Annotated in this window: 97 protein-coding genes and 3 pseudogenes (1 of these 100 only partly in view); 48 read left to right on the plus strand and 52 right to left on the minus strand. The window is 72.2% G+C overall.

Translation table 11 applies throughout. From position 1 onward, the window contains the following. Positions 1 to 90, plus strand: partial view of an EAL domain-containing protein gene (locus tag IEZ08_RS00240; protein ID WP_176728411.1) — the final stretch only. The gene continues 1215 nt to the left of window position 1, outside the view; the window shows 90 of its 1305 coding nt (coding positions 1216-1305); the start codon falls outside the window, past its left edge; it ends in the stop codon at positions 88 to 90. 64 nt (positions 91 to 154) lie between these two features. Here IEZ08_RS00240 and IEZ08_RS00245 read toward each other — a convergent pair whose 3' ends face one another. Next, the gene (locus IEZ08_RS00245; protein WP_189241422.1) at positions 155 to 1714 is read right to left on the minus strand and encodes an AMP-binding protein; all 1560 of its coding nucleotides are present in this window, start codon (positions 1712 to 1714) and stop codon (positions 155 to 157) included. A gap of 21 nt (positions 1715 to 1735) precedes the next feature. Then, positions 1736 to 2794, minus strand: coding sequence for an LLM class flavin-dependent oxidoreductase (locus IEZ08_RS00250; protein ID WP_068921892.1), 1059 nt, complete (start codon positions 2792 to 2794; stop codon positions 1736 to 1738). A gap of 262 nt (positions 2795 to 3056) precedes the next feature. Between IEZ08_RS00250 and IEZ08_RS00255 the strand changes: the two genes are divergently transcribed. Beyond that, positions 3057 to 4409, plus strand: coding sequence for an alpha/beta fold hydrolase (locus IEZ08_RS00255; RefSeq protein WP_068921893.1), 1353 nt, complete (start codon positions 3057 to 3059; stop codon positions 4407 to 4409). A gap of 101 nt (positions 4410 to 4510) precedes the next feature. On the opposite strand, the gene IEZ08_RS00260 is transcribed toward IEZ08_RS00255, so the two are convergent. Then, entirely contained in the window at positions 4511 to 5830 is a 1320-nt protein-coding gene (locus tag IEZ08_RS00260) for an MFS transporter (protein WP_068921894.1), read from the minus strand. Positions 5831 to 5922: 92 nt separating this feature from the next. Between IEZ08_RS00260 and IEZ08_RS00265 the strand changes: the two genes are divergently transcribed. After that, entirely contained in the window at positions 5923 to 6720 is a 798-nt protein-coding gene (locus tag IEZ08_RS00265; protein WP_229802820.1) for an SAM-dependent methyltransferase, read from the plus strand. A 27-nt stretch (positions 6721 to 6747) separates the two neighbouring features. Here IEZ08_RS00265 and IEZ08_RS00270 read toward each other — a convergent pair whose 3' ends face one another. Together IEZ08_RS00270 and IEZ08_RS00275 are read right to left on the minus strand one after the other, a co-directional pair. After that, a complete protein-coding gene (locus IEZ08_RS00270; RefSeq protein ID WP_068921895.1) occupies positions 6748 to 6996 on the minus strand; it encodes an SCO4226 family nickel-binding protein in 249 nt (82 codons plus the stop codon). 154 nt (positions 6997 to 7150) lie between these two features. Continuing rightward, positions 7151 to 8569 carry an ATP-binding protein gene (locus IEZ08_RS00275; protein ID WP_068921896.1) on the minus strand — a complete coding sequence of 473 codons (1419 nt, stop codon included), beginning with the start codon at positions 8567 to 8569 and terminating at the stop codon, positions 7151 to 7153. 147 nt (positions 8570 to 8716) lie between these two features. On the opposite strand from IEZ08_RS00275, the pseudogene IEZ08_RS00280 reads away from it, so the two are divergent. Continuing rightward, positions 8717 to 9907: pseudogene (locus IEZ08_RS00280) on the plus strand (RNA-guided endonuclease InsQ/TnpB family protein); the annotation flags it as partial. A 34-nt stretch (positions 9908 to 9941) separates the two neighbouring features. On the opposite strand, the gene IEZ08_RS00285 reads toward IEZ08_RS00280, so the two are convergent. Both IEZ08_RS00285 and glnII read right to left on the minus strand, forming a co-directional pair. Next, the gene (locus IEZ08_RS00285) at positions 9942 to 11630 is read right to left on the minus strand and encodes an NAD(P)/FAD-dependent oxidoreductase (protein ID WP_189241424.1); all 1689 of its coding nucleotides are present in this window, start codon (positions 11628 to 11630) and stop codon (positions 9942 to 9944) included. 207 nt (positions 11631 to 11837) lie between these two features. Next, positions 11838 to 12857 carry a glutamine synthetase gene (glnII, locus tag IEZ08_RS00290; protein WP_068921899.1) on the minus strand — a complete coding sequence of 340 codons (1020 nt, stop codon included), beginning with the start codon at positions 12855 to 12857 and terminating at the stop codon, positions 11838 to 11840. 210 nt (positions 12858 to 13067) lie between these two features. On the opposite strand from glnII, the gene IEZ08_RS00295 reads away from it, so the two are divergent. After that, the gene (locus IEZ08_RS00295) at positions 13068 to 13742 is read left to right on the plus strand and encodes a ThuA domain-containing protein (protein WP_068921900.1); all 675 of its coding nucleotides are present in this window, start codon (positions 13068 to 13070) and stop codon (positions 13740 to 13742) included. A gap of 33 nt (positions 13743 to 13775) precedes the next feature. Here the strand turns inward: IEZ08_RS00295 and IEZ08_RS00300 are convergent, their stop codons facing one another. The 10 genes from IEZ08_RS00300 to IEZ08_RS00345 form a co-directional block, all read right to left on the minus strand. Then, positions 13776 to 17081, minus strand: coding sequence for an NACHT domain-containing protein (locus IEZ08_RS00300; protein ID WP_189241425.1), 3306 nt, complete (start codon positions 17079 to 17081; stop codon positions 13776 to 13778). An 18-nt stretch (positions 17082 to 17099) separates the two neighbouring features. Continuing rightward, positions 17100 to 17741, minus strand: coding sequence for a MerR family transcriptional regulator (locus IEZ08_RS00305; RefSeq protein ID WP_189241426.1), 642 nt, complete (start codon positions 17739 to 17741; stop codon positions 17100 to 17102). Positions 17742 to 17805: 64 nt separating this feature from the next. Further along, positions 17806 to 18615: an SAM-dependent methyltransferase gene (locus IEZ08_RS00310; RefSeq protein ID WP_189241427.1), complete on the minus strand. Its 810-nt coding sequence runs from the start codon at positions 18613 to 18615 to the stop codon at positions 17806 to 17808. Positions 18616 to 18721: 106 nt separating this feature from the next. Beyond that, complete coding sequence (locus IEZ08_RS00315) at positions 18722 to 20572, minus strand: non-ribosomal peptide synthetase (protein WP_189241428.1); 1851 nt, start codon at positions 20570 to 20572, stop codon at positions 18722 to 18724. 4 nt (positions 20573 to 20576) lie between these two features. Then, complete coding sequence (locus IEZ08_RS00320) at positions 20577 to 25925, minus strand: type I polyketide synthase (protein ID WP_229802821.1); 5349 nt, start codon at positions 25923 to 25925, stop codon at positions 20577 to 20579. Continuing rightward, complete coding sequence (locus IEZ08_RS00325) at positions 25922 to 29401, minus strand: non-ribosomal peptide synthetase (RefSeq protein ID WP_068921905.1); 3480 nt, start codon at positions 29399 to 29401, stop codon at positions 25922 to 25924. Before IEZ08_RS00325 ends, IEZ08_RS00320 begins: the two co-directional genes overlap by 4 nt. Beyond that, positions 29398 to 31710 (minus strand): lantibiotic dehydratase, encoded by a 2313-nt coding sequence (locus tag IEZ08_RS00330; protein ID WP_189241429.1) that lies wholly within the window; start codon positions 31708 to 31710, stop codon positions 29398 to 29400. The genes IEZ08_RS00325 and IEZ08_RS00330 overlap by 4 nt, the downstream gene beginning before the upstream one ends. 67 nt (positions 31711 to 31777) lie before the next feature. After that, positions 31778 to 33418, minus strand: a complete 1641-nt coding sequence (locus tag IEZ08_RS00335) for a beta-ketoacyl synthase N-terminal-like domain-containing protein (RefSeq protein ID WP_189241430.1) — start codon at positions 33416 to 33418, stop codon at positions 31778 to 31780. After that, the gene (locus IEZ08_RS00340) at positions 33418 to 34752 is read right to left on the minus strand and encodes a DUF6002 family protein (RefSeq protein ID WP_189241431.1); all 1335 of its coding nucleotides are present in this window, start codon (positions 34750 to 34752) and stop codon (positions 33418 to 33420) included. Before IEZ08_RS00340 ends, IEZ08_RS00335 begins: the two co-directional genes overlap by 1 nt. 18 nt (positions 34753 to 34770) lie before the next feature. Continuing rightward, positions 34771 to 35820, minus strand: coding sequence for a Rossmann-fold NAD(P)-binding domain-containing protein (locus IEZ08_RS00345; protein WP_189241432.1), 1050 nt, complete (start codon positions 35818 to 35820; stop codon positions 34771 to 34773). Positions 35821 to 36354: 534 nt separating this feature from the next. On the opposite strand from IEZ08_RS00345, the gene IEZ08_RS00350 reads away from it, so the two are divergent. The 5 genes from IEZ08_RS00350 to IEZ08_RS00370 all read left to right on the plus strand — a co-directional run bounded on the left by IEZ08_RS00350 (position 36355) and on the right by IEZ08_RS00370 (position 41273). Then, positions 36355 to 36558, plus strand: a complete 204-nt coding sequence (locus tag IEZ08_RS00350) for an MbtH family protein (RefSeq protein ID WP_084779657.1) — start codon at positions 36355 to 36357, stop codon at positions 36556 to 36558. Between the two features lie 147 nt (positions 36559 to 36705). Continuing rightward, positions 36706 to 37791, plus strand: coding sequence for a thiolase C-terminal domain-containing protein (locus IEZ08_RS00355; protein ID WP_068921909.1), 1086 nt, complete (start codon positions 36706 to 36708; stop codon positions 37789 to 37791). A 224-nt stretch (positions 37792 to 38015) separates the two neighbouring features. Next, positions 38016 to 38939, plus strand: coding sequence for a tetratricopeptide repeat protein (locus tag IEZ08_RS00360; RefSeq protein WP_189241433.1), 924 nt, complete (start codon positions 38016 to 38018; stop codon positions 38937 to 38939). Between the two features lie 189 nt (positions 38940 to 39128). Beyond that, positions 39129 to 40115 carry a FecCD family ABC transporter permease gene (locus tag IEZ08_RS00365; protein ID WP_189241434.1) on the plus strand — a complete coding sequence of 329 codons (987 nt, stop codon included), beginning with the start codon at positions 39129 to 39131 and terminating at the stop codon, positions 40113 to 40115. A 108-nt stretch (positions 40116 to 40223) separates the two neighbouring features. Continuing rightward, positions 40224 to 41273: a FecCD family ABC transporter permease gene (locus IEZ08_RS00370; protein WP_068921912.1), complete on the plus strand. Its 1050-nt coding sequence runs from the start codon at positions 40224 to 40226 to the stop codon at positions 41271 to 41273. Between the two features lie 54 nt (positions 41274 to 41327). Here the strand turns inward: IEZ08_RS00370 and fes are convergent, their stop codons facing one another. From fes to IEZ08_RS00390, 4 genes are all read right to left on the minus strand, one after another. Continuing rightward, entirely contained in the window at positions 41328 to 42554 is a 1227-nt protein-coding gene (gene fes, locus IEZ08_RS00375) for an enterochelin esterase (RefSeq protein WP_189241435.1), read from the minus strand. After that, a complete protein-coding gene (gene fepB, locus IEZ08_RS00380) occupies positions 42554 to 43564 on the minus strand; it encodes a Fe2+-enterobactin ABC transporter substrate-binding protein (protein ID WP_189241436.1) in 1011 nt (336 codons plus the stop codon). Before fepB ends, fes begins: the two co-directional genes overlap by 1 nt. A gap of 179 nt (positions 43565 to 43743) precedes the next feature. Then, a complete protein-coding gene (locus IEZ08_RS00385; protein WP_068921915.1) occupies positions 43744 to 44424 on the minus strand; it encodes a DNA alkylation repair protein in 681 nt (226 codons plus the stop codon). 169 nt (positions 44425 to 44593) lie between these two features. Further along, positions 44594 to 45283: a TetR/AcrR family transcriptional regulator gene (locus IEZ08_RS00390; protein ID WP_176728412.1), complete on the minus strand. Its 690-nt coding sequence runs from the start codon at positions 45281 to 45283 to the stop codon at positions 44594 to 44596. Positions 45284 to 45577: 294 nt separating this feature from the next. Here IEZ08_RS00390 and IEZ08_RS00395 point away from each other — a divergent pair, with 294 nt between their 5' ends. From IEZ08_RS00395 to IEZ08_RS00415, 5 genes and pseudogenes are all read left to right on the plus strand, one after another. Beyond that, positions 45578 to 47059 (plus strand): glycoside hydrolase family 3 protein, encoded by a 1482-nt coding sequence (locus IEZ08_RS00395; protein WP_307815290.1) that lies wholly within the window; start codon positions 45578 to 45580, stop codon positions 47057 to 47059. A 277-nt stretch (positions 47060 to 47336) separates the two neighbouring features. Further along, entirely contained in the window at positions 47337 to 48242 is a 906-nt protein-coding gene (locus tag IEZ08_RS00400; protein WP_068921917.1) for an SDR family oxidoreductase, read from the plus strand. A gap of 157 nt (positions 48243 to 48399) precedes the next feature. Beyond that, positions 48400 to 49251 (plus strand): ATP-grasp domain-containing protein, encoded by an 852-nt coding sequence (locus IEZ08_RS00405; protein WP_068921918.1) that lies wholly within the window; start codon positions 48400 to 48402, stop codon positions 49249 to 49251. 58 nt (positions 49252 to 49309) lie between these two features. After that, positions 49310 to 49528, plus strand: a pseudogene (locus tag IEZ08_RS00410) (hypothetical protein); the annotation flags it as partial. A 69-nt stretch (positions 49529 to 49597) separates the two neighbouring features. After that, on the plus strand, positions 49598 to 50140 hold the full coding sequence (locus IEZ08_RS00415; protein WP_068921920.1) for an RNA 2'-phosphotransferase: 543 nt from the start codon (positions 49598 to 49600) through the stop codon (positions 50138 to 50140). A gap of 80 nt (positions 50141 to 50220) precedes the next feature. On the opposite strand, the gene IEZ08_RS00420 is transcribed toward IEZ08_RS00415, so the two are convergent. The 3 genes from IEZ08_RS00420 to IEZ08_RS00430 form a co-directional block, all read right to left on the minus strand. Then, positions 50221 to 50841, minus strand: coding sequence for a flavin reductase family protein (locus IEZ08_RS00420; RefSeq protein ID WP_229802849.1), 621 nt, complete (start codon positions 50839 to 50841; stop codon positions 50221 to 50223). A 251-nt stretch (positions 50842 to 51092) separates the two neighbouring features. Beyond that, on the minus strand, positions 51093 to 52433 hold the full coding sequence (locus IEZ08_RS00425; RefSeq protein ID WP_084779658.1) for an RNA polymerase sigma factor: 1341 nt from the start codon (positions 52431 to 52433) through the stop codon (positions 51093 to 51095). 11 nt (positions 52434 to 52444) lie between these two features. Beyond that, complete coding sequence (locus tag IEZ08_RS00430; RefSeq protein ID WP_068921922.1) at positions 52445 to 52795, minus strand: YciI family protein; 351 nt, start codon at positions 52793 to 52795, stop codon at positions 52445 to 52447. 232 nt (positions 52796 to 53027) lie between these two features. On the opposite strand from IEZ08_RS00430, the gene IEZ08_RS40470 reads away from it, so the two are divergent. Then, positions 53028 to 53861: an NUDIX hydrolase gene (locus IEZ08_RS40470; protein ID WP_307815289.1), complete on the plus strand. Its 834-nt coding sequence runs from the start codon at positions 53028 to 53030 to the stop codon at positions 53859 to 53861. A 96-nt stretch (positions 53862 to 53957) separates the two neighbouring features. Here IEZ08_RS40470 and IEZ08_RS00440 read toward each other — a convergent pair whose 3' ends face one another. Continuing rightward, positions 53958 to 56510, minus strand: a complete 2553-nt coding sequence (locus IEZ08_RS00440) for a M14 family zinc carboxypeptidase (RefSeq protein WP_189241437.1) — start codon at positions 56508 to 56510, stop codon at positions 53958 to 53960. A 206-nt stretch (positions 56511 to 56716) separates the two neighbouring features. Continuing rightward, positions 56717 to 57478, minus strand: coding sequence for a glucose 1-dehydrogenase (locus IEZ08_RS00445; protein WP_068921923.1), 762 nt, complete (start codon positions 57476 to 57478; stop codon positions 56717 to 56719). A gap of 195 nt (positions 57479 to 57673) precedes the next feature. Here IEZ08_RS00445 and IEZ08_RS00450 point away from each other — a divergent pair, with 195 nt between their 5' ends. From IEZ08_RS00450 to IEZ08_RS00470, 5 genes are all read left to right on the plus strand, one after another. Further along, the gene (locus IEZ08_RS00450) at positions 57674 to 59530 is read left to right on the plus strand and encodes an ABC transporter substrate-binding protein (RefSeq protein WP_084779661.1); all 1857 of its coding nucleotides are present in this window, start codon (positions 57674 to 57676) and stop codon (positions 59528 to 59530) included. A gap of 110 nt (positions 59531 to 59640) precedes the next feature. Then, complete coding sequence (locus tag IEZ08_RS00455; protein ID WP_068928481.1) at positions 59641 to 60705, plus strand: ABC transporter permease; 1065 nt, start codon at positions 59641 to 59643, stop codon at positions 60703 to 60705. Then, on the plus strand, positions 60702 to 61580 hold the full coding sequence (locus tag IEZ08_RS00460; protein WP_068921924.1) for an ABC transporter permease: 879 nt from the start codon (positions 60702 to 60704) through the stop codon (positions 61578 to 61580). The genes IEZ08_RS00455 and IEZ08_RS00460 overlap by 4 nt, the downstream gene beginning before the upstream one ends. Positions 61581 to 61666: 86 nt before the next feature. After that, positions 61667 to 62761, plus strand: coding sequence for an ABC transporter ATP-binding protein (locus IEZ08_RS00465; RefSeq protein WP_203863212.1), 1095 nt, complete (start codon positions 61667 to 61669; stop codon positions 62759 to 62761). Continuing rightward, the gene (locus tag IEZ08_RS00470; RefSeq protein WP_068921925.1) at positions 62758 to 63726 is read left to right on the plus strand and encodes an ABC transporter ATP-binding protein; all 969 of its coding nucleotides are present in this window, start codon (positions 62758 to 62760) and stop codon (positions 63724 to 63726) included. Before IEZ08_RS00465 ends, IEZ08_RS00470 begins: the two co-directional genes overlap by 4 nt. A 37-nt stretch (positions 63727 to 63763) precedes the next feature. Here IEZ08_RS00470 and IEZ08_RS00475 read toward each other — a convergent pair whose 3' ends face one another. From IEZ08_RS00475 to IEZ08_RS00485, 3 genes are all read right to left on the minus strand, one after another. Further along, positions 63764 to 65062: a DUF2252 domain-containing protein gene (locus IEZ08_RS00475; RefSeq protein WP_189241439.1), complete on the minus strand. Its 1299-nt coding sequence runs from the start codon at positions 65060 to 65062 to the stop codon at positions 63764 to 63766. A 119-nt stretch (positions 65063 to 65181) separates the two neighbouring features. Next, positions 65182 to 66402, minus strand: coding sequence for an FAD-dependent monooxygenase (locus tag IEZ08_RS00480; RefSeq protein ID WP_189241440.1), 1221 nt, complete (start codon positions 66400 to 66402; stop codon positions 65182 to 65184). Between the two features lie 179 nt (positions 66403 to 66581). Next, positions 66582 to 67196, minus strand: a complete 615-nt coding sequence (locus tag IEZ08_RS00485) for a DUF1707 SHOCT-like domain-containing protein (RefSeq protein ID WP_189241441.1) — start codon at positions 67194 to 67196, stop codon at positions 66582 to 66584. A 413-nt stretch (positions 67197 to 67609) separates the two neighbouring features. Between IEZ08_RS00485 and IEZ08_RS00490 the strand changes: the two genes are divergently transcribed. Next, positions 67610 to 68866 (plus strand): IS110 family RNA-guided transposase, encoded by a 1257-nt coding sequence (locus tag IEZ08_RS00490; protein WP_189241442.1) that lies wholly within the window; start codon positions 67610 to 67612, stop codon positions 68864 to 68866. 11 nt (positions 68867 to 68877) lie between these two features. Here the strand turns inward: IEZ08_RS00490 and IEZ08_RS00495 are convergent, their stop codons facing one another. Beyond that, positions 68878 to 69498, minus strand: a complete 621-nt coding sequence (locus IEZ08_RS00495) for a pentapeptide repeat-containing protein (RefSeq protein WP_068921928.1) — start codon at positions 69496 to 69498, stop codon at positions 68878 to 68880. 124 nt (positions 69499 to 69622) lie between these two features. Next, positions 69623 to 70540, minus strand: coding sequence for a DUF6891 domain-containing protein (locus IEZ08_RS00500; RefSeq protein ID WP_189241443.1), 918 nt, complete (start codon positions 70538 to 70540; stop codon positions 69623 to 69625). 300 nt (positions 70541 to 70840) lie between these two features. Between IEZ08_RS00500 and IEZ08_RS00505 the strand changes: the two genes are divergently transcribed. After that, the gene (locus IEZ08_RS00505) at positions 70841 to 71476 is read left to right on the plus strand and encodes a DUF998 domain-containing protein (protein ID WP_068921929.1); all 636 of its coding nucleotides are present in this window, start codon (positions 70841 to 70843) and stop codon (positions 71474 to 71476) included. A gap of 142 nt (positions 71477 to 71618) precedes the next feature. On the opposite strand, the gene IEZ08_RS00510 is transcribed toward IEZ08_RS00505, so the two are convergent. Beyond that, positions 71619 to 72491: a LysR family transcriptional regulator gene (locus IEZ08_RS00510; RefSeq protein ID WP_189241444.1), complete on the minus strand. Its 873-nt coding sequence runs from the start codon at positions 72489 to 72491 to the stop codon at positions 71619 to 71621. Between the two features lie 105 nt (positions 72492 to 72596). Here IEZ08_RS00510 and IEZ08_RS00515 point away from each other — a divergent pair, with 105 nt between their 5' ends. The 3 genes from IEZ08_RS00515 to IEZ08_RS00525 all read left to right on the plus strand — a co-directional run bounded on the left by IEZ08_RS00515 (position 72597) and on the right by IEZ08_RS00525 (position 74095). After that, positions 72597 to 73322 (plus strand): SDR family NAD(P)-dependent oxidoreductase, encoded by a 726-nt coding sequence (locus IEZ08_RS00515; protein ID WP_068921931.1) that lies wholly within the window; start codon positions 72597 to 72599, stop codon positions 73320 to 73322. Between the two features lie 96 nt (positions 73323 to 73418). Beyond that, positions 73419 to 73742, plus strand: coding sequence for a hypothetical protein (locus tag IEZ08_RS00520; protein WP_068921932.1), 324 nt, complete (start codon positions 73419 to 73421; stop codon positions 73740 to 73742). Then, the gene (locus IEZ08_RS00525) at positions 73739 to 74095 is read left to right on the plus strand and encodes a hypothetical protein (protein ID WP_189241445.1); all 357 of its coding nucleotides are present in this window, start codon (positions 73739 to 73741) and stop codon (positions 74093 to 74095) included. Before IEZ08_RS00520 ends, IEZ08_RS00525 begins: the two co-directional genes overlap by 4 nt. A 138-nt stretch (positions 74096 to 74233) precedes the next feature. On the opposite strand, the gene IEZ08_RS40820 is transcribed toward IEZ08_RS00525, so the two are convergent. From IEZ08_RS40820 to IEZ08_RS00545, 5 genes and pseudogenes are all read right to left on the minus strand, one after another. Beyond that, complete coding sequence (locus IEZ08_RS40820) at positions 74234 to 74572, minus strand: DUF4143 domain-containing protein (protein WP_506330634.1); 339 nt, start codon at positions 74570 to 74572, stop codon at positions 74234 to 74236. Positions 74573 to 74608: 36 nt separating this feature from the next. Further along, positions 74609 to 75604: pseudogene (locus IEZ08_RS00530) on the minus strand (ATP-binding protein); the annotation flags it as partial. A 251-nt stretch (positions 75605 to 75855) separates the two neighbouring features. Then, positions 75856 to 76674: a class I SAM-dependent methyltransferase gene (locus tag IEZ08_RS00535; RefSeq protein ID WP_068921934.1), complete on the minus strand. Its 819-nt coding sequence runs from the start codon at positions 76672 to 76674 to the stop codon at positions 75856 to 75858. A 122-nt stretch (positions 76675 to 76796) separates the two neighbouring features. Beyond that, on the minus strand, positions 76797 to 77978 hold the full coding sequence (locus tag IEZ08_RS00540; protein ID WP_229802822.1) for an acyl-CoA dehydrogenase family protein: 1182 nt from the start codon (positions 77976 to 77978) through the stop codon (positions 76797 to 76799). An 11-nt stretch (positions 77979 to 77989) separates the two neighbouring features. Then, positions 77990 to 78634, minus strand: coding sequence for a flavin reductase family protein (locus tag IEZ08_RS00545; RefSeq protein WP_084779664.1), 645 nt, complete (start codon positions 78632 to 78634; stop codon positions 77990 to 77992). A gap of 196 nt (positions 78635 to 78830) precedes the next feature. Here IEZ08_RS00545 and IEZ08_RS00550 point away from each other — a divergent pair, with 196 nt between their 5' ends. Together IEZ08_RS00550 and IEZ08_RS00555 are read left to right on the plus strand one after the other, a co-directional pair. Further along, complete coding sequence (locus tag IEZ08_RS00550) at positions 78831 to 79973, plus strand: thiolase C-terminal domain-containing protein (RefSeq protein WP_068928486.1); 1143 nt, start codon at positions 78831 to 78833, stop codon at positions 79971 to 79973. A gap of 37 nt (positions 79974 to 80010) precedes the next feature. Next, on the plus strand, positions 80011 to 80388 hold the full coding sequence (locus IEZ08_RS00555; RefSeq protein WP_229802823.1) for a Zn-ribbon domain-containing OB-fold protein: 378 nt from the start codon (positions 80011 to 80013) through the stop codon (positions 80386 to 80388). A 142-nt stretch (positions 80389 to 80530) separates the two neighbouring features. On the opposite strand, the gene IEZ08_RS00560 is transcribed toward IEZ08_RS00555, so the two are convergent. Beyond that, a complete protein-coding gene (locus tag IEZ08_RS00560) occupies positions 80531 to 80863 on the minus strand; it encodes a hypothetical protein (protein WP_141703677.1) in 333 nt (110 codons plus the stop codon). A gap of 136 nt (positions 80864 to 80999) precedes the next feature. Between IEZ08_RS00560 and IEZ08_RS00565 the strand changes: the two genes are divergently transcribed. The 3 genes from IEZ08_RS00565 to IEZ08_RS00575 all read left to right on the plus strand — a co-directional run bounded on the left by IEZ08_RS00565 (position 81000) and on the right by IEZ08_RS00575 (position 83384). Beyond that, positions 81000 to 81746: a GntR family transcriptional regulator gene (locus IEZ08_RS00565; RefSeq protein ID WP_068921936.1), complete on the plus strand. Its 747-nt coding sequence runs from the start codon at positions 81000 to 81002 to the stop codon at positions 81744 to 81746. A 198-nt stretch (positions 81747 to 81944) separates the two neighbouring features. Further along, positions 81945 to 82589 (plus strand): GNAT family N-acetyltransferase, encoded by a 645-nt coding sequence (locus tag IEZ08_RS00570; RefSeq protein WP_068921937.1) that lies wholly within the window; start codon positions 81945 to 81947, stop codon positions 82587 to 82589. Positions 82590 to 82709: 120 nt separating this feature from the next. After that, complete coding sequence (locus IEZ08_RS00575) at positions 82710 to 83384, plus strand: copper homeostasis protein CutC (RefSeq protein ID WP_068921938.1); 675 nt, start codon at positions 82710 to 82712, stop codon at positions 83382 to 83384. 24 nt (positions 83385 to 83408) lie between these two features. On the opposite strand, the gene IEZ08_RS00580 is transcribed toward IEZ08_RS00575, so the two are convergent. The 7 genes from IEZ08_RS00580 to IEZ08_RS00610 all read right to left on the minus strand — a co-directional run bounded on the left by IEZ08_RS00580 (position 83409) and on the right by IEZ08_RS00610 (position 93102). Then, positions 83409 to 84575, minus strand: a complete 1167-nt coding sequence (locus IEZ08_RS00580; protein WP_068921939.1) for a DUF6986 family protein — start codon at positions 84573 to 84575, stop codon at positions 83409 to 83411. 117 nt (positions 84576 to 84692) lie between these two features. Then, complete coding sequence (locus tag IEZ08_RS00585; RefSeq protein ID WP_068921940.1) at positions 84693 to 86390, minus strand: GGDEF domain-containing protein; 1698 nt, start codon at positions 86388 to 86390, stop codon at positions 84693 to 84695. A 306-nt stretch (positions 86391 to 86696) separates the two neighbouring features. Then, positions 86697 to 88007: an FAD-dependent oxidoreductase gene (locus tag IEZ08_RS00590; RefSeq protein ID WP_084779665.1), complete on the minus strand. Its 1311-nt coding sequence runs from the start codon at positions 88005 to 88007 to the stop codon at positions 86697 to 86699. 18 nt (positions 88008 to 88025) lie between these two features. Next, positions 88026 to 89252: a class I adenylate-forming enzyme family protein gene (locus IEZ08_RS00595; protein WP_176728413.1), complete on the minus strand. Its 1227-nt coding sequence runs from the start codon at positions 89250 to 89252 to the stop codon at positions 88026 to 88028. A gap of 53 nt (positions 89253 to 89305) precedes the next feature. Next, complete coding sequence (locus IEZ08_RS00600; RefSeq protein WP_229802824.1) at positions 89306 to 90874, minus strand: AMP-binding protein; 1569 nt, start codon at positions 90872 to 90874, stop codon at positions 89306 to 89308. Positions 90875 to 90925: 51 nt separating this feature from the next. Beyond that, positions 90926 to 92038 (minus strand): phenylacetate--CoA ligase family protein, encoded by a 1113-nt coding sequence (locus tag IEZ08_RS00605; protein ID WP_189241446.1) that lies wholly within the window; start codon positions 92036 to 92038, stop codon positions 90926 to 90928. Continuing rightward, positions 92035 to 93102, minus strand: a complete 1068-nt coding sequence (locus IEZ08_RS00610; protein WP_068921943.1) for an LLM class flavin-dependent oxidoreductase — start codon at positions 93100 to 93102, stop codon at positions 92035 to 92037. The genes IEZ08_RS00605 and IEZ08_RS00610 overlap by 4 nt, the downstream gene beginning before the upstream one ends. 207 nt (positions 93103 to 93309) lie before the next feature. Here IEZ08_RS00610 and IEZ08_RS00615 point away from each other — a divergent pair, with 207 nt between their 5' ends. Beyond that, a complete protein-coding gene (locus tag IEZ08_RS00615; RefSeq protein WP_229802825.1) occupies positions 93310 to 93774 on the plus strand; it encodes a hypothetical protein in 465 nt (154 codons plus the stop codon). Positions 93775 to 94052: 278 nt separating this feature from the next. After that, positions 94053 to 94583, plus strand: a complete 531-nt coding sequence (locus tag IEZ08_RS00620; protein ID WP_068921944.1) for a hypothetical protein — start codon at positions 94053 to 94055, stop codon at positions 94581 to 94583. Here the strand turns inward: IEZ08_RS00620 and IEZ08_RS00625 are convergent. After that, a complete protein-coding gene (locus IEZ08_RS00625; RefSeq protein WP_307815287.1) occupies positions 94496 to 95482 on the minus strand; it encodes an acyl-CoA dehydrogenase family protein in 987 nt (328 codons plus the stop codon). The genes IEZ08_RS00620 and IEZ08_RS00625 overlap by 88 nt on opposite strands. Before the next feature lie 119 nt (positions 95483 to 95601). Between IEZ08_RS00625 and IEZ08_RS00630 the strand changes: the two genes are divergently transcribed. The 3 genes from IEZ08_RS00630 (at position 95602) to IEZ08_RS00640 (ending at position 99745) form a co-directional block, all read left to right on the plus strand. Continuing rightward, complete coding sequence (locus IEZ08_RS00630) at positions 95602 to 96078, plus strand: hypothetical protein (RefSeq protein WP_141703685.1); 477 nt, start codon at positions 95602 to 95604, stop codon at positions 96076 to 96078. Between the two features lie 71 nt (positions 96079 to 96149). Then, positions 96150 to 97892, plus strand: a complete 1743-nt coding sequence (locus tag IEZ08_RS00635) for a proline--tRNA ligase (protein ID WP_084779667.1) — start codon at positions 96150 to 96152, stop codon at positions 97890 to 97892. A 254-nt stretch (positions 97893 to 98146) separates the two neighbouring features. Next, positions 98147 to 99745, plus strand: coding sequence for a methyl-accepting chemotaxis protein (locus tag IEZ08_RS00640; protein WP_068921947.1), 1599 nt, complete (start codon positions 98147 to 98149; stop codon positions 99743 to 99745). Positions 99746 to 99893: 148 nt separating this feature from the next. On the opposite strand, the gene IEZ08_RS00645 is transcribed toward IEZ08_RS00640, so the two are convergent. The 4 genes from IEZ08_RS00645 to IEZ08_RS00660 form a co-directional block, all read right to left on the minus strand. Further along, the gene (locus IEZ08_RS00645; RefSeq protein WP_068921948.1) at positions 99894 to 100097 is read right to left on the minus strand and encodes a DUF4236 domain-containing protein; all 204 of its coding nucleotides are present in this window, start codon (positions 100095 to 100097) and stop codon (positions 99894 to 99896) included. Between the two features lie 86 nt (positions 100098 to 100183). Next, positions 100184 to 100378, minus strand: coding sequence for a DUF4236 domain-containing protein (locus IEZ08_RS00650; protein ID WP_068921949.1), 195 nt, complete (start codon positions 100376 to 100378; stop codon positions 100184 to 100186). Between the two features lie 88 nt (positions 100379 to 100466). After that, positions 100467 to 100922, minus strand: a complete 456-nt coding sequence (locus IEZ08_RS00655; RefSeq protein ID WP_068921950.1) for a ferritin-like domain-containing protein — start codon at positions 100920 to 100922, stop codon at positions 100467 to 100469. Then, positions 100919 to 101410: a hypothetical protein gene (locus IEZ08_RS00660; protein WP_068921951.1), complete on the minus strand. Its 492-nt coding sequence runs from the start codon at positions 101408 to 101410 to the stop codon at positions 100919 to 100921. The genes IEZ08_RS00655 and IEZ08_RS00660 overlap by 4 nt, the downstream gene beginning before the upstream one ends. Positions 101411 to 101598: 188 nt before the next feature. Between IEZ08_RS00660 and rimP the strand changes: the two genes are divergently transcribed. The 9 genes from rimP to IEZ08_RS00705 all read left to right on the plus strand — a co-directional run bounded on the left by rimP (position 101599) and on the right by IEZ08_RS00705 (position 110633). Continuing rightward, complete coding sequence (rimP, locus tag IEZ08_RS00665; protein WP_068921952.1) at positions 101599 to 102120, plus strand: ribosome maturation factor RimP; 522 nt, start codon at positions 101599 to 101601, stop codon at positions 102118 to 102120. A gap of 11 nt (positions 102121 to 102131) precedes the next feature. Then, positions 102132 to 103136: a transcription termination factor NusA gene (nusA, locus tag IEZ08_RS00670; RefSeq protein WP_068921953.1), complete on the plus strand. Its 1005-nt coding sequence runs from the start codon at positions 102132 to 102134 to the stop codon at positions 103134 to 103136. Beyond that, entirely contained in the window at positions 103120 to 103410 is a 291-nt protein-coding gene (locus tag IEZ08_RS00675; RefSeq protein ID WP_084779668.1) for a YlxR family protein, read from the plus strand. The genes nusA and IEZ08_RS00675 overlap by 17 nt, the downstream gene beginning before the upstream one ends. A gap of 155 nt (positions 103411 to 103565) precedes the next feature. Continuing rightward, entirely contained in the window at positions 103566 to 106664 is a 3099-nt protein-coding gene (infB, locus tag IEZ08_RS00680; RefSeq protein ID WP_189241447.1) for a translation initiation factor IF-2, read from the plus strand. A gap of 75 nt (positions 106665 to 106739) precedes the next feature. Continuing rightward, positions 106740 to 107039 (plus strand): DUF503 domain-containing protein, encoded by a 300-nt coding sequence (locus IEZ08_RS00685; RefSeq protein ID WP_068921955.1) that lies wholly within the window; start codon positions 106740 to 106742, stop codon positions 107037 to 107039. Between the two features lie 78 nt (positions 107040 to 107117). Continuing rightward, complete coding sequence (rbfA, locus tag IEZ08_RS00690) at positions 107118 to 107615, plus strand: 30S ribosome-binding factor RbfA (protein ID WP_068921956.1); 498 nt, start codon at positions 107118 to 107120, stop codon at positions 107613 to 107615. Continuing rightward, on the plus strand, positions 107612 to 108628 hold the full coding sequence (locus IEZ08_RS00695; RefSeq protein ID WP_068921957.1) for a DHH family phosphoesterase: 1017 nt from the start codon (positions 107612 to 107614) through the stop codon (positions 108626 to 108628). The genes rbfA and IEZ08_RS00695 overlap by 4 nt, the downstream gene beginning before the upstream one ends. After that, positions 108625 to 109524, plus strand: a complete 900-nt coding sequence (truB, locus tag IEZ08_RS00700; RefSeq protein WP_068921958.1) for a tRNA pseudouridine(55) synthase TruB — start codon at positions 108625 to 108627, stop codon at positions 109522 to 109524. Before IEZ08_RS00695 ends, truB begins: the two co-directional genes overlap by 4 nt. A gap of 155 nt (positions 109525 to 109679) precedes the next feature. Next, positions 109680 to 110633, plus strand: coding sequence for a bifunctional riboflavin kinase/FAD synthetase (locus IEZ08_RS00705; RefSeq protein ID WP_068928492.1), 954 nt, complete (start codon positions 109680 to 109682; stop codon positions 110631 to 110633). A gap of 89 nt (positions 110634 to 110722) precedes the next feature. On the opposite strand, the gene IEZ08_RS00710 is transcribed toward IEZ08_RS00705, so the two are convergent. Then, a complete protein-coding gene (locus tag IEZ08_RS00710; RefSeq protein ID WP_068921959.1) occupies positions 110723 to 110908 on the minus strand; it encodes a hypothetical protein in 186 nt (61 codons plus the stop codon). Between the two features lie 40 nt (positions 110909 to 110948). Beyond that, positions 110949 to 111569, minus strand: coding sequence for a TetR/AcrR family transcriptional regulator (locus tag IEZ08_RS00715; protein WP_068921960.1), 621 nt, complete (start codon positions 111567 to 111569; stop codon positions 110949 to 110951). A 131-nt stretch (positions 111570 to 111700) separates the two neighbouring features. Between IEZ08_RS00715 and IEZ08_RS00720 the strand changes: the two genes are divergently transcribed. The 3 genes from IEZ08_RS00720 to rpsO all read left to right on the plus strand — a co-directional run bounded on the left by IEZ08_RS00720 (position 111701) and on the right by rpsO (position 115131). Next, on the plus strand, positions 111701 to 113098 hold the full coding sequence (locus IEZ08_RS00720; RefSeq protein ID WP_203863206.1) for an APC family permease: 1398 nt from the start codon (positions 111701 to 111703) through the stop codon (positions 113096 to 113098). Further along, the gene (locus tag IEZ08_RS00725) at positions 113095 to 114714 is read left to right on the plus strand and encodes an amidohydrolase (protein ID WP_068921962.1); all 1620 of its coding nucleotides are present in this window, start codon (positions 113095 to 113097) and stop codon (positions 114712 to 114714) included. Before IEZ08_RS00720 ends, IEZ08_RS00725 begins: the two co-directional genes overlap by 4 nt. Before the next feature lie 147 nt (positions 114715 to 114861). Further along, positions 114862 to 115131: a 30S ribosomal protein S15 gene (gene rpsO, locus IEZ08_RS00730; RefSeq protein ID WP_068921963.1), complete on the plus strand. Its 270-nt coding sequence runs from the start codon at positions 114862 to 114864 to the stop codon at positions 115129 to 115131. Positions 115132 to 115343 lie beyond the last annotated feature (212 nt).

The following is a 115343-nucleotide window of genomic DNA, read 5'->3' on the forward strand; positions in this document are numbered from 1 at the left end:
CGCGAGCTGGCCCGTGAGCTGCTGCGCCACACCACGGACCTCATCGACAACCTGGAGGGGGGTGTGCGTCACGGCGCCGAGGCGGCGTGACGCACACCCCGCTCCGGCGACGGTGCGACGCGGCCGGGGCGGTCGGGAACCGGGGTGGCCGCCGTCAGGAACCGGGGTAGTTACCGCCGCCGTGGGCGGCGTCGAGGGCGTCGTAGTCCGGGGTGAACCCCTTCTTCGGGATGGACTCGGCGAAGACGACGTGCCGGGGCTTCTTGTAGGAGGCCAGCGTCCCCTTCACGTGCTCGACGATCTCCTCCTCCGAGGCGGCCTGTCCGTCCCTGAGCACGACGACCGCCTTCACCGCCTGGTGCCACCGCTCGTCGGGGACGCCGATGACCGCGGCGTCGGCGACGGCGGGATGGATCTTCAGCGCCCGCTCGACCTCGGCCGGGTAGACGTTCTCGTTCCCGGACTTGATCATGCGGAGCCGGGGCCCGATGAAGGTGATCGTGCCGTCGGGCTCGCGGCGGCCGAGGTCTCCGGTGTGGTGCCAGCCGCCCCGGGTCCTGGCCGCGTTCAGCTCCGGGCGGTTGAAGTAGCCCGAGAAGATCGACTTTCCGCGCGCGCAGATCTCGCCTGCCTCGCCCGGCGGCACCTCGGCCCCGGAGTCGTCCAGGAGCCGGACCTGGACCAGCGGCGAGGGCCGTCCGGCGAACCCGGCCGCGCCCGGGGCGAGGCCGAGGAAGGTCAGCATGCCGCCCACCTCGGTCTGGCCGTACCCGCCCATCTTGGAACGGCACCACGGCGAGTCGTCCACGGTCGTCATCGCGTCCCACTCGTCGGAGTGGGAGATGAAGCGCAGCGAGGACAGGTCGTACTTGCCGCCCGCGTTGGTGGCCACCACGGCGTCGATCATCTGCCCGAACAGGAACGCCTGGGTGACCTTCTCGGCGTCGATGAGGCGGCAGACCTCCTCGGCGTCGAACGCCGGGGTGAACACGTTGGTCCCGCCGATCTGGAAGGTGGCCAGGCAGAACATCATCGTGCCGACGTGGAACAGCGGGCCGTTGTTCAGGAAGGTGAACCCCGGCTCCATCTGCCGGACCACCAGCAGTGAGGCGCTGTGCGCGACCAGCGCGGCGCTGCTGAGCAGGGCCGCGTTCGGGCGGCCGTCGAAGGCGGCGGTGTAGAGCGCGAGGACGGGCGCCGCGTCACCGGCCGACGCCGCGTCACCGCCGGGCACTGTGTCGCCGGCGGGCACTGTGTCACCGCCGGGCGCCGTGTCGCCGGTGGGCTCCGGCACGGCCTCGGCGGACCCTCCCGCCAGGAACGCCTCGTAGTCGGCACCCGCGAGGATCCAGCCGTCCCCGCTGAGCGGGGCCGCTGCCTCCGACCGCTCCCAGACCACGACCTTCGGCGCCAGGTCGTCCAGGACGAACGCCAGCTCGTCGGCCGACTGCCGCCAGTTGGCCGGGCAGAAGATCGCGCCCAGCCGGGACGAGGCGAGCAGCAGCTCCAGCACCGCGTGCGCGTTCCGGCCGAGCCAGAGCACCCGCTCCCCGGCCGTGACCCCCCGCGCGGCCAGCGCGTTCGCCAGGCGGGTGACCCGTTCGTCGAGTTCGGGATAGGTGAGCCGTACCTCGCCGTCCACCACGGCCGTCACCTGCGGACGGCTGCGGGCGTGTTCGGCGAGGACGTCGGACAGGGTCAGCTGGTGGATCATCGCGCCTCCTGGGGACGGGGGTTACTGGAACGCGGGCATGACCTCTGCGGCGAAGAACCGCATGACCTTCTTCATGTCGTCCAGCGGCATCGGCCGGGTGCTGCCGAAGTCGCAGAGCAGGTTGGCGAAGCCGGCCTCCTCGAGCAGCTTGATCTGGCCGATCACCCGCTCCGGGTCGCCGATGACCTCCAGCTGCTCCCAGCGGAAGTCGTTGGAGACCGCGCCGCCCTTGAGGTAGCGGTCCTGGTAGTACTCGAAGCCCTGGGCGGCCTTGCCGGTCCTCGGGTCGATCGGCGCGCTCTTCTCGTTGAAGATCCGAGCCCGGTCGAACATCGCCTCGAAGCGGGCCTGGTCCTCGCGGGCCTGCTCGACGGTGGGCGCGACGTAGACGCTGCGGGCGACGACCAGCTCCGCCGCGGTCACGTCGTGCCCGGCCCGCCCGGCGGTCTCGCGCCAGGTCTCGGCGGCCCGCACCACTTTGCGGAACGGCGCCGCCGGGTCGGCGAGGACGGGCAGGCCGCGCTCGGCGTACATGGTCACGGTCTCCGGGGAGACCGCGGCCACGTGGACCGGCGGGTACGGGCTCTGCACCGGCCGGGGGACCAGCTCGACCTCGGTGCCGGTCCGGTAGAACTTGCCCTCGTGCCGGAAGGCCGGGCTGGTCCACAGACCGAGGACCATCTCCAGCGCCTCGTTGAAACGGTCACGTGCCTCGGCCAGGTCGATGCCGAAGCCCTCGAACTCGAAGCTCTGGTAACCGCGCCCGATGCCCAGCTCCAGCCGCCCGCCGGAGAGCAGGTCCACCATGGCCGCCTCCTCGGCGACGTGGACCGGGTTGTGCAGCGGCAGGACCACGATCCCGGTGCCGAGGCGGAGCCGTTCGGTGCGGGCGGCCAGGTGGGACAGCATGGTGAACAGGTTGGGCACCACCCCGTAGTCGCGGAAGTGGTGCTCGGCCAGCCGCACTCCGGTGAACCCCAGTTCCTCGGCGAGCTCCGCCAGCTCCAGGTGGTAGTCGTAGACGTCCTTGAAGCTCTGGCCGTCGAACCGGTGGAAGAGGTGGAAGGTCGAGAACTTCATCGGCGTCCCCTGGCGGTCGTCTCCGTGGTGTCCCGTGCCGCGCTCCCGGTACGGCGAGCCGTACGAAACCAAGCGCTCGCTTGGGAGCGTATCAGTGGTTGCCGCGGACGGTCCAGGTGAGGCGAGCGCGCGAGGAGGCCGTACGGCGGCCGGGACGCGCACGTCGTTCGCGGCTCCGGCCGGCCGCCGCTCCCGCGGCGGGGGCCTTCGCCGATCCCGGCCGGGAGCGTCCGCGCCGTCCGGAGCGGGTACCGTTTCGCGGATGACCGTCCTGCTGCCCGGTGTCGAGCTCACCGACCACGTCTTCACCGTCCCCCTCGACCACGCCGACCCCGGGGGGCCGGAGATCGAGGTCTTCGCCCGGGAGGCGGTCGACCCGGCCAGGCGGGACCACGACCTGCCCTGGCTGCTCTTCCTGCAGGGCGGCCCGGGAGGCAAGGCGCCGCGACCGGCGGCGGCCGACGGCTGGCTGGGACACGCGCTGAAGACGCACCGGGTGCTCCTGCTCGACCAGCGGGGGACCGGCCGCAGCACCCCCGTCACGGCCGCCACCCTGGCCGCAGCCGCCGCCGTGACCCGACCCGCCGGTCTGACGGAGTCCGCCGCCGCGACCGGAGCCGCCGCGACCGGAGCCGTCACGACCGGAGCCGCCGCGGCCGACGAGCGGATCGCCGCCTACCTCAGGCACTTCCGGGCCGACGCGATCGTCGCCGACGCCGAGCTGATCCGGCGGCGGCTCTGCGGGGACCGGCCGTGGGAGATCCTCGGCCAGAGCTACGGCGGGTTCATCACGCTCACCTACCTGTCGCGGGCGCCCGAGGGGCTGGCGGCCTGCTACGTCACCGGCGGGCTGCCCGGCCTGACGGCCACCGCCGACGACGTCTACTCCCGCACCTACCCCCGGGTCCGCGGCAAGGTGGAGCGCTTCTTCGCCCGCTACCCCGGTGACAGCGCCCGGCTGGACGCGATCGCCGACCACCTGGGCCGGGAGGAGGTCCTCCTCCCCGACGGGGACCCGCTGACCGTGCGCCGCCTGCAGACGCTGGGCATGAGCCTGGGCACCGGGGAGGGCGCCGAGTACCTGCACTGGCTCCTCGACGAGGCCTGGACCGGCGGCGAGCTGTCGGCCGTGTTCCGCTACGAGGTCATGACGGCCACCGGCTTCGTGGGCAACCCGCTCTACGCGGTCCTGCACGAGTCGATCTACGCCCAGGGCGCGGCTCCCGCCTGGTCGGCGCACCGGCTGCGGCCGGAGGAGTTCGCCGAGGACGCCCGCCCGCTGCTGCCCACCGGGGAGATGATCTATCCCTGGATGTTCGACGAGATCGCCGCCCTGCGCCCCTTCAAGGGCGCCGCGGAGATCCTCGCCGCCGACGGAGGCTGGCCCGCCCTCTACGACCCGGCGCGGCTGGCGGCCAACCGGGTCCCGGTGGCCGCCGCCGTCTACTACGACGACATGTACGTCGACGAGCGCCTGTCCATGGAGACCGCCCGCGCGGTGGGCGACGTGCGCGCGTGGGTGACCAACGAGTGGGAGCACGACGGCGTGCGCGTCTCCGGCGGCAAGGTCCTCGCCCGGCTCATGGACACGGTCAGGGGCGTCCACGGCTCCTAGTCGCCTTGGTCTCGGTCGCCCACGCGTTCTGCGCCCCGGAGCGGCCGGACCCGGAAGTCCCGGCCGCGGTCTGAGCACGTGCTCTGAGCACGTACCAGGTCTCAGACGACGGCGGCGGGTTCCTGTCTCTCCCCGGGCAGAGGCGTGACGCGCCGCCGCACCGCGAGCCCGAACACGACGACCAGCAGGCCGGCGACGCCGGCGACCGCGAACGGCGCGGCGGGACGCCAGGCGTCGTAGAGGTATCCGCCGAGGCCCGAGACCGTCAGGATGCCGATGGCGCCGCACAGGGTCTGCACACCGTAGGCGGAGCCACGAATGGAGGCGGGGGCCTGCTGGGCCAGGAGCGGCCCCGCGGTGGTGATCACCGCGATCTCGCCCAGACCCACGAGGACGGCCACGGCCATCATGCCGGGGCCGAGCGGATCGGAGATCAGGAGGGTGGACAGGTAGGCGACGGCGGCGAGCGCCTGGGCGAGGATGACCACGTCCTGGCGGCGCATGCGGTCACCGAGCCAGCCGAACGCGGGAGCCGCGAGCATGGCCGTGGTCTGGGCGATCCCGACCACGGCGCCGGCCCGCGCCAGCGCCTCGGCGCCGGACATGCCCGCGGCGAGGGCGTGACCGGTCACCCACAGGGACATGAATCCGGCGACGACGGCGAGATCGGCGCGGGCCACGAACGCTGCGGCGTACGACAGGGCCACCCCCGGATCCCGGGCGAGCGCGACCCCCTCGGCGACCAGCCGGGGCAGCGGGACACGTTCGGCGGCGCTCACTTGCGTTCTCGACAGGCCCCGCCACATCACCGCCCCGACCGCCAGCACGACCGCCGCAATGATCAGGAACGAGACCCGGGCGGCGGTGACCGGCGCCGTCCCTCCGTCCTCGAGAACCTTGGGGAGCCGGACCAGGGCGAGCACGGCGACCATCGCGCCCAGACCGCTGAACAGGCCGACCAGGCCGTAGGACCTCCCGCGCGAGGAGTCCCGGACGTAGTCGACCGCCACGGTGGACAGCATGCCGCTCAGCGCCGCGACGCCGAGGGCGAAGACCACCCGGAGCGCGACGAGCACGGTGGTGTTCCCGGCGAAGGGGAACAGGGCGACGCCCAGCGCGCACAGGGTGAAGCCGGCGACGACGATGGGCCGGCGGCCGTACCGGTCGGCCAGCGCGCCGTACCAGGCCAGGCTCGCGATCATCGCGATCTCGGCGGCGATGCCCAGCAGGCCGACGATCTTTCCCTGGTCCTCCTCTGCGACGCCGAGGACGCCGCTGAGGATGTAGGGCTGTGTGGCGGGGAGGAAGGAGATCACCGCTGTCGCGGCGAACGCCATGGACAGGCAGGTCCACATGTTGCCGCGGCCGATGCCATCGGCGAGGTCCAGGCCCAGGACGCGGCGCGTGGGGGAGACGGCCATGCCGGGATCTTGTCAGCTTCGCGCCGTCATCTCCAGGGCTTTGATCGTTATGATGCCACCAATTCGATAAATGTCGTCATTTGGAGCGGCACGTGAGCGACCCCGCCGACATCGGCTTCCACGCGAACATCCCCAACGTCGCGCGGATGTACGACTACTACCTGGGCGGGAAGGACAACTTCCCCGCCGACCGGGAGGCGGCGGAACAGGCACTGGCCGTCGTCCCGGAGATCCGCCACAGCGTCCGGTCCAACCGCGCCTTCCTCGGCCGCGCCGTCGAGTTCCTCGTGGAGCAGGGAATCGACCAGTTCATCGACATCGGCGCGGGGCTGCCCACGCAGAACAACGTCCACCAGGTCGCCTCCGGCGCCCGGGTCGTCTACGTCGACAACGACCCCACGGTGCTGGTCCACGGCCGGGCCATCCTGGGCAAGAACCGCAACGTCTCCATCGTCACGGGAGACCTGCGCCGTCCCCGGGAGATCCTGGACCACCCGGACCTCCGCGCGGCGATCGACTTCGAGCGGCCGGTGGCCATTCTGCTGCTGGCGATCCTGCACTTCATCCCCGACGCGGACGGCCCCGCGGACATCATCGCCGAACTGCGTTCCGCCATGGCGCCCGGCAGCTACCTGGCCATGTCCCACGTCGTGACCGACGCCCGGCCCGAGGCTGCGGACGGCGTCACCAAGGCCTACAACCGAGCCTCCTCGCCCTTCGTGCCGCGGACCAGCAAGGAGGTCATCCGGCTGTTCGACGGCTTCGACCTGGTCGATCCCGGCATAGTCAATCTTCCGGAGTGGCGGCCCCGCCCCGGCGACGCGGTGCCCTACCGGAACATCGGTGACTACTTCCTGGGCGGGGTGGGTCTGGTCACCGGTGACGGATGATCGCCCGCTTCATCGTGGCCCGCGCGGTCAGACGGTCAGCGGCACGGGGTGGACCTCGTCGGCCGGGTGACCCGCCCGCTCGTGGATGCGCTGCACGGCCTCGGCGCTGGGCGCCTCCGACAGGCAGTAGACGATGCCCGACTCCGGGTCCGCCCACGCCTGCTCGAAGACGACGTTCTCCTCGCTCTGGATCGCCAGGTCGGCGTCGTGCGCCTGGTGGAGCTGTTCCGCGGTGATCCCCTGCATACCGTGATGGACGTCCATGAACTTCGCCATGGCTGCCTCCCGAAGGACTGGACCGGCCGGTGGGCCGGAGGTCCCTCCCAGGCTATTTTCACTGCAGATCCTGAAAAACCTCGAAAATCAAAAGCGAATACCTCGATCTCCGGAGATTCGCGTACGGAATCAGGCCGGAGGCTCGCGGACGGGATCAGGCCCCCGGCCGCTCGGTGAGGGGGAGGCGGACCTGGAAGCGGGTGTCGCCGGGGACGGATTCCACGCGCAGGTCGCCGCCGTGCCGGCCGGCCACGATGCGGAAGGAGATGTCCAGGCCCAGCCCGGTGCCCTCCCCGACGGCCTTGGTGGTGAAGAACGGCTCGAAGATCCGGTCGCGCAGGTGCTCGGGGACGCCGGGACCGGTGTCGCAGACCTCGACCAGCGCGGTGGTGTCGTGTTCGAGGCGGGTGCGGACGGTCAGCGTGCCCGTCCCGTCCATCGCGTCCAGCGCGTTGTGGATCAGATTGGTCCACACCTGGTTGAGCTCTCCCGCGTAGGCCGGCAGCGGCGGCAGCGCGGGGTCGTAGTCGGTGGCCACGCTGATCCCCGGCGGGATCTTGCCGCGGAACATGGTGAGCGTGCTGTCCAGCAGCTCACGCACGTCCACCGTCTGGTACGGCGCGCGGTCCATCTGCGAGTACTGCTTGGCGGAGGCCAGCAGCGAGGTGATCCGCTCGGTCGCGTCGGTCACCTCGTCCAGCATCTGGGCGATCTCGACCGCCTCGGCCAGCCAGTGCATCGCCCCCGGCAGGTGGCCGTCACCGACCTCGCCGCGGACCTTCTCCAGCTTCTCCGCGTCGAACCCGGCGGCGACCAGGGGAGCGGAGATCTCCCAGGCGTCGGCGACCCCGGCCTCCTCCAGCGCGTCGCCCAGTTCGTCCTCGGCGTCGGAGATCTGCAGCGGGGACCGGGCGGGCACGTCCGCCCTGCCGCTCGCGCACTTCTCCTCCAGGTCCACCAGAGCGCGCAGCCGCTCGGGGGAGATGCCCGTCTCCGCCAGCTCGGCCAGGCGCCTGCGGGAGGAGCGGACCTTCTCCCGCAGTTCGCCCACGGCCCGCGCGGCCGCCGCGGCGGGGTTGTTGAGCTCGTGGGTGAGCCCGGCGGTGATCGTGCCCAGGGCGGTCAGCCGCTGCCTGCGGTCGATGAGGTCCCGCTGGGCCAGACCTCCCGTGCGCACCCCGTCCAGCAGGTGCACCGCCATCGGGAACCACTCGTTCATGACCCGGCCGAACTCCGCGGCGGGCAGCGCGAAGAGCCGCGAGGGCTTGGTCGCGCGGAGCGAGTGGAGGTAGGTCTCCGGCGCGCGGTCGCCGAGATAGGCCGCCACGGCTCCGGCGTAGACCCCGGGCTGGGAGGTGGGCGCCAGGGAGATGGCCCCGGAGGGGGTGAGGGTGGACATCACGACCTCGCCCTCGACGAGCACGAGGAAGCAGTCCGCCGGGTCGCCCTGCCGTACGACCAGCTCGCCCGCCTCCACCTCGCGGATCTCGCCGAGCGCGGCCAGGTGATCGAGCCTGTCCTCCTCCAGCTTTTCGAAGAGGAACAGGCCGCGGAGCACATCCTTGACGGTCATCTAAAACCTCCGAGGAAACCCCCGCCTTCAGGCGGGGGAGGAATCGGACCCCTGCGCAGCAGGACAGGGGCAGGCGATTCACCGCCCGGCGAACCGCTGTATCGAACAACCATGCGGTTCTTAACCGATCGCGCGATGATGTGAGACATGGCGCAGAGCGTGAAGCGGGCCTACAAGTACCGCTTCCATCCGACCCCCGGACAGGCCCAGGAGCTTGCCCGGACCTTCGGCTGCGTGCGCCTGGTCTACAACAAGGCTCTGCAGGAGCGGACCCGCGCCTACACCGTCGAGGGCCGCCGCATCTCCTGCGTGGAGACCTCGGCCGCGCTCACCCAGTGGAAGAAGACACCCGAGCTGGCGTTCCTTTCCGAGGTGTCGTCGGTGCCGTTGCAGCAGGCGCTGCGCCACCTTCAAGCCTCCTTCGCCAACTTCTTCGCCCGCCGGGCCAAGTACCCGGCGTTCAAGTCCCGCAAGAAGTCGCGGGCATCGGCCGAATACACCCGCTCGGCGTTCACGTGGCGCGCGGGTCGGCTCACCCTCGCCAAGATGGACGGCCCATTGGACGTCGTGTGGTCGCGCCCGCTGCCCGAGGGAGCGCAGCCGTCCACGGTGACGGTCTCGAAGGACGCGGCCGGGCGCTGGTTCGTGTCCCTCCTGGTCGAGGAGACGATCCGCCCGCTGGAGCCGGTGGACGCCTGGGTGGGGGCAGATGCCGGGATCACGTCGCTGCTCACCCTGTCGACCGGGGAGAAGGTGACCAATCCGAAACACGAGCGGGCCGACCGGCGCAGGCTCGCCAAGGCCCAGCGGAACCTGGCGCGCAAGGCCAAGGGCAGCGGCAACCGGGCCAAGGCCCGGCTGAAGGTCGCCCGCGCCCACGCCCGGATCGCCGACCGCCGCCGCGACCACCTGCACAAGCTCACCACTCGGCTCGTCCGTGAGAACCAAACGGTCGTGATCGAGGACCTGAGCGTCCGCACCATGGTCAAGAACCACTCGCTGGCCCGTGCCATCTCCGATGCCTCCTGGCGGGAGCTGCGCTCGATGCTGCAGTACAAAGCGCAGTGGTACGGGCGGGACCTGGTCGTGATCGACCGCTGGTTTCCCTCGTCCAAGCTGTGCTCGGCCTGCGGCGCGGTGCAACAGAGCATGCCGCTGGGCGTGCGGACCTGGCAGTGCGCCTGCGGCGCGACCCATGATCGTGACGTCAGCGCCGCGCAGAACATCCTCGCCGCCGGGCTGGCGGAGAGGTGAAACGCCTGTGGAGCTGGTGTAAGTCCTCAACGGAGTTCTCCGAGCGGGCAACTGGCGGTGAAGCAGGAAGGCCAACCGGTGACGGTTGGAATCCCCTCCCTTCAGGGAGGGGAGGAGGTCAAGCCTTCTCCAAGTAGCGGTGGACCAGGGCCACGGCCATCGCGCCCTCGCCGACCGCCGAGGCGACCCGCTTGATCGAGTCGGCGCGGACGTCGCCGGCGGCGAACACGCCGGGCACGTTGGTCTCCAGGTGGTACGGCTCGCGGCGGAGCGGCCAGTTGCGGGGCCGGTCCTCGGCGGCGGTCAGGTCGGGTCCGGTCAGGATGAAACCCCGCTCGTCCCGTTCGACGGTGTCGCCGAGCCAGTCGGTGAACGGCTCGGCCCCGATGAACACGAACAGGCGCTCGGTCTCGACCGTCCGCTCGCCCTCCGGGCCCTTGAGGGTGAGCCGCTCCAGGTGGTCGCCGCCCGCCGCGCCGACCACCTCGGTCTCGGTGTGCACCACGATGTTCGGGATCCGCGCGATCTGCTCGATCAGGTAGTGCGACATGGACCTCTCCAGCCCGTCACTCCTGACGATCATGTGCACCGTGCTGGCGTACCCCGAGAGGTAGACGGCGCCCTGCCCGGCCGAGTTGGCCGCGCCGACGACGTAGACCTCGCTGTCGCGGCAGTCCGGGGCCTCGGTCACGGCCGCGCCGTAGTAGACGCCCGCGCCGATGAAGTCGTCCAGGCCGGGAGCGGTCAGCCGGCGGTAGGAGACGCCGGTCGCCAGGATCACGGTGTGCGCGGCGATGCTGCCGCCGTCGGCGAAACCGACCACCCGGGCCTGGCCCTTGACCTCCAGGCTGGTCACGGTCCGGGCGGTGAGCAACTCCGCGCCGAACTTCAGCGCCTGGCGGCGGGCCCGGTCGGCGAGCTGGGAGCCGGAGACGCCGTCGGGGAAGCCCAGGTAGTTCTCGATGCGGGAACTCTGCCCGGCCTGCCCGCCGGAGGCGTGCTGCTCCACCAGTACGGTGCGCAGTCCCTCGGAGGCGCCGTAGACCGCCGCGCCCAGCCCGCCGGGGCCGCCGCCGATGACGATCAGGTCGTAGAAGCCGGTGGCGGGGGCGGTGGACAGCCCCACGGCGGCGGCCAGCTCGGCGGTGGACGGCGCGGTCAGCACGGCGCCCTCCGCGGTGACCACCAGCGGCAGCGTGGCCGGGGCGGCGTCCGTGCCGGGACCGCCCGTCCCGGTGACGTCCATCCCGGCGGCGGCCAGCAGTTGCTCCCCCTCCGGGTCGTCGGCCAGCAGCCAGCGGTAGGGGACATGGTTGCGGGCGAGGAAGTCGCGGACCTCGTAGGACCGGGCCGACCAGCGGGCCCCCACCACCCTCAGCTCGCCGGTCGTGCGGCGGTCGGTCCGCTGCCAGGCGTCGAGCTGGGCGTCGAGCACCGGGTAGAACTTCTCCTCCGGCGGGTCCCACGGCTTGAGCATGTAGTGGTCGAGGTCGACGACGTTGATCGCCTGGATCGCCGCGTCGGTGTCGGCGTAGGCGGTCAGCAGCACCCGGCGGGCGTACGGATACAGGTCCATGGCCTGCTCCAGGAACTCCACGCCGTTCATCTGCGGCATCCGGTAGTCGGCCAGGATCGCCGCGACGTCGTCGCCGCGCAGGCGCATCTCGCGGACGCTCTCGATGCCCTCCGCGGCGGTGTCGGCCCTGACGATCCGGTAGGAGTGCCCGTACCGGCGCCGCAGGTCCCGTGCCACGGAGCGCGAGACGCCCGGATCGTCATCGACCGTCATGATGACCGGCTTGTCCATGCCTGCCTTCCCCGCGTTATCGGCAATTCCCTCGAAGCATGTCATAACCGAACATGGAAAATGATTGCCCCCAAGGGCGGGGGCTCGCGCGGGAGAGACGCCGAAGGCCGCGGACACCCCCGGCAGAGTGTCCGCGGCCTCATGCCCGCGGTCCGGGCCGGCCGCCGCGTGTCGCGGGGCCGGGCCCTTTTCCGTGCGGCGCGTGGATCAGACCAGGCCGGCCTTCTCCAGCGCGGAGCAGCAGGTGTCCACCAGCAGACGGGTCACCACGTAGGGGTCGACGTTGGCGTTCGGGCGACGGTCCTCGATGTAGCCCTTCTTGTCGACCTCGACCTGCCACGGGATGCGGACCGAGGCGCCGCGGTCGGAGACGCCGTAGCTGAACTTGTTCCACGGGGCGGTCTCGTGGTGGCCGGTGAGGCGGTCCTCGATGCCGTGGCCGTACTGCTTGACGTGCTCCAGGGGCTTGTCGCCCTCGCCCAGCGCCTCGCAGGCGACGATGATCGCGTCGTAGTTCTCGCGCATCGCCTTGGTGGAGAAGTTGGTGTGGGCGCCCGCGCCGTTCCAGTCACCCTTGGCCGGCTTGGGGTCCAGGGTGGCGGCGATGCCGAAGTCCTCGGCGACGCGGTAGAGCAGCCAGCGCGCGACCCACATGTGGTCGGAGACCTCCACCGGGCCGGCCGGGCCGACCTGGAACTCCCACTGTCCGGGCATGACCTCGGCGTTGATGCCGGAGATCTTCAGGCCGGCCTCCAGGCACAGGTCGAGGTGCTTCTCGACGACCTCGCGGCCGAAGACCTCGTCGGCGCCGACGCCGCAGTAGTAGCCGCCCTGCGGGGCGGGGAAGCCGCCGATCGGGAAGCCGAGCGGGCGGCCCTCCTTGAAGAAGGTGTACTCCTGCTCGATGCCGAACCAGGACTCCTGGTCGGCGTACTTCTCGGCCACCTCGGTCAGCAGCGCGCGGGTGTTGCTGCGGTGCGGGGTCATGTCGATGTCCAGGACCTCGCACAGGACCAGGACGTTGTCACCGCCGCGGATCGGGTCCGGGCAGGTGAACACCGGCTTGAGCACGCGGTCGGAGGAGTGGCCGTCCGCCTGGTTGGTGCTGGACCCGTCGAATCCCCAGATCGGGAGCTCGGCGCCGTCCGCGAGGACCCGGGTCTTCGAGCGGAGCTTGGCGGTCGGCTCGGTGCCGTCGATCCAGATGTATTCAGCCTTGAAGGTCATCGCCGGTGTCCTTGGTGAGGGAGTGGTGTGCTGCCCCTAGAGAGTCGCAAGTCGCGATTTCGCAGCCATTGCCCAAATGTGAACGGGATGTTACATAGGTCCGTTTCGCCAGGCAGGGCGGTTACGGCGAGGTTTCACACCGCTGATTCCAGCGGTGTGAGCTGCGGTCATCTGCTGGCGGGCCGCCCGCTTCCGTGGTGAGGTGGAGCCGTGGCCCGAAACCTGATCCTCTCCGGAGGCGTGTTCCACGACTTCCCCGCGACCTCCGCGGCCCTGGCCGAAACCCTCGCCGAGGTCGGCGTGGAGTCCGACATCACCGAGGACATCGTCGGCGGCCTGGCCGACGCCCCCGAGTACCAGCTGATCACCGTCAACGCCCTGCGCTGGCGGATGCGGCAGGACCGCTTCGCCGAGCACCGCCCCCGGTGGCGCTTCGAACTGCCCGTCGGGGCCCGCACGGCGCTCCTGGACCACCTGGAGCGGGGCGGCGGCCTGCTCTGCATGCACACGGCCTCGATCTGCTTCGACGACTGGCAGGGCTGGTCCCGCGTACTGGGCGGCTGCTGGGACTGGGCCAAGTCCCACCATCCGCCGCTGGGCTGGGCGAGCGTGCGCATCCACGGCGGGCACCCGGTGGTCGACGGCCTGCGGGACTTCGACCTGGTGGACGAGGTCTACAGCGACCTGTCGGTCCAGTCCGACGTACGGCCGCTGGCCTCCTCCCTGGGCCAGCCCCTGATCTGGGCCCGCCCGGTACGGCGCGGCCGGGTCGTCTACGACGCCCTGGGCCACGACACCCGCTCCTACGACAGCCCGATCCACCGCACGATCCTCCAGCGCGCGGCCCTCTGGCTGCTCAAACGCCCGGTCGCCTTCAGCGAGTGAGGCCGGTCGCCGGAGGGCGGCGCGGCGGGCCCGTCACTCGGGCCAGGTGAGGCCGTACGGCTCGCCGTACGCTTTTATGATCTTCTGTGCCCGCCGGTGGAGATGCGGATCCGCTCCTCTGACCGCGTCGAGGTCCTGCGGCGTGAGGGGGTTCCCCGACTTGAGCACGCTGGAGACCTCTTCGGGGTCGGCGTCGATCTCGATGAGCGTCACGACGACGTGGAGCGCCAGCTCCGGGGGGAGCGACGTCTCGGCGCTCTCCAGCCATGTCCGGAGATAGGGCGCACGGTCGGGGAAGTAGGCGCGGAAGGCGAGCAGGCACCGGACGAACGCGTGGATGGCGGGGGTGTCGTACGGGAGGTCGGCGTGCTGGGGATCGGGGAGGGCATCGATGACCTCCATGGCGTCGTCCAGGCTGAACCGCGGGATGTCGCGTTCGAGCTGGGCCATGAGCTGGGTCAGGCGCGGGTGGTTGGCCGGGTCGCCATAGGTGAGATTGCGGGTGAGGGCGGAGACCGTCATGAGGTACAGCCTCGCGAGCGTGGCCGGGTGACGGTCCATCGAGTTGAGGTGGATGTCCATCAACGCCGCCGCCAGCGACTCGGTCCTGCCCACGGGATCGTGGACGAGATGGCCGATGATGCCCGTGCCGGAGCGCAGGAGCACGTCGAACACGTCGGCGAGATGGGTGAAGAGGTCGGCTTCCGGAAGGCAGAGGAAACCCGCCCAGGCCCGCAGCTCCAGGGCGTTGACGTAGCGGTCTTCCGCGGGGATGTCCTCGGGGCCGAGGGCGAAGGTCCAGTCGACGTTCACCGCGGAGTACCCGAGGCCGTCACCGGGTGACAGGCTGATGTTCCGCAGGGGGCCGGGATGCAGGCGCCGGACGATCAGCTTCTCGACGAGGCTGTTCCACTCCTGGCGGGTGGCGGCCGATCGCCACAGCAGCGCCAGGCTCTGCCAGAGGGCGACCGGATCGTCGTCCGGACCGCACAGCTCGCTCACCGGCCACTCCCGCTGGTCCCGGCGGAGGAACGTGATCAGCAGGACGAGGTTCGCGCTGTAGTGGGCGCTCCGGGTGACGGCCGGGAGATCGACCGGCCGGTACCGCTCGTAGGACCCGTCGGTCCGGTTCTGTCTGGCCTCGAAGGTCCGGATCAGCGTCGCTTTCAGGTGGTCACCGTCCTCGGCGAGCTGGAAGAAGAAGTCCAGGATCCGCTGGCGGGCGGCCAGGACGGTGAACGAGGTGAGCGCGTACAGCAGGCCGTCGGCCGGCGGCGAGCCGCCGAGGAGGGACGAGGACCGTCCCTCGCGGTCGGCCATCTCGCCGAGGACGCGGTGCAGCAGCCGGGCGATCAGGTACTCGCCGAAGGTCGCGTGCAGGAACTCGTAGGTCCGCAGCTCCTGCCGGCCCCGGATGGCCCGCGCCCGGTGGACGAAGAAGAAGCCGCCGACGGCCCGGTCGGCCGCGCTCAGCGGTTCCCGGAACCCGGCGGCGGCCTCCCGTGGGGCCGGCATCAGGACGTCCAGGTCGGTGTTGAGCTCCTCCGCGGTGACCCACTGCCGTCCCCGGTTGAACATGGCGAACGCGGTGATCGACAGCCGGAGCAGCTCGTGCTCGACGGCCCGGTGCCGTTCCTGGGCGGAGAGCCCTCTGCCCCGTTTGTCCACCTCCCGCCCGGCGAACCGGACCAGCAGACGCTCGTAGAGCTCCGCCGTGCTCAGCCCGTCCCCGGTGAGCAGCGCGTTGGCGTCGGCGTCGTAGAGGGCCAGCATGAGCAGGAGCAGGGGCTGCCGTGCCAGCTCGCCGTAGGAGACGGCGGTCGCCGCCGACAGCGGCCGGAGCCCCCGCGAGGCGAGGTGGGCGGCGTTGGCCTCGTTCCAGACGGCCAGCCAGCGACCCACCCGCACGTCGTCGAACGGCTCCAGCCGGACGGCGAGGGCGCCCTCCGGGAGGCGGCAGCGGTCGGCGACCGCGGTGCGGGTGGTGACCACCACGGCCACCGGGCGGCCCACCTCGGCCTCGCGCCGCTGGAACTCGGCGACCTGGACGAGGTAGTCGGCCCGCTGCGCGCCCGTCGTCTGGAGCAGCTCGTCCAGGCCGTCCAGGAGCACCAGGGGGAGGGCGCCGTCGGCGGATCGCGATAGGTCCGGCCAGGTCAGGCGCTCGCCGGTGGCGATGTAGACGGCCCTCTCGATCTGCTCCTGGATCTGGGCGTCGGCCGGGACCGTGCGGAGCGGGACGCGGACCGGCAGGAAGCCCCGGGAACCGAGGCGGGCGGCCATCATCGTGGTGAGGACGGATTTGCCCGCCCCCGGCTGGCCGAGCACCACCAGCGGTGTCTCGGTGGCACGTGCAGAAGTCAGGTACCCGGCCAGGAACCCGGGGAGGTCGTCGCCGACCGGTGCCCGCTCCCACGTCTTCTCCGCACCGAGATCGTCACCGGTGGGAGCCGCGACCCGGAAGCCGGGGTCGATGTAGGCCGCATCAAGCGTGGGGAAGGCGAGGCCCTCCAGCCGTTCGCCGGTGTCGGCGACGGGACGGGTGAGCCCGGCCTCGTTGACCCGTACGAGGCTCGCGAGCTGATGTCCCGGGATCCGCCCCGGCGTGAGGCCGGTCAGCAGCCGGTGGAGGCCGGTGAGCCTCGTCCGCAGCTCGTCGCGGGTGGCCCGGTGCTGTCCGAGCTGCGCCCAGAAGGCGAACTCGGGGAAGTCCGTCGCGAGCTGCCGGTAGAGCGCCTCGTACCGGGAGAGTGAGGCGTCCGACAGGACGTGGAGGAGGAGGTGGGAGGCGCGCTCCCTGCGTGTCTCGTCGAGGTCCGACCACACCGCCAGCCCGGTCAGGAACGAGGTGAGCCGGGAGCTGATCATCCCGTAGTAGGCGCGGAGGCGCGACAGGGCCGCTTCGCTGGAGAGCTGCACTTCTGGGATGGGGACGCCGGTGTGGAAGATCGTTTTTATCAGCCTGTCCGGGACGTTTCCGGCGTTGCCGATCCTCAGCAGCTCCTCGCGGCTCAGCGCGATGTCCTTCGCCGTGAACGGCAGCCCGATCTCGTCGATCGCCTCGTAGAAGGCGGTGATCACGATGATCGCGTGGGCGGCCTGGAGGCGCTGGGTGCGGTCGTAGCGGCCCAGGCCGGTGATCCGGTCGCGCAGGCCGCCGACGAGTTGGTGCCCGAGCCGTACGGCGTCCGGTTTCGGATCGAACCAGGAGAGGGCGTCGGATGCCCCCATGGTCGCGGCGCTCAGCAGTGCCCCGCCGAAGACCTTGTCGAGGGCGGTGACCACGGGCTCCTCGCCGAGCATCCGGACCGCGTCGGCATAGCTGATCGGCTTGGCCACGCGAGGAGAGTAGCCCAACTATGTCCCGGAAATCCCGAAAAGCTGGGCGGAGGTGGACTCCTGGGCCAGGCGGCGCAGGACGTCGAGGGCGCGGCCGTGCACGACGGTGCCGACGACCAGGGTCTCCACCGCCTCCTCGCGGGTGCGGTCGAGCGAGATGGTGCCGATCTCGTGCTCCATCACCAGTTCCATGGCCGCCTCGGCGTAGGGGCGCAGGGCCTCGCCGGTGGCGGGCATGCCGAGCCGGGAGAGGGTGAGGATGACCTGGGCGAGCTCGTCGCGGGTGGGGGCCTGGGCGTCGATCCGCCAGCCCAGTTCGGCGATGAGGCGGTCGGCCTCGGAGCGGGCCTCGCGCCACGCCTCGTCGTCGGGGTGGGGCTCGACCGCCGGGGCGAGGGCGTAGTGGGCGGTGCCGAGGACGAGGTGCATGCTCAGCGTCTCGTCGTCGACGGCCGCGAGCACCTTGCGGATGGCCGCGATGGGCAGGCGGCCCACTTCCAGCAGTGCCCGGATCAGGCGGAGGCGCCGCACGTGGCGCTCGCCGTACTCCGCCCGGGTGGCGGAGGTCTGCTCCCCGGCGGGGAGCAGGCCCTCACGCAGGTAGTACTTGATCGTCGGGATGGGGACGCCCGAGACGGCGCTGAGCTGGGATATCCGCATTGTTGGATAGTACAGCTAGCCAATGACTGCGGTCCGCACGCGCGCCGGAGCAGCCGGCGGACCGTTACGGCACTCTGGCCACCACGCCGAGGATGTTGGGCTTGCCGAGGTCGTACTCGGCGTCGCCGTCGAACTCCGGGCGCCAGGCCTGGACCGGGACGATTCCGGGGTCGAGCACCTCCAGGCCGTCGGCGTAGGCGGCCAGGTGGCCGGGTCCCCGCGAGGTGAGCGATCCGGTGGCGGTCGTGCGGTAGACCTCCTGTCCCCTGGCGTGCTTCTCCTCCGATACGTCGCCGGCGTAGGCGTGGGAGAGGATCAGGTAGCTTCCGGGGGCCAGTTTCTCGCGGATCGCCGCGACGATGGCGGTGGCGTCGCCGTCGTCGGGGACGAAGTGGAGCATGGCCAGCAGGAGCACGGCCACCGGCTGGTTGAAATCGATCTTCGTCTGGATGTCGGGGTGGTCGAGCAGTGCCTTGGGTTCGCGCATGTCGGCCTGGACGACGGTGGTGTGGGGGTTGTCCTCCAGCAGGGCGCGGCCGTGGGCCATGACGATGGGGTCGTTGTCGACGTAGACGACCCTCGCGTCCGGGATGATCCGGTGGGCGACCTGGTGGACGTTCTCCTGGGTCGGCAGGCCCGAGCCGATGTCCAGGAACTGCCGGACACCCCGCCCGGCGATCTCGCTGACCGCCCGGGACAGGAAGGCGCGGTTGGACCGGGCCATCTCCCGGATGCCCGGCAGGACCTTGATGAAGTTCTCGGCGGCCTCGCGGTCGGACGCGAAGTTGTCCTTGCCGCCGAGGTAGTAGTCGTACATCCGGGCCACGCTGGGGATCGTCGGATCGATCCCCGCGGGTGCCTTCTCGTCGTCCATGACGCCCTCTCCCGCCCCTTGCTGATCACTCTGACGGTGATGGTAGAGGAAAGAGCCGGGAAAATGATCACTATTTGTGATCTGTCGCCAATTCGGCTGACGGGCGTCAGGACCGTCGGCGCCGTCGGCGCAGCGCCGCACGGGTGGCGGGGGCGCCACCCGGTGTCCCCGTGTCGCCCGGTGTCCCCGCCTGCCCCGCGACGAGGTGGTGCGCGAGGGAGGCGACGGTGGGATGGGCGTAGAGGGCGGTCAGCGGGATGCGCCGGTCCAGGACGCCTTCGAGCCGTTGCTGGACCTTCGCCATGAGCAACGAGTGTCCGCCCTGGTCGAAGAAGGACCGCTCCCAGTCCACCTCCCGCACGCCGAGCACGGCGCCCCAGACGGCGGCGATCTCGGCGGCGAGCCCGGCCTCCGGCGTCGGCAGGCTCACCGTCGGTGCGGGAGCGGGCCCGGGACGCGGATCCGGCAGGGCGGCCGTGTCGATCTTGCCCGTGGGGGTGAGCGGCAGCGCGCCGACCGCGACGATCTCGGCCGGGACCATGAAGTCGGGCAGCACCTCGGCCAGCCGCTCACGCAGGCCCGACGTGCCGTCTCCCAGGACGTAGGCCACGATCTGCTGCTCGCCGCGGACCTCGCGGGTGACGACGGCGGCCCGCGGCACCAGGGTGGCCAGCACGGCCTCGATCTCGCCGAGCTCGACGCGGTGGCCGCGGATCTTCACCTGCCGGTCGAGACGGCCCAGGTAGGCCAGCCGGCCGTCGGGAAGCCACCGTCCCAGGTCGCCGGTCCGGTAGAAGCGCATGCCGTCCGGATCGACGCCGAACCTGGCCCGGTCCCGCTCGGCGGCGCCCAGATAGTCGGCCAGGTACGGGCTGCGGATGACGATCTCCCCCTCCGCCTGGTCCGGTCCGAGCCCCGTTTCCCCCTCCGCCGGGTTCGGCCTGAGCTCGATCTCCACGCCGTCCAGGGGCCGCCCGACGGGCACGACCGGCTCGTCGCCCATCTCGGCCGCGGTCAGATGGTTCTGGGCGACGAAGGAGATCTCGGTGGCCCCGTACCCGTTGACGAAGACGGCGGAGGCGGGGAAGTGCCGCCGGAAGCGGTCGAGGTCGTGGCGGACGACCTCCTCGCCGCCGAGGACGACGACCCGGACGCTCGACAGCACCTCCCCCTCGGAGAGGGAGTCCAGCAGGTAGCGGTAGACGGTCGGCGTCGAGTGGTAGATCGTGACCTGCCCGGCGACGAGTGCCTCCCTCAGCCGGCCCAGGCCGTGCAGCCGCAGGTCGACCGGGACCACGGCGGCCCCGTTGAGCAGCGCGGAGAAGCCGTCCGTCACCGCCATGTCGTAGCTGAAGGAGGAGACGACGCTGATCCGGTCGGCAGGACGGATGCGCAGGTTGTTGGTGTGCGTCCGGACCTGGAACAACGCCCCCCGGTGAGTCTGCACGACCCCCTTGGGACGCCCGGTGGAGCCCGAGGTGAACAGAATGTACGCCGGGGAGCCCGGGTCCACGGCGACGGGCCGGAAGCCCGGCGCCGGCGGCACCGAGGTGAGGTCGACGAGGTCGCCGGTGAGCAGGTCCTTGTGCTCGGGCACGGTCACGACCACCTCCGGCCGGGACAGCTCGGACATGCTCTCCAGGCGGGCCCGCGGATAGGCCGGATCGAGCGGCACGTAGGCGGCCCCGGCCGTGAGCACGCCCAGGATGGCGGCGACCATCCTGGGGCCGTGCCCGACCAGGAGCCCAACCCGGGAGGCGCCGTGCACCGCCGCCGCCACGGCCTGGACCTCCTGCGCGAGCTCGGCGTAGGTGAGCGGGCCGTCCTCGCCGAGCACCGCGATCCGGCCGGGGTGCTCGGCGACGACGGCCCAGAACCGGGCGGCGATGGACTCCTCGATCCACTCCGCCCGGAACTCGCGATGCTCCGCCCGGGACTCGCGATGCTCGGCGTGCATCGGGTTACCTCCCTCTCGATACGCGCGGGATCGTGGTGGCGGGACCGGCCGCGGGGGTCGGCGTGCCGGTCGCGGGAGCCACCGGGCCGGTCGCGGGGCCCGTCGCCGGGGCCACCGGCTGCTCGGCGCGGATCTGCTCGACCCTGGCGGCCATCTGCCGCACGGTCGGGGCCTCGAAGAGCGTGCGCATCGGCAGCTTGACGCCGACCGCGGCCCGCGCCTGCGCGATCAGCTGGACCGCGATGAGCGAGTTCCCGCCGAGCTCGAAGAAGTCGTCGTCGGCGCCCACGCCGGGCACGCCCAGGATCTCGCTCCACACCCGGGCGAGCGCCGCCTCCACCTCGCCCTCAGGAGCGACGAAGTCCTCGCTCCTGACCGCCGGTGCCGGGGCCTCAAGGCTCTGGCGGGTCAGCCGCTCCCGCCGGCTGATCTCGGCGAGCGCGGTCGCGCTGATGACGACCTGCGGGCCGAGGTCGGCCGCGGACAGGACGCGGAAGAACGCCTCGGCGCCGTCCGCCGGGCGGATGCCGCTGTCGGACTGCCGGTCCCCGGAGTCCAGCGATCCGGTCACCGCCGAGGCGTCGATGCGCCGCAGCACGAACTCCTCGATCTCCACGAGCACCGTGCCCGTCTCGTCCGTCAACGTCAGGTCGGCCGTGACGACCTCGGCGCCGCCGTCGCCCCTGCGCCGCAGGTGGCTGTAGAAGCGGTCCGGCAGCGCCGCCCTGACCAGCAACCGGCCGTAGCTCAGCGGCAGGTAGGCGCCGCCGCCGTTGCCCCGGCCGAAGGAGGTGGCCACGTCGAGCAGCGCGGGGTGCAGACCCCAGTCGCCGACCTCCGCCGCCACCTGCCCGGTCGCCTCGACGAAGGCGAGCTCCTCGTCCCCGGACCGCCAGACCAGCTCGGGCGAGCGCCACCGCGGGCCGAACGTCAGCACTCCGGTGTACTCGTCGTCCTGTGCGGTCTCCGGCGTCATCGCGGCCTTCAGCGCCGCCACGTCCACGGCCGGGGCCGGGGCCGGCCGTACCCACGCCGCCGCGCCCTGGGTGTGCAGCCGCTCCCCGGCGCGCACCTCGAAGGCCGAACCGTCGGTGAAGGCGACCGTGAGCTCGGTCGTGGTGCCGTCCGGTACGGCCAGGGGCGCCAGGAAGACGACGTCGCGCAGCTCCACCGCGTGGCCCTCGCCCGGCGCCGGGACGACGGCCGCGAAGGCCGCCCTGGCGCACTCCAGCTGCCCGGTCGCGGGCAGCACCGGCACCCCGCCGATGCGGTGCTCGTCCAGCACCCAGTGGGTGTCGGCGGCCAGCGGCCCCGACGCCCGGTCGCGGGTACGGCCGCGCACGACCGGATGGTCGACGGGCGTTCCCCCGGCGGGACCGGCGGCGGCCGGGCCCGCGGAGCCGGTGGCCATGCCCGCCGCGGCCATGCCCACCTCCAGCCACGCGCCCCAGTTGAGGCTCAGGACGCGGGTGCCGCGCCGGGCGCGGGCGAAGGCGTCCTGGAAGGCGTTCGCCGCGCAGTAGTCGACCTGGCCGAACCCGCCGCTGACGGCGGTGACCGACGAGCAGAGGGCGACGAAGTCCAGCCCGAGGTCGCCGAAGACGTCGAACAGCACGGCGGTTCCGGTGACCTTGGGATCGAGCACGGCCTGCGCGACGGCCCGTTCCTTGATCTCGGCCATGCCGCCGCCCGGCAGGCCCGCGGCGTGCACGATGCCGTGCAGCCCGCCGTGGGCGGCCAGGATCTCCTCCCTGACCTCGCGCAGCCGGGCGGGATCGGTGACGTCGGCGGCCAGGACCGTCACCCGGCCGCCCGCCCGCTCGATCCGGGCGATCGCGCGCGCGGCCCTCGGCGTCACCGCGCCGCTGCGGCCGAGCAGCACCACGCGGGCCCGCAGCCGGGTGCCGAGGTGCTCGGCGAGGGTGAGACCGATGCCTCCCAGGCCACCGGTGATCAGGTAGACGCCCTCCTCGCGCAGCCCGGAGCCGCCCTCGCTCAGCCGTACCGGCTGGAACTCGCGGGTCCACCGGCGCCCGCCCCGCAGCGCCAGCACGTCACCCACCGGTTCCCTGCGCAGCTCGGCCAGGACGGTCGCGGCGGGGGTGCCGCCCGATTCGAGGTCGAGGTGGCGCACCCGGAGACCGTCGACCTCCAGCGGCACGACCCGGGCGATGCCCGCCACGAGCGCGTACTCCGGCCGGGTCAGGTCGGCGCCGCCCAGGGGGTCCTCGGTGCCGCAGGTGAGCACGTCGAGGAGGACCCCGTCGGCCCGCTGCGCGGCGGTCAGGGCCTGCACCAGGGAGAGCAGGCTGAAGAAGCCGTGCTCCTGCGCCTGGGCCGGGTCGCTGTCCAGCGCCCAGGCGTGCACGACGCGCGAGGGCAGGGAGTCGCCGAGTGCGCTGACCAGGGCGTCGTAGTCGGCGCGCTCGCCGGGCCGTACGGTGAACCCGCCAGAGGGCTCCGCGCCGGACTGATCCGCGCCGGGCCGTACGGCGGACCCGCCGGAGTAGCCCGTCCCGGGCCGGACCACGGTCACCTCGGCGCCCTGTGCCCGCAGCGCCGCCACCAGCTCTCCGCCCCGCTCCCCGCTGACGAAGGCGAGGCAGCGGGTGACCGGGTCACCGGGCGGGGTGGGCGCGAGCTGCCGCCACACGGGGACCTCGAACCAGTCCTCCGGCGCACGGGGGCCGGAGGGCCGCTGCGTCTTCGGCGCGGCCCCGGCCTCGCCCGGCGGGATGAAGCGGTACTCCCGCTCGTAGGGGTAGCCCGGCAGCGGAACCCGGTGGCCCCCGCCGCCGTCCACGGTGACCGGCACCCCGGCGGACCACAACCGGGCCGCGGAGCCGTACAGCACGTCCAGGTCGCCGGCGCTCTCGCCGGGGCCGGGCAGGCTGGCCAGCGGCGGCAGCACGTCCCTGGCGCCGCGCAGCTGCATGCGGGCCAGCTGGGCCAGCTGCTTGCCGGGCCCGCACTCCAGCAGCACCCAGTCCTTCTCGGCCAGCAGCCGGGCCACGCAGTCGCCGAAGCGCACCGGGCGGCGGATGTGCCCGGCCCAGTAGGCCGGGTCGACGGCCTGCTCGGGGGTGATCCAGTCACCGGTCACGTTGGACAGGAACGGCAGGGCGGGGGCCTGCCGCGGCACGGCGGACACGAGGGACTCGAACTCCGCCAGGACGGGCTCCATCATCGGCGAGTGGAAGGCGTGCGAGGTGCGCAGCCGGGTGGCCTTGACGCCCCTGCCGTCGAGCAGCTCGGCGAAGGCCGTGACCGCCTCGTCCGTCCCGGCCACCACGCAGGTGCCCGGGCCGTTCACCGTGGCCACGCTCACCCCGTCGACGAGCAGTTCGGCGATCTCCCGCTCGTCCTTCATGACCGCGAGCATCGAGCCGGCGGGCATCGACTGCATCAGCCGCCCGCGCGCCGCCACCAGCCGCAGCGCGTCGGGCAGGGTGAACACCCCGGCGAGCGTGGCGGCGACGTACTCCCCGACGGAGTGGCCGATCATACCCGCGGGCTGCGCGCCGAGCCCCTGCCAGAGCCTGGCCAGCGCGTACTCCACGGTGAACAGCGCGGGCTGGGTGAAGCGGGTCTCGCGCAGCTTGTCGTCGCCGCCCTCGGCGAACATCAGCTGCCTGATGTCCTCGCCCAGTTCGGCGTGGAGGAGCTCCGCGCACTCGTCGACGGCGGCGGCGAAAGACGGCTGGGCCGCGTAGAGCGCGGCGCCCATGCCCGCGTACTGCGCGCCCTGCCCGGAGAAGAGGAAGGCCACCCTGGGCGGCGTTCCGCCCGCGTCCCCGGCCGGGTGCCGCCTGCGGTCGGTCAGCGCGCCCACCGCGCCGGCCAGGTCGCCGGCCACGACGGCGACGCGGTGGCGGAGCTCCGGCCGGCCCACCCGCAGCGTGTGGGCCACGTCGGCGACCGAGAGCTCAGGATGCTCGGTGAGGTGCTCGGCGAGCCGGGTGCGCATGGTGTCGAGCGCGCTCTCGGTGCGGGCCGAGAGCCGCAGCAGCTGCGGCCCCCGCGCGTTCGTGGCGGTGGCCGGCGGCGGCGCCTCCTGGAGGATCACGTGGGCGTTGGTGCCGCCGATGCCGAAGGAGCTCACCGCCGCCCGGCGCGGGCCGCCCTCCCACTTGGTGGGGGCGGAGACCACGTAGAAGGGGCTGGAGTCGAAGTCGATGGCGGGGTTGGGCCGCTCGAAGTTGATGCTGGGCGGGATCAGGCCGTGCTCCATGGCGAGCACCGCCTTGATCACGCCGACGACGCCGGAGGCCTGGCTGAGGTGGCCGAGGTTGGACTTCACCGAGCCGATGCCGCACCAGCCGCGATCGTCGCTGCTGCGCCGGTAGACCTCGCTCAGGGCGGCCACCTCGATGGGGTCGCCGAGGGCGGTGCCGGTGCCGTGCGCCTCGACGTAGCCGATGGTGCGCGGATCCACCCCGGCCACGCCCAGCGCCTCGGCGATCACCCCGGTCTGGCCCGCGTGGCTGGGCGCGGAGAAGCCGATCTTGTTGCTGCCGTCGTTGTTGATCGCGTTCCCCAGCACCACGGCCCGGATGTGGTCGCCGTCGGCCAGCGCGTCCTCCAGCCGCTTGACCACGAGCACGCCGACGCCGCTGCCCCAGATGGTGCCGTCCGCGCGGGCGTCGAACGGCCTGACGTGCCCGTCGGAGCTGGTGAAGCCGTCCATCGCCGGATAACCGGCGCCGTGCGGCAGCTCCACGCAGACCCCGCCGGCCAGCGCCATGTCGCACTCCCCGTTGCGCAGCGACTCGCAGGCCAGGTGCAGGGCGACCAGGGAGGAGGAGCAGGCGGTGGTGACGGTCATGGCCGGGCCGCGCAGGTTGAGCCGGTAGGAGACCGTGGTGGCGACGTAGTCGATGTTGTTGCCGATCGACATGCCGAGCTTGATCGCGTCGCTGTCCAGATCGGGGTTGGTCTGCAGGTTGAGCCACTGGTACTGGCTGGGCCCGGATCCGCCGTAGACGCCGATGGAGCCCTCGTAGGCGGCCGGGTCGTAACCGGCGTCCTGCAGCGCGGCGTGCGACTGCTCCAGGAAGATCCGCTGCTGCGGGTCGGCGATCTCCGCCTCACGCGCGCTCATGCCGAACAGGCGGTTGTCGAAGCCCTCCATGTCGATCATGACCGGCGCGGCCTTGACGAAGGAGGGGCTGGCCAGCTCCTCGGGGGTCGCGCCCCAGGCGAGCTGCTCCTCGTCGGTGAAGAAGGTCACCGACTCCACGCCGTCGACCAGGTTGCGCCAGAACTGGCCGAGATCGTTCGCACCCGGCACGCGGGCGCTCATGCCGATGATGGCGATGGGCTCGGCGCCCGGGCCGGTGGACAACTCTGTCACTGTCTCCTCCTGCGCTTGTCCCGCTGCTGGCGGCGTGTGTCGGCACGCCGGTCGGCGCGGCTCAGTTCCGGATTCGCGGCGTCACCGTCGAGGTGGGCGGCGAGCGCGCGTACGGTCGGGTAGCGGAACATGTCCACGACCGTCACCTGGCGCCCGGTCAGGGCGGCCAGGCGGTCGCGGACCACGACGACGGCCATGGAGGTGCCGCCGACGTCGAAGAAGTTGTCGGTCGCGAGCACCTCGGCCCGGCCGAGCACGTCCCGCCAGATCCCGGCGAGCAGCCGCTCGGTCGCGGTGGCGGGCTCCGCGCGGGGCCCGGACTCCGGCCGTACGGCCTGCGCCGGCTCGTCCGCCACACCGTGCGCGAGTACGGCGGCGTGCCTCACCTCGAAACCGGCCGCGGGGGAGCCCGGGTCGGCCACGGCCTGGTCGAGCAGGCCGGTGAAGGACCGCAGCAGCAGCTCGGCGCGTTCGGCGGTGTAGAGGTCGGTGTTGTAGACGAGGTCGACCGCGTACCTCCCGTCCCGTTCGACGACGTAGACCGTCAGGTCGAACGGGGAGCCCGCGGGCGCGGGCACGACGCCGGTGCAGCGCAGCCCCTTCAGCTCCAGCCGCGGCTCCGGGAAGTTGAAGACGTTGAAGAGCACCTGCACCAGCGGCGCCCGGCTGGGATCACGGCGCACCGCCAGCGCTCCGACGATGTCCTCGATGGTGGCACCGGGCCTGGCCATCGCGTCGATCATCGCGTCGGCGCAGCCCCGCACCCGCTCCGCGAAGGAGGACTCCCCGGCCGAGCGCAGGCGGATCGGCACGATGTCCACGAAGAAGCCGATCAGGTCCTGGAACGCCTCGTGCCTGCGGTCCGCCGCGGGGACGCCGACCACGATGTCGTCCCGGCCGGTGACACGCCGGACCAGCTCGGCGAAGGCGGCCAGCAGCACGCTCGGCGCGGTGGTGCCCAGCCGTACGGCCAGCTCGCGGACACCCGCCGTGGTCTCCGCGGTCAGCGCGGCGGTGGCCAGGGCGCCGGCGTGGCTCTGCACGGCCGGCCGCGGGTGGTCCCGGGGCAGGTCGAGCGTCGTGGGGGCGCCGGCCAGCGAGCGGGTCCACCAGGCCAGGTCCTCTCCGGCCCGCCTGCCGTCCCGCGCCGCCCGCCAGGCGGCGTAGTCGGCGAAGGTCGCCTCCGGCGGGTCCAGGACCTCGCCGGCGTAGGCACGGGCCAGGTCGTCGAAGAACGGGCCCTCCGACCAGCCGTCGAAGACGGCGTGGTGGAAGGTCACCGCCAGCACGTGGTCGTCCGGGCCCAGCCGGAGCAGCCGGGCCTGCCAGAGCGGGCCGCGGGCCAGGTCGAAGTGCCGGGCGCCGGCCCGGTCCAGCCAGGCGCGGGCCCCGTCCGGCAGGTCGTCCGGCCCGCCGACGGGTTCTCTGCCGGGCGCGCTGCCCGGCCCGTCCGGTGCGCCGTCCAGGGTCTCGACCGTCAGCCGTACGGGCCCGGGCGCGGTCACCTCCACGCGGGGCACGCCGCCGTCGTCGGGCACCCGCCAGCGGAGCACCTCGTGCCGCTCGGCCACCGCGGTCAGCGCCCGCTCCAGCGCCATCACGTCGAGCGGGCCGCGCAGGCGCTCGGCGAGCGCGATGTTGTAGGCGACGTTGCCGGGGAAGAGCCGCTCCAGGAACCACAACCGGCGCTGCGCCGCGGTCAGCGCGGGCGGGCTGCCGGAGGGCAGCTCCCCGGCCGCGGGAGGCGCGGCCTCCACCAGCGCCGCCAGCGCGCCGAGGGTGCGCGCGGCGTAGACGTCCTCCACCGCCACCTCACGGCCCAGCGCCTCGCGGAAGCCGCTGACCAGGCGCATGGCGCTGATGGAATGCCCGCCGGAGGCGAAGAAGTCGTCCTCCGTCCCGGGGACGCGGCCGAGCACCCCGGCCCACACCTCGGCCACGGCGCGCTCGACGAGGGACTCGGGCGGCGCGCCCAGGGCCGGCGCGTCGGGCACCAGCGCGTGCAGCGCCCGGACGTCGACCTTGCCCGACGGGGACGTCGGCAGGCTGGGCAGGATCAGTATCCCGGTGGGGACCATCGCCTCGGGCAACCGCTGCGCGCAGTGCTCCCGCAGCAGGTCCGGGCTCGCGCCGTCCGCGGTGCAGAAGGCCATGAGCCGGACGCCCGCCGGGCCCTCGACCGCCTCCACCACGGCGTGCCCGACCTGCGGGTGCCCGCGCAGCACGGCCTCCACCTCGCCGATCTCCACCCGCTGCCCGCGGATCTTGACCTGCCGGTCGGTCCTGCCCAGGAACATCAGGTTCCCGTCCGGCTGCAGCGCCACGAGGTCGCCGGTCCGGTAGAGCCGCCCGCCGTCGCCGCCGAACGGGTCGGCCACGAAGCGTTCGGCCGTCAGACCGGGCCGCCCCAGGTATCCGCGGGCCAGCCCGGCCCCGCCGACCAGCAGCTCGCCCGGCACGCCCGGCGGGACCTCGCGCAGTTCCCCGTCCACGACGTGCACGCGGTGCCCGTGTCGGGCGGTGCCGATCGGGAGCGGCCGGTCCCACCGGCCCTCGGCCTCGAAGACGGTGACGGCCACCGTCGTCTCGGTCGGGCCGTAGTAGTTGAGGAACCGGCGGCCCGCCCAGCGCTCCACCTGCTCGGGGCCTGGGGCCTCGGAACCGGTGGTCAGCACCCGCCACTCGGGCAGGAGCTCCGGATCCAGCAGCGGCAGCAGGGAGACCGGCAGGTCACCGGAGGTGACGCGGTGCTCGGCGCAGAAGCGCTGGAGCCGCGCGGGGTCGCTGCGGTCCTCCTCGCCGGCCAGCATCAGCGTGGCCCCGGCGGCCAGGTGGACGAACAGGTCGTGCACCGACACGTCGAACCCGAGCGAGGCGAAGGCGAGGCCGCGGGTGCCCTCGTCGACGCCCAGCAGCTCGATGTTCCCGAGCGTGTAGGCGCATGCGCTGCGATGGCTGACCACCACGCCCTTGGGGACGCCGGTGGATCCCGAGGTGTGCAGCACGTAGGCCGCGTTGCCGGGCAGCGCCGGGCACCGCCCGGGAGTGGCGGGCGGGCCCTCCACCGGAACGGTCCGCACCCCGTCGGACAGGGCTCCGTCGGACAGGGCTCCGTCGGATGGGACATCGGATGGGACTCCGCCGAACAGTTCCGCCGTGGACTCGTCGACCACGACCAGGCGGAGCCCCGCGCTCCGGATGATCTGCTCCCTGCGGGCGGCGGGGCCGTCGGGGTCGAGCGGCACGTAGGCGCCTCCCGCCAGGAGCACGCCGAGCACCCCGGTGACCATGCTCGGCCGGCGTCGCAGGCAGACGCCCACCAGATGCTCGGGTCCCACCTCCGGCAGCCGGGCGGCCAGGCCCGCCGCCTGCTCGGCCAGCTCACCGTAGGTGAGCACCTCCTGCCACTGCCGTACGGCGGGCGCCCACGGGCGGCGCTCGGCCTGGGCCAGCACCAGATCGGGCAGCGTCGTCATCCCTCGCCTCCGGAGAGTCCCGTGCCTGCGGGGAGGGGATCGACCATGTGCATGCGCAGCTCCGTGAAGTAGCGGCGGCCCTCGGCATCGGACAGCCAGGTCTGGTCCGGGCCGGGGAGCATCTCGGAGACCACCAGCCGCACGTCCCGCCCGGCGGCGAGACGGGCCGAGCGGGCCATCGAGCAGAGCAGGTCGGCGAAGACCGGGCTGGTGAGGTCGGCGTAGAGCGGTTTGATCTCCGTGGAGAACTTGACGAAGACCTGCTCGGGCAGGCCGAGCTCACGCCGCCAGCGGCGCACGGCCAGGTACCGCGCGCGCTCGCCGCCGGCGTCGGCCAGTCCCGTCGCGTCCACGGTGGTCCGCCAGGTACGGCGGGCGACGACCAGCCGGTCGATGGTGATCCTCGGGGTGTGCCGATCGCCCCCGACGAGCTTGAAGCCGTCCACGGCGTGGATCGACACCAGCTGCGAGAAGACCTCCAGCAGCGGCCTGCTCCTCCCGTCCGGCATGGTGGCCACCAGTTCCCCGTCCACCTCGTCGACCGGCACGCCCGTGGCGGGCACCAGCCGGTCGGGATCGGCGCCGGGGGCGGCCGTCCAGCCCAGCTCGATGTCGGTCGGGTGGTCCAGCCCGGACGCCAGCCGGCCGGTGTAGCGGGGCCACTCCACCGGGTAGAGCGGCCGGACCCGGTCGGTTCCCAGATCCTTGGCCAGCGCGTCGCGCAGCGGGCCGGGGTCGGGGTGGGCGAGGGTGAAGACGGCGCAGTCGAAGGTCGCCCAGGCCGCGTGCATCTCGCCCATGACCACCAGGTAGTCGCCGCGGTTGACCGCCTCGACGCTGTCGGCGCAGATCTGCAGGTCGGGGCTGTGCAGCCGGCCGTCCGACCAGCCGGGGCCGGCGGCGGCGAACGCGTCGGAGGCGGCCAGCTCGCGGGCGGTGAAGGTCAGCTCGGCGGTGTCCGGGCCGGCCCGGTCCAGGCCGAACAGCTCCGACCAGCGGCGGGCGAATTCCTCGGCGATGGCGTCGACGGGCCTGGGGCCGGTGCCGAACAGCATTCCCTGGGCGAGGTACCACAGGTCGGACAGCAGGACCGGGCCGTCCGCGCGCAGCTCCTCGTACAGCTCGCGCAGCGCCCGGCCGTAGGCCGCCGCCAGCTCGGCCGTCAGCCAGCGGGCGGCCCGGAGCATGAGCGCCAGCGGCTCGGCGATGCCGTCGATCAGCGGCCTGCCCACGGTCACCCGCACGTCGCGGGTAGTGTCCTCGTAGACCAGGCCGCGGCCGGCGTAGGTCTGACCGGTCCTGCGGACCGGGTCGGCCCCGGTGACCTCGCTGAACACCGTGCCGAGCGTCTCCATCGCGGCCCGGAGGGCATCCGGGTCGCCCGCGGCGCGTGCCACCTCCCGCTTGGCGGAGGCCAGCCGCTCCAGCCCGGCCTGGGCCCGCTCGCGCGCGGCGGGGTCCTCGATCCCGGCCAGCAGCCGCCGCAGGTGCTCCTCGGCGTGCGGGCTCTGCGGCACGTCGCCCTGCCAGGTCAGCAGGCCGCGCCCGGCCAGGAGGCCGAGCTGCAGATAGGCGTCGTCCTCGGTGCGGATGCCCGCCTGCCCCGCCACCTCGGCGGCCACGTCGGCGGCCCGGCGCCTGCCGTCGCACCGCGACAGCAGCAGCGCCTCGGCGGCCGACACCGGGACGGGCGGTTGTGCCGGCCGCAGCACCCGGCGGCCGTCCAGGGTCAGCTGGGGGTGCAGGGCGGGCGGCAACCAGCGGCGCACCGCGGGGTCCTCGGCCAGCTTCGCCGCGTACGCGCGCAGCGCCCAGTCCTCGAAGAACACGCGCCGGTCCGACAGCAGCCGCCCGCCGGGCCGTACCTGCAGAGCCGGGCCGTCCTGCGCGCACCGGACCCAGGTCACCGGCCCGAAGAAGCCCACCGTCTCGTTCTTGGCGCTGTAGCGCTGCCAGTACTTGACGGCGACGCGCTCCCGTTCGCGCCGCCTGCTGTCGCGCCGGCCGCCGCGGGCCAGGGCGTCCAGCGCGACCAGGGCGCCCCGGTTCTGCCAGGTGACCGCCTCGCGGAAGAGCGGGTCGGCGGCGATCCGGGTCAGTTCCCCGCCCAGCTCGTGGCCGGTCTCGGCGAGGACCTTGTCGAAGTCCTCCGCCGCGAGCCTGCCGGAGAGCAGCGCGTCCGCCGCCCGCGCGCAGCCGGGGGCGGACAGGCGCGCCAGGCCGTCGGCCGGGAAGCCGGTGCTGCGCAGCAGCGCCTCGTTCCACACCTGCCAGCCGGTGTCGCCGAGCGGCATGCGGTGGCCGTTCATGCGCGCACCGGTCCAGGGTGCGGGGCGGGGAACCGGCGGCCGGGCGAGCCGGTGTCGGGTCTCATGGTCAGACCTCCTGCCGTTGGAACGGGTAGGCGGGCAGGGAGACGACGCGGCCGTCCGCCCGAGGCCAGGCGGGCTCGCCGCCCGCCACCCAGGCCCCGACCGCCCGCGTCAGGTCCTCCGGCGCGTCGTACGGTGCTCCGTCCGGCAGGCCGCGCAGCCGGGCGACGGCCTCGGGCAGGTCCCGGCAGACGATCGCCGCCCGGTGGGCGAAGGCCCGGCGTCCGGCGGTCAGCGTGTGGGCGACGTCGTCCAGGGAGGTCCGGGGAGCGGCCTCCAGGTGGTCGGCCAGCCGCGTACGGGCCTGGCGCAACGCCTCGGGCGAGCGGGCCGAGACCGGCAGGACGCGCCAGCCGGTGGAGGCCGTCCGCGGCGGTCCGTCCGCGGCCTGTTCGACGATCACGTGGGCGTTGGTCCCGCCCAGGCCGAAGGAGCTCACCCCGGCCCGCCGGGTCTCCGTCTCCCAGGTCACGTTCTTGACCGGCACGTAGAAGGGGCCGAACTCGACGTCCGGGTGCGCGCGCTCGAAGTGGAGGTTGGCCGGGATGACGCCGTGCCGTACCGCCAGCACGGCCTTGACCAGCGACGCCGCGCCCGCCGCGGCGTCGAGGTTGCCGAGGTTGGTCTTGACGGAGCCGAGCGCGACCGTTCCCGGCGGCAGCGGGTCGCCGGAGAATGCCTGGACCAGGGCGGCGACCTCGATCGCGTCCCCGACCGCGGTGCCGCTGCCGTGCGCCTCGACGAAACCGATCGCGCCGGGGGTCAGTTCGGCGTCCGCCAGCGCCTCGGCCACCACGCTCGCCTGCCCGTCGAGCCCGGGGGCGGCGAACCCGGCCCGGCGGGCGCCGTCGTTGCCCACCGCCCAGCCCCGCAGCACGGCGAGGACCCGGTCCCGGCTCTCGGCCGCGTCCCGCAGGCGCTTGAGCGCCAGGACCGCCACGCCGCTGCCGTAGGAGCCGCCCCGGCCCGCGGCGTCGAAGGCGCGGCAGCGGCCGTCGGGTGAGACCAGGCCGCCGGGCGTGTGCCGGAACCGGGGCTCGGTGACGCTCACCCCGCCCGCCAGCGCCAGGTCGCAGCGGTAGTCGAGCAGGTGCTGGGCGGCCACGCAGACCGCGGTGAGCGAGCTCGAACAGGCGGTCTGCACGGCCATGGCGGGGCCGGTCAGGCCCAGCCGGTAGGCCACCTGGGCGGCCGCGTAGTCGGGTGCGAAGCCCGGCACCAGCGGCTCGTCCGGGTCGCCGGTGAACTGCCGGTAGAGGAAGTGCCTGTTGACCGAGGCACCGGAGAACACGCCGACCAGCCCGTCGAAGGCCGCGGGGTCGCAGCCCGCGTCCTCCAGCGCGGCCCAGGACTGTTCGAGGAAGAGCCGCTGCTGGGGGTCCACGGCGGCGGCCTCGCCCGCCGTCATGCCGAAGAAACCGGCGTCGAACGCGGTCGTTCCGGTCAGGCGGCCGCCCGCTCGCACGTGCGCAGGATCGGCCAGCAGCCGCTCACCCACCCCGAGCGCGCGCAGCTCGGCCTCGGTGTAGTCGTGCACGGCGTCCACGCCGTCGAGCAGGTTGCGCCAGAGCGAGGGCACGTCGGGAGCACCCGGGAAGCGCCCGGCCATGCCGACGACGGCGATCGCGTCCTCCGGGGGGGACATCAGCGGCAGACCGCCGCGGCGACGTCCTCGACGGTCGCGACCTCGGTCATCGCCTCCGCCTCCAGCGGCGTGTAGTCGGCCGAGGTGTAGCGGCCCGAGCCGTGCACCACCACGTCCCGCCAGTCGTCGGCCAGCCCGCGGTCGACGGCGTTGAGCACGCCCGTCAGGGCCATGACCAGCGACCACTCCCGGAGCAGGCGGAAGTCGGCGGGCAGCTCGCAGCCGGTCCCGGCGAGCAGCCCGCGCACCTGCGGGTAGCGGGCCACGCACTCGGCCAGCGAGACCACGATGCCGTCGCCGCCCGAGCGCTCGATGATCGCGTTCATCGAGGGCGAGGTGGCGGGCCGGTGGGTGTAGAAGGTCGGGTCGAGCACCTCGTCCGGGTCGTAGGTCAGTGCGGGGAAGCGGGGATCGGCCGACTGCCGGTAGAGGCCGTCCGCCAGGGTGTACTCGGGCAGGCCGGTCCGGTCGAAGGACCCGTTGCGGAGGCTGAGCACCATGTCGGGGGTGCCGAGGTGCTGCACGAGCAGGCTGGCGGGCCGGTGCTCCGGGGCGGAGGAGCCGGAGCCCTCCAGCACGTCCCGGCCGCGGTGGTAGCCGAGCAGCCCGAAGGCGCTGGAGACCGCGTGCGCGTGCAGCCGGGGCCCGGTGACCGGGGCGGCCGCGTGCTCGAAGTACGCCCTGGCGGTGTCGGCGACGAGGTAGTTGGCCAGGTCCAGCGAGTACCACAGGTTCTCGCCGTTGGCCCGCAGGTCGCCGGCGTACTTGTCGGCGAAGGCCCGGCCGAGCGCTTTGACCTGCTCCGGCTCGGGGCCGTTGTAGACGAGCATCGGGTTCAGCCCGCGCAGCGCGGGGTCGGTGGACAACCGGCTGGAGCGGAGCTTGGACAGGCACGAGCCGGGCGCCAGGATCACCGTGCGCAGCTGGTCGGGGCGGACCAGTCCGGCCTCGATCGCGCGCAGCACCGCGTCGCGCAGTGCGACGCCCTTGTTGGCCGAGGTGGGAGAGAAGATCGTGATCGCTTCGCCGTACCGCCTGATGTACTCCACGGCGCGGGCGACGATCATCAGCGAGGCGAAGGTCTTGGTGGTGCCCGTGGCGGGGTTGCCCGTGAGGTCGAGCAGGGTCAGCCGGTGCTCGCCGTACTCGCCGAGCGGCTCCCAGCGGGCGGTGGCCACCGACAGGAAACGTTCCACGTCCGCGTCGAGGGCGGGCAGGTGGTAGCCGGGGGAGAAGCCGGTGTCCGATCTGACCGGTTCGAGGTCGTCGACGCAGGCCGCGATCGAGGCGGGGAGGCGGTCGTAGTAGTCGATTAGCAGGTTCGCTGCGTGCATCGTCGGGCGCACCTCTGTTCAGGGGTAGGCGGGGAGGTCTCTGAGCCGGTCTCTGAGCCGGGTGAAGGCGTGGACGGCGGGGTCCAGGTCCGCGACGGGGAAGCCGTCGGCGAGGTCGGGGGCGACCCGGGTGAGTTCCTCCCGGGCGGCGGGGCCGAACGTGACGCGTGCCCCCTCCACGACCACCCCGTCCTGTACGGCCGAGCGCTGGTTGAAGGCGACGGCCTCGGCACGGTCCAGGCCCGGCGGCAGGCGCAGGCTCAGCCGGCCGGCCGCGAGCCGTACCGGATAGCCGCCCGGCAGCCCGAGCGGGCCCGGCAGGGAGGTGTCGAGGTCGCCGCCGGTGAGCAGGCAGCCCAGCACCCGGGCGGCGGCCAGGCCGGTGACGTGGTTGAGCTCGGTGCGCGAGGCGGCCCGCTGGGCGGCCAGGAGCGTGCCGACGCCGGCGAGCGCGCGGCCACGGTGCCAGACCCGCGCCTCGTCCCCGGCGGAGGGGGGCGCGTGCAGGTGGGCGTGGTGGGCGAGCACCTGCAGCTCCCGCTGGTCGGCCAGCCCGAGGGCGGTCTGCAGGCTCGCGGCCAGCAGGCCGACGTTGCCGATCCCGCACAGCGCCGGGACGCCGTACGCGGCCAGCACGGGGTTGACCGCGTCGGGGAAGCAGGCGTTGACGAACCAGGACCCGGGAGCGGCCGAGGCCAGTGCGGTGCCCGCGCGGATCGCGGCCTCGGCCTGGAACGGCAGCGTGAGCCCGAAGCCGCCGCGCCGGAGCAGGGAGGTCCAGGCGGAGGGGGAGCTGAGCGACTCCCAGGGGGACTGGCTGGAGGCGGCCAGCAGCACGCCCGCCGGAGCGGCGGCCGCCAGGGCCTCGGTCAGGGGGCCCGTCATCGGGTGGAAGGTCACGCCGGAACCGGCGAGCGCGGCCCTGACCATGCCGACATGGCACAACTCGGCGGTCCGGGCCGGATCGCGCCCGATCACGGTGATCCGAGCCGGCGGACCGGTCACCGCGAGGGCGTAGCAGACGGCTCTGGCCAGGCCACCGGTGCCGATGACCGCCAACGCGGTCATGGGCCCCCTCCTGTCGGCCCGGTGCCGGGATTCCCCGTGAACTCCCCCGTGACTGGGTCATCGTGTCTGTCGACGACCTCGGCGTGTCCGGTCATGTCGCCCTGGACGGTAACGGAGGGTGACTCTGCAGCGCCATGCTGGATCGAACCCCTTTCCACGCCGGTAAGCACGGAATTAAGGATTGCCACAAAACGGATGGATTGCCCGTTATGATCCCAAATCGCGGTGACGAGTTTGGGCCCGACCCATATTCCACAATTCACCGACGTGATGTCAATGCTCCACTTTGCGGCTACGGGTCCGATTGGTGATTGTTATGTACGGCTCTCCGTACAAGTGTTGACTTGCCGTGTTCCAGTGCACTTCAATCGGCGGCACTCCGTCGGCGGCGACCGCCGAGTCTGTCGGGGCCGGATAAAGTGCCATGTGTGCTGTCGTTGGCCGTACTTTGTCATGTTCTGTGGCCCTAAGCCCCTTATTGTTCTTTGACGTGCCCGACAATCCCGGCACGGTGAATAGGGAGTGGAAGTACCCATGCCCGATGGTGACCACAAGGTAGTGATCAATCACGAGGAGCAGTACTCGATCTGGCCGTCTGATCGCCCCACGCCGCCAGGGTGGCGGGATGAAGGGTTTTCGGGCGACCGTAACAGCTGCCTTGAGTACGTCGACAAGGCGTGGACGGATATGGGGCCCCGCAGTCTGCGTGAGGCCGTGCGAGAGCCGGGGCGGGAGTGAGCCGCCAAACCGAGCAAGCGCTTGCCTAAATATCGGGGTCGCGTTAGCGTGGCGTGCGGCAGCCCCGTACGGGCGCCCACGGAACGTCGCCCGCCGGGGCGGATCGCGCCCCGCCCCGGCGGGCGACCCGACGCTCTCGGGAGTTCGATGCGGGGCAGGGTGGCCGTCGTCGCCGGGATCGGGATGACGGCCCTGACGAGGAAGTCGGGCAGGACCGAGCTGGAGCTCGCGGTCGAGGCGTCCCGTGCGGCCTGCGCCGACGCGGGGATCGAGCCGGGCGAGGCCGACGCGGTGCTCAGCTACCACATGAACGACTCCGTCCCGGTCGTCCAGGTCGCCTCGGCGCTGCGGATCGAGCCGCTGGGCTGGCACAACGACATCACCGGCGGCGGCACCCAGGCGGCCTCCATCCTGGGTGAGGCGGCCATGCTGATCGCCGCGGGCCTGGCCCGCACGGTCCTCGTCTACCGGGCGCTGAACGGCCGCTCCGGTACACGCATGAACACCGTCTCCACCGGCCCGCAGGAGCGCTTCACCGTCCCGTACGGCATGGCCGGCCCGATCCCGATGTTCGCCCTGGCCGCCCAGCGCTATCTGTACGAGACCGGTCTCACCGAGGAGCACCTGCACGCGGTCGTCGCCCAGTCCCGCGAGAACGCCGCCGCCAACCCCCGGGCCCTGCGCCGGGACCCGCTCTCCCTGGAGGACTATCTCGCCCGGCCGTACGTCTGCTCGCCGCTGCGGACCGTCGACTGCTGCCAGGAGACCGACGGCGCGTGCGCGCTGGTGGTCCGGGACGTGCGGCTGGCGCCCGAGGCGCCGCGCATCCACACCGTGGTGCGGGGCGGCGGCCCCGGCTGCTCGGCGATGGACCGCGCGCCGGACGTCACCCGGATCTTCTCCGGCCACCTCGCCCCGCTGCTCTGGGAACGCTCGGGGATGAGGCCGGGCGATGTGGACGTGGCGCTGCTCTACGACGCGTACTCCTGGCTGGTCCCCCGCCAGCTGGAGGATTTCGGCCTGGCGGCCCGCGCCGAGCTGGGGGAGTTCCTGCTGCGGCGCGGCCACGCCACCGTCAACCCGCACGGCGGCCTGCTCTCGGAGGGGTACGTGCACGGGCTCAACAACGTGGCGCAGGCCGTACGGGAACTGCGGGCGGGCCGGCAGACGGCGCTGGTGACGGGGTTCGGCGGCAGCTACGGCAGTGCCGCGCTGCTCACCCGGGGTGGCTGAACGGCGTGCGGCTCACCCGGGGTGGCTGAACGGCGTGCGGCTCACCTGGGACGACTGAACGGCATGCGGTCCGCCCGGGGCGGCGAGGCCGTACGCCTCCCTCTTTTTGATGATATGGGATATAAGTCACAAGAGTCCTTGTATGTTGTGCTTCGCGATTAACGAAATGTCTTGCGAAGTGGTGCAATATGCGGCTTTTTCGGAGGAAGCCATCGACCACGGCGGTGCCCATTGACCCATGCCTGGGGGACGCCGCGGGGAGGATGGTGCGGGACGCGATGGCCGGGCGGAACTGGCCGGTCGTCCGGGACTTCCTCAACGGGGTCACCGATCCGGACGCCCGTGCTTTCTACGTGGGCATCTGCTCCGAGGCACGGGGGGTGCAGGACTGGATCGGCCAGTGGATCGAGGCGGAGCCGCACTCCACCCTCCCGCTTCTGGTCAAGGGAGCCCACGGGGTGGTGTGGGCCTGGGAGGCGCGCGGCACCGCGTACACGTCGTTCACACCCGAGCAGCAGCTCAAGGAGTTCCACGGACGCCTGGAAATGGCCGAGGACTGCCTGGAGGAGGTGGTCGAGAGGGATCCGGACGACACCACGGCGTGGACGTGGCTCGTGACGTCGGCCCGGGGGCGGCGGGTCGGCCGGGAGGAGACCGAGCGCCGCTTCCACGAGGCGGTCGGCAGGCACCCGTGGCACGTGGCGGCGCACGAGCAGATGCTGCAGTACCTGTGCCGGAAATGGGCCGGGAGCCACGAGGAGATGTTCGCCTTCGCCCGCAAGGCGGTGACCGCCTCCTCGCCGGCGAGCCCGCTGGGTCATCTCATCGCCGACGCGCACATCGAGTACTGGTTGTCGTTGCCGGAGGGCGAGGACAACCTCCACATGACGCACCCCGAGGTCCGCGCGGAACTGCGCTCGGCCGCCGCGCAGTCGGTCAACCACCCCGGCTACCGGCGCGGCCCCGGCTGGCCGGGGCCGTACAACACCTTCGCCTTCGCCTTCTTCCTGGCGGACGACCACGAGGCCTGCCGGGCGCAGTTCCAGGTGATCGGCGACAACCGGACCGAGTGGCCGTGGTCCTACCACCCGCTGGGCGCGACCAGGGCCTTCGCCCAGATTCGCGAGAAGGTCACGCGAGGCAGGTGAGACGGTACCGGCTGATTCCGCCGACGCCGTTCGGCTCCGGCGGCACCATCCGGTTTCGCTGGTCTCATCCGATTCGTGGTCGTCGCGCTCCGGCCGGGCCCGGAAGGACTCCCCGTCACCCGGGTCTCCACCGCTGATCGGCTAGCGATAAGGTTAGCCTCTCCTAATATCTTCGCGCCGGGAGGCCTGATGCGGTGGACGGGACTGGCCGTCTCCTTCGCGGTCCTCGCCGCGGTGACCGTGCTCAGCCTCGCGGTCGGCGCCCAGGCGATCCCGCCCGCGGAGATCTGGCGGCAGCTCTGGTGGCCCGACGGGGGCGAGACCGCGGCGATCGTCCACGACCTGCGCATCCCCCGGACGCTGCTCGGTCTCTGCGTCGGCTCGGCGCTCGGCCTGGCCGGGGCGCTCATGCAGGCGCTCACCCGCAACCCGCTGGCCGACCCGGGACTGCTCGGCGTGAACGCCGGGGCCTCACTGGCGGTGGTCTGCTCCATCCTGTTCTTCGGCATCACCGACATGCGGGGCTGGGTCTGGTTCTCCCTCGCCGGCGCGGCCGCGGCCGCGGCCGCCGTCTACACGCTCGGCACGACGGGACGGGGCGCGGCGAACCCCGCCCGGCTGGTGCTCGCCGGGGCGGCGGTCAGCGCCTCCCTGCTGGCGGTCATCGAGGCGGTGCTCACCCTGAACGTCACGGTGTTCGACAAGTGGCGGTTCTGGGACGTGGGCGCGCTCGCCGGACGGGACGCCGAGGTGGTCGGGCAGGTCGCGCCGTTCGTCGCGGTGGGCGCCGTCCTGGCCCTCGGGCTCGGGCGCGGCCTCAACGCCGTCGCGCTCGGCGAGCAGGCGGGCCAGGGGCTGGGGGCGAACCTCGCCCGGATCCGCCTCGTCGGAGCGGCGGCCATCATGCTGCTGTGCGGTGCGGCGACCGCCGCCGCGGGTCCCATCGGCTTCATCGGGCTGATGGCCCCGCACGCCGTCCGCGCCCTCACCGGCCCGGACAACCGCTGGGTACTGGCCTACTCGGCGGTGCTCGCCCCGGCCCTGCTGCTGACCGCCGACGTGCTGGGCCGGGTCGTGGTCCGCCCCGGCGAACTGGAGAGCGGCATCGTCACCGCGTTCGTCGGCGCCCCGGTGTTCGTCTACATCCTGCGCCGGCGCCGGATCGTCCGCCTGTGAACCCGCCGTCGAACCCGCCGTCGGTCACCCACCCCGGAATGGTGAATTCGTGAGCGAGCGAACCATGGACGCAGCAGCACAGCGCACGCGGCCTTCGAAGGAGGACGCGTGAGCGTCCACGGCGCCCACCGCGTTCTGCGCACCCCGTCGCGGCGGATCTCGCTGCGGATCCATCTCCGCGCCGCGGCCGTCGTCCTCGGCCTGCTCGCCGCGGTCTGCGGGGTGGCGCTGGCCGCCATGGGCACCGGCTCGGCGGTGCCGGTGGACGAGGTGGTGACGACCCTGCTCGGGCGGGGCGACGCCATGAGCGAGATGGTCGTCTTCGAGCTGCGCGCCCCCCGGGCGCTGCTCGCGCTGCTGGTGGGGGCGGCTCTGGGCGCCGGGGGCGCGGTGGTGCAGAGCCTGTCCCGCAACCCCCTGGGCAGTCCGGACGTGATCGGGGTGAACGCGGGTGCGGCGGCGGGCGCGGTCCTGATGATCCTCGTCGTCGGGGCGGTCACCCCGGCGGCCGTGACCGCCGGTGCGCTGGCCTGCGGTCTGGCCGCCGCCCTGGCCGTCTACGTGTTGTCGTTCAAGCGCGGCGTGCAGGGCACCCGGCTGGTGCTGGTCGGCATCGGCGTCACCGCCGCCCTGCACTCGATGACCGCCTACCTGCTGACCAGGGCCGACCTGTACGAGTCGCAGGGAGCGAAGGTGTGGCTGGTGGGCAGCCTGGCCGGGGCCGGCTGGGAGCGGGTGTGGCCGGTGGCGGGCGCGCTGGTCGTGCTGCTGCCGGTGACACTCGGGCTGGGCCGGTCGCTGGCCATCATGGAGATGGGCGACGACGCGGCCGCCGCCCTCGGTCTCACGGTGGAGCGCCTGCGCCTGGCCCTGCTGCTGTCGGCCGTCGCGCTGTCGGGGGTGGCGGTCTCCGTGGCGGGTCCCATCGGCTTCGTCGCCCTCGCCGCCCCCCAGCTGGCCCGGCGGCTGACCCGGGCGCCCGGCGCGGGAGTGGCCGCCGCGGCGGTGACCGGCGCTCTGCTGCTGGCCGCCGCCGATCTGACGGCCCAGCGGCTGCCGACCCCGGGCCAGCTGCCGGTGGGCGTGCTGACCGGCGGCCTGGGCGGGATCTACCTGGCCTGGCTGCTCCACCGGGAGTGGCGCGCCGGTCGTTCCTGAGTGCCGGTCGTTCCCGAGTGCCGGTCGTTCCCGAGTGCGGGTCGGTTCCCGGGATCAGGAGAGGACCGCGATCAGGCCCTCGGCGAGCGAGCCGCGCCAGCAGGCGGCGTCATGCCCGCCCTCGTACTCCCGGTAGGTCAGCTCGCACCCCCTCGCGCGGAGCACGTCGCGCAGCCGCCGGGTCGAGCCGAGCAGTGCCCACTCGTAGGTGCCGACCTCGACATAGGCCCGGTCCGGGACCCGGCCGGTCGCGGCCAGTTCGGCGGTCAGCCACTCGCCTCCGGAGCCGCCGGGGTCGTTGGGCCACCAGAACGAGCCCGACTGCGAGACGGCGGACCCGAACCGGTCCGGGCGGCGGTGGGCGGCGTACAGGGCGGTCAGCCCGCCGAGGCTCTGCCCCGCGACGACGGTCCGGGCGGGCGGGTGCTCCCCGGACGGCAGGGCGTCGGCGAGGAAGGCGACGAAGTCGTCATCGCAGGTCAGATCCTGGATCCTGGCCGCAGGAGAACCCGCCTGGACCAGGAGCGCGGACAGCGGGGGCACGGCGCCCGCCGCGGCCAGGTTGCCGAGGACGACCGGCAGATCGCCGAGCCAGCGTTCGCCGTCCAGCAGCACGAGGGTGCCCTCCGGCGGCCGGTCCGGCCGGTAGTGCCACACGGTCCGGCCGCCGATCGTACGGCGGTCCGTCCGGCCCCGGAGCGGCCCGGGCGCGAGCCAGCGCTGCGGCGGGGCGCCCGGCAGTTCGGCGACGGAGTGCCCGGCCACGGTCCTGGGGTTGAACGGGTCGGTGACCGCCTGGGTCAGCCCCAGGCACCAGCGCTCGACCGCCGCGCGCGGCGCGGGGGAGCCGGCGGCGATCATGGCGTCCCGCCGTCTCGCCGCCTCGCCGACGACCGGCGGGGAGGCGGTTCCGGCGGCACGCGGCGCGAGCCGGTAGGAACCGCGCCAGCCCGACCTGATCCGGAGGGTACGGTGCCAGACGTCGGTTCCGCCGAGTCGCTCCATCAGGCCCGCGCCGGGCATGCCCGGGTCGGTGATCTTGTTGGCCATGACGAGCACGTCCTCCGCGGCACCGCGCCACAGGAACGTGACGGCGTGGTGGCCGGGGTCGCCGGGGATCTCCTCGACCAGGGGCGTGCCCCGCGCGGCCACCTCCGCCCAGAACGCGTCCAGCGCCCCCGCCCGTCCCGCTCGCAGGTCGGCGGCCAGCGCGGCGACGCGCCGCCCGGTGACGACCTCGGGAGGACGAGGGCAGGGGAGCTGCGGAGGGACGTTCCGCATCAGGAGGCGAACTGCTTCTCGATACGGTCGATGATGTTGGAGGCGCTGTAGTAGTCGATGCGGAAGGAGTCGAGGCCCAGGTCGTAGACGCGCTTGTCGGCGACCGCGGACAGGTCCTTCCACAGCGGCTTGGCCTGGGTCGAGGTGATCTCGTCGGCGCTGTGGCTGACGAAGAAGAGCGAGCTGTCCCCGAACGCCTTGACGACGTTCTCCTGGGAGACGCTCACGATGTCCTTGCGGGTCCCGCCCTCCCTGTTGTCCTCGGCGGCGAAGGCGGCGTCGATCGGGTGGAGCGTGAAGCCCAGGGAGGTGAGCAGCGCGCCCTGCGCGGAGGCGTCGGTGAACACGGGGATGTCGGTGTTGTTGTCGCGCAGCAGCACGGCGTCGTGCTCGGGCTTGCCGATCTTGCCCTTCACCTCGGCCACCCGCTGGTCGTAGGCGGCGACGACCTTCTTGGCGTTCTCCTCGAGGCCGAGCGCGCCGCCCAGCTTGGTCATCAGTTCCTGCCAGGAGAGGTTGTCGTGGCGGAAGAGCACCGTCGGCGCGACGGCCTTGAGCCGGTCGTAGACCTTGAGCGTGCTGTCCGCGCCGGAGGCGGAGCCGATGATGAGGTCGGGTTTGGCCGCGATGACCTTCTCGATGTCGGCCTCGAAGCCCTGGTAGACCACCTGGACGCCGCGCTGCTTGGCCACGTCTGCCCACTGCGAGAAGAAACCGTTGCCGTCGGTGATCGCGCTGGGCGGGGTGGCCTGCGAGGCGACCAGCGGCGCCTCCAGGGCGAGCAGGTGGCCGGTGAGGGTCACGCTCACGGAGACGACACGCCTGGGCGCGACCGGGACCTCCGCGGTGCCCGCGTCGTGTTGGACGCTGCGGGTCTGGGCCGCGCCCTCCGCCCCGGCATCCGCGCTCTTCGTCCCGGCGGAGTCCGTACCGGAACCGCAGGCGCCGACAACCAGCACGGCCGCGGCCGTGAGGACGGCGGTCGTCCAGCGGCGGGATAGAGCCTTCATGACACTCCTGAAGTAAGGTTAGGCATTCCTCATACTTATTAGGGAAGGCTAACCTAACGTACTTTGCCGGGCGCATGCGGGGGTGAGGCGACGCACCGCCGTGCGGCGGGAGGAGTGCGCAAGTACGGTGCCGTACCGGCCGGACGCAGGGTGCGGGTGGTTCGGAGACAGGCGCCCGGTTACCGGACGGGAAGGTTCTTCAGGGCCTCACGGCGGCTCAGGCCGCTGATGCCCTTGTGGGCGACGTAGCGGACGACCTCGTCGGGGTTGGTCTTGGCGTACTCGCGCAGGGCCCAGCCGATCGCCTTGCGGGTGAAGAAGTCGGTGTCGGACAGATTGGGCTCGATGCAGGCGTAGAGCAGGCCGGTGTCGGTGGCGTCCCTGAACTTGATCTGGCAGATGATCGAGGCGCGGCGCTTCCAGAGGTCACCGTTGTGCGCCCATTCGAGCATGAGCGGGCGCATGGTGTCGGGGAACTTGCGCAGCAGGGGGCCGACCCGCCGGGTTGCGACCTCGTCGACGAAGTCCCACCACGCCCCGGAGACGATCATCTCCTCGTAGATCGGCAGAGTGTAGAGCGTCTGACCCCACTGGACCGGGAACTCGGTGAGGGCGATCGCGGCGTACCGCTCCTCGCGGTATTCGGCCCCCCGCCACAGGGCGAGCACGGCCCTGCGCCACTCGGGCGCGCTCCCGATCGGATGCTCGGCGAAGACTCTCCGCAGTACGGCGCGCCGGGCCGGGGCCTGCACCCCCAGGAAGGGCATGGCGGACTTCATGTAGGACTGCATGGCCGGAGCCCTGGCGGGGTCGGCGACCTCGGAGAGCGCCAGCCGCACGGCTTTCAGGAGTGCCTCCACGCTCGCTCACCACTCCTCGTTCGCTTTTCACGGACGACTCATGCCTCGCCGGCCGTAGAGCGTACCGTGAGACGGTCCGCCCGCGGGGAACTCATGCCTTCCTGTTTGCCCGGGCCACGCCGTCCCGTCCGGAGGGCGCGCCGCGGCCCGCGTCCCGCGGGCGGGCGGATCACGCCTTCTGGCTCGTGCGCTCCCCGGTGGCCAGCCCGTCGAAGAGGACGGTGACGTAGTGGTCGGCGAGACCGGCGGTGTTGAGGCGGCCGCCCGGGCGGAACCAGCGGACGGCGACCCAGATGGTGTCGCGGATCATGCGGTAGGTGAGCTTGGGGTCCACGTCCCCCCGGAACTGGCCGAGGGCCTGGCCGCGCTTGATCTGCTCGACCCACATGCGCTCGACCTCCTCTTCGGCTTTGACCAGGTAGTCGAAGCGGTCGCCGGGGAGGGAACGCAGGTAGTTCCAGTCGTTCTGCATGACCGTGATCGCCGCGCGGTGCGGTTCGAGGGTGCTGAAGCCGATCCGCACCATCTCCGACAGGACCGTGCGCGGTTCGCCGTCCTGCTCCAGCGCGGCGCGGTAGCGGCCGATGAGGTCGTCGAGGAAGGTGCTGAGCACCTCGTCGACGATCGTCTCCTTGGAGTCGAAGTGGTGGTAGAGGCTCCCCGATAGAATTCCGGCCTCTTCCGCGATCTCGCGGACGGTGGTCGCCTGGAACCCCTTGCGGGCGAAGAGCTCGGCGGCGAGCTTGACGAGGTGGTCGCGGCGCTCCGAGGCGGAGCCGGATGCGGCCGCCCGCTTCGTCGCGCCCTGGCGCTTGACCGGGGTGGTGGCGGCGCCGCCGGAGTTCTTTCGCGTGTTCACCCTCCCATTATGAGCCCTTGCGCAATCGCTTGTTCACGAGAACGCGCCGGCCCGCGTCGCACCGGGGTCCGTCGCGGGATAGCCGGGAAGCGGTTCCTGTGATCCGACTGTCACGAAAGCCTATGGTCAGCCCTCTGGCAAATAGGAAACTTTCCTATTAGATTTACCTCCAAACCCACGGGGAGCGCTTTCCCGAGGGGTCGGGACGACGGTTGTCTGCGCGCTCTCGGCATGACATGCCGCCGGTCCGCCAGGCGAGGAGGATGCATGAAGCGCGGGCCGGAGTTGCTCCGTATGGCTGACACGGTCATTTTCCCGGGATTCGAGGGGCAGGCCCCGCCCGACTGGCTCCGCAGGCGCCTGGCCGGCGGGCTGACCGGGGTGGTCCTCTTCTCCCGCAACATCGCCTCCCCGTCCCAGGTGGCCGAGCTGACGGCCGCGCTCCGCGCGGAGAACCCGTGCGCGCTCGTCGGCATCGACGAGGAGTCAGGGGAGGTCACCCGCCTGGAGGCCGCCACCGGGAGCACCCGGCCCGGGAACTTCGCGCTCGGCGTCGTGGACGACACCGAACTCACCGAGGAGATCGGCAGGGGCCTCGGCCGCGACCTCGCCCGGGCGGGCGTCAACCTCAACTTCGCGCCCTCGGCAGATGTGAACTCCAACCCTGACAACCCGGTCATCGGGCTGCGTTCCTTCGGCGCCGACCCCGAACTCGTCGCCCGGCACACCGTCGCCTGGATCAAGGGCCTGCAGTCCGCCCATGTGGCCGCCTGCGCCAAGCACTTCCCCGGCCACGGGGACACCTCCGTGGACTCCCACCACGGGCTCCCGCTGATCGCCGCCACCGCCGAGGAACTCCACGAGGTGGCGCTGCGCCCCTTCCGTGCGGCCATCGAGGCCGGCGTGCGCCTGGTCATGACCGGCCACCTGCTCGTTCCCGCCTACGATGCGGAGATGCCCGCGACGCTCAGCGCCCGGATCCTGCACGACCTGCTCAGGGTTGAGATGGGCTTCGAGGGCGTGATCATCACCGACGGCATCGAGATGGCCGCCGTCTCCGGCCCCCACGGCCTCGGCGGGGCGTCCGCCCGCGCGATCGCCGCGGGTGCCGACGCCGTCTGCGTGGGCGGTGAGCACGCCGACGAGCGGACCGCCGTCATGATCCGCGACGCCATCGTGGACGCCGTGATCGAGGGGTGGCTGCCCGAGGAGCGGCTCGCCGACGCGGCCCGCAGGGTTGAGGCCCTCGCCGTCTGGGGCGCCTCCGGCCACCTCTCCCCGGCCGTTCCCGGTCACCCCGGCGACGTCCCGGCCGGTCTGGCCGCCGCCCGGCGCGCCCTGCAGGTCACCCGGCGCTCGGCGGACGCCGTCCTGCCCCTGTCCGCTCCGCCGCACGTCGTCGAACTCGCCCCGGAGATGAACCTCGCCATCGACAAGGGCACGCCCTGGGGCGTCGGAGAGCCGCTCGGCAAGCTCCTGCCCGGCACCACGGTGACCCGCCTGGGCGCCTCGACCGCGACCGGGGGTGCGGTCGAGGCCGCCCTGGCGTCCGCCGCGGGCCGACCCCTGGTGACCGTGGTCCGTGACGCCCACCGCCACCCATGGCAGGCGGACGCGCTCGCCCACCTCCTGTCTGCCCGCCCGGACACGGTCGTGGTGGAGATGGGGCTGCCCGGTCGCTCCGACTTCGGCGCCGTCCACGTCGCCACCCACGGCGCCGCCCGGGTCTGCGGCCAGGCGGCGGCCGAACTGCTCGCGGGAGACCTCTCCGCCTGACCGCCCGCCCCGCCGGCCTGACCGTCCGCCCATCCTGACCGCCCCGTCCGCCCGTCCGGACCGGTCGACCGGGGTGCCCGTACCTGCCACTCCAGGTGTGGATATATCCGGAATGGTCTGACATTACTTCGTAAAGGCGCTTCTTTGGCTTTCCCGCTATCAAACCTAACGCTTGCTCGATAAGGTGACGGCGGAACCCCCTCCGCTGGGGGCCGTGTCTGGACAGGGCGGTGAACGCCCGGGAAACTCTGGATGATCACGGCGAAGGGACCTTGGCATGAGCGGGATCTGTGACGGGCGCGTAGTGATCGTTACCGGCGCCGGGCGCGGCATCGGCAGGGAGCACGCCCTGGAGTTCGCCCGGCAGGGGGCCAAGGTCGTGGTCAACGACCTGGGCGCCGGTCCGGGCGGGGCGGGCCGCTCCGGAGGTCCCGCGCTGGAGGTGGTGGAGGAGATCCACGCCCTGGGCGGGCAGGCCGTGGCCAACAGCGACGACATCGCCGACTGGGACGGCGCGGCGCGGCTGGTGAAGATGGCGCTGAGCGCCTTCGGGCGGCTGGACGTACTCGTGAACAACGCCGGGTTCGTCCGCGACCGGATGCTGGTCTCGATGACCGAGCAGGAGTGGGACGACGTGATCCGCGTCCACCTCAAGGGGCACTTCCTGCCGCTGCGCCATGCCGCGGCGCACTGGCGGGAACGGTCGAAGTCGGGCGGGCCGGTGGACGCCAGGGTGATCAACACCTCCTCGGGGGCGGGGCTGTTCGGCAGCGTCGGGCAGGGCAACTACGCCGCGGCCAAGGCGGGCATCGCGGCCCTCACCCTGGTGGCGGCGGCCGAGCTGGGCCGCTACGGCGTGACCGTGAACGCCATCGCCCCGGCCGCCCGGACCCGGATGACCGAGGAGGTCTTCGCCGAGATGATGGCCCGGCCGGAGAGCGGCTTCGACGCCATGGACCCGGCCAACGTGGCGCCTCTGGTGGTCTGGCTGGGGTCGGTGGAGTCGTCGCACGTCACCGGGCGGATGTTCGAGGTGGAAGGCGGGCGCATCGCGCTCGCCGACGGCTGGCGGCACGGCCCGCGCGCCGACCGGGACGCCCGGTGGGAACCGGCCGAGATCGGCGACGCGGTCACCAAGCTGCTCGCCGACGCGCCCGGACCGGAGCCGGTCTACGGCGTGTGAACACCTCTCCGGGGGCCTCGTGGTGCGAGCCGATCGGGGGAGGGCGGGCATGCGCGGCGCGGCCCGCAGTCCCGGGTCGTGGAACCCGGGAGATGAACCCCGCTTCCGATGTGTAACGTCTCCAACGTTGTTTGGATACTGACATTGGGACCTTTCCGTGAACATTTCCGCGGCATACGTGACGTACGAGGACCTGGACGGGCTCGACGACGAGAAGGACATCGCGCTCGCCGCCTGGGCCGAGGCGGGCATCGCCGGGCGGATCGTGCGGTGGGACGACCCCTCCGCCGACTGGGCCGCCTTCGACGCCGTCGTGGTCCGCTCGGCCTGGGACTACGTGACCCGCCGTGAGGAGTTCCTGGCCTGGGCCCGCCGCGTCGAGGCGGTGACCCGCCTGGCCAACCCTGCCGCCGTGCTGGAGCGCAACACCGACAAGACCTACCTGCGCGACCTGCCGGTCCCGTCCATCCCGACCTCCTGGGCCGAGCCCGGACAGGCCGTGGACCTCCCGATCCTCGACGAGTACGTGGTCAAACCCGCGATCTCGGCGGGCGCCCGCGACACGATCAGGACCACCGACCGGGAGAAGGCCGAGGCGCACGCGGCCCGCCTGGCGGCCGAGGGCCGTACCGCGATGATCCAGCCCTACCTGGACATGGTGGAGGCCGAGGGGGAGACCTCTCTGCTCTACTTCGGCGGGCGGCTCAGCCACACCGTACGGCGCAACGCGATGCTGGCCGCAGGCTCCGCCGCGCCGGACGCCGACAACGCCCGGGCGGAGCTCCGCGCCCCGGCGCCCGACCAGGTCGCCCTCGCCGAGCGGGTCCTCGCGGAATTCTCCGGGTTCCCCGGCCTGCTCTACGCCCGGGTGGACATGGTCCGGCTCCCCGACGGCAGCCCGGCCCTCATCGAGGTCGAGCTCACCGAGCCGTACCTGTTCCTGCGCTACGCCCCGGACGCGGCGGCCAACCTGGCCCGGGCCCTGCGCGAGTGGATCGCCCCGGAGTGAGGCCGGCCGGGTTTCCCGGCGTGAGGAGATGACGTAGCGTCGGCTCCCGTGGCCGGGCGGGCAGAGCTACCGGCAGGTGGTCGAGCAGACCGGTGACTTCCTGCGCGACCTCGCCGCGGGGTGGGACGGCCGCAGGGTGCTGGTGATCGCTCACTCGGCCAACCGATGGGCGCTGGACCACCTGCTCGGCGGGGAGCCGCTGGGAAAACTCGTGGACGCGCCGTTCGCCTGGCGGGAAGGCTGGACCCACACGCTGCCCGACGGATGGGGGCGGTGAAGGCAGCCGGGGAGGCCCGAGGCTCATCACGGGCATGACGGGACGCGAGCCGGGGCGGGGAGAGGCACGATGGACGAACGGCGGCTGGTGAAGATCTCCAAGTATCTGGCCAGGCACCTGCGGCACCAGCCCGAACGGATCGGGATCGAGCTGGACGAGCGCGGCTGGGTGGAGATCGACGTGCTGCTGTCGGCCGCGGCGGCGCACGGGTTCCCGATCTCGCGGGACGAGCTGGAGCAGGTCGTGGCGGCCAATGACAAGCGGCGCTACGCCGTCGAGGACGGCATGATCCGGGCCAGCCAGGGCCACTCGGTGGCCGTGGACCTCGACCTGCCGGTGACCGAGCCGCCCGCGTTCCTCTACCACGGTACGGTGGCCGGCAATCTGGCCGCGATCCGCGCCGAGGGGCTGCGGCCGATGAGCCGCCACCACGTCCACCTGTCACCCGACCGCGAGACCGCCGCCCGCGTCGGAGCGCGCCGCGGCAGGCCGGTCGTGCTGGCCGTCGACGCGGGCGCGATGCGCGCCGCCGGGCACGTGTTCCGCCTCAGCGCCAACGGCGTCTGGCTGGCCGACCACGTCCCGCCGTCGTTCATCCGTTTCCCGGGCTGAGCCGGTCCCATACGGGAACCGCACCCCGCCCACCCCACCGTCCCCGTCACGGCCTCGATGATCCGAACACCGGACAAGCCTCAGGAGACCTTGGCCGGGGCCCGCAGGTCGTGCGGCATCCGCCAGCCCGCGGCGAGCCGGGACGAGCGGACGTTGCGGCCGTCGCCGAAGAACTCGCAGAACTTCATGATGAGCGGGTCCCAGGCGATCGGGTCGACGTAGTGCGTCCCCGGGATGATGAGCTTCTCTTCGACATGGGCACGACGGACCGTGACGTGGAACGCGGTGGCGCTCGCGTTGTCCTCACCGAACGGATGCGCGGCCACCACCTCGCACTCCAGCTGGATCGGGCACTCCAGGACGCGCGGCGGGGCGACCAACTCCGAAGGTTGCTCGGTCAGCCCCGCGACCGCGAACTTGCGCGGCTCGTAGCGGTAGCCCATCTCCGCCTTGCGCCGCGGCACGGTGGATGCGCCGGTGGTCATGGCCAGCCGGTCGACCGCGTCGGCGAGTGACGACGGCGCCAGATTCAGCACGCATTCTCGTTCCCGCCGCAGGTTGGCCGTGGTCTGGGCGGAGTTGCCCAGGCCGAGCATGCAGGACTGGCCCAGCCACCACGCTGAGGACATCGGCGCGAGGTTGGCGCCGCCGTCGGGGTTGCGGGAGCTGATCAGTACGACGGGCGTGCCGAAGTACAACACCTTCAAGTCGGAGACCTTGTGCATGGATTCGCCCTCTGGGATGGAAGTGCCGCGGCGGGCACGGGGACGAGATCGAGTGTGCGTGGTCGGCCGGAGGGACCGCTGGCGGAAAACAGACGTCGAGCCGGATGACGGGCGGTCTCCGACGATGCGCCGTCGCCCGCGGGCCGTATCGGCAGAGGTCGCCGTCGCCCGCGGGCCGTATCGGCAGAGGTCGCCGTCATCCCGCGGGTCACACTCCTGGCCCGCCGTCATCCGCGGGGCGCGCCGCCCGGGGCCGCAGACTCGGCCGCGTCCAGCTTGCGCCGCAGGTGCGCCCGTTCGGCCTCGGTGCCGGCCAGGCCGAGCGCCTCCCGGTAGGCGGTCGCGGCCTCGGCGAAGCGGCCGAGCCGGGACAGCAGGTCCGCCCGGGCCATCGGGTACGGGTGGTGGTCGCGCAGCCGCGGCTCACCGGCCAGCTCGTCGAGCAGGGTCAGGCCCGCCTCCGGGCCGTCGCGCATCGCCACCGCCGCGGCGCGGTTCAGCGCGACGACCGGGGACGGCGTCAGTGTGAGCAGCACGTCGTAGAGCGCCACGATCTGGGGCCAGTCGGTGGTCGCGACGTTCACGGCCTCGTCGTGCAGGGCCGCGATGGCGGCCTGCACGCCGTACGGGCCGGGCGGGCCGCCGGTCAGCGCGAGGACCACCAGGCCGCGACCCTCCTCGATCATCGTACGGTCCCAGCGGCCGCGGTCCTGGTCGTCGAGGAGCACGAGCTCGCCGCCCGGTCCGATCCGGGCGTCGCGCCGCGCGTGGACCAGCAGCATCAGCCCGAGCAGGCCCGCGACCTCCCGTTCGGCGGGCAGCAGCCGGCGCAGGATCCGCGCCAGCCGGACGGCCTCCTCGGCGAGGTCACGCCGTTGCAGGTCCGGGCCCGAGCTGGCCGCGTATCCCTCGGTGAAGACGGAGTAGACGACCTGGAGCACTCCCGGCAGCCGCTCCGGCAGCTCGTCCGGGCCCGGCACGCGGAACGGGATGCGGGCCTCGCGGATCTTCTTCTTCGCCCGGACGATCCGTTTGGCCATCGTCTCGGCCGGCACGAGGAAGGCCCGCGCGACCTCGGGTGTGGTCAGCCCGGCGAGGCAGCGCAGGGTCAGCGCCACCCGGTCCTCGGCGGGAAGCGCCGGGTGGGCGCAGGTGAAGAACAGCTGCAGCCGCTCGTCGGGCAGGTCGGCATCCGGTCCCGGGGACGGGACGGGGTCGGCCCGCTCCGCCTCCGCGCCCAGGATGGCGAGCCGGGCGGCGTAGGCCGTGTCCCGCCGCAGCCGGTCGACGGCCTTGCGCCGCGCCGTCGTCATCAGCCAGGCTCCTGGCTTGGGCGGGACGCCCTGGACGGGCCAGTGCACCAGCGCCGCCTCGATCGCCTCGGAGGTGACCTCCTCGGCCAGGTCGAGGTCGCCGAAGCGGCGGGCGAGGGCGGCGAGCAGCCGGCCGCGCTCCTCGCGGAACACCGCCTCCACCGCCGACTCCGCGGGAAGCTCCGTGGCCGGTCCGGCGGCCCGTTCCCCGGCGGGTCCCGTGGGCGCCGCGGTCTCGGCGGCTCGCTCGTCCATCGTGTCCGCGCCTAGAACTCGGCGACCGGCCGCACCACGACCGAACCGCCGCCCCATGACCCGGGGCAGCGGGCGGCCCAGTCGAGCGCGACGTCGAGGTCCGGCACGTCGATCACGTAGTAGCCGCCGAGGACCTCGCGCGTCTCGGCGAACGGCCCGTCCGTGGTGACGGTCCGCTCGCCGCCGGGGCCGACCCGGACCGTCGTGGCGGTGACCAGGTCCGCGAGCGAGTGGCCGGTGACGAAGATCCCCGCCTCCTTCACGGCCTTGTCGTAGGCCATCCAGTCCTCGACGGTGCACCCGTTGCCGGCGGGGCCGGTCTCGTCGTCCATCGCGGCGTTGATCAGCAGCATGTACTTCATGGTCCGGCTCCTGTGTTCTGTGTGATCTCGTACGGCGTGCTCGCCGTATGCCATGACGACGAACGGGACACCCCCGGATGGACACGTCCCTGAAGATTTTTCCGCACCGGATTCCGGCGAGGCCGGAGAGGACCCCATCCTCTCGTGGCTGGACTCGCCGAGAGTGAGTGAGTTCTCACTTCCCCCCGGGGCGGCCGGTGGATGCCGCCGCGGAGCGGTAGCGTTCACCGGCGTGGACACCAGTGGAAGGACGCCGCAGGGCACGACGCCCGCGGACGGAGACTTCGGCATGCCCGGTTCGCTCGCCCGGGTGCTCGCCGAGATCGGCGCCGAAAGGGCCGCCCAGGACGCCCGGTGGGGGATCCAGGACATCCCGGACGGCACCGGCCCGGAGGGCGCGGCCGCCGCCGGCCGGGCCAAGGACGAGACGGCCGCGGCGTCCGCGGACGGCACGCTGACCTGGCGGCACATCCTGATCGAGGAGGTGCTGGAGGCGTTCGCCGAGAACGACCCCGAGGCGCTGCGGACCGAGCTGATCCAGGTCGCCGCGGTCGCGGCCAAGTGGGCCCAGGCACTCGACCGGCGCACGTCCCGGCCCGGCCGGAAGGATCGGTTCAGGGCCGTCGTGGATGTCCACGTGCTCCTGGTCCGCGACGGCGAGGTGCTGCTCATGCGCAGGGCCGGTACCGGGTACGGCGACGGCCGCTGGCACCTGCCCTCCGGCCACCTGGAGGCGGGGGAGTCGGCCGTGCACGCGGCCGTACGCGAGGCCCGTGAGGAGACCGGGGTGGCCATCGCCCCCGAGGACCTGGCGTTCGTCCACGTCATGCACCGCGCGCCCGAGCGCGTCGGCCTGTTCTTCCTGGCCCGGAACTGGGACGGCGAGCCGTACAACGCCGAGCCGGGCAAGTGCTCGGAGATCGCCTGGTGCCCGCTGGACGCCCTCCCGCCGGACACGATCGACTACCCGGCGGCGGCCGTACGGGCCATCACCGCCGGACAGCCCTTCGCGCTCCACGGGTGGGATCCCGCCGGCGACGCGGAACACCATGAACCCGCCCGATGACGAGGTGAGCCTTCCTCGGTGGTGACCCGCTGCCTGAGGAGATTCCGGTACGGCGCGCCCGCGAGAGTGAGGACGCGCCGTACCGGATCGGGGGGATCAGTGGGGCAGGGCGACCGCGAGGGGGGTGATGGCCGCCGCGCGCAGGGCCGCGGGGAGTCTGGCCGCCCACGGGTGCTCGTCCAGGCTCAGGCCGCCGGGGTTGTCGACGACCAGGCGGACCGCGCCGCCGGGGGCGGGCTGCTCGGTCCAGGTGGCGCCGTAGCCGGTCAGGACCCCGGCGAGCCTGGCCTTCTGGGCGGCGGGGACCGTGATCCTGATGGGAGCCTCCCGGTCGGGTACGGCCGCCGCGGCGCGGGCGGCCTCCGGGCCGGGGGCCTGCGCCTTCGCCCGCGGTGACGGCAGGTCGGCGGTGACGGCGTTGGCGACGATCTTGGCGGTGCCGTCGGTGAAGGCGCGGAAGTTCGGGTCGGCGGCGAACAGCACCGCGCGGCCCGCGCCGACCGGCTCGTCCACCACCGCGGCCGTGCCGCCGAGCTCCTCGGCGCCCGCCGCGAAGCCGGACACGTACCAGTCGGGCGAGTCCGGGGCCGGGTAGGAGACGACCGCGTGGGACGGGTCCGCGGCCCGCATCACCAGGTCGTAGGCGTAGAAGGTCATGACGTCCCGTCCGACGCCCGCGCCCAGCGGGCCCTCGGACACCGTCGTGCGCAACAGCGAGCCGGGCACGTCGGAGGTCGGCTCGGCCAGCGTGACGCCGGAGACGCCCGCCAGCACGGCCAGCTGCGTGCCGCCGGCCCAGCCGACGTACCGGCCGCCCGCGGCGACCCAGTCCCGCAGCGCGGCGCGGCCCGCCTCGCCGAGGGCGGCGTCGCCCGCCACGGCCGGGCCGTCCGGGACCAGCAGCACGTCGAGCCCGGTGAGCCTGCCCGCGGCGACGTCGGCGGGGGCGAGCACCTCGTACGGGAGCCTCCACTCGCGGTCCAGCCGGTGGCGGAGCCAGCCGGCGGACTCGTTGGCGTTGCGGGCGGGGCCGGCCAGCTGGAGCACGCCGATCCTCCGGGAGGTGGTGATCCGGCCCGAGGGGGCGGCGACGGGCTTGACCGGGGCCGCGGCCGGGAGCAGCACGGCGCCGGAGGAGCCGCCGGGGACGTTGGCCAGCAGCGGCAGGCTCCAGGCGGTGACGTCGTAGAAGTACGGGAACGGCGTGTAGGTGTCCTCGTTCAGCATGGCCTGGATCCAGTGCTTCTGGCCCTGCGCCATGGGGATCCAGTAGGTGCCCGTGGGCAGGACGGTCCTGGTCTCGGGCCTGCCGTACGCCTTGAAGTCCCTGACCGTCAGCGGCCGGGTGAGCTTGAACACCTGCACGTCCATGCGCTGCAGGCGGCGCACGATCAGCTCGGTCTCGGCCTTCTTGGCCGGGTCGTCGGCGCGCAGGAAGTAGTGGCGGACCCTGCGGTCCGGGACCTGGGTGATGACCTCGTTGCCGGGGTTGTAGACCTTGTTCGGTTCCAGCTCACCGGCCAGGCCCTGCCTGAACGCCTCCCGGTGCATGCCCGCCCAGGTGGTGAGGATCTCGGTCCTCCGGTCGGCGGCGGCCGACAGGGAGACCCACTGGGTCAGCCACTGCTCGAAGGTCCGGGCGGCGATCGGGGAGGAGCCGCCCTTCTCGAAGGTCATGCCCGCGGCGTTGAAGCCGGTCACCGGGACCGTGTCGCCGTAGCCCATGTAGAACAGGTCGTACACGTCGCGGTTGAAGAAGGGGATGCCGCGCCGGGTGAACTCGGCGATCATCGAGGCGCCGTAGACGTCGTTGATCCAGGAGATCGCCGGCTCGGCGACGTCGTGGTAGATCGGGTCGGCGTTCGGCGGGAAGAAGTACTCCGTGCCGCCCATCTCGTGGGCGTCGATGAACAGCTGCGGCGGATACCTCCGGAGCAGTTCGATCTTGCCGTCGGTCTCGGGCTGGGTCCGGGCGAACCAGTCGCGGTTCATGTCGAAGGCGTAGGCGTTGCGCCGGGTGTCGGCCTCGCGGCCGTCGGGGTTCTGTGTGGGCAGGATGACGACGACGGCGTTGTCCAGGATGCGCCTGGCCGCGCAGTCGTCGCGCCCGGCGAGGTCGTAGAGGGTCTTCAAGGCGGCGTCGGTGCCGCTCTCCTCGCCGCCGTGGACGTTCCCGGCGACCCAGAGGATCGCGGGCGTCTTGCGGGCCAGGGCGCGGGCGGCGGGCTCGGGGGTGAGCGGGCTGCGCAGCGTCTTGACGGCGGTCGCGATCGCGGGCAGGGCCCGGATGTTCCCGGGGGTGCCGGCGATCGCGTAGCGCAGCGCGCGCCCCTCGGCGCTGGTGGCCAGTGTGCCGGAGACGACCCGGTCGCTGGCGGCGTCGATCGCGGCCAGCAGGGTGTCGGACTCGGTGACGGTGACCTCGCGCTCGCCGAGGTCGAAGCCGAGCACGCTGCGGGGCGTGGGGACGCGGCCGGTGTAGGCGGGGGTGGTCCGGGTGGCGTCGCAGGCGGTGACGGCGGGGGTGGGGGCGGGATCCGCCTGGGCGGTCCCGGTGGGGAGTGCGGCGGCGAGGGCCAGGGCGGCCGTCGCGATCACTTTGGAGCGGTTCGCCATGCCGATCACGGTGTCACCCGTGATCGACGTCATCAAGACGCGGATCCCGGGTGTGTGCCGGATGGGACGGAGGGCCACCGATGATGAGCCGGAGCGGGACCACCCGCAGCGACACCATGTGAGTACGGCCGGCTCGCGGCCGCCGGTGCAGGAACGGGCGGCCGGAGAGCCGGGGCGGGAGGAGCGGTCCTCCGGCCCCGGTTCGTCATGTGCCTGGCCGGCCGTGGGCCGACGTCGGATCAGCCGTGGGTGGTGATGCCGCCGTCCACCGGGATCACGGCCCCGGTGAGGTAGGACCCCGCCCGGGAGGAGAGGTAGATCGCGGCGCCCGCCATGTCCTCCGGACTGCCGATCCGGCCGAGCGGCACGCTCGCCGCGATCGCGTCCCGGGTGCCCGGGTCGTCGAGGGCGAAGGCCATCATCTTCGACTCGAACGGGCCGGGCGCGATCGCGTTGACGGTGATCGACTCGGCCGCGAGCCGGTGCGCCAGCTGGCGGGTGAGCATGTGCACGGCCGCCTTGGTGGTGGAGTAGGCGTAGGTCTCCAGCGCGGGCACCCGGATGCCGTCGACGGACCCGATGTTGATCACCCGGGCCGGGTCCCCGGGGGAGGCGGCGGCGCGCAGCAGCGGCAGGAACCGCTGGGTCAGGTAGAACACGCCCTTGACGTTGACGCCCCAGAGCTTGTCGAAGGCGTGCTCGGGGTACTCCTCCAGCGGCGCGCCCCAGGTCGCCCCGGCGTTGTTGACCAGCACGTCCAGCCGCTCCTCGCGGGCGGAGACCGCCTCCACGAGCGCGGCGACGCCGTCCGGGGTGGACAGGTCGGCCGGTACGGCGACGCAGCCCAGCTCGGCGGCCGTCTTCTCGACGTCGGCGGCCTTGCGCGAGGAGATGTAGACCGTGGCCCCGGCGTCCACGAACCCCGCCGCGATCATCCGGCCGATCCCCCGGGACCCGCCCGTGACCACGACTGTCTTGCCTTCCACGGAGAACAGACTCATGTTCGGTAAGCATGCCGTACGGCCGCCCGCCCGTCCATACCGACTGGTCGGTCCTGACTTCCGCGATAGGTGAAAAATAATGCCGGTAAAAGAAACAAGAGTGAAACAATCTTCCATCGCTCGTTGACACGGTGTCCCGACGGGGTGTGACTTCGACTACAACGATTCGCTGGTTCGAAGGTGAGGGACACCACCATGACCAGATTGGGCGGGCGGCTGGCGGCGCTGGGGCTGGCGCTGTCGCTCGGGGCTTCCCCCGCGACCGCCGCGCAGGCCGTACCGGCACAGGCGCAGGGACAGGCCCGGACGGCGGCGCAGGATCCCGCGGAGGGCAAGAGGATCGTCCGGCTGGGGGCGATCCAGGCCATCGACTCGATGAACCCCTTCCTGGCGGTCCGGGTGATCTCGACCTCGGTCCACCGGTGGATGTACGCCTACCTGACGACCCCCGATCCCAAGACCCTCGCGCCCAGCCCGGACCTGGCGGAGTCGTGGGAGGTCTCGGACGACAAGCTGACCTGGACCTTCAAGATCCGCGACACGAAGTGGTCCGACGGCGCGCCGGTCACCGCGCACGACGCCGCCTGGACCCTCAGCAAGATCATGACCGATGACGGGGCCAAGACGGCCAACGGCCCGGCGGTGGAGAACTTCGAGGCCGTGTCCTCCGAGGACGACCGCACACTGGTGATCAAGACGAAGAGGCCGCAGGCCTCGATGCTGGAGCTGCCGATCCCGATCGTGCCCAGGCACGTCTGGGAGAAGGTCCCCGACATCGGCTCCTACGAGGCCGAGCAGTACCCGGCCGTCGGCAACGGTCCCTACGTCGCGATCGAGCACAAGAAGAACGCCTACGTGAAGCTGAAGGCCAACCCGGCCTACTGGCGCGGCGCCCCCAAGATCGACGAGCTGCATGTGATCTTCTATGAGAACCCCGAGGCGGCCAACGTCGGACTGAAGAAGGGCGACATCGACTGGATCGGCCGGCTGGCCGGCCCGCAGTTCCAGGCCCTGGCCGGCGACCCGGACATCGTGCAGTGGAACACCCAGGGACGCCGGGCGTCCTACCTGCAGATCAACCCCGGGGCGGCCACCGCGGACGGCAAGGAGATCGGCGACGGCCACCCGGCGCTGAAGGACCCGAAGGTGCGCCGGGCGATCCACCACGCGATCGACAAGCAGGCCCTGGTCGACCAGGTGCAGAACGGCCTGGCCGTGCCCGCCCACGGTTCGATCGTCCCGCCCATGTACAAGGACTTCTTCTGGCAGGCCGAGGGCGACGCGCGCGTCACCTTCGACCCGGCACGGGCCAACGAGATCCTCGACGACGCCGGGTACAAGAAGGGCTCCGACGGCATCCGCACCATGCCGGACGGGGACCGCAAACTGGAGATGCGCTTCAGCATCCACACCGAGGACCCGGTCGAGGACAAGCTCGCCCAGTTCCTCACCGGCTGGCTCAAGGACATCGGCATCCGGCTGACCACCCGCAAACTCGACTCCAACAAGTTCACCGAGGAGACCGGGAGCACCGCCCTCTACGACATCGCCATCAGCGGCTGGTCGGTCAACCCGGACCCCGAGGAGGTCTTCGCCACCCACCTGTGCAGCCGGCGGCCGACGGCGGCCGGTGAGGGCGGCGGCACCGAGTCGTTCTACTGCGACGAGGAGTACGAGGAGCTCTACCAGCGGCAGTTGGCCGAGCTCGACCGGCCCAGGCGCATCGAGCTGATCAAGCAGATGCAGGAGAAGCTCTACACCGACGCGCCGATCATCGCCATCTACTACCCGAACAACCTGGAGGCCTACCGCAAGGACCGGATCACCTCGATCACCCCGATCCCGGAGGACAAGGGCATCCTGTACGGCGGCAGCGGCTACTGGCCCGTCTACTCGCTCCAGGCGGTGGCCACCCCGGCCGGATCCTCCGGGAACGGCGGCCTCTCCGCCGGTCTGATCATCGGGATCGGCGCGGCCGCGGTGGTGGCCCTCGGCGCGGGCGGGTATCTCCTGACCAGGCGGCGCCGCGCCGCCGCGGACGACCGGGAGTAGGCCCCATGGACCGCACGGACCGCACGGACCACACGGACCACACGGACCATCACGCGGCCGGGCTCCGCGAGACCGGCCGCGGGTAGGCGCGCGTGGCCGTACCCATCGAGATGGAGCCCGCCGGACCGGCGGGCTCCCCGCAGGACGCCGCGTCCTCCGGGGCCCCTGGATCCCGCCGAGCTCGCGGAGCTCGGCGAGGGGTGCTCCGGTACGCCCTGACCAAGCTCGGCGGGGCGCTGCTGAGCATCGGCATGGTCGTGGTCGCGACGTTCTTCCTGTTCCGGCTGATCCCCGGCGACCCGGCGATCGCCTACACCCGGGACGTGCCGCTCAGCCCCGACCAGCTCGCCCTGCTCCGCCGCCAGATGGGGCTGGACCGGCCGCTGCCGGAGCAGTTCCTGGACTTCGTGCTCAGGTCCCTGCGGGGGGACCTCGGCACCTCCTACGAGTACCGCAGGCCGGTCGCCGAGCTCATCGGCGAGCGGCTCGGCCCGACCCTGCTGCTGGTCGGCACCGGCCTGGCGGTGGCGGTCACGCTGGGCCTGTGGCAGGGCGCCAGGGCCGCCTGGAACCACGGGGGGCGGCTGGACCGCTTCTCCACCGGCCTCTCGCTCACCCTGTGGTCGGTGCCGACGTTCTGGCTCGGCCTGCTGCTGCTGATGGTCTTCGCGGCCGGGGTGGGGCCGGTCCCGGGGATCTTCCCCACCCGGGGCATGGAGGACGTCGACGCGCCGGACGGCCCGCTCTACCTGCTGCACGTCGCCCACCACCTGGTGCTGCCCTGCCTCACCCTGGTCGCCGTCGTCTACGCCCAGTACCTGGTGGTCATGCGCTCGTCCCTGCTCGACGAGATCGGCCAGGACTACGTGACCACCGCCCGCGCCAAGGGCCTGCGCGACGCCGAGGTGCGCCGCCGGCACGCGGTGCCCAACGCCCTGCTGCCCACGGTGACGCTGGTCTTCCTGCACATCGGGCTGGTGGTCCAGGGCGCGGTGACGACCGAGACCGTCTACTCCTGGCCGGGCCTGGGCCTGCTGTTCTACGAGGCGATCAAGGGCCCTGACTTCGCCGTGATGCAGGGGACGTTCATGGTCCTGTGCGTCGCGGTGATCGTCATGAACACGCTGGCGGACGTGCTCTACCACGTCCTGGATCCCCGGGTGAGGTCCGCATGAGCGATGCGACGGCGCGCCGCCGCGAGGGGCGCGCCCGGTTCTGGCGGGAGTACCGCACGCAGCGGTCCGGGATGTACGGCGTGGCCATCCTGGTCGTGGCCGTCCTGGCGGCGCTGGTCACGCCCCTGGTCACCGACCCGTCGGGCCTGGACGTGACCAGGGCGACGGGGGAGAAGATGGCGCCGCCGAGCCTCGGGTTCCCGCTCGGCACCGACGAGTCGGGCCGCTCGATCCTGCTGATGGTCCTGTGGGGCTCGCGGGTGTCCCTGCTCATCGGGTTCCTGTCCGCGCTGCTCAGCATGGTGATCGGCACGGTCGTCGGGATCGTCGCCGGGCACTTCCGGGGCTGGCCCTCGGCCGTGCTGATGCGGATCACGGACTGGTTCCTGGTCCTGCCCTCGCTGGTGCTGGCACTGGTGCTCGCGGCCATCCTCGGCGGCGGCACCTCCACGATCGTGCTGGCGATCGGGGTGACCTCCTGGGCCGGGACGGCCCGGCTGATCCGGGCCCAGACGCTGACCGTGGAGGCCCGGCCGTACGTCGAGCGCTCCCGGGTGCTGGGCGCCGGGCACTGGCACGTCATGACCCGGCACGTGCTGCCCAACGTCGCCCCGCTGGTGCTCGCCAACACCACGCTCACGGTCGCCACCGCCATCGTCACCGAGTCGACCCTGGCCTTCCTCGGCGCGGACGCCGGGCAGGCGTCGTGGGGCAGCATGTTGCGCGGCTCCTACGACTGGGGCGCGGTCACCTCCGGCGCGTGGTGGTACGTCCTGCCGCCGGGCCTGTGCATCGTGGCGGTGGTCCTGGCGTTCACGCTCTGCGGCCGGGCGCTGGAGGTCGTCCTCAACCCACGCCTGAGGGGGGTCTCGTGACGCAGCGGGAGACACAGCCGGAGACACAGCCGGAGACACAGCGGGAGGTACGGCGGGAGACGCCGCCGGAGACGCGGCGGGGAAGGCTGCTGGAGCTGCGCGACGTGGCGGTCACCTACCGGAGCGCCGCCGGGGACGTGCCCGCCGTGCGCGGGGTCTCGCTGACCCTGGGCGAGGGAGAGGCCCTCGGCGTCGCGGGGGAGTCCGGGTCGGGCAAGTCGACGCTGGCGATGGCGCTGCTCAGGCTGCTGCCGAAGACCGCCCGGGTGACCGGCGGGATCCTGCTGGACGGTGAGGACGTGCTCACGATGTCGTGGGGACGGCTGCGCGCGGTGCGGTGGGCGTCGGCCTCGGTGGTCTTCCAGGGAGCCCAGCACGCGCTGAACCCGGTGCGCCGGGTCGGCGCGCAGATCGCCGAGCCGCTGCTGGTGCACGGTACGGCGACCCCGGCCCGGGCACGCACGCGGGTGGCCGAGCTGCTGGAGCAGGTGGGCCTGCCCGCCTGGCGGGAACGGAGCTACCCGCACGAGCTGTCCGGCGGGCAGCGCCAGCGCGTGATGATCGCCATGGCACTGGCCTGCGAGCCGCATCTGATCATCGCCGACGAGCCGACGACGGCCCTGGACGTGATGATCCAGGCCCAGGTGCTCGCGCTGATCCGCACGCTCATCGCCGACCGGGGCATCAGCCTGATCATGATCTCGCACGACCTGTCGGTCCTGGCGGCGACGTGCGACCGGCTGGCGGTGATGTACGCCGGGAAGGTGGTCGAGACGGGCCCGTCGCGCGAGGTCTTCACCGCCGCCCGGCACCCGTACAGCAGGGCGCTGGCCGAGGCGTTCCCCACGGTCGGCGACCTCGCCTCCCGGATGGCGCCCCGGGGACTGGGGGGTGACCCGCCCGACCCGATGCGGCTGCCGGGCGGCTGCTCCTTCCGCCCCCGCTGCCCGGTGGCGCTGCCGTCCTGCGCAACCCGGGACGTCGAGCTGTGGCCCGCCGACCGCACCCCGGACGGGCAGATCCCGGACGGTCCCGCCCTGGACGCGCAGGCTCCGGACGGGCAGGCGCCGGGCGCCCCTCCCCCGGACGGCCGAATCCCGCCGGAACACGCGCGCCCGGTGCCCCGGCACACCGCCGCGTGCGTCCACGTCCTGCCGGAACCGGCGAAGGAGAGCGCGTGACCCTGCTCGAAGCCATCGACGTGCACGTGGAGTTCACCGCGCGCGGGCGGCGGGCGCGGGCCGTGGACGGGGTCAACCTCGCCGTCGGCGAGGGCGAGATCGTCGCACTCGTGGGAGAGTCCGGCTGCGGCAAGACGACGCTGGCCCGCACGCTGCTCGGCCTGGAACGGCCCGCCTCGGGCGCCGTCCGGTACGGCGGCGCGCCCCTGACCTACTCCACCCGCGCGCTCAAGGCCTACCGCCGCGAGGTCCAGCTGGTGCCGCAGGACCCGACCGGGTCGCTCAACCCCCGGCACACCGTCTACGAGGCGGTGGCCGAGGGGCCGCGCATCCACGGCCTGCCCGGGGAGCGGGAACGGGTCGCCTCGGCGCTGTCGCGGGCCGGGCTCCGCCCGCCGGAGCGGTTCTTCCCGGTGTACCCGCACGAGCTGTCCGGCGGGCAGCGCCAGCGCGTGGTCATCGCCGGGGCGCTGGCCCTGGAGCCCAGGGTCCTGGTCGCCGACGAGCCCGTCGCCTCCCTGGACGCCTCCGTCCGCGGCGAGATCCTCGCGCTGCTGCTGCGCCTCCGCGCCGAGCTGGGCCTGTCCGCGCTGGTCGTCACCCACGACCTCGGCCTCGCCTGGAACATCGCCGACCGCGTCGCGGTGATGTATCTCGGCAGGATCGTCGAGTCGGGCCCCGTCGAGCAGGTGCTGAGCGCGCCCTCCCACCCCTACACCCAGGCGCTGCTCTCGGTGCTCCCGGAGTCGCCGTCGCCCATCGTCCTGGGCGGCGAGCCGCCGGACCCGACCGGCATCCCCGGGGGCTGCCGCTTCCACCCCCGCTGCCAGGTCCTGGCCGGGGGGCAGGCGGCCGAGGCCGGGGTCGACGGGCGGTGCCGGTCGCAGCCGCTGGACATCCTGCCCGCCGCACCCGGTTCCCGGGTCGCCTGCCACTTCGCCGAGGCGGGCCGGGCACCGGCCTGAACCCGCCCCGGTCCCGAGGCCGACCCGGTGGCTCCCGTCAGAGGCCGGGGAGGCGGCCGTTGCGGAACAGGTCGACGAAGAACTGGTGGTCGGCCCTGGCCCGGGCGCCGTAGGCGTGGGCGAAGTCGACGAGCATCTCCGTGAAGCCCTTCTCGTCACCGCCGACCACGGCTGTGATCGCGTCCTCGGTGGAGAAGTCGACCAGGTCGTGGCTGGACTCGTCGTCGGCCACCGAGTGCATGCGGGCCACCGCCGTACCCAGGTCGCGGATCACGGAGCTGAGCTCCTCCGGCTCGTTCACGTCACCCCAGTCGAGGTCCGCGGAGTACGGGCTGATCTCGGCGACGAGCTGGCCGACGCCGTTCAGCGCGGTGTAGCCGAGCCAGGGATCGGCGTAGGCCTGCAGGGCGCGCTGGGACTCGGCGGTGCGGTGACCCTGGTGCTTGAAGTAGCCGTGCACCTTCTCGTCGGCGATGTGCCGGGCCACGGCCGGGACCTGCGCCTGCTTCATGTAGAGGATGACGTCGTTCTCCAGCGCCTCGGTGTGGCCCTCCAGCAGCAGGTTGTAGGAGGGCAGCCCGGCCGAGCCGATGCCGACGCCCTTGCGCAGCGCGACGTCCTTGATCCGGTGCTCGACCTCGGACACCGCGGGGAGCGTGGTCAGGTAGTCCTGGAAGGCCGCCTCGACCGCGTGCCGCGTCTCGTCGCCGACCGGGTGACGGCCCTCCATGGCGGCGAAACGGCGGTCGTAGTTCTCGATCGTGGTCTCCACCTCCAGCAGGGCCACCCGGGTGTGCAGCCGGGCGCGCTGGAGCACCTGGTGGAGCACGCCGCTGGTGGTCTTCAGCGTCAGCGAGCCGATGGCGTCGTCGCCGTCGCGCGCGATGCCGTTCAGCTCGGCCAGGTAGGCGTGGGTGAACTCGGCGACCAGGCTTGAGATCACCTCGTCCGACAGCGCCTTGGCGTAGCCGATCAGCGCGACGCTGGCGGCGAACCGCTTGAGATCCCACACGTAGGGGCCGACGTAGGCCTCGTCGAAGTCGTTGACGTTGAAGACGAGGACACCCGAGGCGTTCATGTAGGTGCCGAAGTTCTCGGCGTGCAGGTCGCCGTGGATCCACACCCGGCTCGTCGGACCGTCCAGGAACGCGTCGTCGGCGAACGCGCCGGTCATGTCCGCGTAGAACAGGCAGGCGCTGCCCCGGTAGAAGGCGAACGGGGAGGCGGCCATCTTCCGGAACTTGCGCCGGAAGGCGGGCGGGTCGATCGCCATGGAGTCACCGAACTCGGTGACGAGGACGTCGAGGATGTGGGCCGAGCGCCCGTCGGTGGTCATGGTGCGCACGGTAAACCCGCCGGAGCCGTGTCCGCCAGATGACAAAGCATGTTTTTGGAACGTGTTAACGGCATTCCAGAGATTGACCGATTCGGAGAGCTGCCGGATTCCGGAGGGCACTACTCCCCGCTCCGTGCGCTCCGGTAGTTCCTCAGCGTGCTCCCGTAGTCCTTCAGCGTGATCGAGTTCGCCGCCCTGGTGGTCAACCGGTCGAGGAAACCGCCCAGCAGGGGAGAGGTCAGCATCCGGTAGGCCCGGTTCCGGCGCCGGATCCTCCGGTCGGTCGGCGGCGCGAAGAACGGGCCGACGTTCCCGGCGACCTTCTGGCAGGCCCTGGCGTAGCCGCGGATCGCCTCCTCGTAGCGGGGGAAGGCGACGCGGTGGTCGCCACCGGCCTGCGCCAGTTCCCCGGCCAGCACGTAGGCGGAGATCATCGCCATCCCCGCCCCCATGCCGCCGCAGGTCGCGCCGTATCCGGCGTCCCCGAGCAGCGCCACGCGCCCGGCGGTGAAGCGGTCCATGCGGACCATTCCGATGGAGTCGAAGTACAGGTCGCGGGCCCCCCACACGCCCTCCATCAGCCGGGCGGCGCGCCAGCCCATGCCCGCGTAGGCGTCGGCCAGGATCTTCCGGTGCCGCCCGGTGTCGCGGTGGTCGCAGCGCAGCCCCTCGGCGGAGAAGACGCACATGACGCTGGTACGGCCGTCGGCGTCGCCCGCGGCCAGAGACCTGCCCGGTTCGGTGTACATCGACGAGCCGGGGCCGAGACCGAGGTCGTCGTCCACGGTGAAGATCGCAACGTGGTAGCCGGAGGGACGGACGAACCGCTCCTCGGGGCCGAAGACCAGCCCGCGCACGTTGGAGTGCAGGCCGTCGGCCCCGATCACCAGGTCGAACCCGCGCGAGAGGCCGCTGTCGAAGGTGACCTGCACCCCGCCGCCGGTCTCCTCCATGGAGGCGATGGAGTCGCCGAAGACGTACTCGGTGTCGTTCCCGGTGCGCTCGTACAGCAGCCGGGTCAGGTCGCCCCGGAGGATCTCCACCTCGCCGCCGGTGAACTCCGGCGGCAGGCTCACCAGCGGTGTGCCGTCCCCGTCGACCACGGTCAGCGGGCCCGGGGTGGTCCGCGACCGGCGGATGTCCTCCAGGACGCCCATGCGCCGGAGCATGCCCAGGTGCGCCGCGCCCCGGAAGTCGACCGCCTGGCCGCCCTCGCGCAGGGCCGGCGCCCGCTCCACCACCGTGACGGCGAAACCGTACCGGTTCAGCCAGTGCGCCAGCGCGGGCCCGGCGATGCCGGCGCCGGAGATCAGCACGTTCGTGTTCTCCGCGTTCTTCATGAGGGACCCCTCGTCGTGTCGTCGTGCGGGCCCGTGGCTGGGCCCGCACGAGAAGCCTCGACGGGAGCGCTGACCGTGCTCTTACCACCGCCTGACGGCGGGAGGCACGGCACGGTCAGCCGCAGTGCGGCTCAGCCATGGCAAAGGTCAGCCACGGCAAAGGTCAGCCGCAGTGCGGCTCAGCCGCGGCGATAGCGGTACCGCACCCAGATGTCGCCCTTCGTCTCGCCGGAGAACCGCAGTGTGACAGCGTCCGGCGCCGGGGGCCCCGCGGGCTTGTTGTGCACGGTGCCCATACCCGTGGTCAGCACCTCGTCGGCACGGATCCGCCAGCCGTGCGGGACGACGACGATGACGTCCCCGAACCACGAGGTCACCTCCAGCTCGACGGAGACCTCGCGGTGCGGGCACTCCGCCCGCATGAAGTCCATCTTCACGGTGCCCCAGACCCCGCATCTGACGCTGATGCGCGGGGGGACGACCCAATGGCCGAGACGCTTCACCCGGCCGCTCCGCGTGTGCAGCCGCAGGACGTCCGGCGAGTCCGGGAGCGGTACGGGCAGGCCGTCCGGGAAGCCCGGCAGCGGCGCGGGCAGGGCGCCCGGCCGGGGGAGATCGGCCACGATGGCGTCGAGCTCCCCGAAGGTCCGCGCCGCGTAGGTGCGGCCGAGCCGCTCGTGGAGCTCCTCGATGGTGATACGGCCCTCGCCGACCGCGTGACGCAGGGTCTCGGCCACCCGGTCCCGGTCGCGGTCACCGGCACGGATCTGCAGATGATCGGGGGGATCGGTCATGGCGCCCACTTTAATGATCAGCCTCTCCGGCGTCAGGTGCCCGGCGGTAACGACTTCCGCGACCCGGAGGGCGGCCGTTCCGCCGGGGGACCACCGGCCCCGTCCCGGCCCCCGACGGCGGCCTCCTCGGGGTCGGCGGCTGACGGGCGTCCCGTGCACGCTCACTGGTGCACCATTGTCTTGTCGGCAGTCGAAGACCGCCGATGCACCCCAGGTGCCACCGGATCACCGCCCTGCTCGCTCGACCTGGAGGTCCAGACTGAGTTCCGCGGGATCCGGCGGTCACCCGGGACGCGCTGACCGTCGACAGGGCTGAGCGCCGCCGAGCGCCGAACAGTGAGCTCACTGGCTGCCGCGTCCCGGCACCGAAAAAAAGGGTGCCTCCCCACTGGGCTAGCAGCGAGGAGGCTGTCATGCAGTATGCCCCCGCCACATCCCTGCCCGCCAACGCCCCCAACGGGGTGACCGCAGGCGTCGACTGGGCCAGCGCCGATCACGTCGCCTGCGTGGTCGATGCGGCCGGCAAAGTGACCACCCGTTTCACCGTCGCCCACACCGACGCCGGACTCAACGACCTCACCCGAGGCCTCATACAAGCCGGAGCGGCCGAGGTCGCCATCGAACGCGGTGACGGCCCCGTGGTCGAGGCCCTGCTCGCCGCCGGCCTGACCGTGGTGGTGATCAGCCCGAACCAGGTCAAGAACCTGCGCTCCCGCTACGGTGCGGCCGGCAACAAAGACGACCGCTTCGACGCGTTCGTCTTGGCCGACACCCTGCGCACCGATCGGGCCCGGCTCCGCCGACTGACCCCCGATGACCCGGCCACCGCCACGCTGCGGGCCACCGTGCGTGCCCGCCGTGACCTGGTCGCCCACCGGGTGGCCCTGGGCAACCAGCTACGCGCCCACCTGCAGAAGGCTCTGCCCGGCGCCGTCGGCCTGTTCGCCAGCCTGGACAGCCCGATCAGCCTGGCTTTCCTGGCCCGCTTCGACTGCCAGGACCGCGCCGACTGGCTGTCGCAGCGCCGCCTGGCCGCCTGGTTGGGCAGTGTCGGCTACTGCGGCCGGCAGAGCCCGGCCGCGCTGCTGGCCCATCTCAAAAGCGCGCCCCGCGGCGCGAGCGGCGATGACGGCGCCGCCCGCGCGCATACCACTCGTGCCCTGCTGGCCGTGCTGGCTGCGCTGGTCGAGCAGATCAAGGCCCTGGAGGCGCAGATCGCCGAGCAACTCGCGGTGCACGCCGACGCGCACATCTTCACCTCGCTGCCCCGTTCGGGCACCGTGCGCGCCGCCCGGCTACTGGCTGAGATCGGCGACTGCCGCGCCCGATTCCCCGATCCGGCCGCGCTGGCGTGCCTGGCCGGGGTGGCGCCCTCGACCCGCCAGTCCGGCAAGCACAAGAGCGTCGGTTTCCGTTGGGCGGTCAACAAGCAGTTGCGGGATGCGGTCTGCGACTTTGCTGCCGACTCCCGCAGGGCCAATGTCTGGGCGGCCAAGTTGTATGCCGATGCGGTCGCCCGAGGCAAGGACCATCCCCATGCCACCCGCATTCTCGCGCGGGCCTGGCTGTATGTGATCTGGCACTGCTGGCAGGACGGCGTCGCCTACGATCCGGCCGAGCATGGGGCCCTCCAGACCCTGCTCAGGCAAGATCAATCAGCAGCAGCTTGACACAGGGCTACTCAGTCGGAACGCACGTCCAGGCCCAGCGCGACGGCGATCGTGACGGCCTGGCGGACATCGATCACGGCGTTCTTGACGGCTGTGGTGAGCGGGTCCAGCGCCGACAGATCGCTGCCGCGCAGGTCGCAGCGGGACAGGTCGGCGCTGTGCAGCCACGCGCCGGACAGGTCGACCCCCCGGAGCACGGCTCCCTCGCACCGCGCCCCGGTGAGATCGGCCTCGCGCATCCGCACGTCGGTGAAGGAGGCGCTGCGCAGGGAGGCCCCCGGCAGGCCGACGAACGACCAGTCTCCGCCGTCGACCTTGAGCAGGTCGAAGGTGCAGTCGCTGAACATGCCGCCGATCATCTTGCAGCCGGTGAAAGTGGCGTCGAAGAACGTGCAGCGGGTGAAGGTGCAGTTCAGGAAGGCGGTCTCGGAATGGGTGGACGCGTTGAAGCGGACGTCGCGGAACGCGCACTCGGAGAAGGTCGCCCGCCGACTCGACGCCTCGGTCATGTCCACATCGACGAAGGCGACCTGCTCGTACAGGCGGTCCGACAGGTCATCGCACCCCCAGTCCTCGGATCTGACGGTCGTCCGGGTCTCGGGCGCGGGCACGCCGTACTTGCGCTCAGCCATGCCCGCCATCCTGCTCTACCGGACCGACAATCCGGATCGGCGGTGTCCGGGCGTTCGCGAACCGCAGGAGACGACGTCCGTACGGCCTCGGAGCGGTACCGGTCCGGCCGGGGAGGCGGTCTCCTCAGCCGACGAGGCGTTTGCGCCAGTCGAGGGGGGCGACGGTGATGGCCCTGCGGGGATCGCCGTCCCACTCCGCAGGAAGGCCGGTCTCCCCGAGCACGGCCACGATCTCCCGGCCGATGGACGCCGTCGTGTCCGGCGAACCGTCGAAGCCGCCGTACAGGAGCGCCAGTCCGTGTCCGGCCGCGGCCGAGTCCGTGCACTGGCTGTGGAAGTAGACGTAGCCGCGGGCATCGGGTGCGCCCGCCGCCCCGATCTCCGCCTGGCCGCACGCGCGGCAGCAGGTGAAGTTCTCCCTCGCCGTAATCCCTGCGGTTTCCAGGGCGGCGAAGGCCCGGCTGAGCCGCTCCGGGTCCGTCTCCCCCCGCCAGGAGGCCTGCTCCTCGACGCGCTCCAGCCACATCCGGTCCACCAGCCGGCGTGCCTGGCCGGGAGAGACCGGGCGGCGGTCGCCTGACACGAGATAGTCCTGCGCGATCTCGGCCAGTTGCGCCCGTGTCGCGTAACCGCCCACGATCACTTCACGGATGCGCGCGTGGAGCTTCTCGCGCTCGTCCTCGTCGAGTTCCAGAGGAGGCGCAGACTCGGGAGGGCCCAGGTCCAACGGGGTCCAGTCCAGCCCGGCGTCCCACCCGTCCTCCCGGCGCGCCCAGCGGGTCATGACCGCGATCACCGGCTCGGGCTCGTCGAACATCACCTGGAAGTGCCGGTCGGGCGCCCCGTCGCGGTGCTCCACCGTGTAGTCGCATTCGTCTTCGTGCCACACCTGGATGAAGACATCGGGCAGGTCGGGGATCCGCTGGACGACCAGGAACCGGTTGTCCCGGCCGCCCAGCCGGTTGACCAGTTCGGCGAGTTCTTCCGCCCCTGCCCGGACGTGCCGGCGACCGTCTTCCGTCCGTACGGTGACTGCGAACATGTCGATCACTCTGTCACATCGGGACGATCGACGGCATTCGGGAGGAGCCGGGCAGTCCGTGCGACTCCTCCGCAAGGCGGCCGGGCCGTACGGCTCAGGCCTCTGAACGGAAGCGGCGCTCCTTGAACGCGCGCCCCCGAGGCTTCGCGGTCTGGACTCCGGCGACGCCGCCTGTTCCTGAAATCTCTGCCCGGGGGTGTCCGGTCGGCCCGGCCGGCTCCGACGTGTCCTGCGACGCGATCGACGTCGAACCCGGACCCTCCCGGACAGAGACACCCTCGAACAGAGAGGAACCCCTCCATGGAACACCACGCCTCGGTCACAGCGCCCACCACTGCCCGCCTGCTCATCTGCGGAGTCGTGGCCGGACCGCTGTTTCTCGCACTGTGGTCGGTCCAGGCGGTGACCCGCGACGGCTACGATCTGACCCGGCATCCGCTGAGCCTGCTGAGCCTCGGCGATCCGGGATGGATACAGATCACCAATTTCATGCTCTGCGGCGCGCTCCTGCTGGCATCCGCCGCCGGCCTGGGACGGGAACTCCGCTCCGGACGAGGCCATCGATGGGCGCCGGTCCTGGTCGGACTCAACGGCGTCGGACTCATCATGGCGGGGATCTTCCCCACCGACGCGGGGGCCGGTTTCCCCTCGGGGGCACCGGCCGGCGCCCCCGAGATGAGCTGGCACGGCATGCTGCACGAGGTCGGTTTCCTGATCGTTCAGATAGCGTGGTTCGGCGCCTGCCTGGTCTTCGCCCGGCGATTCTCCGCCCTCGGCCACAAGAAGTGGATGCGGCTGTGCGCGGCCGCACCGGCTGCGGCTTTCCTCGTCCTCGCGATACCCCACATGGACAGCCTCAGCGTACGAATGGTCCTCGCCACCGCGATCCAGCTCGGACTCCTCGCCGTGCTCGCGAGGCACCACATCCGGACGTGATCATCCGCTCTCGGCCGACCCGGCCGCCGTGATGGATCTCGGCTGCGGCACGGACGCCTTCGCCGTGAGGGGACGGCCAAGAAGCATCCCGGCGAGCATCTTGGCCGTTCTCGCGAGCCCCATGGTCTCGGCGGCACCGACATCAAGCTGGTGTCGGTGCCGCAGCGGGTGTCGGCTGGAGGCGTGTCGCGGTGCGGACGAGGTCGGCGACGGCTTTGGATCTGCTGTGTGGTGGCCAGGCGATTACGGTCGTGACGGCCGGTGCGTCCGGCACCGGCACAATGGCGTGGTCGTCGCGTAGCTGGTCTCGGAGCGACTCGGGTATGACGGCGCAGGCCAGCCCGAGCGCGATCAGTTGGAACAGTTGGGTATGGTCGCGCACCTGCGGGCCGGGGCCGTCCGGATGGCTGCCATCCCGTCCAGGCCAGCGCGGCAGGGGCAGGTCCGCCTGGGCGTTGACCTCGACTAACGACAGATGCGCCCGGTTGGCGAGGGGATGACCCTTGGGCAGGACCACGACCTGCTGTTCGGTGTGCAGATCCTCGGTGTCGAATCCGGCTGTCGTGTCGTAGGGCCGGTGGAGCAGAGCAACGTCGGCACGCCCGGTGCGCAGCAGACTTTCCGGCTCGCCCGGCCCGCACAACATCACCTCGACTGCCGCCGAGCCCGGTTCGGCGGCGTAGGCGTCCAGAAGCTTCGACAACAGTTCCCTGGACGCTCCAGCCTTGGCGGCCAGCACCACACCCGGCTGGCCGCCCGCGGCGCGGCGGGTGCGGCGCTCGGCGGCTTCGACCGCGTCGAGCACGGTCCGGGCCTCCCGCAGCAGCACCGCCCCGGCTTCGGTCAAGGCGATGGCGCGAGTGGTGCGGTGCAGCAGAACGACTCCGAGCCGCCGTTCGAGCTGCTGGATGGCTCGCGATAGTGGTGGTTGCGCCATCGCGAGCCGTTGTGCCGCCCGTCCGAAGTGCAACTCCTCAGCGACGGCGACGAAATATCGCATCTCCCGCGTCTCCACCAGATCATGGTATTCGGCTGTGACCGCGACCAATACCCGTGCGGTATCGCCGCCCACCCGATCGGTCTTGGATGCCGCACCCCGAGCCGCGGCAGGATCGGCGATGTGAGTGAACAGACGATTGCGCTGGTGACCGGCGCGAACAAGGGAATCGGATACGAGATCGCCGCTGGCCTGGGCGCGCTTGGCTGGCGAATCGGTGTGGGCGCGCGCGATCGGCGACGCCGCGACACCGCGGTGGAGAAGTTGCGCGCGGCCGGGACCGATGCGTTCGGCGTGCCGCTCGACGTGACCGACGACGCAAGTGTGTCCGCGGCGGCCCGATTGATCGCCGACCATGCCGGAGGGCTCGATGTTCTGGTCAACAACGCCGCGATCACCGGCGGCGTGCCGCAGACGCCCACCACGGTCGATCCCGCGACCGTGCGAGCCGTCGTGGAAACCAACGTGATCGGGGTCATCCGGGTCACCAACGCGATGCTGCCGATGCTGCGCGCCTCGGCGTCACCGCGGATCGTCAACATGTCCAGCAGCGTCGGCTCGCTCGCCCTGCAAACCGCACCCGGCATCGACATGGGCCCAGTTCCAGCTGCGTACTTGGCGTCGAAGACCTTCCTCAACGCCCTCACTATCCAATACGTCAAGGAACTGGGTGATACCAACATCCTGATCAACTCCGGCTGTCCCGGTTTCACCGCCACCGACCTCAACGGCTTCAGTGGCGTCCGTACACCGCAACAGGGTGCGGCCATCGCGATTGACCTCGCGACCCTGCCCGACGACGGACCGACCGGCGGATTCTTCGACGACGCCGGAACTGTGCCTTGGTGACGGGCACACCGGTGCCCGCCCTTCCCGTTCTCGGGGTCAGCGCCAGCGTCGCTGGTGCCAGTCCGCGTCGACAACGCGCCGGCCCCATACGGCCAGGTGACCCATCAGGTTCAGCGGATCGTCCACCGGATCACCAATGACAAGGCCATCGAGATCTGTGAGATCTGGGCCATCGGCGAACGGGCCGAGTGGGGGAGATCTGTCCCGCCGCGTGGGGCTGTCCGCGCCCGCCGCTCCGTTCACCGCTTATCAGAAGTCGAGGCGCTCTCCGACGCCGCGGAACTCGAGGTCGATACCACCGCCCAGGAAGTCATCGCGGGCTGGCGGGCCACCGTCCGCATCAAAGCCGACCCCGTGCGCTACGCCCAGGCACGCAAGGCCACCAGCGGTGACTTCGGGCCGGTCGAGGTCACCGCGTGAGTCCCAAGCGCGGCGACCGGGTGACGGTCCCGCCACCCGACGGCGAACGGGACCTCCGGTTCGGCACCGGTGAGGCGGTCAAAGGCTGGGAGGAGTTGTGCCGGCACGCCCTGGCCAACACCCGCCGCTGCTTCGAGACACTGCGGGCCGATCCCCGTTGCCGGGCAGATCACGGACGCCGGCACCGGCTCCGTGGCGACCTGGCCACCCATCGCCACAACGGCCACGACCTGGAACAGTGGGGATTCGAGGTCATCAGCGGCGGGCGCGTCCGCTACGCCATCGATGACGACACCCGCACCGTCTGGATCATCTACGCCTCACCCCGCCACCCGAAAGACACCGACGCCTGAGGCTGCGGACAGGAGTCCGATCGAAGGACTCTCCTCCAGGAACATCCGCAGATACGCCGACGGTTACCGCCGCCTCGGCGGCACCGATGTCAAGCTATGTGACCCATCCGGCCGGTTCTGCCTGATGGATTCGACACGTCAGGGAGTCGATGGCGCCTCCCACAGCGCGGACAGCGGAAGAGCCCGCATCCGGTCTCCAAAAGGAAGCGTTTCCTGGCCAGCGTAGAGGACGTACCCGGCGATGAGCCGGTCGCCGAGTCGGCGGGCCAGGTGCTGAAGCCCTTTGAAGTCGTCGGCGCGTACGGTCTCGGCCGCCTTGACCTCAATGCCGACGACCTCACCAGAGGCGCGCTCCAGGATGCCGTCGACTTCGATCCCGTCCCGGTCTCGGTAGTGATAGAGCCGTATGGGCTCTTCCGCCCAGGTCAGCTGGCGGGCCAGCTCGCCGAGGACGAAGTTCTCCAGCAGCGGGCCCACGGGCGCGGTGACGTCGGTGACCCGGGAGGGGGTGAGGCCGGCCAGGTGGGCGCCGAGCCCGGAGTCCACCACCAGGAGTTTGGGTGTGGCGATGGCGCGCGTGGTCGCGTTGGAGGACCAGGCCGGGATCCGCCGGATGACATACACCAGGTCGAGCAGGTCGACATACCGCTTCACGGTATTGCGCGCTATGCCAAGGTCGCGGCTGATGTTGTCGATCACAGCCAGGCCGCCCATCCGCCCGCACAGGATGTTGAGCAGGCGGCGCATGTCGGCGGGGTGCTCGATGTCGGCGACCTGCTTCACGTCCCGGTTGATCAAATCGGAGATGTAGGACTCGAAGAAGCGCGCTCTTCTGCGATGCGAGGAACGGTGGACGGCCTCCGGATAGCCGCCCCGTAGTGCCCGGTTCAAATAGTCGCTCCTGCGGAGCCCGGGTCTTGAAATGGTGAGATCGGGGCCGTACCGGAATGCCGCATCCACGAATCCGTCGGGGCTCTGCTCGATCTCTCCCTGGGACAGCGGCCAGAGCTCGATCGTCTCGGACCTGCCGGGCAGCGCGTCCGGAAGGTCACGAAGTCCCAGGAGACGGGCGGATCCCGTCAGTAGGAAGCGTCCTGGCCGCGGATCGGCGTCCACTTCCCGTTTGATGGACAGGAGCAGGTCGGGTACGCGCTGGATCTCGTCGATGAGAAGGAGCCCGTCGTGATGCACAATTCCGTCTGGATCCTGCCGTGCCGCCGCGCGTACGGCCGCCTGGTCCAGGTAGAGCTCCCTGGCTCCTGTCGCGTTTCGCACGATGGCCTGGGCCAGGGTGCTCTTGCCGACCTGCCGGGCACCATTGATCACCACTACCCGGGTATCGGTGAGTGCTTCCATCGCCATGGCTTGTGCCCGGCGCGGGAAGAGCATCAAATCGTCAGTCTCCACGATGTGAGAGTAGCCGTCGCTGGCCTGGTGCGTTGCAGATCTGCCGGAACCATCATGGCAGATCTGCCGCCTAGTTCGTGGCAGATCTGCCGAAGCGGTCATGGCAGATTTGCCGGATATGGCGGTTGATCTACCGAAGGTCTGAAGTCCCGGAACGGGAGGCGGCGCGCCCCGAGAGGCATTAATGACGCCACGGTCTCGTCGGTACGAACGTTGTGTGTCCTGTCATAGAGGGAGCGATCGGGTGCGTAGGAATCGGGGTTCGGAGGTCGCGGTCCCGGGGTGGTCGGCGGGGTTGCACGCGGCAGTAGGCGGGGGTTCGCTCGATGGAGACCGGTTCACGGCCCGGAACCTCAGAACCGGTAGCGCAGGATGCGGCCCGCGTCCCGCAGGGCGGGGATGTGCTTCAGTATCCCCAGCTGGATCCGGCCGGCCAGGGGGAGCTCGTCCAGGCCGGGCATGTCGACGCTGCGCAGGGCGTCCAGGCACTCCAGCCCGTCGTGCCAGCCCTCGATCTCGCGCGGGTCGTCGATGCCCCAGTACAGCGTCGCGCCGGACCTGCGTACCGCGGGCACCAGCTTCTGCATCCGGATGCCCACCGTCCCGTAGCCGTCGAAGAGGAGCTGCCCGCCGGGGAAGCGCCCGGTGATCCGCTGGATCAGCCGTCTGCCGTCCTCCTTGCGCAGGTACATCGTCAGTCCTTCGAAGACGGCCACGGCCGGGCGGTCGGCGGGTATCGCGTCGAGCCACCCGTCGTCGGTCACCGAGGCGCCGATCGTCCGGTAGTCGCCCTCGGGGCGCGGGAGCAGCCGCTCGCGCAGCTCGACGACCTCGGGATAGTCGACGTCGAACCAGCGGGCCGACGGGGGCGGGCCGAGCCGGTGGACGCGGGTGTCGAGACCGCAGGCCAGATGCAGCACGGTGGCCTCGGGGTGGACGGCGAGGAACTCGGCGGTCCACTCGTCGAGCTGTCTGGCGCGCAGCGCGACGCCGGCGGCGGTCGTGGCGGTCATGCCCATCTTGCGGAAGTCGTAGTCGATGCGCCGGACCGCCCTGGCGGCCTCGTGGTCGCGCAGGATGGACCTCGGCGAGCGGCTGTCCAGCGCCCTGCCGTACAGCGTGGCGAGCATGGTCTCCTGGGTACCCCTGAGGGTGATCTTCTCGCGTTCCATGGCTCTCCGGTCGTCGTGTCACCGGTGACGGTCCTCGGCGGGGGTCCGGCCTGCAGTCCCCGGAGCGGGCGTGACGAGCCCTTCAGATCACCATACGGCTTCGAGGACGGCTCCCTGGGGGCCTACCCCTTGGGGAGGCCGAGAGTGCGCTCGGCGATGATGGTGCGCTGGATCTCGCTGGACCCGGCATAGATGGTGTCGGCCCGGCTGAACAGGTAGAGCCGCTGCAGGTCGTTCAGCTCGTACGGCGGGCCGTCGGCGACCAGCCCCTCCCGGCCCTGCACCGCCTGCGCCAGCTCGCCCAGCCGCCGGTGCCACTCCGACCAGTAGAGCTTGGCGATCGACACCTCGGGGCCCGGTTCCCCGGCCGACAGGGAGGTCATCGTGCGCAGCGCGTTCAGGCGCATGATCCGCAGCTCCAGCCACGAGCGGACCAGCCGGTCGCGCAGGACCGGGTCCTCGGCGGCGCCGGTGCGCCTGGCCGTCTCCACGACGCGGTCGAACTCCCGCTGGAAACCGATCTGCTGGCCGAGGGTGGAGGCGCCGCGCTCGTAGCCGAGCGTGGCCATCGCCACCCGCCAGCCCTCACCGGGCGCGCCCAGGATGTTGGCGGCGCCCGTACGGGCGCCGTCGAAGAAGACCTCGTTGAACTCGCTGGTGCCGGTCAGCTGGACGATCGGCCGGACCTCGACGCCGGGCTGGTCCATCGGGATCAGCAGGTACGACAGCCCCCGATGCCGCGCCGAGCCCGGCTCGGTGCGGCACAGGGCGAAGCACCAGTCGGCGACGTGGGCCAGGGAGGTCCACACCTTCTGGCCGGTGACCACCCACTCGCCGCCCTCCAGGTGCGCCCGGGTCTGCACGTTCGCCAGGTCGGATCCGGCCTCCGGTTCGGAGTAGCCCTGGCACCACAGTTCCTCGCCGAGCCGGATCGGCGGCAGGAAGCGGCGCTTCTGCTCCTCGGTGCCGTAGTCGATGACGGTGGGCCCGATGAGGCCCTCACCGATGTGCCCGACCCGGGCCGGGGCCTGGGCGCGGGCGTACTCCTCGTGGAAGACGACCTGCTCGGCCAGGGACGCCTCGCGCCCGCCGTGCTCCTCGGGCCAGCCCAGGCAGGTCCAGCCCGCCGCGCCGAGCAGCCGCTCCCAGGCCAGGCGCACCTCGTGTCCCTCGTGCTCGCGGCCGGGCCCGCCCAGCCCCCGCGCGTGGGAGAACTCGCCGCTCAGGTGCCCCTCCAGCCAGGAGCGGACCTCCTCGCGGAAGCCGGCGGTCGTGTGCGGATCGGTCATGCGTGGATCGGTCATGTGCGGATCGGTCATGCGTGGAACCGGCCGTAGCCGCCGCGGAAGAACACCAGCGGGCCGCTGTCGCCCTGGACGTCGAGCTGGTGGACGCGGGCGACGACGATGACGTGGTCGCCGGCCGGGTACTCGGCCTCGACGGAGCAGTCGATCCAGGCGAGAGCGTCGCCGATCACGGGGTTGCCGCTGGGGGAGGCGGTCCATTCCAGACCGGCGAACTTGTCGCCGCCCTTGCTCGCCAGCGCCGCGCAGACCGGCTGCTGGTGCTCGGCCAGCACGTTGACGGTCAGGGTCGTGGCGGCGCGCACGCGCGGCCAGCTGGTGCTGGTGTGCGCCACGCAGAACGCCACGAGCGGGGGGTCGAGCGAGACCGAGGTGAAGGAGTTGGCGGCCAGGCCGCACGGCGCGCCGGTGCCGGGGTCGATCGCGGTGATGGCCACGACGCCGGTGGCGAAGTGGCCGAGCACGGACCGGAACCGCGTGCTGTCGACGGCCCCGTTGTGCTCGCCGGACCTGCGGGGCCGGTCGCCGGATCCGTCGGGGTGACCCGGGAAAAGGCCGTTGCGCATGGCGGCTCCGTTGCCGATGGTCCCGCGTCCGTTCGGATGCGCGCGGGAGTGACCGTCCGGTTCCAGCAGCCGTGCCGCGTGGGTGCCCATGGTCGCATTCGCCTCCTCAATCGCGCCCGATCGGCCCCCGCGGGGATGGCGGCGGCGGGCCGGCAGCCTGCCGTCCCCTGTATATTACCAAGCGCTTGCTTGGATGGTAGGGAAGTTCCGGAAAAAGTATGTCGTTGACACATGGGGTCCACCAGCCTAGCCTCTGGCCAAGCGCTTGCTTGGATGGGGGGTGCGCGTGGCGGGGTTCCGGGACCGTACGGCCGTCGCGGGCGTCGGATACACGCGGTTCTCCAAAAACTCCGGGGTCAGCACCCTGACCCTGGCCTGCGAGGCGATCCTGGCCGCGCTGGAGGACGCCGGGCTGACCGCCGACGACGTGGACGGCCTGGCCACCCATCGGGTCGGCGACTCGGCGGCCCCCTCCGTGGTCGGGCCCGCGCTCGGTGTCCACCGGCCCTCCTGGCACCTGGACCAGTTCGGCGGCGGCAGCGTCTCCCATGCCGTGATCGGCCAGGCCGCGCTCGCGGTCGCGGCCGGGGTGGCGGAGACGGTCGTCTGCTACCGGGCGATCAACGCGCGCTCGGAGTTCCGGATGGGCGGGACGGGCCGCGGTCTGCCGGTCAGCCCCGAGGTGCAGTACCAGGCGCCGTACGGATACGTCGCGCCACCGCAGCAGTACGCGATGTTCGCCCGCGCCCATATGGCTAAATATGGCACTAAAGAAGAGCATTTCGGGCAGCTTGCCGTACGGCAGCGCGCCAGCGCCGCCAAGAACCCCCGGGCCCTGATGCGCACCCCGATCACCCTCGACGACTACCTCGCCAGCCGCTGGATCGCCGAGCCGTTCCGGCTGCTGGACTGCTGCCTGGAGACCGACGGCGCCTGCGCCCTGGTGATCACCACAGCTGAGCGGGCCCGGGACCTGCGCCGCCCGCCGGTGCTGATCTCCGCCGCGGCCTGGGGCGGCGGCGACTCGTTCCTGTCCGGCGGGCCGTCCGACGTCACGACGACCGCCGCCGCCGAGCTGGCCCCCCGCCTGTACCGGCAGGCCGGCATCGGTCCCGCCGAGATCGACGTGGCCGAGGTCTACGACTGCTTCACCTACTCGGTGGTCGTCCAGCTGGAGGACTACGGGTTCTGCGCCAAGGGCGAGGGCGGGCCGTACGCCGCCTCGGGCGAGGGGGTTCCGGTCAACACCCACGGCGGGTTCCTCTCCGAGGGGTACGTGCACGGCGTCAACCACGTCGCCGAGGCCGTCTCCCAGCTCCGCGGCGACGCCGGCGACCGCCAGGTGGACGGCGCAGAGGTGGCCCTGTCCACCGCCCAGCCCGGCTACATCCTGCCCGCCACCTCGGCGCTGGTCCTCAGGAAGGGGTGAGCCCGTGTCCGCGGAGGCGACACGCCGGATACGGCCGGTGACCGACCGGGACTCGGCGGCCTGGTGGGAGCGGGTCCGCGCGGGCGAGCTCACTGTCCAGCGCTGCGACTCCTGCGGCACGCGGCGCTTCCCGGCCCGCGCCTACTGCCACCGCTGCCGCACCGCGGGGTGGAGCTGGGAGGCGGTGGAGCCCGCAGGGCGGATCGAGAGCTGGATCGTCAGCCACCAGCCGTTCCTGCCCGGGGTGCGGGAGCCGTACGTCGTGGTGATGGTACGGCCGGCCGGCGCGCCCGAGTGCGTGATGTACGGCAACTGGCGCGGCGCGGAGCCCCCGCACACCGGGCAGCGCGCCGAGGCGGTCTTCGTCCGGGTGGACGACGAGCTGACGCTGATCGACTGGCGCCCGGCGGACTGAGGGGCCGCGGTGGTACGGCGTGCGGGCATGCCGCGGCCGGACACGAAAGCGCGCCCTGGCGGGCGTGGGGGACCCGCCAGGACGCGTTCCGCCCTGTGCGACGGCAGAGGACCCCGGCGAGGGATGAGGTCCTCAGAACCGGTCATTCGCGCAGGGAGTCGGTGGGGACGAAATCCATCACCTCCGAGTCATCCTCGGCGGCCGGTCGCCGATAGTGCCGGGAGATCAGCCGTGCGGCCCCGACCGGATCGTCCGCCGGGTGCGAGATCTCGCACCCGTCCTCTTTCCAGATGAACGACCCGCTCTTGCACCACACGGTCAGATCGGTCAGCACCGAAAGCACGGACATTCCGTTCCCGTTGCTCTGGTAGGTGTGGGTGAACCCCTGGCGATGCAACGCGTAACGCAGTAAACGTGTCGCCTCGCAGGGATCGCGCCAGGGCAGGTACGGCATATCCGCGCGGACCGACGGCACCGGCCTCCACCCCCTTGCCGACCTTTCAATGGATTTGTACCAACGATTGGATGATGCGGCCCCTGGGAGGCTGGGTCAAGGGGCTGTTCCCCACTAGAACCAGATCGTCTAGGTTTGTTGGAACAAAGGGGATTTAATGGCACGGTCATCGCTGTACCAATTGGTGGCCTCCGAGCTGAGGAGGACCATCTACTCCGGCGTGCTCGGACCCGGGGACCAGCTACCGACCGAGTCAGAGCTCATGCTCGCCCACCAGGTGAGCCGGAACACCGTCCGGCTCGCTCTCGGCGAGCTGGTCAACGAGGGCCTGGTCACCAGGACGCCGCGCCGGGGCACCGTGGTCAGGGAACGCCGTCCGCTGCTGATGCATCCCCAGCGGGAACTCCAGCCGCAGCCGGGGGAGACTCGGGAGGCCTTCGCCTGGGCAGTGTCCCAGGAAGGCCGCGAACCGAGCCAGGAGATCGAGGTGTCGATCGTGCACCCGGCGGAGGAGATCGCCAGCAGGCTGGAACTGCCCGACAGCGACCTCGCCGTGGTCCGGCGCCGGCTGCGGTTCGTGGACGGTCAGCCGTACAACACCAACGACTCGTACTTCCCGCTCGCGCTGGTCTCCGGATCGGAGATCGCCCGTCCCGGTGACATCGCGCGCGGGGCCAACAGGGTGCTTGAGGAACTCGGCCACCCCCAGGTCAGGGTGGTGGACGACATCTGGGCGCGGATGCCCACCAGTTCGGAGGCCGAGCGGCTGCAGCTCCAGTCGGGCACGCCGGTCCTCGTCTATGTCCGTGTCGGCTACGACGAGGACGACGTTCCCGTACGGGTGGCGATCTCCGTACTCCCCGCCGACAAGCACCTGATCAGGTACGAGCTGGAAAGCCGTTGAGGTCCCCGTGACCACCCCGGCCGGGTGGTCCTCGCCCCGCCCGCGCCGCGGGCGGCGGCACCGCTTCTTTCCCTGTCCTTTTCCCCGTTTCGCCTCGGGTCCCTAGGCCTTCCCCCCGGCCCGGCCTGGCTGCCGTGCGCCATCGGTTGACCACTCTCCGTGTCAACTCGTGTACCGAACGCAACGAAGGGATGAATCATGCACTCGAACACCGTCAATCTCGCCACCCGGCGCCGCCTCACCCTCCGCAGGGCGACCCGCGACGACCTCCCCGGGGTGCTCGGCCTTCTGGCGGAGACCGCCACCTGGCTGAACGGCCGAGGTGTGCGCCAGTGGCCCGCAGGCGGTTTCCCCGCCGAGCGCATCGTCCCGCTGATCGAGGAGGGGAGCCTGTACGTGATCGACGGGGAGGACGGCGGGGACGGCGGGGACGGCACGCTCCGCCCGGCCGCGACGGTGGCCCTGGACGGCGACGCCGACCCCGAGTTCTGGACCCCGCTGGACCGTCCGGATTCGGCGCTCTACGTCCACAAGCTGGCCGTGGCGCGCAGCCACTCCGGCCGCGGCCTGGGCGAGGCGCTGCTCGACTGGGCGGGGCTGCGCGTGCTCGCCGCGGGCAGGCGCTGGCTCCGGCTGGACTGCGCGAAGGACAACCCCGGGCTTCAGGCCTACTACCGGCGCCAGCGGTTCACCCATCTGCGCACGGTCGATCTGCCGCACCGTGCCTCGGGAGCGCTGTTCCAGCGGCCCGGCGGGGTGCGCGGCGGCGTCCCGGGCACCGCCCTGCCGTTCGTGGACCGCCGGGAGCCGGTGCTCGCGGAATGGGCCGCCGGGCATGCCTGAACCAGGGCGATCCCCAGATATCTCGGACAAAGCCATCCGATAGCCTCATCTCATGACTGAGCTTGTCGAGGTCATCGATGGACAGGGCACCTGGGTCGTGCGGCCGCCGGAGGAGGGCGCATGACCGGGTCTCTGCTTGAGGTGATCGCGCTCGACGCGCGTGATGCGGTCGCGGCCGAAGAGGGCGGCGCCGACCGTCTGGAGATCGTCGCCGACATGGCGTCCGACGGGCTCACCCCGGCGGCGGAGACGGTCGCGGAGATCTCCAAGGTGTGCGCGCTGCCGCAGATGGTCATGCTGCGTGCCGATCCCACGTTCCTGGCCACGCCCGAATCCCTGGAAGGGCTGCGGCGCGACGCCAAGGCCCTGGCCGAGGCGGGCGCGGCCGGGTTCGTGTTCGGCTTCCTCGACGCCGAGGGCGGGGTCGACCTCGCCGCCACCGAGGCGATGATCCACGCGGTGGCCCCGCTGCCCTGGACCTTCCATCGGGCGGTGGACCACGCCGCCGACGTCCAGGCGGGCTGGCGCGCCGTCCGCCTGCTGCCCAACCTCGCCACCGTGCTCACCTCCGGCGCGCCCGGTGGTGTGGGGGACGGCCTGCCCGTCCTCAAGACCCGGTGCGAGGCCGGCGACGGCCCTCTGATCATGGCGGGCGGCGGGCTGAGGCCCGCCCACGTCCCGGTTCTGCTGGAGTACGGCGTGCGGGCCTTCCACGTCGGGAGCGCCGTGCGGGCGTCGTGGTCGGACCCGGTCGATCCCTTCCTGGTCCGTCGGTGGCGGACCCTGATCGACTGATCGCGGGCGCTCCCGGCGGGCTCTTCAGAGGGCGAGGTCCGCGCGGCGCAGCGCGGCGGCCATCGTCTTGACCGTCGCGGGCTCGTCCATCACCCCGCCGCCCGCCTCGCGCTGCTCCTGCCACGCCCGGACCCGGGCGGAGAACTCGGCGTAGTGACGCAGGTGGAAGGCGTAGACCGTGACGAAGCGGCTGACCAGGTGCGAGGGATGCATGTCCCAGCCCTGGTAGAAGCCGTGCCGCAGGGAGTGCTCGACCAGCTCCGCGTGGCGTGCCCACAGCGCGTGCACGTCGTCCCTGCCGCCGGAGGCGGGGGAGGCGGCCAGTGAGCCGTCCGACAGTTCCACGCCGGTCCCGGCGAACGCCGTCTGCATGACGTGCCGGGCGTGGTCGCAGGCCGGATGGTCCAGCCGCTGCTCGTGCGGGGGGAGCGAGCAGCTCGCCGTGTAGTCGAAGACGCCGAAGTGCGCGGCCGAGAGCCTGCCGCCGAGCGAGCCGGCCAGGGAGGTGTCGAGGAAGCCCACGGTCTGGGTGGCCTCGACCTGGATCTCGAACCGCAGCGTGCCCTCGGCCAGGCCCAGCCCCTTCTCCAGGGACCCCAGGCAGTCGGAGAACTGGTACAGGTAGTCCTTCATCAGCACCTTGGGGAAGGTGACCGTGAACCCCTCCGGCAGGAGCCCGGCCCGCTCGACGACCCCGGTCAGGAACCCGTCCAGCGTCCGCAGGCTCCGGCCCGGGTCGCCGTCGGCGAACGACTTGACCCGCAGCCCCCAGCGGCGGGGGAGCGCACCGGCCGCGTGCAGGGCGGCGACCGCCTCGGCGGCCCACGCGGCGTGGCCGTCCTCCTCGGCGGGGCGCACGCCGTACCCGTCCTCGAAGTCCACCCGCAGGTCCTCGACCGGCTCCCGGCGGAGCTTGGCGGCGACCCTCGCGTGCACGTCCGCGGCCAGGTCCGCGCTCACCCCGAAGACCGCGGCGAGGTGCTCGGGCCCGGCCAGGTGCCGGGTGAACAGCTCCAGCGCGGCGGCACCCCACTGTTCCACCGTCTCCGCGCCGAACCGGTCGGCCGGCACGTAGACGGTGTGCACCGGCTGCCACCCCGGCGCCGCCGCCGGATAACGCGCCGACTGCTCCCGGTGGGTCCGCTCGAAGCCCGGGATCAGGGCGAGAGGGTCGGCCAGTGTGACGCGCATGGTGGTGCTCCTCGTGGACGTGCCTGACCGTCGCACCTTAGCGCCTGGTCCCATCGTGCCCCGGCTCCTGGTCCACGGCGCCCCGGCCCCGGCCCGCCGCATCCCGATGGGCCGGGCTCAGCGGGTGTCCGCCGGGAGCGGGGCGTCGCGGTGACGCCGCCGGTCGTCGGCGGAGACGGGCACGGGAGCCGCGCCGGAGGTGGCGCAGACGCGGTTGCGTCCCTTGTGCTTGGCCGTGTACAGGTTCGCGTCGGCGAGGTTGAGGAGCTCGGACTGGGTGCTGTGCGGCTGGGAGGCCGTCACGCCGATGCTGACCGTGACGGGCAGCTCGCCGGTGATCGACGTCCAGGAGCGGGCGGCGATGGAGGCCCGCAGGTCCTCCATCCTGGCCACCGCGGCGGTGGGGCTCATCCCGGTCAGGACCAGCAGGAACTCCTCGCCGCCCATGCGCGCGGCGAAGCCCGAGACGCCCGTGTCGCAGGGGGGCACGGAGTCGAGCATCTTGGCGATCGCCACCAGGACCTGGTCGCCCACGTCGTGGGAGCAGGTGTCGTTGATCCGCTTGAAGTGGTCGAGGTCCACGAGCGCGACCGTCACCGCGCCCCCGGTCGCGGCGGCGTCGGCGAGGAGGCCGGGCAGGTGCTCGTCGACGTACCGGCGGTTGCGCAGCCCGGTGAGCGGGTCGCGGCGGGCCTGCTCGCGGAAGCGCTCGGCCTCCTGACGGGCCTCGGCCGCCTCGAACATGGCCTGCCGGGTGTGGGCGCGGGCCGCCCGCTGCATGGAGACCAGGTCCTTCTCCGCGGCGTGGTAGATCTTGTACGCCTCGAAGGCATTCTTGTAGTCGCGGGTGGCGGCGTACAGCTCGGCCTGCTCCCGCTTCACCTGGACCAGGATCCTGACGAAGCCGTGCTCCTCGCAGATCGCACGGGCGCGGTCGAGGGTCTTCTGGGCGTCCATCAGGGTGTCCAGGTTCCGCTGGGCGTCCCTGGTGGTGCCCAGGTGCCGCTGCGCGGTGGCCAGGGTGAGCAGGGCCTCGGGGAGCGAGTCCGCCTGGATCAGCTCCTGGGAGTCGTACAGCTCGATGCCGGTCTGGGCGGTCATCACGGCCTCGGCGTAGTGGCCCATGCCGATCTGGACCCGGGCGATGGTGTCCATGATCGTGGTGTCGGGGTCGTACCCGCGCTTCTCGCTGATCGTCAGCATGCGCTCGACGACCTCCCAGGCGCGCTCGTACTCCCCGGCCGCGTACTCCGAGTAGGCGAGGTTGTTGAGCACCGTCACGTGCCGCTCCACGCCGATGGTGGCGGCCAGGCGCTCGGCCTGCCGGTACCGCTCGTGGGAGGCGTCCCGGGAGCCGCTCTCGTCGAGCGCGTCGGCGAGCTTCATCAGGTGGGTGAGCCGGATGCGGGCGGGGGTGTCCTCGTCGAGCGCCTCCATGGAGGAGACCATGTGCTCCAGCGTGGACGCCACGTCGCCCAGGTCCCGGTAGACCCGGGCCATCAGCATGTGGCTGTGGGCCAGCAGCGGCCGGTGCCCGTTGGCGGTGGCCCACTGGTTGACCTGCCAGATGACCGGGACGACCGCGGTCACCTCGCCCCAGCGGACCCGCACGTCCGCCTGGATCAGCCGCGCCCGCAGCGCCGGCACGATCTCGCCCAGTTCCTCCGCCGCCCGCTCCAGCTCCACGGCGCGGTCGTAGGCGGTCTCGATGTTGTAGCCGCTGGTGCTCTCCAGCGCGTCGAGCTCGGCGCAGATCGCTTCGACAGTGGGCGCCCCGGAGGGCCCGGAGGGCGCGGCGGCGGATCCGGCGTCCACATCCGGCTCCGTGGCCCGGCTGTCTGAGGTCGAGCGCGACGAGTCTCCCGGGGCGGGTGTCCTCGACGTCCGTCCCGGAACCTTGTCAGCCAGTGGTCCGTTCACAAAGCGCCCATCGGCGGGGACGGCCGCCTCCTTAGCCATTCCTCCCGCCAGAGTGAAAACGCGAACACGCTGAGTGGTGATTCCCTGTGTCCGGGCTCACTTTCCCGTCCGGGTCCCGGTCCCGGTCCCGGTCCCGCTCCCGGTCCCGCTCCCGGTCGCCCCGGTCCCGGCCTGCCCGGCCCGGTATCTCCCCGGCAGGGGCTACTCCGCCCGCTCCAGGGCACTGAGCATGGCCGCCAGGCCCGCCAGTTTCACCCGCTCGCCCCGGCCCAGGGTGCGGGCCAGGGCGGCCTCGGCGGCCTCGATGGACAACCACTGGCGGTAGGTGACGGGGGAGACCCCGCGTTCGGCGAGGACGGCGTCCAGATCCGCGTGCCGTACCGGATCCCGGCCGGAGAGGTCGGCCAGGAGGGTGCGGACCGTCTCGGCGGCGTCGGACTTGTTGGTGCCGATCACGCCGGTGGGGCCGCGCTTGAGCCAGCCCGCCACGTACTCCCGGTCGCGCACCCGCCCCGCCTCGTTGGGCACGGTCATGGTGGCCTCGGAGAAGGGCACGCCGGGCAGCGGGACGCTCCGGTAACCGACCGAGCGCAGCACCATGCCGACCGGGAGGGTCTCGAACTCGCCGGTGCCGACGACCCGGCCGTCGTCCAGCCGGGTCCGCTCCAGGCGCAGCGCCTCCACCCGCCCGTCGCCGAGGATCTCCACCGGGCGCATCCAGAAACGCACGTCCAGCCGGCGGGGGCGGCCCGCGGGGGAGCGGGCGGCCCACGCCTGGATCACCTCGACGTTCCCCCGGACCTGCCGGGACAGGGCGGCCATCTCTCCGGAGACCGGGGCCTCGTCGGGGCGCACGCACACGTCCGCGTTGGCCAGCTCACCCAGTTCCCGCAGCTCCTTCAGAGTGAACTTGGCGTGCTCGGGCCCCCGGCGGCCGATCATGTGGATGACCTTGACCTGGCTCTCGGCCAGCCGGCTCAGGACCTCCTCCGGCACGTCCGTGGACCGCAGCTCCTCGGCGGTCTTGGCCAGGACGCGCACCACGTCCACGGCCACGTTGCCCACCCCGATCACCGCGACCTCGGGGCTGTCGAGGACGAAGCGGTCGGCGGGCATGTCGGGGTGCCCGCAGTACCAGTTGACGAAGTCGGTGGCCGCCACGCTGCCGGGCAGGTCCTCGCCGGGGATGCCCATCCGCCGGTCCACCATCGCGCCGGTGCAGTAGACCACCGCGTCGTAGCAGGCCCGCAGGTCGTCGACGGTGACGTCCCGGCCGAACTCGATCCCGCCCAGGAAGCGCACGCCCGGCAGCTCCAGCACCCGGCGGAGGTAGCCCGCGATCGACTTGATCGAGGTGTGGTCGGGGGCCACGCCGTACCGGACCAGGCCGTAGGGCGTGGGCAGCCGCTCCAGGACGTCCACCTCGACCGGGCCGGCGGCCTGCTTGACCAGCGCCTCGGCCGTGTAGACCCCGGCGGGCCCTGACCCGACGATCGCGACTCGCAGTGACACGCCGCCTCCCACCAGAGGTTATGCCCGCGATTGTGCACCAACCGCGGCACGCCCCACCAGACTCAACCGGCCGACATGATCGAGGTATCCCATATCTCCGGTGCGCACGAAACCATCCCGGGTGAAGAGCCTCGCACTCGCCCGGGCGTCCCGGTAGTACCCGTCGGTCACCGCCTCCGACCGGAGCAGCACCTCACCGATCTCGCCCGGCGGCAGCGCCCGTCCGGAGGGGTCCCGCAGCGCGACGCTCACCCCGCCGCGCGGGCGGCCCACCGTGTGCTCGGCGTCCTGCGGCGGGTCCTCGGGCCGGGTGCCCAGGCCCAGCCCGGCCTCGGTGCACAGGTAGCGGTTGCAGACCGGCACGCCGAACCTCTCCCGCAGCGCCCGGACCAGCTCCGCGGCCGGCGCGCCGCCGCTGGACAGGACCATCCGGAGGTACGGCAGCCGCACCCGCTCCCCGCCCGCCCCGCCCCCGTGGGACAGCAGCTCCGCCAGTTGCTCCGGGGTGCCCTGCAGCACACCGAGCCGCTGCTCGGTCAGGATCCGCAGCACCGCCTCCGGCTCCCAGCGCGGCAGCACGAGCGCGGTCCGCCCGGTCTGCAGGAAGACCGGGAGCCTGGTCATGAACGTCAGGTGCCCCAGGGGGCGGGACAGCAGCCGCGCCTCGCCGGTGCCCCAGCGCAGCCCGGCCCCGTGCGCGCGGACCGCCTCCAGCCGCCCGGCGGAGAACACCGCGCCCCGCGGGGACGCCTCGCCGTCCGCGCCGCGCGCTGCCCCCCGGGTGAACACCACGGCCACCGGCCGCCGCGGGTCGGGAGGCAGCGGCGGGGGCGGCGGTTCGGACCGGTACAGGCTCCCCAGCCGCCGGGGGTCGTACGGCCTGCGCCCGGGCGGGCGGTCGCCCAGGGGGAGGGTGACCACCTCCAGTCCGGGCGGCGCGGTCCCGGGACCGGTGACCACCAGCGCCGGGTCGAGGCGGGCCGGCGGGACCGGCCGGTCGGGGCGGAGTCCCGCGGTGACCGCGCCGACCTTGGCCGCGGCCAGGTAGCAGATCGGGAACTCGGGCCCGTCGGGGAGGGCGAGCACCACCAGGTCGCCCATCCGCACACCCCGGTGGGCGAGCCCGGCGGCCACTCCGTCGGAGAGGCGATCGAGCTCGGCGAAGGAGAGGACGAGGGAACCGGAGTCGACCGCGGCGCGTCCCCCGAACCTGCGTGCGGCCTCCCCGGAGAGCAGTCGGAGCATCGGCGGGCTCCCTCCGGTGAAGGCGGCCATCTCCAACGTACTCCTGTGATTGCCTATATGGCGGTCCGTTCCCTCAATGCCTGCTTGTCTATTTTTCCGTTGGCGTTCACGGGGAGGGAGTCCACCACGACCACATGCGCGGGGACCTTGTAGCCGGACATGTTCTCCCGGGCCCAGGCGATGATCTTCTCCGGGAGCTTCTCCGGGTCGGCGGCGGCTTCCTGGCGGGGCACCACGAACGCCCAGCCCACCTCGCCGCGGCGCGCGTCCGGCACCCCGACCACCGCCGCCTGGGCCAGCGAGCCCTCCCGCAGCAGCAGGCCCTCGACCTCGGCGGGGGAGACGTTGAACCCGTTGACGATGAACAGCTCCTTCTTCCGGTCCACGATCGCGAGGTTGCCGTCGGGGTCGAGGGTGCCGATGTCGCCGGTGTGCAGCCAGCCGTCGCGGACCACCTCGGCGGTCCTGGCCGGCTCGCCCCAGTAGCCGCGCATGACGCCGTACCCGCGGACCAGGATCTCGCCGCGCTCCCCGGCCGGGACCTCCGCGCCCTCGTCGTCGACGATTCTGACCTCGACGCCCGGGACCGTGCGGCCGGTGCTGGAGGCGATGACCTCGACCGGGTCCTCCGCCCTGGTCATGGAGACGACCGTGCCCTCCATCAGCCCGTACGCGTTGATCATGCGTTCCAGGCCGAGCCGCTCCAGCAGCCGGCGAACCAGCTCGGCGGGGACCGCGGCCGCGCCGCAGATCGCCACCCGGAGCGTGTGGCCGGTGGTGTCGACCTCGTCCAGGATCCGGTGGAACAGGGTGGGCGGCCCGGCCAGGATCGTGATCCTCCTGTCCCTGATCAGCTCGGTGAGCAGGTCCGGGCTGAACACCCGGATGGGCATCATCGTGGCGCGGCGCAGCACGCAGGCGAGCAGCCCGGCGTTGAGGCCGAATCCGTGGGCGAACGGCGCGACGACCGGGTAGCGGTCCCCCGGGCCGAGCGTGACGATCTCCGCCCAGTCCCAGTAGCCGCGCAGGACCTGCCCGTGCTCCAGCATCACGCCCTTGGGCGTCCCGGTGGTCCCGGAGGTGGACATGATCTCGCAGAGGTCGCCGGGCCGTACGGCGCAGGCCCGCTCCTCGACCTCGGCGTGGGAGACCCGCGAGCCCGCGGAGAGCAGCCGGAAGAGGGGGAGGGTCCCCGCCCGTTCCCGGTCCTCGGGCACCACCGCGTGCCGCAGGTCGTGCAGCCCGGCGAAGGGCCGCCCGGCCACCGGCCCGCCCGTCGCGTCGGCCAGCAGGTCGATGAAGGAGGAACCGTCGAGGCTCTCGCCGGTGATCAGCACGACCGCCCCGGTCGCGCGGAGCAGCCCGGCCGCCTCGATGCCCTTGTACCGCGACGACAGCGGCACCACCACCGCCCCGGCGTCCCAGACGCCGAACGCCGCGACCACCCAGTGCAGGTCGTTGAGGCCCCAGATCGCGACCCGGTCGCCGGGCGCCACACCCAGGGCCATCAGTCCCCGGGCGACGGACGCGGCCCGGGTGCGCAGCTCGGCGAGGGAGATCCGCACCTCCCGGTCGGCCACCACGATGTCGGAGGGGTGGTTCTTGGCCTGGTCACGCAACATCCGGGGGATGGTCCCCCAGTCCGGAACTTCCATCTCGCGCCTTTCGGGAGGTCAGCGGGCGATGGCGGTGCGGTCCCTGCCCAGGTGGTGGCCCCGCGCGTCGTTCACCGTGCCCGGCGTGCTCGCCTCCGCGACCTCCCCGGAGACCTCGACGGCGATGGTGATCGGGGTGAGCGCCTTGAGCGACTGCTGGATGCGGGACTTCCACATGGGGTTGTCGATGAGACTTTCCCGGTTGAACGCCACCGTCAAGGTGACGGCGTCGAGCGTGCCCTGGCGCGAGACGCCGAGCTCCCAGCCGGACACCCCGTCGATCCTGCCCATCGCCCTGCGGACGCGCTCCAGGGAGAGCCAGACTCCGCGCACCAGCACGTGGTCGCCGACGGTGTGCCCGGGTGCGGGGATCGCGTCCCCGGCGGGCACCCGGGCCACCTGCCCGGTCCGCAGCACGGTGTCGCCGCCGGTGTCACCTCCGGCGTCACCGCCGACGACGACCAGCTCGGCCAGCCCCCCGGCGTACGGCGGGGTCAGCAGCTCGTCCTTCTCCAATGAGGCCAGGGCGAGCGACCCCGGCGCGAGCGGGGTGAGCGGTTCCGTCTCCGAGGATCTCCAGCCCAGCGGCGCCGCGGTGAACGGGGAGCAGTAGACCTCCGTGACCTGCGCGTCGAACTCGGAGGCGAGGTGGTCCATGGTCCGCCGGGACGCGATCTCACCGGTCAGCACGATGCGCCGCAGTCCCAGGTCCAGCGGGTCGAGCAGGAACTCCAGGTGCAGCCGGGCCAGCAGGTCCATCGCGCCGGTGGGTGTGATGACCAGGGTCGTGGCCCCCAGCGTCTCCAGCGTGTGGTGCAGCCGGAGCCGCCCGCGGGGACCGACCGAGGCCGCCGCCTCCGCGACCTCCGCCGCGGCGTGCGCCCACTGCGGCCCGGCCAGCTCGCCGTCCCCCGACAGCGCCACCACGACCCGGTCCGACGGCCCCACGCCCGCCGCCCGCAGCGCCGCGGTGAAGGCTCCGGCCGTCCCGGCAGGGTCGCCCGGCACGGCGCTGTCGCCGTCCGGGGAGACGAGCAGGAGCCCCGTCGCGGTACGGCCCGCGGCGGCCAGGTCGCTCCGGGTCCGCCAGGTCGCCGGGGTCGCGGTCGGGGTCGGGGTCGGGGTCGTCACTTCATCACCTCAGTCATGAACAGCCGCATCGACGCGCAGACGTGCTCGTGCGCCAGACCGCCCACCTGCGCCTGGAGGATCAGGTCGGTGGCGCCGGCCTCGGCGATCCGGGCGGCGGCCTTGCGCGACCCCTCGACGTCGTCGACCACCACCATGTGGTGCTCGCGGAGCGTGGCCATGGCCTCCTCCGGCGGCAGGCCGGCGGCGAGCTGGCCGAGGACCTTGTGGGTGGCGTGCCGGGCGTCGTAGTAGTCGGGCGGGGTGACCAGGTTGACCTGGCGCCTGATGTACCAGAGCACGGGGTCGGCGGCGATCTCGATCGCCTCCTCGCGGGTCCGCCCCACGAACCAGGGGATCATCAGCGCGATCCGCCGGGTCTCAGGATCGAAGCCGTTGTCGGCCAGGCACCGCTTGTACCGGGCGATGTCCTCGGCGACGTCGTCGAGGCCCTTGAGCATCGTCATGCCGAGCAGGTTGTAGCCGCGCCTGGCCGCGGCGAGGTAGCCCTCCAGGGAGGTGGAGGCCACCCACACGGGCGGGTGCGGGACCTGCGCGGGACGGGGGTAGACCGCGACGCCGGGGATCTCGAAGAACTCGTTCGACCGGCTGACCGGCTCGCCGTCGGCGTTCCAGATCGCCAGCGTCGCCTCCAGGGAGTCCTCCCAGATCTGCCGCGACTTCTCGAACGGCCGCTGGAACGCCTGGTACTCCAGCGGGGACGCGCCCCGGCCGGTGCCGAACTCCACCCGGCCGCCGGACAGGACGTCGAGTGTCGCGACGCGCTCGGCGGTGCGGATCGGGGACTGGAAGGGCAGCAGGACCACGCCGAGACCCAGGTGGATCCGCTCAGTCCGCTGGGAGGCGGCCGCCAGGACCAGGTCGGGGGCGGAGGAATGGGAGAAGCCACGGGTGAAGTGGTGCTCGACGAACCAGGCGGTGTCGTAGCCCAGCTGGTCGCCCAGGACCACCTGGTCGACCACGTTACGGAACGCGCGCTGCTCGACCTCGCGGGAACGCCCGCGGACCTCCAGTTCGTATCCCAGGCTGATCCGTAGGGACGTCATCCACGCCTCCGTTGTGTCACGTCGATCCCCGGTCGCGGGCTCTTATTTAACCAAGCGCTCGCTTGGCGAGATTACCAGCCGGGTGCAACCGCAACAAGCCGACCGCCCCGGGGCCGCCTGCTCCGAGAGGGCGGGTTCAGGTGAGGCTGGAGCGAAGAAGCGGCAAAGAGGGGGACGTGCCCCCCTGAAGGTGGGACGCTCCCAGTCATGAGGGGACTGCGCAGAGGACGCGCGACGATCGCGACCGACGAGATCCAGATCCAGCTGGCCGGTGCGCGCCGCTTCGAGGCCCTGGGCCGGGTGATGGCCGCGCTCGCCTGCGACGCCGAGCTGATGGGGACCTGCTCCGACCTGACGTGGTGGCGGGGGGCCGACCACGGCTGGCACATCGAGTGGCGCGAGGGCCTGTACGCCTCCGAGGTCGCCGACACCCTGGCCGCCCACGTCCGCGAGCCGGACCACTGCGTGCCCCTGGTCGCCCCGGCCGGGCCGGTCACCGCCGGGACCGCCGTCCTGGACGTGATGGGCGTCCGCTTCGTCCTGCGGGCCGTCGACCCCCTCGGCCGCGCCCGCCTGCACACCCGCCCCGCCCCCTGGCGCCTGGCCGACGCCCTCGACACCACCCGCCCCCCGGCCGCCCGGCGCCCCTGGGAGGACCTCATCGGCGGCTGAGACCGCCGCGGCCGTCTCTTCTCCGCAGAACCGGCATATGCCCGGTACGACATAAACGCACCTCAATAGGTCTGTAGCCGCGCTACCGTCCCATTCCAGGGGAAAGTGAACGACCCTTCCAGGGGAAAGCGAACGACCGAACCGGGGTGGAAAGTAGCGCTGTGCGTCAACGTGCCGGGGCCGATGACGGCCGAGGCCGACGGGGAGACAGTCGTGCTGGGCGGGCCCAAGCAGCGGGCCGTGCTGGCGCCGTACTGCTGGCCGCCCGGGGGGAGGCGGTGTCGGCGGAGGGGATCGTCGCCGCCGTCTGGGGCGACGGTGACACCTCCCTGACCTCCACCCTGCACGCCTACGTCGCCAAGTTGCGCAGATACCCTTCGCGGCACCGGAGACGGCCCGGCTGCAAGGGCTGCGCCGGACGGCCGGGGAGAACCTCTTCGGCACGCAGCCGGCCGCGGGCCGGCACACCGAGATCGTGGGGGGACCTGGAGAAGTACGTCGTCGAGCAGCCGCTGAGCGAGCGCGGCTGGGAGATGCTGGCCGGCAACCGGCTGGTGACGCTCACCGGGCCGGGCGGCATCGGCAAGACCCGGCTGGCGCTGGAGGCCGCCCATGCGCGGCGCGACGGCGACGGGCCGTGGCCGGCCGAGCAGGTACGGTGCGCGCTCCCGGCCGAGGAGGTCCTGCACGCCTGCTGCGCCGGGGACGGCGGGGCGTTCCCTCACAGGCCGGCGGCGGAGGCCAGCCGGGCGCGGTGGGCGTGGGGCGGGCCGAAGAGCTGGGCGTCGGCGGTGGCGCGCTTGAAGTAGCGGTGGGCGGAGTGCTCCCAGGTGATGCCGGTGCCGCCGTGGATCTGGATGTTCTCGCCGGCGACGGCGAGATAGGCCTCCGTGCAGTAGGAGCCGGCGACGGCGGCGGCGACGGGGAGGTCCCCGGGGAGGGCGCGGGCGGCGGCCAGGGCGGCGGACCGGGCGGACTCGACCAGCAGGAGCATGTCGGCGAGCTTGTGCTTGACGGCCTGGAAGGACCCGATGGGGCGGCCGAACTGGTGGCGCCCGGCCGCGTGGGCGGTGGCCGTCTCCAGGCAGCGCGCGGCGCCGCCGGTCTGCTCGGCGGCGAGGCCGGTGATCCCCAGGTCGCGGACCCGGGCGGCGGCGGCGCCGTCACCGGCGGGCCGGGCCGGAACGGCGTCGAAGGTCAGCGTGGCGAGCGGGCGGGTCGGGTCCAGGGTCGTGTGCGGTGTGCGGGAGGAGGGGACGGCCTCGACCAGTTCCCCGCCGGCGAACGCCAGCACCACCTCGGCGTCCAGCGCGTGGCGGGCGGTGCCGGTGAGCCGCCCGCCGGTCAGCGTCAGGTCGGCGTCGCCGGGGAGCAGGACGGTCGCGGTGCGGGAGCCGTCGGCGATGCCGGGCAGCAGGCGGGCCATCGCCGCCGGGTCGCCGCCCGCCTTGAGCGCCTCGGCGGCGAGCACGACGGTGGGCAGGTAGGGGTACGGCGTCAGCGCGCGGCCCAGTTCCTCGCAGACGACGGCGACCTCCGCCATGCCGCAGCCCGCTCCGCCGTACTCCTCGGGAACGGCGAGGCCCGCCACCCCGAGCTCGGCGGCGAACCGGCCCCAGGGCGCGTCCGGGCGTTCGGCCAGGAAGGAGCGGACGGCGTCGCGGAGGGCGGCCTGCTCCTCGGTGAGGCTCATGTCGGCGGGGTCCACGGAGAGATGATAACCAAGCGCTAGCTTGTTTTGGGTGATTTGAATATTTTTGTGCATCTTTGCAGGTCATATATGCTCCGGGTGGCCACAGTCGGATGCGAATCGGGGGATCGGCGGCTTTGGTTGGACAGAACGACACGCTTGACTTCCTTGCGGGGGAACGCAGGGAGCGGGCGATCCTGCGCCACATGGTGCTCTCGCTCGTCGGGGGGCTGGCGGTCGGCGCCCTGGGCGAGGTGCTCTCGCACCGGGCGGACGCGCTGCACGCCGTCTACGACCCCTACGCCCACCTGCTGCTGACGGCCCTCGTGGGGTGGACCGCCGCCGGGTTCGGCTGGGCGGTGCTGGGCAGCGCGCTGGCCGCGCTCGGCCCGGTCATCTCCACGCTGGGCGCGACCTTCTTCGCGCCGGAGAGCCACTACCCCCATCTGGGCGCCGACGGCATGGAGCTGAACCTGACCCTCTTGGCCCTCACCTCCTTCGGCACGCTTGCGCACGTCGTCAGGAGCGTCCGGCGTTCACGACGGGACTCCGGCGGCGGCCGTCCCGGCGGGCGGCGCCCTAATGGCAGGCGGTCGCCCCGTCCGAGTCGATAACCTGTAGGGCGACAATCTGTAGGGCGGCAATCCCTGTCGTCCCCGCCCGTCCCCGCTAGCGAGGAGTAGCCGTGCTGCTGCGCATGTCGTCGTTGTTTCTTCGAACGCTGAGGGACGACCCGGCAGACGCGGAGGTCCCGAGCCACAAGCTGCTCGTCCGCGCCGGCTACGTCCGCCGCGTCGCGCCCGGCGTCTACTCCTGGCTGCCGCTCGGCAAGCTGGTCCTGGAGAACGTCACGCGCATCGTGCGCGAGGAGATGAACCGCATGGGCGCCCAGGAGGTGCTCTTCCCCGCGCTCCTGCCCCGGGAGTACTACGAGGCCACCGGCCGCTGGACGGAGTACGGCGACACGCTCTTCCGCCTCAAGGACCGCAAGGGCGCCGACTACCTGCTGGGTCCCACCCACGAAGAGATGTTCACCGACATGGTCAAGGGAGAATACTCCTCCTACAAGGACTACCCGGTGACCCTCTACCAGATCCAGACGAAGTACCGCGACGAGGCCCGCCCCCGGGCCGGCATCCTGCGCGGCCGGGAGTTCGTCATGAAGGACTCCTACTCCTTCGACCTGGACGACGACGGCCTCAAGCGCTCCTACGAGCAGCACCGCGAGGCCTACATCCGGACCTTCGACCGGCTCGGGCTCACCTACAAGATCTGCTTCGCCACCTCCGGGGCGATGGGCGGCTCGGCGTCGGAGGAGTTCCTCGCCCCGGCCGCGACCGGCGAGGACACCTTCGTGGCCTGCCACCACTGCGGCTACGCGGCCAACGCCGAGGCGGTCACCACTCCCGCGCCCGCCGCGCCCGCGGGCGAGCACCCGGCCCTGCGGGTGCTGGACACCCCCGACACCCCGACCATCGAGTCGCTGGTGGCCCACGTCAACGAGCGCCACGGCCTGAACGTCACCGCCGCCGACACGCTCAAGAACGTCGTGGTCAAGGTCGCCACGCCCGGCTCGGACAAGACCGAGGTCCTGGTCATCGGCGTGCCCGGCGACCGCGAGATCGACTTCAAGCGGCTGGAGGCCTCCCTGGCCCCCGGCGAGCCCGCCATCTTCGAGGCCGAGGACTTCGCCAGGCACCCGGGCCTGGTGCGCGGCTACATCGGCCCCCAGGTCCTCAAGGGCCTGGGCATCCGTTATCTCGTCGACCCCCGGGTCGTCGCCGGCACCTCCTGGGTCACCGGCGCCAACGAGCCCGGCAAGCACGCCGTGAACGTGGTCGCCGGGCGCGACTTCGTCGCCGACGGCACCATCGAGGCCGCCGAGGTCCGCGCCGGGGACGACTGCCCCGCGTGCGGCTCCCCGCTCTCCATCGACCGCGGCATCGAGATCGGCCACATCTTCCAGCTCGGACGCAAGTACGCCGACGCCGCCAAGCTCGACGCCCTCGGCCCGGACGGCAAGCCGGTCCGCATCACCATGGGCTCGTACGGCATCGGCGTCTCGCGGGCGGTGGCGGTCCTCGTCGAGCAGAAGCACGACGAGCTGGGCCTGGTGTGGCCCCGCGAGGTCGCCCCGGCCGACGTGCACATCGTGGGCACCGGCAAGGAGAACCAGATCGAGGCGGCTCTCCAGCTCGCCGAGGAGCTCCAGGCCCGCGGCGTGCGCGTCCTGGTGGACGACCGCGCCGGGGTCTCCCCGGGGGTGAAGTTCAAGGACGCGGAGCTGCTCGGCATGCCGACCATCGTGGTGATCGGCCGGGGTCTCGCCCAGGGCGTCGCCGAACTGCGCGACCGGGTCACCGGGGCCAAGCAGGAGGTCCCGATCGCCGAGGCGGCCGACCGGGTCGAGGCCGCCTGCCGCGCCTGACCGGTCCGTACGGTCACCGCCCGAACGACAGATGAGCGGCCCGCCGGGACGGCGGGCCGCTCATCGGCGTGCCCGGGTGCGGAGCGGCTGCACGGAGCGGCTGCACGGAGCGGCTGCACGGAGCGGGGAGGAACCGGCCGGCTGTTTTGGCTCAGCTTTCCGGAAAGTTTTCCGATACGGGGAGTCGAGGCGGACAGGAAGGGGGCCTTCCGGGTCCTGTCCCCGGCCGGACCCTTATCGGAACAGGACTTTCAATGAAGACATCGAACTTCACAATCAGCCGCAAGCTGGGCGTCGGCTTCTTCGTGGTCGTACTCACCATGGTGTTGTCGACGATTTTCGGGGTGACGCGGGTCGAGCAGATCAACGACCGGCTGAGCACCATCAACGACCTCAACGCCGTGAAGCAGCGCTACGCGATCAACTTCCGCGGGAGCGTGCACGACCGCGCCATCAGCCTGCGCGACGTCGTGATGGCCAAGACTCCCGCCGAGGCGGAGCCGGAGGTCGCGACCATCGAGAAGCTCGCGGCCGACTACGCCGCCTCGGCTGAGAAGCTGACCGCGATATTCGCCGACGAGAGCAAGGTCGGCCAGGCGGAGAAGGACGCGCACGCGGAGATCGAGCGGATCGAGCGGGAGACCCTGCCGCTGATCGACGAGGTGATCACCCTGCGCATGGCCGGTGACACCGACGAGGCCTCGCAGATCCTGGTCGAGCAGGCCAAGCCGCTGTTCGTCGACTGGCTCGCGGCGATCAACCGCCTCATCGACCTCGAGGAGTCGATGAACCGGGCCGAGACCGCCGAGGCCCGCAGCACCGCCGACGGCTTCCTGACCGTCATGATGCTGGTGTGCGCCCTGGCGATCGCCATCGCGGTCGCCGTGGCCTGGAAGATCACGCGGAGCATCACGCGGCCCCTGGACGAGGCGGTCTCGGTGATGAACGCCGTCGCGGAGGGCGACCTGACCCGGCGGGTGAACATCTCCTCCGGCGACGAGGTCGGCCGGATGGGACAGGCGATGAACGCCGCTCTGACGAAGATCGGCGAGGTCATGTCCGCCTTCACGCGCAGCGCCGACGACCTGGCCGGGACCAGCCAGCGGATCGGCGCGCTGTCGGGCCGGATCGCCAACGGGGCGGTGGAGTCCGCGGCCCAGACCGACGTCGTCGCGGCCGCGGCGAACGAGGTCTCCCGCAACGTCCAGACCGTGGCGACGGGTTCGGAGGAGATGGGGTCGGCGATCCGGGAGATCGCGCACAGCGCCAGCGAGGCGGCGACGGTCGCCGGCCGCGCGGTGACCGCGGTGGAGACGACCACCGCGAGCGTGACGCGGCTGGGCGAGTCCAGCCGGATGATCGGTGACGTGGTCAAGGTGATCACCTCGATCGCCGAGCAGACCAACCTGCTGGCCCTGAACGCCACCATCGAGGCCGCCCGGGCCGGGGAGTCCGGCAAGGGCTTCGCGGTCGTCGCCGGCGAGGTCAAGGACCTGGCCCAGGAGACCGCACGGGCGACCGAGGACATCGCGCGCCGGGTCGAGACCATCCAGGCCGACACCGCCGGGGCCGTCCAGGCGATCGCGGACGTGGCGGGCGTCATCGCCCAGATCAACGACTACCAGACGACCATCGCCGCCGCCGTCGAGGAGCAGACCGCGACGGTGAACGAGATGAACCGCAGCGTCGCCGAGGCGGCCGCCGGGTCGGGGCAGATCGCGGAGAACATCACCGGGGTGGCATCCGTCGCCAAGACCACGACCCAGTCGGTCGAGGAGTCGCGGCGGGCCGCGGGCGAGCTGGCGGAGGTCTCGGAGCGGCTGCGCTCCCTGGTCGCCGGGTTCCGCTTCTGAGTCCGGGGCTCTCTCCCGGAGCCGGGTTCCGCTCCTGACGCGGGCCCGGCGTCCGGCCCGGGACATGCCCGGGGCTCCCCGCCACGGCGGGGAGCCCCGGGCACACTCTTGCGGTGTGAGCGCTCGTTTCAGTGACGGTGGCAGCGGGTCAGTGACGGTGGTAGCGGGAGCGCTTGCCGATGGCCTTGCTCACGTGAAGACCGCCGGGAAGATTCACCGTCACGTACGCGCGGCCGTCCGGGGTCCTGCTGACGTGGAACCGCCGGTTGCCGAAACTCTGACCGATCCCGTGCCGGGACAGGTTGAGACGGAACGGCCCCAGCTTGATCGACTTCCTGTAATGCCAGCCCATGGTGCCTCCCCGAAACGTGGTGCGTCATCAGGACAACGACCGGCGCCCGGGAGGGGTTCCGGACCGGGCTCAGGGAGCCGCCGTGGTCAGCGCCGGGAACTGCTGCCCAGGGTCTTGCGCCAGTGGAAGCCGCCGGGGAGGTTCACGTTGAGCGTCTTGCGGCCGTCGGCCGTCCTGGTCACGCGGAAAGCGCGGTTGCCCCAGCTGTGCCCCACGCCGCCGCGGGACAGGTTGAGACGGAACGGTCCCAGCTTGATCGACTTTCTGTAACTCCAGCCCATGATCACGACTCCTTGGTGGATTGCGGAATTCAGCTACCCATCAGGAACCCTTAAAACATGGGTAAACCGGGTTAAATGCCCCTCGCGTTCAGGAGGACGGGGTCGGCGTCGGGGTCGCGCCCGAGGGCGCCGGAGACGCGGGCATGCCGGGGAAGGCGTCGATGACCGGGCGCAGGCCGTACGAGCGGGTGACGCACTCCTGCATGGCCAGCGCCGCCAGGCGGCGCAGCGCCGCGTCGTCCGTGGCGGTCAGTTCCAGGTAGGCCGCCGTCACCCCGCGCTCGACGAGCACCGCCAGCTCCACGGCCTGGGCCGCGGTGGAGGGGATCACCGGCAGGGCGTAGCTCGCCTCCGGTTCGGCCGGGGTGCCGCCGCGAGCGGTGATCAGGGAGCGGAGCTGGTCGCGGCGGGCCCGGTGGGCGGTGAACGCGCTCGTCGCGGTGGCCCGCAACCTCCCCGTGGTCCTGGCGGCGATGACCCCGTAGGCGTGGACGGCGGCGTGCTCGGCCGCCAGGGCCGTGCCGAGCCCCTGGTCGGCCGTCACAGGAGCCTCGCCAGGGCCGCGGCGTGCGCGGCCTCGCAGGCGCCGATGGAGGCGATCAGCTGGGCCAGCGCGGGAGAGGCGTCCGCGAGCTGCCGCGCGCGCAGTGCCGCCGCCTTCTTTTCGAGATCGCGCAGGCTCCGCAGGGAGACCTTCGGCTCCGGGGCGGCCGTGGAGGACGGCGCGGGAGTGACCGGAGCGGACGGCGCAGGAGCGACCGGGGCGGGACCGGCGGGCAGACGGCGGCGGAGCTCGGCGAGGTGGGCCTCGTGCCGTTCCCGGAAGGGGACGAGCCTGCTCGACGTCGCCGCCGCGTAACGCGCGATCGTCCGCTCCTTGTCCTCGATCAGCTGCCTGATCAGGACGGTCTCCGGATCCGGCGGCGCGGTCGCGACCGGCTCCGGCCGCTCGGCGGCGCATCCCGGGACCATCGCGGCGGCAGCTCCGAGGGCGCCGCCCCCCAGCAGGGCGCGCCGGGAGATGGAACGCACGGACGACCTCCGGTTCGGGGCGGGCTGCTGACGGCACTAGCATCGTACGGGCTCACAATGACAGCCACCGCGCCCCTCGGGCGGTCCACCACACGGTGTGGCGCTCTTTCTACGCCCTGGTGTGGATAGGCTGGTGAGTCGCGTGGGCGAGGTCCGCCCACCTGAGATCGTGACAATGGGAGGTCGGCATGGGCAGCGCCACACCCCGCGACCGCCTGATGAAGCTTCTGGAGCCCGTCGTCGCAGCCGAGGGGCTCGACCTGGAGGACGTCACGGTCACCCCGGCGGGCAAGCGGCGGTTGCTGCGCGTCGTCGTCGACCGTGACGGCGGCGTGAGCCTGGACGACGTCGCAGAGGTCAGCCTCGCCGTCTCCGCCGCCCTCGACGCCGATGACGCGATGGGCGCCGCACCGTACGTGTTGGAGGTCTCCTCCCCCGGGGTCGACCGACCGCTCACCGAGCCGCGCCACTGGCGCCGGGCGACGAAGCGACTGGTCAAGGCCGACCTGAGGGACGGCACCTCCCTGGAGGGGCGGATCGTCGCCACCGACGAGACCGGCGTGGAGCTGGACGTCGAGGGCGTGTCCCGCCGCGTCGACTATCAGGACCTGACCCGAGGCAGGGTTCAGGTGGAATTCCGCCGGTTCGATGAGACCGACGACGACGGCGAGGACGCCGGAGACGACGGCGACGACGGCGACGAGGGCTAAGGGGAAGCCTCGTGGACATCGACATGAGCGTCCTGCGCAGCCTGGAGCGGGAGAAGGACATCTCCTTCGACCTGGTCGTCAAGGCGATCGAGGACGCGTTGCTGATCGCGTACTTCCGGACCGAGGGCGCGGCGGCCAAGGCCCGCGCCGAGCTGGACCGGAGCACCGGGCACGTGACCATCTACGCGGCCGAGATCGGTGAGGGCGGTGAGGTGCTCAGGGAGTTCGACGACACCCCGGGCAACTTCAGCCGCATCGCGGCGACCACGGCCAAGCAGGTCATCCTGCAGCAGCTCAGGGACGCCGAGGACGAGATCAACTTCGGTGAGTTCGCCAGCCGCGAGGGCGAGCTCGTGGCCGGAGTCATCCAGCAGGGCAAGGACCCCCGGGTCGTCCTGGTGGACCTGGGCCGGATCGAGGCCGTGCTCCCGCACAACGAGCAGGTCCCCGGCGAGGAGTACGTCCACGGAGAGCGCATCCGCTGCTACGTGGTCCAGGTCAAGAAGGGCCACAAGGGCCCGTCGGTGACGCTCTCGCGGACCCACCCGGGCCTGGTGAAGAAGCTCTTCGCGCTGGAGGTTCCGGAGATCGGCGACGGTACGGTCGAGATCGCCGCGGTGGCGCGCGAGGCCGGGCACCGGACCAAGATCGCGGTGCGGTCCCGTCGTCCGGGTGTCAACGCCAAGGGCGCCTGCATCGGCCCGATGGGCTCGCGGGTCCGCAACGTGATGACCGAACTGCACGGCGAGAAGATCGACATCATCGACTGGTCGGAGAACCCGGCGGAGTTCGTGGGCAACGCCCTCTCGCCCGCGCGGGTGTCCAGCGTCGAGGTGATCGACCTCGCCGGTCGCGCCGCGCGCGTGACCGTGCCCGACTACCAGCTCTCCCTGGCCATCGGCAAGGAAGGGCAGAACGCCCGGCTGGCCGCGCGCCTCACCGGATGGCGCATCGACATCCGTCCCGACACCCAGGCGGGGGATGCGGCCGGTTCCGCAGATGCGTCCACACGGTAAGCTGGAATATGGTGGCCAGGTCACCCCGCTGAGAACCTGTGTGGGGTGCCGGGTTCGCACGGTTTCCTCCGAGCTGCTCCGCCTGGTGGTGGTCGAGGGCGTCATAGTCCCCGACCTGCGACGACGGCTCCCGGGGCGTGGTGCTTCACTGCATCCCACCCCGAGCTGTCTCCAGCTCGCCGAGCGCCGTCGAGCGTTTCCGCGCGCTTTTCGCGTCGCGGGACCGCTCGATCTGTCGCTGGTGCGAGACCACGTGGAAAGAGCAGCGGGCTGAGAGGACCGGGTGAAATGGTTGCCAACTGTCATGTAGGACGCCGAGTTGATGGGCTGGTCAGATAGCTATGAGCGCCTGATGAGCATGCGGCGATGAACACATCTACGTAACGACGGTCCGGCGGCACTGCCTCCCGGGCCGAGTAAGGGAGTGCAGTGGCGAAGGTCCGGGTATACGAGCTCGCCAAGGAGTTCGGTGTGGAGAGCAAGGTCGTCATGGCCAAGCTCCAGGAGATGGGCGAGTTCGTGCGTTCGGCGTCCTCGACTATCGAAGCACCGGTAGTCCGCAGGCTCACTGAAGCTTTGGGCGGGTCCCCGAAGGGCTCGTCCGACAAGGGCGGCAGGACGCCCAGGCCGGCTCCGCAGCCGGCCGGCGGCCAGGCCGCCAACGGCGCTCCGGCGCCGACCGCCCCGAAGCCGGGGCCCGTTCCCAAGCCGGGTCCCAGGCCCGGCCCGGCTCCGCGTCCCGCGGCCCCCGCGCCGCAGGCCCAGCAGCCGCAGGCCCAGGAGCCTCCGGCGCCGCAGCAGCCTCCGGCGGTCCAGCCGCCGCGCTTCGAGGCGCCGCGCCCGGCGACCCCTCCGGGTCCCCGTCCGGGTGGCGGAGGCCCCGGCGCCGGTGCGCCGAAGCCGGGTCCGCGTCCGGGGCCCCGTCCGGCTCAGGGCGGCCGTCCCGAGGCGCCGCGTCCGGACGCCCGTCCGGCGGCCCCCTCGGGTCCCCGTCCGGGTGCCGGCGCCGGTGCGCCGAAGCCGGGTCCGCGTCCGGGTCCGCGCGGCCCGCGTCCGGGCAACAACCCGTTCTCCTCGACCGCCAGCGGCATGGGCCAGGCCCGTCCGCCGCGGCCGGGCGGGCCCTCGGGTCCCGGAGAGCGCGGTCCGCGTCCCGGCCCGCGTGAGGACCGAGGCCCGCGCGAGGAGCGCGCGCCGCGTGACGGCGCCGCGCCGCGTCCCGGCGGCCCGCGTCCCGGCCCGCCCGGTGCGGCCGGTCCGCGTCCGGGGCCCGGTGCGGGTGGTCCGCGTCCGGGAGGCACCGGCGGTGTCGCCGGTCCGCGTCCCGGCGGTCCCCGTCCCAGCCCGATGATGATGCCCCAGGGCCGTCCGGCCGGTCCGGGCGGCGGTGCCGGTCGTCCCGGTGGCGGCGCGGGTCGTCCCGGCGGCGGTGCCGGTCGCCCGGGTGGCGGTGCCGGTCGTCCCGGTGGCGGCGGTTTCGCCGGTCGTCCCGGTGGCGGTGCCGGTCGTCCCGGAACCGGGACCGGCGGTCCCGGCGGCGGTGGCGGCGGCGGCGGTTTCGCCGGTCGTCCCGGTGGCGGCGGCCGTGGCCGCGGCGGCGGTACGGCGGGCGCCTTCGGCCGTCCCGGCGGACGTCCGGCCCGTGGCCGCAAGTCCAAGCGCCAGAGGCGCCAGGAGTTCGACAACATGCAGGCGCCGGCGATCGGCGGCGTGCAGGTTCCCCGCGGTGGCGGCCAGACGGTCCGCCTGCCGCGCGGCGCTTCGCTGGCGGACTTCGCCGACAAGATCGGCGCCAACCCCGCGTCGCTGGTGCAGATCATGCTGCACCTCGGCGAGATGGTGACCGCCACGCAGTCGGTCAACGAGGAGACGCTGCAGCTGCTGGCCGCGGAGCTCGACTACAACCTCCTGGTGGTCAGCCCGGAGGAGGAGGACCGCGAGCTTCTCGAGTCCTTCGACATCGAGTTCGGCGAGGACGAGGGCGACGAGGCCGACCTGGTCGCGCGCCCGCCGGTGGTGACCGTCATGGGTCACGTCGACCACGGTAAGACCAGGCTGCTCGACGCCATCCGCAAGACCAACGTGGTGGCCCGCGAGGCCGGTGGCATCACCCAGCACATCGGTGCCTACCAGATCGCCACCGAGCACGAGGGCGAGCAGCGGCGGATCACCTTCATCGACACCCCGGGTCACGAGGCGTTCACCGCCATGCGTGCCCGCGGTGCCAAGGTCACCGACATCGCCATCCTGGTGGTCGCGGCCGACGACGGTGTGAAGCCGCAGACCATCGAGGCGCTGAACCACGCCCAGGCGGCGGACGTGCCGATCGTGGTCGCGGTCAACAAGATCGACAAGGAGGGCGCCGACCCGAACAAGGTCCGCGCCCAGCTCACCGAGTACGGTCTCATCGCCGAGGAGTACGGCGGCAGCACGCTGTTCGTCGACATCTCCGCCAAGAACGACATCGGCATCGAGAACCTGCTCGAGGCGGTCCTGCTCACCGCGGACGCCGAGCTCGACCTGCGGGCGAACCCGACGATGGACGCCCAGGGCGTGGCCATCGAGGCCCACCTCGACAAGGGCCGCGGTCCGGTCGCGACCGTGCTGGTCCAGCGCGGCACGCTCCGGGTCGGCGACTCGATCGTCTGTGGCGAGGCCTTCGGCCGCGTCCGGGCGATGCTGGACGACAACGGCGAGTCGATCGACGAGGCCGACCCGTCGCGTCCGGTGCTGGTGCTCGGTCTGACCGCGGTGCCCGGCGCCGGTGACAACTTCATCGTCGTCACCGACGACCGGATGGCGCGCCAGATCGCCCAGCAGCGTGCCGCCCGCAAGCGCATCGCGGACATGGCCAAGTCCGGCCGGCGCCGCACCCTCGAAGAGCTCTTCAGCGAGATGGAGAAGGGCCAGGTCGACGAGCTCAAGCTCATCATCAAGGGTGACGTCTCCGGTTCGGTCGAGGCCCTGGAGGACGCGCTGCTCAAGATCGACGTCGGCGAGGAGGTGCGCCTGCGGGTGCTCCACCGCGCGGTCGGCGCCATCACCGAGTACGACGTCAACCTGGCCGTGGCCGACGACAACGCCGTCATCATCGGCTTCAACGTGCGTCCCGAGGTCCGGGCACGCGACCTGGCCGAGCGCGAGGGCGTCGACATCCGCTACTACTCGGTCATCTACCAGGCGATCGAGGAGATCGAGGCGGCCCTCAAGGGCATGCTCAAGCCCGAGTTCGAAGAGGTCCAGATGGGCACCGCCGAAGTCCGCGAGGTCTTCAAGGTGCCGAAGATCGGCAACATCGCCGGTGCGCTGGTCCGCTCGGGTGTGATCGTCCGCAACAGCAAGGCGCGGATCATCCGTGGCGGTGTCGTGATCTCCGACAACCTCACCGTGTCGTCGCTGCGTCGCTTCAAGGACGACGCGACCGAGGTCCGCGAGGGCTTCGAGTGCGGTATCGGCGTCGGATACAACGACCTCCAGATCGACGACGTCATCGAGACGTTCGAGATGCGGGAGAAGCCGCGCGACTGATGCCCGCTCCCGCCCCGCCCGGTGCGCACCGCCGCACCGGGCGGGGCCGGGGCCGGCACGCGTGGTGAACCGGCCATGTACGTAGGTGCCCTGACATTGGACATCCTGCTCGGTGACGTGCGTTCACTGAAGCAGAAGCGCTCCGTGGTACGTCCCATCGTCGCCGAGGTGCAGCGGCGGTTTCCGGGGGTAGCGGTCGGCGAGACCGGCCACCTCGACCTGCACCGCCGCACGGAGATCGGAATCGCCGTCGTCTCCGCCACCGCCTCCAACTGCGGGCAGGTGCTGGACGACTGCGAGCGCCTGGTCGCCGGCCGCCCGGAGATCGAGCTGCTGTCGGCCAGGCGGCGGCTCTACGGCGACGACGAGGACTGACGAGGACGAGAAACGGCCGGGCCGGTCGCGGAGCCGCGCTCCGCGACCGCCGGCCGTACGAGAAGGGGGGAAGCGGAAATGGTGGACGCCGCACGCGCACGCAAGATCGCTGACCGTATCCGGCAGATCGTGGCCGAGCTGCTGGAGCGCCGGATCAAGGATCCGAGGCTGGGCTTCGTCACCATCACCGACGCCCGCATCACCGCCGACCTCAGCGACGCCACGGTGTTCTACACCGTGTTCGGCTCCGAGGCCGAGCGGGCCGACTCCGCGGCGGCGCTGGAGAGCGCCAAGGGGCTCATCCGCTCGGAGGTGGGCCGTCAGACCGGCCTGCGCCACACGCCGACGCTGACGTTCACGCACGACCCGCTCCCCGACAGCGCCCGGCACATCGACGATCTGCTCGCCGAGGCCCGGGCCAGGGACGAGGAGATCGCCAGGAAGGCCGAGAGCGCCCAGTACGCCGGCGAGGCCGACCCGTACCGCAGGCCCGACGAGGACGAGGACGGCGAAGACGGCGAATCCCCCGAAAGCGCGGACGAGTCGTCGGACCGCGCGGGACACTCGGCGACGTGACGCCCGACCTGTGCGACGGTGGCCCGGTGCCGGACGGCGACTGGGACCGGGCCGCCGAACTGATCCTCTCCACCGACGAGATCGCCCTGGCCTGCCACGTCGCGCCGGACGGCGACGCCCTCGGGTCGATGCTGGCGGCCGGTCTGGCGCTGCGCGCGGCAGGCAAGCGGGTGACGGCCTCCTTCGGCGACCGCCGGTTCGAGGTGCCCCGGCTGCTGCGCTTCCTGCCCGGTCAGGATCTGCTGGTCGAACCGGGCGCCTACCCGGCCGCGCCCGACCTGATGGTCACTTTCGACGCGGCCGTCGCCGACCGGCTCGGCCTGCTGACCGAGAACGCCGGCAAGGCCCGCGAACTGGTCGTGGTGGACCACCACCCGTCCAACCCGGGGTTCGGCACGGTCAACCTGGTCGACCCCGCCGCCGCCTCCACCACCACACTCGTGGAGAAACTGCTGCACCGGCTCGGCCTGCCGATCGACGAGGCCATCGCCACCTGCCTGTACACCGGCCTGGTCACCGACACCGGCTCCTTCCGGCACTCCTCGACCACCCCCGCCGCGCACCGCATGGCCGCCCGGCTGGTGTCCACCGGCCTGAACACCGAGGAGATCGCCCGGCAGCTCTGGGACCGCTCGCCGTTCGGCTACCTGAAGACGCTGGGCGCGGTCCTCGACCGGGTGACCCTGGAGCCCGGGGTGGGCGGGGGACTGGTCTGGACGTTCGTCACCCGGACGGACCGGGCGGCGCACGGCCTGCCGTACGACGCGGTCGAGGGGATCATCGACGTGATCCGGCGCGCCGACGAGGCGGACGTGGCCGTGGTGCTGAAGGAGGACGACGACGGCGCCTGGCAGGTGTCCACCCGGTCCAAGGGTGGCACGGACGTCGCGCGCCTGTGCGCCGCGCTGGGCGGCGGCGGGCACGCCAAGGCCGCCGGCTTCACCTCCCACCTGCCCGTCGAGGAGACGATGGCGCGCCTGCGCGCCCTCGTCGCAGAAGGAACCTCCCCATGAGCACGGCCCGCGCCAAGCGCACCCCGCCACCGAGCGGCCTGATCATCGTGGACAAGCCCGCCGGGTGGACCTCGCACGACGTCGTCGGCAAGCTCCGCGGCATCGCGGGCACCCGCAGGGTCGGTCACGCCGGGACCCTGGACCCGATGGCCACCGGAGTGCTGGTGGTCGGGGTGGAGAAGGCGACCCGGCTCCTGGGTCACCTGGCGCTCACCGAGAAGGGCTACGACGGCACGATCCGGCTCGGCCAGTCCACCAACACCGACGACGCCGAGGGAGAGGTCACCGCGACGGCCTCGGCGGCCGGGGTGGCCGAGGAGGACGTGCGCGCCGGGATCGCGGCCCTGACCGGCCGGATCATGCAGATCCCGCCGCAGGTGAGCGCGATCAAGGTGAACGGCGAGCGGGCCTACAAGCGGGCCAGGGCCGGCGAGGAGGTCGAGCTCCAGGCGCGCCCGGTGACGGTCTCCGGATTCGAGGTCACCGGCCTGCGGCGGGAGGGCGACCTGCTCGACCTCGACGTCTCGGTGACCTGCTCCAGCGGGACCTACATCCGGGCGCTCGCCCGCGACCTCGGCGTGTCCCTCGGGGTCGGCGGTCACCTGACCTCCCTGCGGCGCACCCGGGTCGGCCCCTACGACCTGTCGATGGCCCGCACGATCGAGGAGCTCGGCCGGGAGTGCGTGATCCTGCCCATGGCCGAGGCGGTCGCGGCGGCGTTCCCGCGCCGCGAGGTGACCGCCGAGGAGGCGAGCAGGGTCGCGCACGGCGGGAGGCTGCCCGCGGCGGGCCTGGGCGCGGGCCCGATCGGGGTCTTCGGCCCGGACGGCACGCTGGTCGCCCTGGTCGAGGAGCACGGCGGGACCGCCAAGTCCCTGGCCGTCTTCGCAGGGTGACGCTCGGGTGGGACCAAGCGCCTCCCCGGTTGGGAGAACGCCGGGGGAACATGGGAGGCTGTGGAGTGCCCGGTGACAGGGACGCCGCGCGGCAGCGCGGTCCCCGGCGCCGGGCGTTTCAAGGTGGATCCGTCACGAGGGAAGAGGCTCACGTGGTGCGAGGCTGGCACGGACTGGACGACGTGCCCGGGGACTGGGGCAGGTCCGTCATCACGATCGGCGTCTTCGACGGCGTCCACACCGGGCACCAGCAGATGGTGGCGCGCGCGGTGACGATGGCGCAGCGGCTTGGGCTGCCCTCGGTGGTCGTGACGTTCGACCCGCATCCGGAGGAGGTCGTCAAGCCGGGCACGCACCCGCCACGCCTGACCACGGCCCGGCACCGCACCGAGCTGCTGGCCTCCCTCGGCGTGGACGCGGTCTGCGTGCTCCCGTTCACCCTTGAGTTCTCCCGGATGAGCCCCGACGAGTTCGTCCAGACGGTGCTGGTCGACCGGTTGCACGCGGCCGGGGTCGTGGTGGGGGAGAACTTCCGCTTCGGCCACAAGGCCGCCGGCGACGTCGAGACGCTGCGGACCCTCGGGGAGAAGTACGACTTCGAGGCCGAGGGCGTGCCGCTGGTGAGCAACGGGGAGGCCATCTCCTCCACGCGGATCCGCGAACTGCTGGCCGCCGGGGAGATCGAGGCCGTCACCGCCGCGCTGGGCCGTCCGCACCGGGTGGAGGGCGTGGTGGTCCGGGGCTACCAGCGCGGACGTCAGCTGGGCTTCCCGACCGCCAACGTCGAGTCGCCGGAGTTCACCGCGATCCCCGCCGACGGCGTCTACGCGGGCTGGCTCCAGGGCATCCCGACCGGCAACCTGCCGGCGGTCTACGACGGCGAGCGCTGGCCCGCGGCCATCTCCGTGGGCACCAACCCGACCTTCGAGGGCGTGGACCGCACCGTCGAGGCCTACGCGCTGGACCGCGACGACCTCGACCTGTACGGCGCGCACGTGGCCGTCGACTTCGGCCACCGGCTGCGCGGCAACACGAAGTTCGACTCGATCGAGGCGCTGGTCGAGCAGATGAACGCCGACGTCGCCGAGACCCGCCGCCTCACCTCCTGATCGGTGGACCCGGCGGACTCGGGGGCACGGGGGTACGGGGGCACGGGGGCGCGGGGCCGTACAGGATCGATGCGGGGCCGTACAGGATCTCAGCTTCCGACGTAGAGACGCTCCAGGCCGATCAGCTCGACGTCGTCCCGGCCCTGTGCGAGACCACGCAGTTCCGGGGTGAATCCCGAACGGGAGAACAGCAGCAGCTTGGGCGGCCCGTCGACCTTCCCCGGGTCGAGGATCCCCCGGATGTGCTCCAGCCGTTTCGCCGTGGTCACGTCCATCGGCGCTGCCTGCACGCCAGTGCGGCGGCTCCGTGGGAGATCAGGCCGGGGGAGGCAGGAGGGCCTGGCGGGCGTAGGCCGTCGCGTGGGCGATCGAGCCCTCCCGGGTGACGCCGGGGACGCCGATCACGATCTGGGTGCTGAACCCGTCCAGCATGGCGCGCAGCCGTACGGAGAAGTCCTCCGGGTCCACCGGGGCGAACTCGCCGGCGCGCATGCCCTGCTCCAGCAGGGCGACCAGGTCGCGGTGCCAGGCCAGGTCGAGCTCCACCTGGGTGTCGCGCAGCTCGGGCACCGCCAGGGTGCGGCCCCAGACGTGCACCCAGAGCAGCCAGCGGGGGTCGGCCGCGCCCTCGGGCAGGTAGAGCTCCACGAAGGCGGGGATCCGGTCCGTCGCGCTCCCGCCCGCCGCCAGCAGCGCCGCCCGGCCCGGGACGTGCTTCTCCTCGCTCCAGCGCAGCGTCTCCAGCAGGACCTGGTCCTTGCTGCCGAAGTAGTACAGGACGTGACCGCCGCTGGTGCCCAGCCTCCGGGCGAGCTCGGCCATCGTCATCTCGGCCGGGCCGTACTCGGCGATCGCCTCCATCGCGGCTTCGAGCATCCGCTCGCGCGGGCGCTCCAGCCGCCGCCGGACCGTGCCGCGCGCCTGACCGCGTGCCATGTCGCCTCGTTCCGGTAACGGGTCATCAAGGACTCTTGACGGTGAACTCTACGACAGTGCATTTTGAATGACATTCAAAATTTTGAACGCCATTCAAAATGATCGTCGTATGAGTCGTATGAGGAGCCCCCGTGCTCGACCAATCCACACTCGCGCCGCAGGCGGCTCCGTCCCTGCCGCGGGTCCTCGGCCTGTTCGGCGCGGTCATGCTGACCCTGTCCTGCATCACCCCCACCTCGTCGCTGTTCATCATCGTCCCCGAGGTGCTGGCCGGGCAGGGGAGCGGCGCGGTGATCGCGCTCGTCGCGGGCCTGGCGGTCTCGATCGGGATCGCGTTCTGCTACGCCGAGCTGGGCACGCTCGCGCCGAGCTCCGGCGGTGAGTACGCCATGGTGACCACGCTGCTCGGCCGGTTCGGCGGCTGGATCACCTTCGGGCTCTCCGCCTCCCTCCTCATCGTCATCCCGCCGATCATCGCGCTGGGCACCGCCGACTACCTGTCGGACCTGTTCACCGTGGACCGCGCGCTCGCCGGGGCGGCCGTCATGCTGCTGGCCACGCTGTTCGCCGTGCTCGACGTCCGCTCCAACGCCTTCATCACCGGCGTCTTCCTCGCCGTCGAGATCGTCGCCGCCGCCTTGGTCGCCGGTTTCGGGTTCCTCAACTCCCAGCGCGACGTGTCGGTGCTGGTCTCCCCGGTGGTGCCGGACGGGCAGGGCGGGTTGTCGGCCTTCTCCGTGGGGATTCTGATGGCCGGCCTGACGGTCACGATGTTCTCCTTCAACGGCTTCGGCTCGGCCGTCTACCTCACCGAGGAGATCAAGAACCCGCGCCGCAACGTCCCCCGCACCGTCTTCTGGGCGCTCGGCCTGGCCGGAGTGATCATCATCGTTCCCACGGCCGCCGCGGTGCTCGGCGTCGGCTCACTCGACGACCTGGTCAACGGCACCTTCCCCGACTACGTGCGGGCCTGGACCAGCCCCGGCTTCGCCGCCGTGATCAACCTGAGCATCGCGATCGCGATCCTCAACGCGGTGCTGGTCATGGCGTTGCAGAACGGCCGCGTCATCTTCGCCTCCGGCCGCGACCGGGCGTGGCCCGCGCCGGTCAACCGGGCTCTGACCCGGCTCCACCCCAGGTGGGGCTCGCCCTGGGTGAGCACGCTGGCCATCGGCCTGCCCGGCGCGCTGATGGCGGCCCTGTTCGACATCGAGGGCCTGCTCGGCGTGACCTCCGTCATCCTGACGCTGGTCTCCCTGCTCATCGCGGTCGCCGCCCTCCGCGCCCGGACCGGCGGGTACCGCAGGGCCGCGGCCTGGCGGATGCCGCTCTGGCCGGCGGTCCCGGTCGCGGTGATCGCCGCCCTGCTGTACGCCCTGGCCGAGCAGGAGCTGAAGGACCTGGCCGTCGCCGGCGCCATCGTCGCGGTCTGCGCCGTCTACTACGTCTTCTACCTGCGCCCCCGCGCCGCCGACCGCTGGGTCGTGGAGACCCCGGAGGAGACGGCCTCCCCGGGGGACGGCCGGTGAACGACCTGATCGTACGCAACGCCCGGATCCACACCGTGGACCCGGCGCTGCCCCGGGCGCAGGCGCTGGCCGTACGGGACGGACGGATCACCTGGGTCGGCGACGACGCCTCCCGCCCGGAGGGCGCCGAGGTGATCGACGCGGGCGGGCGGCTGGTCCTGCCCGGCTTCGTCGACGCCCACAACCACGTACGGCTCGGCTCGGACGACGCGTGCGTCCAGCTCGCCGGGGCGGGCTCCCTGGCGGAGATCGGCCGGCGGATCGCCGCGTGGCGGGCGGCCAACCCGCACGCCCGGTGGATCGAGTGCGAGGGCTTCGACTACTCCGCGATCCCCGGCGGCCGGATGCCGCGCGCCGCCGACCTGGACCCGCTCACCGAGGGCCTGCCCGCCTTCGTGTTCGGCTACGACGTGCACACCATGTGGCTGAACACGGCCGGTCTGCGCGAGCTGGGCATCGACCGCGACCACACCGACCTGCCGTACGGCGTGGCCGAGACCGACGAGGCGGGCGAGCCGACCGGGTTCGTCACCGAGTTCGCGGTGCGCGGGCTGTCCCGGGAGGGCCAGCGCGCCCTCGCCGGGCTGGGCGTGCCGTGGGCGAGCGCCGAGCGGCAGTACCCCCGGCTGCTGGCCAGCCTCGACACGGCCACCCGCTACGGCATCACCACGATCGTCGAGCCGCAGAACTCGCTGGACGACCTGGCGCTGTTCGAGCGGGCCCGGGCCGAGGGACGGCTCCGGTCGCGGGTGATCGCCGCGCTGTTCCACCCCCGGGGCACGAGCGGCGCCGAGCTGGCGGACTTCGCCGCCGCGGCCCGGGGCGGGGACGAGTGGCTGCGGGCCGGGCCGCTCAAGCTCTACATCGACGACGTGGTGGAGCCGCACACGGCGGCGCTGCTGGAGCCGTACTGCGGGCACGCGCACCGGGGGGAGACCTTCTACGACCCGGAGGAGTTCGCGCAGCTGCTGGCCGAGCTGGACGCGGCGGGCTTCCAGGCGTTCGTGCACGCCACCGGCGACCGGGGCATCCGCACCGTGCTGGACGCCGTCGAGCACGCCCGGAAGGTGAACGGCCCCCGGGACGCCAGGCACCAGATCGTCCACGTCGAGTGCCTCGACCCGGCGGACGTGCCGCGCTTCGCCGAGCTGGGCGTCGTCGCGTGCATGCAGCCCCGGCACTGCTCGCCCGACATCGCCGGCCCCGGCCACGACTGGGCCGAGGCCGTGGGGCCGGGCCGGTGGGCCAAGGCGTGGCCGATGCGCTCGCTGCACGAGGCGGGAGCCGTGCTGGCGTTCTCCAGCGACTGGAACGTCGCCGAGATGGATCCCATGATCGGCATCTACACCGCCGTCACCCGGCGCGGCCTGGCGGGCGGGCCCGCCTGGGTGCCGGAGGAGGCGGTCGACCTGGAGACCGCCATCCGGGCCTACACGCTCGGTTCCGCCTACGCCAACTTCTGCGACCACGACCGCGGCTCCCTGACCGTGGGCAAGCTCGCCGACCTGGTGATCCTCTCCGAGGATCTCTTCGGGATCCCGGCCGGGCGCATCCCCGAGGTCCGTGCCGAGACCGTGATCGTGGGCGGCCGGGTCGTGGAGTGTGCGAGCAGGTGACGGCCGATGGTAGTCTGGCATGTCAGCTCTGTAACCGGTGGTGACGTCACCCCCGGGTGCTGACCCCGCCACGGCGACTGTAGGCACACACGGTCGCTCGGGCCTTTTCCCGAATCAACGTGTGCCCGTAGATGTTCAAGGAGAGACGTGTCGCTCGACAGCGCCGCCAAGAAGCAGATCATCAGTGAGTACGCCAAGAGCGATGCCGACACCGGCTCGCCCGAGGTGCAGATCGCGCTGCTCAGCAAGCGCATCAGTGAGCTCACCGAGCACATGAAGCGCAACAAGCACGACTTCCACAGCCAGCGCGGCCTGCTGCTGCTGGTCGGCCGTCGCCGTCGCCTGCTCAAGTACCTGCAGAGCAAGGACATCCAGCGTTACCGTTCGCTTATCGAGCGACTGGGTCTGCGCCGATAACATGACGGGGGAGTGGCGTTCACGCCGCTCCCCCGTCTCGTGGGGAACGTTCCGGCGCGTCGCGCCCTGGGAACCTGTTCCTGCGAGCAAACTGAATAGCCGAGAAAGTGCCCCCGCGTCCGCAAGCAAACGCGCCCCACGGCGTCGGAGGGCCGGTCCTCGGTAGTGGCCCCCGGTCATCACGGCGCATGCCGTACACACGAACCGGGCGC

It is taken from the genome of Planobispora rosea (assembly GCF_014648175.1).
Taxonomy (GTDB): Bacteria; Actinomycetota; Actinomycetes; order Streptosporangiales; family Streptosporangiaceae; genus Planobispora; species Planobispora rosea.

Coding starts and splice junctions, on each gene's coding strand:
- IEZ08_RS00275 (WP_068921896.1), bottom strand. CDS start 8,569: ATGACCGTCAAGGATGTGCTCCGCGGCCTGTTCCTCTTCGAAAAGCTG.
- IEZ08_RS00460 (WP_068921924.1), top strand. CDS start 60,702: ATGAGCGATGCGACGGCGCGCCGCCGCGAGGGGCGCGCCCGGTTCTGG.
- IEZ08_RS00495 (WP_068921928.1), bottom strand. CDS start 69,498: ATGGCTGAGCGCAAGTACGGCGTGCCCGCGCCCGAGACCCGGACGACC.
- IEZ08_RS00710 (WP_068921959.1), bottom strand. CDS start 110,908: ATGGACGTGACCACGGCGAAACGGCTGGAGCACATCCGGGGGATCCTC.
- IEZ08_RS00475 (WP_189241439.1), bottom strand. CDS start 65,062: ATGACCACCGACGGGCGCTCGGCCCACATCCTCGACGTCCTCGTCACC.
- rbfA (WP_068921956.1), top strand. CDS start 107,118: ATGGTGGACGCCGCACGCGCACGCAAGATCGCTGACCGTATCCGGCAG.
- IEZ08_RS00440 (WP_189241437.1), bottom strand. CDS start 56,510: ATGACGTCGATCACGGGTGACACCGTGATCGGCATGGCGAACCGCTCC.
- IEZ08_RS00450 (WP_084779661.1), top strand. CDS start 57,674: ATGACCAGATTGGGCGGGCGGCTGGCGGCGCTGGGGCTGGCGCTGTCG.
- IEZ08_RS00615 (WP_229802825.1), top strand. CDS start 93,310: ATGAGGGGACTGCGCAGAGGACGCGCGACGATCGCGACCGACGAGATC.
- IEZ08_RS00340 (WP_189241431.1), bottom strand. CDS start 34,752: ATGCACGCAGCGAACCTGCTAATCGACTACTACGACCGCCTCCCCGCC.
- IEZ08_RS00315 (WP_189241428.1), bottom strand. CDS start 20,572: ATGCACGCCGAGCATCGCGAGTCCCGGGCGGAGCATCGCGAGTTCCGG.
- IEZ08_RS00640 (WP_068921947.1), top strand. CDS start 98,147: ATGAAGACATCGAACTTCACAATCAGCCGCAAGCTGGGCGTCGGCTTC.
- IEZ08_RS00395 (WP_307815290.1), top strand. CDS start 45,578: ATGGCTGACACGGTCATTTTCCCGGGATTCGAGGGGCAGGCCCCGCCC.
- IEZ08_RS00260 (WP_068921894.1), bottom strand. CDS start 5,830: ATGGCCGTCTCCCCCACGCGCCGCGTCCTGGGCCTGGACCTCGCCGAT.
- IEZ08_RS00270 (WP_068921895.1), bottom strand. CDS start 6,996: ATGGCGAAGTTCATGGACGTCCATCACGGTATGCAGGGGATCACCGCG.
- IEZ08_RS00330 (WP_189241429.1), bottom strand. CDS start 31,710: ATGAACGGCCACCGCATGCCGCTCGGCGACACCGGCTGGCAGGTGTGG.
- IEZ08_RS00485 (WP_189241441.1), bottom strand. CDS start 67,196: ATGACCGATCCCCCCGATCATCTGCAGATCCGTGCCGGTGACCGCGAC.
- IEZ08_RS00490 (WP_189241442.1), top strand. CDS start 67,610: ATGCAGTATGCCCCCGCCACATCCCTGCCCGCCAACGCCCCCAACGGG.
- IEZ08_RS00675 (WP_084779668.1), top strand. CDS start 103,120: ATGCGTCCACACGGTAAGCTGGAATATGGTGGCCAGGTCACCCCGCTG.
- IEZ08_RS00350 (WP_084779657.1), top strand. CDS start 36,355: ATGCCCGATGGTGACCACAAGGTAGTGATCAATCACGAGGAGCAGTAC.
- IEZ08_RS00580 (WP_068921939.1), bottom strand. CDS start 84,575: ATGCGCGTCACACTGGCCGACCCTCTCGCCCTGATCCCGGGCTTCGAG.
- IEZ08_RS00250 (WP_068921892.1), bottom strand. CDS start 2,794: ATGAAGTTCTCGACCTTCCACCTCTTCCACCGGTTCGACGGCCAGAGC.
- IEZ08_RS00305 (WP_189241426.1), bottom strand. CDS start 17,741: ATGCGGATATCCCAGCTCAGCGCCGTCTCGGGCGTCCCCATCCCGACG.
- IEZ08_RS00455 (WP_068928481.1), top strand. CDS start 59,641: ATGGAGCCCGCCGGACCGGCGGGCTCCCCGCAGGACGCCGCGTCCTCC.
- IEZ08_RS00425 (WP_084779658.1), bottom strand. CDS start 52,433: ATGGACGAGCGAGCCGCCGAGACCGCGGCGCCCACGGGACCCGCCGGG.
- IEZ08_RS00650 (WP_068921949.1), bottom strand. CDS start 100,378: ATGGGCTGGAGTTACAGAAAGTCGATCAAGCTGGGACCGTTCCGTCTC.
- IEZ08_RS00415 (WP_068921920.1), top strand. CDS start 49,598: ATGGACGAACGGCGGCTGGTGAAGATCTCCAAGTATCTGGCCAGGCAC.
- fepB (WP_189241436.1), bottom strand. CDS start 43,564: ATGAAGGCTCTATCCCGCCGCTGGACGACCGCCGTCCTCACGGCCGCG.
- IEZ08_RS00400 (WP_068921917.1), top strand. CDS start 47,337: ATGAGCGGGATCTGTGACGGGCGCGTAGTGATCGTTACCGGCGCCGGG.
- IEZ08_RS00430 (WP_068921922.1), bottom strand. CDS start 52,795: ATGAAGTACATGCTGCTGATCAACGCCGCGATGGACGACGAGACCGGC.
- IEZ08_RS00255 (WP_068921893.1), top strand. CDS start 3,057: ATGACCGTCCTGCTGCCCGGTGTCGAGCTCACCGACCACGTCTTCACC.
- IEZ08_RS00600 (WP_229802824.1), bottom strand. CDS start 90,874: ATGTTGCGTGACCAGGCCAAGAACCACCCCTCCGACATCGTGGTGGCC.
- IEZ08_RS00445 (WP_068921923.1), bottom strand. CDS start 57,478: ATGAGTCTGTTCTCCGTGGAAGGCAAGACAGTCGTGGTCACGGGCGGG.
- IEZ08_RS00245 (WP_189241422.1), bottom strand. CDS start 1,714: ATGATCCACCAGCTGACCCTGTCCGACGTCCTCGCCGAACACGCCCGC.
- IEZ08_RS00570 (WP_068921937.1), top strand. CDS start 81,945: ATGCACTCGAACACCGTCAATCTCGCCACCCGGCGCCGCCTCACCCTC.
- IEZ08_RS00480 (WP_189241440.1), bottom strand. CDS start 66,402: ATGAAGAACGCGGAGAACACGAACGTGCTGATCTCCGGCGCCGGCATC.
- IEZ08_RS00575 (WP_068921938.1), top strand. CDS start 82,710: ATGACCGGGTCTCTGCTTGAGGTGATCGCGCTCGACGCGCGTGATGCG.
- rimP (WP_068921952.1), top strand. CDS start 101,599: ATGGGCAGCGCCACACCCCGCGACCGCCTGATGAAGCTTCTGGAGCCC.
- IEZ08_RS00595 (WP_176728413.1), bottom strand. CDS start 89,252: ATGCTCCGACTGCTCTCCGGGGAGGCCGCACGCAGGTTCGGGGGACGC.
- IEZ08_RS00610 (WP_068921943.1), bottom strand. CDS start 93,102: ATGACGTCCCTACGGATCAGCCTGGGATACGAACTGGAGGTCCGCGGG.
- IEZ08_RS00285 (WP_189241424.1), bottom strand. CDS start 11,630: ATGGACAAGCCGGTCATCATGACGGTCGATGACGATCCGGGCGTCTCG.
- IEZ08_RS00310 (WP_189241427.1), bottom strand. CDS start 18,615: ATGGACGACGAGAAGGCACCCGCGGGGATCGATCCGACGATCCCCAGC.
- glnII (WP_068921899.1), bottom strand. CDS start 12,857: ATGACCTTCAAGGCTGAATACATCTGGATCGACGGCACCGAGCCGACC.
- IEZ08_RS00500 (WP_189241443.1), bottom strand. CDS start 70,540: ATGTTCGCAGTCACCGTACGGACGGAAGACGGTCGCCGGCACGTCCGG.
- IEZ08_RS00365 (WP_189241434.1), top strand. CDS start 39,129: ATGCGGTGGACGGGACTGGCCGTCTCCTTCGCGGTCCTCGCCGCGGTG.
- IEZ08_RS00540 (WP_229802822.1), bottom strand. CDS start 77,978: ATGACCGATCCACGCATGACCGATCCGCACACGACCGCCGGCTTCCGC.
- truB (WP_068921958.1), top strand. CDS start 108,625: ATGAGCACGGCCCGCGCCAAGCGCACCCCGCCACCGAGCGGCCTGATC.
- fes (WP_189241435.1), bottom strand. CDS start 42,554: ATGCGGAACGTCCCTCCGCAGCTCCCCTGCCCTCGTCCTCCCGAGGTC.
- IEZ08_RS00545 (WP_084779664.1), bottom strand. CDS start 78,634: ATGGGCACCCACGCGGCACGGCTGCTGGAACCGGACGGTCACTCCCGC.
- IEZ08_RS00335 (WP_189241430.1), bottom strand. CDS start 33,418: ATGTCCCCCCCGGAGGACGCGATCGCCGTCGTCGGCATGGCCGGGCGC.
- IEZ08_RS00535 (WP_068921934.1), bottom strand. CDS start 76,674: ATGGAACGCGAGAAGATCACCCTCAGGGGTACCCAGGAGACCATGCTC.
- IEZ08_RS00565 (WP_068921936.1), top strand. CDS start 81,000: ATGGCACGGTCATCGCTGTACCAATTGGTGGCCTCCGAGCTGAGGAGG.
- IEZ08_RS00715 (WP_068921960.1), bottom strand. CDS start 111,569: ATGGCACGCGGTCAGGCGCGCGGCACGGTCCGGCGGCGGCTGGAGCGC.
- IEZ08_RS00645 (WP_068921948.1), bottom strand. CDS start 100,097: ATGGGCTGGCATTACAGGAAGTCGATCAAGCTGGGGCCGTTCCGTCTC.
- IEZ08_RS00685 (WP_068921955.1), top strand. CDS start 106,740: ATGTACGTAGGTGCCCTGACATTGGACATCCTGCTCGGTGACGTGCGT.
- IEZ08_RS00505 (WP_068921929.1), top strand. CDS start 70,841: ATGGAACACCACGCCTCGGTCACAGCGCCCACCACTGCCCGCCTGCTC.
- IEZ08_RS00345 (WP_189241432.1), bottom strand. CDS start 35,820: ATGACCGCGTTGGCGGTCATCGGCACCGGTGGCCTGGCCAGAGCCGTC.
- IEZ08_RS00355 (WP_068921909.1), top strand. CDS start 36,706: ATGCGGGGCAGGGTGGCCGTCGTCGCCGGGATCGGGATGACGGCCCTG.
- IEZ08_RS00325 (WP_068921905.1), bottom strand. CDS start 29,401: ATGACGACGCTGCCCGATCTGGTGCTGGCCCAGGCCGAGCGCCGCCCG.